Origin of the sequence: Massilia violaceinigra, assembly GCF_002752675.1 — a bacterium.
Taxonomy (GTDB): domain Bacteria; phylum Pseudomonadota; class Gammaproteobacteria; order Burkholderiales; family Burkholderiaceae_D; genus Telluria_A; species Telluria_A violaceinigra.
Map to the genome: position 1 here is coordinate 6379477 of NZ_CP024608.1, position 112956 is coordinate 6492432.

Annotated in this window: 117 protein-coding genes, 1 tRNA gene and 1 riboswitch (2 of these 119 cut by a window edge); of the genes, 49 read left to right on the forward strand and 69 right to left on the reverse strand. The window is 63.4% G+C overall.

Features of this window, described 5'->3' with window-relative positions; translation table 11 throughout:
• The 3 genes from CR152_RS27385 to CR152_RS27395 all read right to left on the reverse strand — a co-directional run.
• Positions 1–1987, reverse strand: the 5' portion of a protein-coding gene (locus CR152_RS27385; RefSeq protein WP_099880271.1) for a right-handed parallel beta-helix repeat-containing protein. 398 nt of this gene lie to the left of the window's left edge; 1987 of the gene's 2385 nt are visible here — the first part of the coding sequence; it begins with the start codon at positions 1985–1987; its stop codon lies beyond the left edge, outside the window.
• 232 nt (positions 1988–2219) lie between these two features.
• Entirely contained in the window at positions 2220–4496 is a 2277-nt protein-coding gene (locus CR152_RS27390; protein WP_099880273.1) for a polysaccharide biosynthesis tyrosine autokinase, read from the reverse strand.
• 21 nt (positions 4497–4517) lie between these two features.
• Positions 4518–5624, reverse strand: coding sequence for a polysaccharide biosynthesis/export family protein (locus CR152_RS27395; RefSeq protein ID WP_099882841.1), 1107 nt, complete (start codon positions 5622–5624; stop codon positions 4518–4520).
• Between the two features lie 178 nt (positions 5625–5802).
• On the opposite strand from CR152_RS27395, the gene CR152_RS27400 reads away from it, so the two are divergent.
• A complete protein-coding gene (locus tag CR152_RS27400; protein ID WP_167399958.1) occupies positions 5803–7851 on the forward strand; it encodes a hybrid sensor histidine kinase/response regulator in 2049 nt (682 codons plus the stop codon).
• Here CR152_RS27400 and tolA read toward each other — a convergent pair.
• Both tolA and CR152_RS27410 read right to left on the reverse strand, forming a co-directional pair.
• Positions 7848–9611: a cell envelope integrity protein TolA gene (gene tolA / locus CR152_RS34735; RefSeq protein WP_099880277.1), complete on the reverse strand. Its 1764-nt coding sequence runs from the start codon at positions 9609–9611 to the stop codon at positions 7848–7850. The two genes, CR152_RS27400 and tolA, sit on opposite strands and share 4 nt — an antisense overlap.
• A 135-nt stretch (positions 9612–9746) precedes the next feature.
• Positions 9747–10556, reverse strand: coding sequence for an EAL domain-containing protein (locus CR152_RS27410; RefSeq protein WP_099880278.1), 810 nt, complete (start codon positions 10554–10556; stop codon positions 9747–9749).
• 212 nt (positions 10557–10768) lie between these two features.
• On the opposite strand from CR152_RS27410, the gene CR152_RS27415 reads away from it, so the two are divergent.
• The 12 genes from CR152_RS27415 (at position 10769) to CR152_RS27470 (ending at position 27052) form a co-directional block, all read left to right on the forward strand.
• The gene (locus CR152_RS27415; RefSeq protein ID WP_099880280.1) at positions 10769–11596 is read left to right on the forward strand and encodes a class II glutamine amidotransferase; all 828 of its coding nucleotides are present in this window, start codon (positions 10769–10771) and stop codon (positions 11594–11596) included.
• 47 nt (positions 11597–11643) lie between these two features.
• Entirely contained in the window at positions 11644–11862 is a 219-nt protein-coding gene (locus CR152_RS27420) for a TOBE domain-containing protein (protein ID WP_099880282.1), read from the forward strand.
• 37 nt (positions 11863–11899) lie between these two features.
• Positions 11900–12640, forward strand: coding sequence for a substrate-binding periplasmic protein (locus CR152_RS27425; RefSeq protein ID WP_099880283.1), 741 nt, complete (start codon positions 11900–11902; stop codon positions 12638–12640).
• Between the two features lie 85 nt (positions 12641–12725).
• Positions 12726–13229: a flavin reductase family protein gene (locus CR152_RS27430; RefSeq protein ID WP_099880285.1), complete on the forward strand. Its 504-nt coding sequence runs from the start codon at positions 12726–12728 to the stop codon at positions 13227–13229.
• A 12-nt stretch (positions 13230–13241) separates the two neighbouring features.
• Positions 13242–14624: an MBL fold metallo-hydrolase gene (locus CR152_RS27435; RefSeq protein WP_099880287.1), complete on the forward strand. Its 1383-nt coding sequence runs from the start codon at positions 13242–13244 to the stop codon at positions 14622–14624.
• Positions 14625–14723: 99 nt separating this feature from the next.
• Complete coding sequence (locus CR152_RS27440; protein WP_099882843.1) at positions 14724–15185, forward strand: cache domain-containing protein; 462 nt, start codon at positions 14724–14726, stop codon at positions 15183–15185.
• Between the two features lie 227 nt (positions 15186–15412).
• Complete coding sequence (locus tag CR152_RS27445; protein WP_099880290.1) at positions 15413–16117, forward strand: FadR/GntR family transcriptional regulator; 705 nt, start codon at positions 15413–15415, stop codon at positions 16115–16117.
• A gap of 195 nt (positions 16118–16312) precedes the next feature.
• Positions 16313–19018: a TonB-dependent receptor gene (locus tag CR152_RS27450; RefSeq protein ID WP_099880292.1), complete on the forward strand. Its 2706-nt coding sequence runs from the start codon at positions 16313–16315 to the stop codon at positions 19016–19018.
• A gap of 30 nt (positions 19019–19048) precedes the next feature.
• Positions 19049–20872: a glycoside hydrolase family 28 protein gene (locus CR152_RS27455; protein ID WP_099880294.1), complete on the forward strand. Its 1824-nt coding sequence runs from the start codon at positions 19049–19051 to the stop codon at positions 20870–20872.
• 83 nt (positions 20873–20955) lie between these two features.
• Positions 20956–21522 carry a PEP-CTERM sorting domain-containing protein gene (locus CR152_RS27460; RefSeq protein WP_208640210.1) on the forward strand — a complete coding sequence of 189 codons (567 nt, stop codon included), beginning with the start codon at positions 20956–20958 and terminating at the stop codon, positions 21520–21522.
• A gap of 15 nt (positions 21523–21537) precedes the next feature.
• On the forward strand, positions 21538–25080 hold the full coding sequence (locus CR152_RS27465; protein ID WP_099880298.1) for a pectinesterase family protein: 3543 nt from the start codon (positions 21538–21540) through the stop codon (positions 25078–25080).
• Between the two features lie 151 nt (positions 25081–25231).
• Positions 25232–27052: a sensor histidine kinase gene (locus tag CR152_RS27470; protein WP_099880300.1), complete on the forward strand. Its 1821-nt coding sequence runs from the start codon at positions 25232–25234 to the stop codon at positions 27050–27052.
• 54 nt (positions 27053–27106) lie between these two features.
• On the opposite strand, the gene CR152_RS27475 is transcribed toward CR152_RS27470, so the two are convergent.
• From CR152_RS27475 to kaiC, 5 genes are all read right to left on the reverse strand, one after another.
• Complete coding sequence (locus tag CR152_RS27475; protein ID WP_099880301.1) at positions 27107–27811, reverse strand: hypothetical protein; 705 nt, start codon at positions 27809–27811, stop codon at positions 27107–27109.
• An 85-nt stretch (positions 27812–27896) separates the two neighbouring features.
• On the reverse strand, positions 27897–28775 hold the full coding sequence (locus CR152_RS27480) for a substrate-binding periplasmic protein (RefSeq protein ID WP_099880303.1): 879 nt from the start codon (positions 28773–28775) through the stop codon (positions 27897–27899).
• The gene (locus CR152_RS27485) at positions 28772–31519 is read right to left on the reverse strand and encodes an EAL domain-containing protein (RefSeq protein WP_167399959.1); all 2748 of its coding nucleotides are present in this window, start codon (positions 31517–31519) and stop codon (positions 28772–28774) included. The genes CR152_RS27480 and CR152_RS27485 overlap by 4 nt, the downstream gene beginning before the upstream one ends.
• Complete coding sequence (locus CR152_RS27490) at positions 31516–31809, reverse strand: circadian clock KaiB family protein (RefSeq protein ID WP_099880304.1); 294 nt, start codon at positions 31807–31809, stop codon at positions 31516–31518. Before CR152_RS27490 ends, CR152_RS27485 begins: the two co-directional genes overlap by 4 nt.
• Positions 31806–33551, reverse strand: a complete 1746-nt coding sequence (kaiC, locus tag CR152_RS27495; RefSeq protein ID WP_099880306.1) for a circadian clock protein KaiC — start codon at positions 33549–33551, stop codon at positions 31806–31808. The genes CR152_RS27490 and kaiC overlap by 4 nt, the downstream gene beginning before the upstream one ends.
• 691 nt (positions 33552–34242) lie before the next feature.
• Between kaiC and CR152_RS27500 the strand changes: the two genes are divergently transcribed.
• Complete coding sequence (locus CR152_RS27500; RefSeq protein WP_099880307.1) at positions 34243–34959, forward strand: hypothetical protein; 717 nt, start codon at positions 34243–34245, stop codon at positions 34957–34959.
• On the opposite strand, the gene CR152_RS27505 is transcribed toward CR152_RS27500, so the two are convergent.
• From CR152_RS27505 to CR152_RS27625, 24 genes are all read right to left on the reverse strand, one after another.
• Entirely contained in the window at positions 34956–35528 is a 573-nt protein-coding gene (locus tag CR152_RS27505; RefSeq protein WP_099880309.1) for a HupE/UreJ family protein, read from the reverse strand. The genes CR152_RS27500 and CR152_RS27505 overlap by 4 nt on opposite strands.
• Positions 35529–35562: 34 nt before the next feature.
• Entirely contained in the window at positions 35563–36666 is a 1104-nt protein-coding gene (locus CR152_RS27510) for a CobW family GTP-binding protein (RefSeq protein ID WP_099880310.1), read from the reverse strand.
• On the reverse strand, positions 36663–38216 hold the full coding sequence (gene cobJ, locus CR152_RS27515; protein ID WP_099880312.1) for a precorrin-3B C(17)-methyltransferase: 1554 nt from the start codon (positions 38214–38216) through the stop codon (positions 36663–36665). Before cobJ ends, CR152_RS27510 begins: the two co-directional genes overlap by 4 nt.
• The gene (locus CR152_RS27520; RefSeq protein ID WP_099880313.1) at positions 38216–38971 is read right to left on the reverse strand and encodes a cobalamin biosynthesis protein; all 756 of its coding nucleotides are present in this window, start codon (positions 38969–38971) and stop codon (positions 38216–38218) included. The genes cobJ and CR152_RS27520 overlap by 1 nt, the downstream gene beginning before the upstream one ends.
• Positions 38968–39750: a precorrin-4 C(11)-methyltransferase gene (gene cobM, locus CR152_RS27525; protein WP_099880315.1), complete on the reverse strand. Its 783-nt coding sequence runs from the start codon at positions 39748–39750 to the stop codon at positions 38968–38970. Before cobM ends, CR152_RS27520 begins: the two co-directional genes overlap by 4 nt.
• 1 nt (position 39751) lies before the next feature.
• Entirely contained in the window at positions 39752–40477 is a 726-nt protein-coding gene (cobI, locus tag CR152_RS27530) for a precorrin-2 C(20)-methyltransferase (protein ID WP_099880317.1), read from the reverse strand.
• A complete protein-coding gene (gene cbiD / locus CR152_RS27535) occupies positions 40474–41622 on the reverse strand; it encodes a cobalt-precorrin-5B (C(1))-methyltransferase CbiD (protein WP_099880319.1) in 1149 nt (382 codons plus the stop codon). Before cbiD ends, cobI begins: the two co-directional genes overlap by 4 nt.
• Entirely contained in the window at positions 41609–43171 is a 1563-nt protein-coding gene (locus tag CR152_RS27540) for a precorrin-8X methylmutase (protein WP_099880321.1), read from the reverse strand. The genes cbiD and CR152_RS27540 overlap by 14 nt, the downstream gene beginning before the upstream one ends.
• Positions 43168–43872, reverse strand: a complete 705-nt coding sequence (locus CR152_RS27545) for a cobalt-precorrin-7 (C(5))-methyltransferase (protein ID WP_099880323.1) — start codon at positions 43870–43872, stop codon at positions 43168–43170. The genes CR152_RS27540 and CR152_RS27545 overlap by 4 nt, the downstream gene beginning before the upstream one ends.
• A gap of 28 nt (positions 43873–43900) precedes the next feature.
• Complete coding sequence (locus tag CR152_RS27550) at positions 43901–45793, reverse strand: magnesium chelatase subunit D family protein (protein WP_099880325.1); 1893 nt, start codon at positions 45791–45793, stop codon at positions 43901–43903.
• A gap of 1 nt (position 45794) precedes the next feature.
• A complete protein-coding gene (locus CR152_RS27555) occupies positions 45795–49859 on the reverse strand; it encodes a cobaltochelatase subunit CobN (RefSeq protein WP_099880327.1) in 4065 nt (1354 codons plus the stop codon).
• The gene (locus tag CR152_RS27560; RefSeq protein WP_099880329.1) at positions 49846–50184 is read right to left on the reverse strand and encodes a (2Fe-2S) ferredoxin domain-containing protein; all 339 of its coding nucleotides are present in this window, start codon (positions 50182–50184) and stop codon (positions 49846–49848) included. The genes CR152_RS27555 and CR152_RS27560 overlap by 14 nt, the downstream gene beginning before the upstream one ends.
• Positions 50185–50187: 3 nt before the next feature.
• Positions 50188–50967, reverse strand: coding sequence for a CbtA family protein (locus CR152_RS27565; RefSeq protein WP_099880330.1), 780 nt, complete (start codon positions 50965–50967; stop codon positions 50188–50190).
• On the reverse strand, positions 50958–51155 hold the full coding sequence (locus CR152_RS27570) for a CbtB domain-containing protein (protein ID WP_099880332.1): 198 nt from the start codon (positions 51153–51155) through the stop codon (positions 50958–50960). The genes CR152_RS27565 and CR152_RS27570 overlap by 10 nt, the downstream gene beginning before the upstream one ends.
• Before the next feature lie 151 nt (positions 51156–51306).
• A riboswitch (cobalamin riboswitch) is annotated at positions 51307–51537 on the reverse strand.
• Between the two features lie 66 nt (positions 51538–51603).
• Positions 51604–51972 carry a hypothetical protein gene (locus CR152_RS27575; RefSeq protein WP_099880333.1) on the reverse strand — a complete coding sequence of 123 codons (369 nt, stop codon included), beginning with the start codon at positions 51970–51972 and terminating at the stop codon, positions 51604–51606.
• A gap of 55 nt (positions 51973–52027) precedes the next feature.
• A complete protein-coding gene (locus CR152_RS27580; RefSeq protein ID WP_157778771.1) occupies positions 52028–52546 on the reverse strand; it encodes a hypothetical protein in 519 nt (172 codons plus the stop codon).
• A gap of 92 nt (positions 52547–52638) precedes the next feature.
• Positions 52639–54309 (reverse strand): outer membrane protein assembly factor BamB family protein, encoded by a 1671-nt coding sequence (locus CR152_RS27585; protein WP_157778772.1) that lies wholly within the window; start codon positions 54307–54309, stop codon positions 52639–52641.
• Positions 54310–54455: 146 nt separating this feature from the next.
• Positions 54456–55208, reverse strand: coding sequence for a YfaP family protein (locus CR152_RS27590; RefSeq protein WP_229413654.1), 753 nt, complete (start codon positions 55206–55208; stop codon positions 54456–54458).
• A gap of 17 nt (positions 55209–55225) precedes the next feature.
• Positions 55226–56923 carry a DUF2300 domain-containing protein gene (locus CR152_RS27595; protein ID WP_099880339.1) on the reverse strand — a complete coding sequence of 566 codons (1698 nt, stop codon included), beginning with the start codon at positions 56921–56923 and terminating at the stop codon, positions 55226–55228.
• The gene (locus CR152_RS27600; RefSeq protein ID WP_099880341.1) at positions 56923–61506 is read right to left on the reverse strand and encodes an alpha-2-macroglobulin family protein; all 4584 of its coding nucleotides are present in this window, start codon (positions 61504–61506) and stop codon (positions 56923–56925) included. The genes CR152_RS27595 and CR152_RS27600 overlap by 1 nt, the downstream gene beginning before the upstream one ends.
• Complete coding sequence (locus tag CR152_RS27605; protein WP_229413656.1) at positions 61503–62168, reverse strand: DUF1175 domain-containing protein; 666 nt, start codon at positions 62166–62168, stop codon at positions 61503–61505. The genes CR152_RS27600 and CR152_RS27605 overlap by 4 nt, the downstream gene beginning before the upstream one ends.
• Complete coding sequence (locus CR152_RS27610; RefSeq protein ID WP_099880344.1) at positions 62168–63736, reverse strand: DUF2138 family protein; 1569 nt, start codon at positions 63734–63736, stop codon at positions 62168–62170. The genes CR152_RS27605 and CR152_RS27610 overlap by 1 nt, the downstream gene beginning before the upstream one ends.
• Positions 63737–64015: 279 nt before the next feature.
• Complete coding sequence (locus CR152_RS27620) at positions 64016–64732, reverse strand: penicillin-insensitive murein endopeptidase (RefSeq protein WP_229413657.1); 717 nt, start codon at positions 64730–64732, stop codon at positions 64016–64018.
• Positions 64733–64829: 97 nt separating this feature from the next.
• Positions 64830–65402: a histidine phosphatase family protein gene (locus CR152_RS27625; RefSeq protein ID WP_099880347.1), complete on the reverse strand. Its 573-nt coding sequence runs from the start codon at positions 65400–65402 to the stop codon at positions 64830–64832.
• A 137-nt stretch (positions 65403–65539) separates the two neighbouring features.
• Between CR152_RS27625 and CR152_RS27630 the strand changes: the two genes are divergently transcribed.
• The 3 genes from CR152_RS27630 (at position 65540) to CR152_RS27640 (ending at position 68251) form a co-directional block, all read left to right on the forward strand.
• Positions 65540–66013: a cache domain-containing protein gene (locus CR152_RS27630; protein ID WP_099880348.1), complete on the forward strand. Its 474-nt coding sequence runs from the start codon at positions 65540–65542 to the stop codon at positions 66011–66013.
• Positions 66014–66222: 209 nt separating this feature from the next.
• Positions 66223–66744, forward strand: coding sequence for a hypothetical protein (locus CR152_RS27635; RefSeq protein ID WP_157778773.1), 522 nt, complete (start codon positions 66223–66225; stop codon positions 66742–66744).
• Between the two features lie 121 nt (positions 66745–66865).
• Positions 66866–68251, forward strand: a complete 1386-nt coding sequence (locus tag CR152_RS27640) for a hypothetical protein (protein ID WP_099880352.1) — start codon at positions 66866–66868, stop codon at positions 68249–68251.
• Positions 68252–68261: 10 nt separating this feature from the next.
• On the opposite strand, the gene CR152_RS27645 is transcribed toward CR152_RS27640, so the two are convergent.
• Positions 68262–68687, reverse strand: a complete 426-nt coding sequence (locus CR152_RS27645) for a hypothetical protein (protein ID WP_157778774.1) — start codon at positions 68685–68687, stop codon at positions 68262–68264.
• A 121-nt stretch (positions 68688–68808) separates the two neighbouring features.
• Here CR152_RS27645 and CR152_RS27650 point away from each other — a divergent pair, with 121 nt between their 5' ends.
• Entirely contained in the window at positions 68809–69666 is an 858-nt protein-coding gene (locus CR152_RS27650; protein WP_099880356.1) for an alpha/beta fold hydrolase, read from the forward strand.
• 9 nt (positions 69667–69675) lie between these two features.
• Here CR152_RS27650 and ubiG read toward each other — a convergent pair whose 3' ends face one another.
• Both ubiG and CR152_RS27660 read right to left on the reverse strand, forming a co-directional pair.
• Positions 69676–70131, reverse strand: coding sequence for a bifunctional 2-polyprenyl-6-hydroxyphenol methylase/3-demethylubiquinol 3-O-methyltransferase UbiG (gene ubiG, locus CR152_RS27655; protein WP_229413661.1), 456 nt, complete (start codon positions 70129–70131; stop codon positions 69676–69678).
• A 22-nt stretch (positions 70132–70153) separates the two neighbouring features.
• Positions 70154–70426, reverse strand: coding sequence for a DCC1-like thiol-disulfide oxidoreductase family protein (locus CR152_RS27660; RefSeq protein WP_157778775.1), 273 nt, complete (start codon positions 70424–70426; stop codon positions 70154–70156).
• Here CR152_RS27660 and CR152_RS33335 point away from each other — a divergent pair.
• The 5 genes from CR152_RS33335 (at position 70419) to CR152_RS27675 (ending at position 75182) form a co-directional block, all read left to right on the forward strand.
• On the forward strand, positions 70419–70631 hold the full coding sequence (locus CR152_RS33335) for a hypothetical protein (RefSeq protein ID WP_157778776.1): 213 nt from the start codon (positions 70419–70421) through the stop codon (positions 70629–70631). The two genes, CR152_RS27660 and CR152_RS33335, sit on opposite strands and share 8 nt — an antisense overlap.
• 93 nt (positions 70632–70724) lie before the next feature.
• Positions 70725–70883: a hypothetical protein gene (locus CR152_RS33340; RefSeq protein WP_157778777.1), complete on the forward strand. Its 159-nt coding sequence runs from the start codon at positions 70725–70727 to the stop codon at positions 70881–70883.
• Positions 70880–72988, forward strand: coding sequence for a TonB-dependent receptor plug domain-containing protein (locus CR152_RS27665; protein WP_157778778.1), 2109 nt, complete (start codon positions 70880–70882; stop codon positions 72986–72988). Before CR152_RS33340 ends, CR152_RS27665 begins: the two co-directional genes overlap by 4 nt.
• A gap of 190 nt (positions 72989–73178) precedes the next feature.
• A complete protein-coding gene (locus CR152_RS27670; protein WP_157778779.1) occupies positions 73179–73637 on the forward strand; it encodes a hypothetical protein in 459 nt (152 codons plus the stop codon).
• 66 nt (positions 73638–73703) lie between these two features.
• Positions 73704–75182 (forward strand): Dyp-type peroxidase, encoded by a 1479-nt coding sequence (locus CR152_RS27675; RefSeq protein WP_099880364.1) that lies wholly within the window; start codon positions 73704–73706, stop codon positions 75180–75182.
• Here the strand turns inward: CR152_RS27675 and CR152_RS27680 are convergent.
• The 8 genes from CR152_RS27680 to CR152_RS27715 all read right to left on the reverse strand — a co-directional run bounded on the left by CR152_RS27680 (position 75170) and on the right by CR152_RS27715 (position 86444).
• Positions 75170–77635: a TonB-dependent siderophore receptor gene (locus CR152_RS27680; protein ID WP_099880366.1), complete on the reverse strand. Its 2466-nt coding sequence runs from the start codon at positions 77633–77635 to the stop codon at positions 75170–75172. The two genes, CR152_RS27675 and CR152_RS27680, sit on opposite strands and share 13 nt — an antisense overlap.
• A 114-nt stretch (positions 77636–77749) precedes the next feature.
• Positions 77750–78730, reverse strand: coding sequence for a FecR domain-containing protein (locus tag CR152_RS27685; protein WP_229413662.1), 981 nt, complete (start codon positions 78728–78730; stop codon positions 77750–77752).
• A gap of 15 nt (positions 78731–78745) precedes the next feature.
• Positions 78746–79258 carry a sigma-70 family RNA polymerase sigma factor gene (locus CR152_RS27690; protein ID WP_099880368.1) on the reverse strand — a complete coding sequence of 171 codons (513 nt, stop codon included), beginning with the start codon at positions 79256–79258 and terminating at the stop codon, positions 78746–78748.
• Positions 79259–79365: 107 nt separating this feature from the next.
• Complete coding sequence (locus tag CR152_RS27695; protein WP_370663868.1) at positions 79366–80031, reverse strand: M949_RS01915 family surface polysaccharide biosynthesis protein; 666 nt, start codon at positions 80029–80031, stop codon at positions 79366–79368.
• Positions 80032–80095: 64 nt separating this feature from the next.
• Positions 80096–81007 carry a PAS domain-containing protein gene (locus tag CR152_RS27700; RefSeq protein WP_099880371.1) on the reverse strand — a complete coding sequence of 304 codons (912 nt, stop codon included), beginning with the start codon at positions 81005–81007 and terminating at the stop codon, positions 80096–80098.
• On the reverse strand, positions 81004–84516 hold the full coding sequence (locus tag CR152_RS27705) for a chemotaxis protein CheB (RefSeq protein WP_099880373.1): 3513 nt from the start codon (positions 84514–84516) through the stop codon (positions 81004–81006). Before CR152_RS27705 ends, CR152_RS27700 begins: the two co-directional genes overlap by 4 nt.
• A gap of 219 nt (positions 84517–84735) precedes the next feature.
• Positions 84736–85392: a M949_RS01915 family surface polysaccharide biosynthesis protein gene (locus CR152_RS27710; RefSeq protein WP_099880375.1), complete on the reverse strand. Its 657-nt coding sequence runs from the start codon at positions 85390–85392 to the stop codon at positions 84736–84738.
• 80 nt (positions 85393–85472) lie between these two features.
• The gene (locus tag CR152_RS27715; RefSeq protein ID WP_099882850.1) at positions 85473–86444 is read right to left on the reverse strand and encodes a LysR family transcriptional regulator; all 972 of its coding nucleotides are present in this window, start codon (positions 86442–86444) and stop codon (positions 85473–85475) included.
• 141 nt (positions 86445–86585) lie between these two features.
• Between CR152_RS27715 and CR152_RS27720 the strand changes: the two genes are divergently transcribed.
• From CR152_RS27720 to CR152_RS27730, 3 genes are all read left to right on the forward strand, one after another.
• Complete coding sequence (locus CR152_RS27720; protein WP_099880376.1) at positions 86586–87755, forward strand: NADH:flavin oxidoreductase/NADH oxidase; 1170 nt, start codon at positions 86586–86588, stop codon at positions 87753–87755.
• Between the two features lie 65 nt (positions 87756–87820).
• Positions 87821–88204 (forward strand): nuclear transport factor 2 family protein, encoded by a 384-nt coding sequence (locus CR152_RS27725; RefSeq protein ID WP_099880378.1) that lies wholly within the window; start codon positions 87821–87823, stop codon positions 88202–88204.
• A 112-nt stretch (positions 88205–88316) separates the two neighbouring features.
• Positions 88317–88817 carry a nuclear transport factor 2 family protein gene (locus CR152_RS27730; protein WP_229413664.1) on the forward strand — a complete coding sequence of 167 codons (501 nt, stop codon included), beginning with the start codon at positions 88317–88319 and terminating at the stop codon, positions 88815–88817.
• 98 nt (positions 88818–88915) lie between these two features.
• On the opposite strand, the gene CR152_RS33345 is transcribed toward CR152_RS27730, so the two are convergent.
• On the reverse strand, positions 88916–89344 hold the full coding sequence (locus CR152_RS33345; RefSeq protein WP_157778780.1) for a hypothetical protein: 429 nt from the start codon (positions 89342–89344) through the stop codon (positions 88916–88918).
• A gap of 178 nt (positions 89345–89522) precedes the next feature.
• On the opposite strand from CR152_RS33345, the gene CR152_RS27740 reads away from it, so the two are divergent.
• A complete protein-coding gene (locus tag CR152_RS27740) occupies positions 89523–90374 on the forward strand; it encodes a metallophosphoesterase (RefSeq protein ID WP_099880382.1) in 852 nt (283 codons plus the stop codon).
• 143 nt (positions 90375–90517) lie between these two features.
• Here the strand turns inward: CR152_RS27740 and CR152_RS27745 are convergent, their stop codons facing one another.
• From CR152_RS27745 to CR152_RS33360, 20 genes are all read right to left on the reverse strand, one after another.
• On the reverse strand, positions 90518–90832 hold the full coding sequence (locus tag CR152_RS27745) for a type II toxin-antitoxin system ParD family antitoxin (protein ID WP_099880384.1): 315 nt from the start codon (positions 90830–90832) through the stop codon (positions 90518–90520).
• Between the two features lie 110 nt (positions 90833–90942).
• A tRNA-Arg gene (locus CR152_RS27750) sits at positions 90943–91019 on the reverse strand.
• Between the two features lie 76 nt (positions 91020–91095).
• Positions 91096–92127, reverse strand: coding sequence for a tyrosine-type recombinase/integrase (locus CR152_RS27755; protein WP_099880386.1), 1032 nt, complete (start codon positions 92125–92127; stop codon positions 91096–91098).
• Positions 92120–92326, reverse strand: coding sequence for a DUF4224 domain-containing protein (locus CR152_RS27760; RefSeq protein ID WP_099880388.1), 207 nt, complete (start codon positions 92324–92326; stop codon positions 92120–92122). The genes CR152_RS27755 and CR152_RS27760 overlap by 8 nt, the downstream gene beginning before the upstream one ends.
• Complete coding sequence (locus tag CR152_RS27765) at positions 92326–93414, reverse strand: hypothetical protein (RefSeq protein ID WP_157778781.1); 1089 nt, start codon at positions 93412–93414, stop codon at positions 92326–92328. Before CR152_RS27765 ends, CR152_RS27760 begins: the two co-directional genes overlap by 1 nt.
• On the reverse strand, positions 93411–93668 hold the full coding sequence (locus CR152_RS33350) for a hypothetical protein (RefSeq protein WP_157778782.1): 258 nt from the start codon (positions 93666–93668) through the stop codon (positions 93411–93413). Before CR152_RS33350 ends, CR152_RS27765 begins: the two co-directional genes overlap by 4 nt.
• Positions 93665–94318: a phiTE_015 family protein gene (locus CR152_RS27770; protein WP_099880391.1), complete on the reverse strand. Its 654-nt coding sequence runs from the start codon at positions 94316–94318 to the stop codon at positions 93665–93667. The genes CR152_RS33350 and CR152_RS27770 overlap by 4 nt, the downstream gene beginning before the upstream one ends.
• Positions 94319–94329: 11 nt before the next feature.
• Positions 94330–94824 (reverse strand): hypothetical protein, encoded by a 495-nt coding sequence (locus CR152_RS27775; RefSeq protein ID WP_099880393.1) that lies wholly within the window; start codon positions 94822–94824, stop codon positions 94330–94332.
• The gene (locus CR152_RS27780) at positions 94821–95201 is read right to left on the reverse strand and encodes a FaeA/PapI family transcriptional regulator (RefSeq protein WP_099880395.1); all 381 of its coding nucleotides are present in this window, start codon (positions 95199–95201) and stop codon (positions 94821–94823) included. Before CR152_RS27780 ends, CR152_RS27775 begins: the two co-directional genes overlap by 4 nt.
• A 53-nt stretch (positions 95202–95254) precedes the next feature.
• Positions 95255–95599 carry a hypothetical protein gene (locus CR152_RS27785; protein WP_167399961.1) on the reverse strand — a complete coding sequence of 115 codons (345 nt, stop codon included), beginning with the start codon at positions 95597–95599 and terminating at the stop codon, positions 95255–95257.
• Positions 95596–96330 (reverse strand): hypothetical protein, encoded by a 735-nt coding sequence (locus CR152_RS27790; protein ID WP_157778783.1) that lies wholly within the window; start codon positions 96328–96330, stop codon positions 95596–95598. The genes CR152_RS27785 and CR152_RS27790 overlap by 4 nt, the downstream gene beginning before the upstream one ends.
• Entirely contained in the window at positions 96327–96812 is a 486-nt protein-coding gene (locus CR152_RS27795; RefSeq protein ID WP_099880398.1) for a hypothetical protein, read from the reverse strand. Before CR152_RS27795 ends, CR152_RS27790 begins: the two co-directional genes overlap by 4 nt.
• A gap of 143 nt (positions 96813–96955) precedes the next feature.
• The gene (locus CR152_RS27800; protein WP_229413666.1) at positions 96956–97279 is read right to left on the reverse strand and encodes a hypothetical protein; all 324 of its coding nucleotides are present in this window, start codon (positions 97277–97279) and stop codon (positions 96956–96958) included.
• A 94-nt stretch (positions 97280–97373) separates the two neighbouring features.
• Complete coding sequence (locus tag CR152_RS27805; RefSeq protein WP_099880400.1) at positions 97374–98375, reverse strand: DUF551 domain-containing protein; 1002 nt, start codon at positions 98373–98375, stop codon at positions 97374–97376.
• 14 nt (positions 98376–98389) lie between these two features.
• A complete protein-coding gene (locus tag CR152_RS27810) occupies positions 98390–98854 on the reverse strand; it encodes a hypothetical protein (protein ID WP_157778784.1) in 465 nt (154 codons plus the stop codon).
• Positions 98855–98883: 29 nt separating this feature from the next.
• Positions 98884–99216, reverse strand: a complete 333-nt coding sequence (locus tag CR152_RS27815; protein WP_099880404.1) for a hypothetical protein — start codon at positions 99214–99216, stop codon at positions 98884–98886.
• An 85-nt stretch (positions 99217–99301) separates the two neighbouring features.
• On the reverse strand, positions 99302–99502 hold the full coding sequence (locus CR152_RS27820) for a hypothetical protein (protein ID WP_099880406.1): 201 nt from the start codon (positions 99500–99502) through the stop codon (positions 99302–99304).
• On the reverse strand, positions 99499–99789 hold the full coding sequence (locus CR152_RS27825) for a hypothetical protein (protein WP_099880408.1): 291 nt from the start codon (positions 99787–99789) through the stop codon (positions 99499–99501). The genes CR152_RS27820 and CR152_RS27825 overlap by 4 nt, the downstream gene beginning before the upstream one ends.
• Complete coding sequence (locus CR152_RS33355; RefSeq protein WP_157778785.1) at positions 99786–100082, reverse strand: XkdD/Y8K6 family phage-associated protein; 297 nt, start codon at positions 100080–100082, stop codon at positions 99786–99788. Before CR152_RS33355 ends, CR152_RS27825 begins: the two co-directional genes overlap by 4 nt.
• 10 nt (positions 100083–100092) lie before the next feature.
• Positions 100093–100245, reverse strand: coding sequence for a hypothetical protein (locus CR152_RS33360; protein WP_157778786.1), 153 nt, complete (start codon positions 100243–100245; stop codon positions 100093–100095).
• Positions 100246–100525: 280 nt separating this feature from the next.
• On the opposite strand from CR152_RS33360, the gene CR152_RS27830 reads away from it, so the two are divergent.
• A complete protein-coding gene (locus CR152_RS27830) occupies positions 100526–101551 on the forward strand; it encodes a P63C domain-containing protein (protein ID WP_099880410.1) in 1026 nt (341 codons plus the stop codon).
• Between the two features lie 90 nt (positions 101552–101641).
• Here CR152_RS27830 and CR152_RS27835 read toward each other — a convergent pair whose 3' ends face one another.
• The 3 genes from CR152_RS27835 to CR152_RS27840 are packed head-to-tail and all read right to left on the reverse strand — an operon-like array spanning position 101642 to position 103389.
• A complete protein-coding gene (locus tag CR152_RS27835) occupies positions 101642–102211 on the reverse strand; it encodes a hypothetical protein (protein ID WP_157778787.1) in 570 nt (189 codons plus the stop codon).
• 44 nt (positions 102212–102255) lie between these two features.
• On the reverse strand, positions 102256–102651 hold the full coding sequence (locus CR152_RS33365) for a hypothetical protein (RefSeq protein WP_157778788.1): 396 nt from the start codon (positions 102649–102651) through the stop codon (positions 102256–102258).
• Positions 102652–102687: 36 nt separating this feature from the next.
• Entirely contained in the window at positions 102688–103389 is a 702-nt protein-coding gene (locus CR152_RS27840; protein WP_167399962.1) for an XRE family transcriptional regulator, read from the reverse strand.
• A gap of 79 nt (positions 103390–103468) precedes the next feature.
• Here CR152_RS27840 and CR152_RS27845 point away from each other — a divergent pair, with 79 nt between their 5' ends.
• From CR152_RS27845 to CR152_RS27940, 21 genes are all read left to right on the forward strand, one after another.
• Positions 103469–103684 (forward strand): helix-turn-helix domain-containing protein, encoded by a 216-nt coding sequence (locus CR152_RS27845; protein ID WP_099880413.1) that lies wholly within the window; start codon positions 103469–103471, stop codon positions 103682–103684.
• Between the two features lie 61 nt (positions 103685–103745).
• Complete coding sequence (locus tag CR152_RS27850; protein WP_099880415.1) at positions 103746–104000, forward strand: hypothetical protein; 255 nt, start codon at positions 103746–103748, stop codon at positions 103998–104000.
• Between the two features lie 72 nt (positions 104001–104072).
• On the forward strand, positions 104073–104276 hold the full coding sequence (locus CR152_RS27855; RefSeq protein ID WP_099880418.1) for a hypothetical protein: 204 nt from the start codon (positions 104073–104075) through the stop codon (positions 104274–104276).
• On the forward strand, positions 104269–104484 hold the full coding sequence (locus tag CR152_RS27860) for a hypothetical protein (RefSeq protein WP_099880420.1): 216 nt from the start codon (positions 104269–104271) through the stop codon (positions 104482–104484). The genes CR152_RS27855 and CR152_RS27860 overlap by 8 nt, the downstream gene beginning before the upstream one ends.
• 57 nt (positions 104485–104541) lie before the next feature.
• Positions 104542–104748 (forward strand): hypothetical protein, encoded by a 207-nt coding sequence (locus tag CR152_RS27865; protein ID WP_099880422.1) that lies wholly within the window; start codon positions 104542–104544, stop codon positions 104746–104748.
• A gap of 34 nt (positions 104749–104782) precedes the next feature.
• Complete coding sequence (locus CR152_RS27870) at positions 104783–105700, forward strand: YdaU family protein (RefSeq protein ID WP_099880424.1); 918 nt, start codon at positions 104783–104785, stop codon at positions 105698–105700.
• On the forward strand, positions 105697–106464 hold the full coding sequence (locus CR152_RS27875; protein WP_099880426.1) for an ATP-binding protein: 768 nt from the start codon (positions 105697–105699) through the stop codon (positions 106462–106464). The genes CR152_RS27870 and CR152_RS27875 overlap by 4 nt, the downstream gene beginning before the upstream one ends.
• On the forward strand, positions 106461–106640 hold the full coding sequence (locus tag CR152_RS27880; protein ID WP_099880428.1) for a hypothetical protein: 180 nt from the start codon (positions 106461–106463) through the stop codon (positions 106638–106640). Before CR152_RS27875 ends, CR152_RS27880 begins: the two co-directional genes overlap by 4 nt.
• The gene (locus CR152_RS27885; RefSeq protein ID WP_099880430.1) at positions 106637–107710 is read left to right on the forward strand and encodes a phosphoadenosine phosphosulfate reductase domain-containing protein; all 1074 of its coding nucleotides are present in this window, start codon (positions 106637–106639) and stop codon (positions 107708–107710) included. Before CR152_RS27880 ends, CR152_RS27885 begins: the two co-directional genes overlap by 4 nt.
• Positions 107707–107952, forward strand: a complete 246-nt coding sequence (locus CR152_RS27890) for a hypothetical protein (protein ID WP_099880432.1) — start codon at positions 107707–107709, stop codon at positions 107950–107952. The genes CR152_RS27885 and CR152_RS27890 overlap by 4 nt, the downstream gene beginning before the upstream one ends.
• Positions 107949–108770 carry a DNA-methyltransferase gene (locus tag CR152_RS27895; RefSeq protein ID WP_208640211.1) on the forward strand — a complete coding sequence of 274 codons (822 nt, stop codon included), beginning with the start codon at positions 107949–107951 and terminating at the stop codon, positions 108768–108770. Before CR152_RS27890 ends, CR152_RS27895 begins: the two co-directional genes overlap by 4 nt.
• Entirely contained in the window at positions 108767–109384 is a 618-nt protein-coding gene (locus CR152_RS27900) for a recombination protein NinG (RefSeq protein ID WP_099880434.1), read from the forward strand. Before CR152_RS27895 ends, CR152_RS27900 begins: the two co-directional genes overlap by 4 nt.
• A gap of 223 nt (positions 109385–109607) precedes the next feature.
• Positions 109608–109757 (forward strand): hypothetical protein, encoded by a 150-nt coding sequence (locus tag CR152_RS33370; protein ID WP_157778789.1) that lies wholly within the window; start codon positions 109608–109610, stop codon positions 109755–109757.
• Positions 109727–110146 (forward strand): phage protein NinX family protein, encoded by a 420-nt coding sequence (locus CR152_RS27905; protein ID WP_229413668.1) that lies wholly within the window; start codon positions 109727–109729, stop codon positions 110144–110146. Before CR152_RS33370 ends, CR152_RS27905 begins: the two co-directional genes overlap by 31 nt.
• Entirely contained in the window at positions 110143–110346 is a 204-nt protein-coding gene (locus CR152_RS27910; RefSeq protein ID WP_099880437.1) for a hypothetical protein, read from the forward strand. The genes CR152_RS27905 and CR152_RS27910 overlap by 4 nt, the downstream gene beginning before the upstream one ends.
• Positions 110347–110403: 57 nt before the next feature.
• Positions 110404–110751: a hypothetical protein gene (locus CR152_RS27915; protein WP_099880439.1), complete on the forward strand. Its 348-nt coding sequence runs from the start codon at positions 110404–110406 to the stop codon at positions 110749–110751.
• 425 nt (positions 110752–111176) lie between these two features.
• Positions 111177–111326: a hypothetical protein gene (locus CR152_RS33375; RefSeq protein ID WP_157778790.1), complete on the forward strand. Its 150-nt coding sequence runs from the start codon at positions 111177–111179 to the stop codon at positions 111324–111326.
• A gap of 176 nt (positions 111327–111502) precedes the next feature.
• The gene (locus CR152_RS27925) at positions 111503–111766 is read left to right on the forward strand and encodes a hypothetical protein (protein ID WP_099880443.1); all 264 of its coding nucleotides are present in this window, start codon (positions 111503–111505) and stop codon (positions 111764–111766) included.
• Positions 111763–112164 carry a hypothetical protein gene (locus CR152_RS27930; protein WP_099880445.1) on the forward strand — a complete coding sequence of 134 codons (402 nt, stop codon included), beginning with the start codon at positions 111763–111765 and terminating at the stop codon, positions 112162–112164. The genes CR152_RS27925 and CR152_RS27930 overlap by 4 nt, the downstream gene beginning before the upstream one ends.
• A gap of 161 nt (positions 112165–112325) precedes the next feature.
• Positions 112326–112472, forward strand: coding sequence for an HNH endonuclease (locus CR152_RS34450; RefSeq protein ID WP_229413852.1), 147 nt, complete (start codon positions 112326–112328; stop codon positions 112470–112472).
• Between the two features lie 139 nt (positions 112473–112611).
• Positions 112612–112956 carry the 5' portion of a GIY-YIG nuclease family protein gene (locus CR152_RS27940; protein ID WP_099880450.1) on the forward strand. It continues 123 nt past the right edge of the window, so 345 of the gene's 468 nt are visible here — the first part of the coding sequence; its start codon is at positions 112612–112614; its stop codon lies off the right edge, out of view.

Below are 112956 nucleotides of genomic sequence, written 5' to 3' on the forward strand. Positions count from 1 at the left end.
TCACCGTGTTGTTGGTGATGATCACATTGTTCGCATCATGCCAGAGGTGAATCGCCCCTTCGGCAACCCGGTACACCACATTATTCTTGACGGTTCCCGAGGTGCTGACGTAAATCCCCTGAACGAATCGGCAGCCCGCCGGTCCAATATCATGAACGAGGTTGCCCACCACATCGGACTTGATGCCGCGGTAGTAGCTGTCCACCCCAATGCCCGAGCCGCCCGCGCTTGTGCAAGGGACGTTCTTGGCAATATGGTGAACCCAGTTACCGCGCGTCATGTCGTAGGAACCGCCGTTGTAGATGCCATGCGTCCACTTGGTGCCGCTCTGTGACGTCGTGCCGTCGATGTGGAAACCGATGATGTCGGTATAGTTTCCACGGTTGTCCCACGCGGTATCGTTCGAGGAGCTTGCCGGAGGTACGATTTTCGCACCCCATTTGGTGGTTGACACGTAATAGATACGCCCGGCCGCGGTACCGCTGACCGTGGTCTTGAAGCCGCCCGGATAGGTGCCGGCGGCCACATGGATCGTCGTGCTGGGCAACGCGGCGCGCGAAGCCCGTGCGATCGTCTTGAAAGGCGCCGCCTTGGTGCCGGCCGCGGTATCCGAGCCGGTGGTAGTCACGTAATAGTTGTACGTGGTCGGCTCAGGCGTTGGTGTCGGCGTTGGGGTGGGCGTTGGTGTGGGCGTCGGTGTGGGCGTCGGGGTGGGCGTTGGTGTGGGCGTCGGTGTGGGCGTCGGTGTGGGCGTCGGCGTAGGTGTCGGCGTGGTCCCTCCCACATGCTGATAGGCGCCGATATCGATGCCGGTTTCCGCCGTGCGCGGCTTGCCGTCAAGGTCGGTGGCCGGTGCGTCCGCGACCAGTGCCGCGCCCTTGGCAGGCGACGTGGCGGCCGGACGGTAATCGCCGCCCCCGTTGCGCACATAGTTGACGAACTGCGGTTCGGCCGCCACCGTGCCGACCGGCTGCAGGCCGTTGTTCAGCATCACCGGCGTGCCGTTACGGAAAATCAGATTGTTGCTGTAGCGATTGTTCACGCCCGTTGACCCGACTTCCAGCAAGCCATAGCGAGCATTGTCGTAAAGAATATTATTGCTGACCCGGGTGTTGTCGTTGGGCACGCTGCCGTTGTAGCCGCCGTCGCCGCTGATCACAATCCCCGTGCTGGCGTTAAACACGGTGTTGTTGACCACGATTCCCTGCGTGGCGTCATGCCACATGCGGATGCCGGCATCGCTGATGGCGTACACCAGGTTGTTGTCCACCCGGCTGCCAGCCGTGTTGATGAAGATGCCGAGATACGTAGGGCAGCCCGCCGGCCCGACGTCGTGCACGACATTCGCGCTGACATCGTTGGCGGTTCCCTTGTAATAGCTGTCCGATCCGATGCCGCCGCCGCTGCCGGCGCACGGGACCGTGCGCGCGATGTGATGCACGTGATTGTTGCGCACGGTGCTGTAGGAGCCGGCGGTGTACAGGCCGAGCAGCCATTTGGTGCCGGCCTGGGTAGAGCTGCCGTCAACCTCGAAGCCGTCGATCTCCACATAGCTGCCGCGGTTGTCCCAGGCCGAGGTGGTGGCCGAGTTGGCCGGAGGAACGATTTTGGCGCCCCACTTCACTTCGGACACATACCGGATATGCGCTTCGGCCGTACCGCTGGCATTGGTGCGAAAGCCCCCGGCGTAGGTCCCTGGCAGCACGCGAATGGTGACGCCCGGCGTTGCCGCCTGGGCGGCGCGGGCGATGGTCTTGAACGGCGCGGCCTGGGTGCCCGCGTTGCTGTCGGCGCCGCTGGGCGAGACGAACAGGTCGAGCGGCGCCAGCGCGCCATTGTAGGTAACGGCGGCAAACTGTGGAGCCGGGGTCGCATTGTTGCCGTTGTGGCCGGTGCTGCCGCCGCAAGCGGAGAGCAGCACGGCGACACCGCCGCAGATGCTGGCGTTGAAGCGGAAATCAGACGCAAAACTGGATAGCTTATTCATCAAAAGTTCCTCATTCAATCAAGTAAATGAATAAGGTTTGATCTGCGTCAAATGTTTAGGTTCAGAGTTTACCCAAGTAAATTTACCTGAGTAATCAAATGATCAAAGAAGTTTTCCTAGAGGTAATGTAAACGAGAAAAAACGCGACAGGCCGGCGCCGGCATGTCGCGTTTATTAAAAAGAAGACTTGTTAAGTTGGCAGGAAAGAGCCAGCGCTATCCGCTACGGCAACTCAGTGCTCCAGCTGGGGCGCGTGCGTGTATTTGAACTGATACGCATAGCTGCCGACACGCAATGCCATGTCATTGAACAGCACGCCCTGCGGCGCGATGCCGGCATGGTTCAGGCGCTTGATCGATTCGGTGATCTCGCCCTCGGTCGTCACCCCGGCGCGCGCAAGGATGAACACGGCCCCGGCGTGCGCGCCGATAATGAGCGCATCCGACACCGCCAGGATCGGTGGCGTATCGATCAGCACGATGTCGTACTGGCTGCTGACCACGTCGAGCAAGTTGGAAAAATTCAAGTGCTGCAGGAACTCCGACCGGTTCGGCGGCAGTGCGCCGGTCGGAATGAAGTCGAGGTTCTCCAGCACGCCCTGATGAATCACCTGGTCCAGCGGCAGCGAACCGGCAATCGCCTTGGTCAGCCCCTGCTCGCGGCTGACGCCAAAATAGCGGTGCAGGTGGCCGTTGCGCAAATCGGCATCGATCAGCAGCACGCGCTTGCCGCTGGCCGCCATCACGGCAGCGAAATTAACCGACAGAAACGATTTGCCAAGATTCCGGCCCGGCCCGGCCAGCATCACGATGTTGTTCTTGAGGGAAGGCATCGCGTATGTCAGTGCCGCGCGAAAACTGCGCAAGCTCTCGACGGCGATATCTTCCGGCGCCACTTGCGCCAGGATCGGCAGCACGGTGCCGCCGCGGGCCTCGCGCCGCAGGCGCTCCTGATGCGTGCTGTGGGGAATGCTGGCATACACGATCCGCGCGCCCAGCAGCGTTTCGATGCGCTGCGGATTGTCGATGCCGCCGAAAAACGCCTTGCGCGCAAACGCCAGCATCACGCCCAGAAACAGGCCGGTCACCAGCGCCAGCGCCACGATCAGCGGCCGGTTCGGCTTAAGCGCGCGTTCCGGCGCCATCGGTGCATCGATTAGGCGCACGTTGCTGACCCGGCCCACTGAAATCAGGCGCAGTTGCTGGGCCGTGTTCGACAGTGCCGTGTACAGGTCGGTATTGACCTTGATTTCACGCAGCAGACGCGATTCGTCCTGCTCCAGCACCGGCAGGGTGCGGATGCGCCTGGCCACTTCCGCAATCTCGGCGTCCACCTCGCGCCGCTGCTGGTTGATGCCCACGATGATCGGATGGTTCTCGGTGAAGCGCGTCAGCAAGGCGGTCTTGCGCTGCTCCAGTTCGAGACGCCGGGTCTGCGCCGCGGCGGCCTGCTGCAGGCTGATGCGCGCTTCCTCGCGCATGTCGATACTGCCCTTGCTGTTTCGAAAACCGTTGTACTTTTCCTCGGACTCTTCCAGCTGGCGTTTCAGCGTCGGCAACTGCAGGTTCAGGAAGGCCAGCGATTTTTCGGCCTCCTCGGTCTTGCGCGCCAGGTTCTGGCGCATGTACTCGCGCCCGATTTCGCCCAGCAGGCTGTTGATGCGCTGCGCATCCTCGCCCTGCAGCCGCACTTCGATGATGCCCGACTGCTTGCCCTGCTCGGTAATCACCAACGCCGTCTGGATCCGCTCGATCGCCGCCAGGCGCGAGCTGCGCATCAGGCGGAACTGGGCGCCCGGCTGCGCGCGCATCCGGTCCACCCGCAACTCCAGGCTGGCGCCACCCACCCTGGTCCTGAGCGTCGTGCCGACGATGCCTTCATAGGCCGTCGCCAGAGCGCCTCCGGACAGGTGGTAGCGCCCGTTGCCACGCGCGGTCAGCGTGAATTCGCGGTTGTACCACGCTTCCGGGACCTCGAACACCGACACCTCGGCCTTCTCCGGCCCCCACACATAGCCGCCGCGCCCGAAAATGCCCGGTTCGGACAACTCGTTCGACTTGCGGTTGGCAAACCAGAATCCGACCACAGGAAAATACTTGGGCCGCACATTGATAAACAGCTGCAAGTTGTCGACCGCATGCGAAATCACCATGCGCGAGCGCAGCAGCTCCATTTCGGCAATCGCCGCCTTCTTGGTTTCAAACAGGGACGATACTTCGCTGAGGATATTCTTCGATGCGTTCGGACTTTCTTCCTCGACGTGGATCATCAGGTTCGCTTCGTACACCGGGCTGACGACGAGCGCATAGATAATCGCCAGCAAGGTCACCAGCGCGGTCACCCCGCCGATCAGCCAGCGGCTGTCGTACAAGATATTCACGTAGCCCTGCAGGTCCATTTCGTGCGGCTCCGCCTCGCGCCCGGGCGGCGGCGCGGCTGGCGGCAGGCTGGGCATTGGCAAGATGTTGGGGGAAGGTGGCAGCGGTTGAGGTTGGTCGGCATGGTTCATGGCAAGGTCCTTGAAGCGGGGTCAGGGGCGGCTGATATTGACCACTTGCGTCAGCGCGCCCGGGAACAGCATGCTGACGCTGCGGTACCAGTTGGCCAACGGAGAGGCAGCCACATAGATCAGATCGCGCGGTTCGAGCTCGAAGGCCTCGGCCATCGCCAGCGCGCCGGCGCGCCGCGCGTCGAGCTGGTAGACGCGGGTGCCGTCCACCGCCCTGCGGATCACATAGATCTGGCGCGCATCGCCGCTGATCGGACTGATCCCGCCCGACTCGCCCAGCGCTTCGTTCAGGCTCAGGCGGCCGTCGTGCATGGTCAGCGCCTTGGGGGTCACAACCTCGCCCGACACGAACACCTTGCTCTCGTCGCGCGAATGGACGCGCACCACGTCGCCGGGCGCCAGCAGGATGCTGCCCGGATTGATGCCGCGCGCTACCAGGCCGCGCAAGCCGACCTGGTAGCGCGCATCGCCCCGTTCCAGCACGATGCGGCTCTGGTCGGCGCTGGGCAGCATGCCGCCGGCGCGGTTGAGCGCCTCGACCAGGGTCATGGGAATATCGTTAATCGACTGCAAGCCCGGCAAGCGCACCTCGCCATCGATATACACGCGCTTGCTGCGGTAGGACTGTACCCGCAGGGTCACCAGCGGATTGGTGATGTAGCGCGCCAGGCGCTTGGTCAGCAGCGCGCGCGCCTCATCCTCGGTCAGCCCGGCCAGGGTAAGCGCACCGGCGAACGGGAACTGCACGCGCCCGTCGTGGTCCACCACAAAGCCGGCCGGCGGCGCGCTTGGGCTCTGGGCGTCGGCCGCCGTGGCCGAGGCGGCCACGCCCTGGCCCGCCAGTTCCGGATGGTCCCACACCACGATCGACAGGATGTCGCCGCGGCCGATGGCGTACGGCGGCGGATTGCGTACGATCAGATGGGACACGCTTTCGCTGCTGCGCCGGGCGCGCAAGGCTTTCTCGGCTTCTATCAGCTGCGCGGTGATCAGCTGGGTGGGCGGCGCCGGCTCGCTGGCGATGCCCGAACGGGGGTCACCCGTGATGCGGAAGCCGGCGCAGCCGGCCAGGCTGGCCAGCAAAAGCAGGGCTGGCAGCGTTCTCAGGAGGGATTTGTGTGTTTTCATGGTGCTTATCAAAATAAACATTGTCCAGTTCAGAGTAAGTGAGCGCACCCGGCCGGGTCTTGCTGCACATCAAACCCCGGCTGCGAGCATTTTTTTACAGCAGTGGCGACAGGAAAAACCTTTTTCTGGCAAGCTCATGGTTAAATGCGACCGATGTCATCTCCGTACAAAACGAACCATGTCCCAAGCCTTGCCCCCGCCTGACCCGAGCACGTCCAGCGCCGCCGATGAACTGCGCTCCAGCGAGGCGCGCTACCGCTCGCTGGTGCAGGCCAGCAGCACCATCATGTGGCTGGCCTCGGCGGCCGGCCGTCTTGAGGGAGCCCAACCGAGTTGGACTGTATATACCGGGCAGTCCAGCGATCAGCTCGGCGGCTGGGGGTGGCTCGACGCCATCCATCCCGACGACCGCGCCCGCACGGCGGCCGCCTGGCGCGCCGCGCTCGACGCCAGCAGCATGTACCAGATCGAACACCGCCTGCGCCGCGCCGACGGCCAGTACCGCTACATGAATGCGCGCGCGGTGCCGATTTTCGACGCCGCCGGCGCCATCACCGAGTGGGTCGGCATCCATATCGACATCGACGAGCGCAAACGGGTCGAAGAACGCCTGCGCCTGCTCGACGCCATGAGCCAGGCCACCCGCAACGCGGACGACCCCAAGACCATCATGGAGGTCACCACGCGCCTGCTCGGCCAGCACCTGAGCGTCACGCGCTGTCCTTACGCCGACGTGGAAGGCGACAACGACCGCTTCACCATCCGCCACGACTGGACCGCACCGGGCGCCATGAGCACCGTCGGGGTCTACTCGCTCGACCTGTTCGGTGCGCGCGCCGCCAGCGACATGCGCGAGGGCCGCACCCTGCGCATCTGCGACGTCGACCGCGAACTGGACGAAGCCGGCGGCGGCGCCATGTTCAACGCCATCGCTTGCCGCGCCATCATCTGCTGCCCGCTGGTCAAGGAAGGCAAATTGGTAGCGATGATGGCGGTGCACCAGGACCGTCCGCGCCAATGGACCGATGCCGAAGTGGCGCTGGTCGAACAGACCGTCGAACGCTCGTGGGCTCACATCGAACGGGTACGCGCCACCGAGGCGCTGCGCGAGGCCGACCGCCGCAAGACCGAATTTCTGGCCATCCTCGCGCACGAACTGCGCAATCCGCTCGCCCCCATCCGCAACGGCCTGCAGGTCATGCGCATGGCCGAACATGACCAGGCCACTGTGGCGCGCGTGCGCGACATGATGGAACGCCAGGTCACGCAGATGGTCACCCTGGTCAACGACCTGCTCGACATCGCCCGCATCACGCGCGGCAACCTGGAACTGAAGCCGGTGCGCGTCGAGCTGCGCGAATTGATCGCCAGCGCCGTCGAAACGTCCATGCCGCTGATCGACGCCAACCGCCACACGCTGACGGTCGATGTCGCGCCAGAGTCGCTCATGCTCGACGCCGACCCGACCCGCATCGCCCAGGTGATCGGCAACGTGCTCAATAACGCCGCCAAGTACACGCCGGCCGGCGGGCGCATCACGCTGGCGGCGTGGCGCGATGGCGCACAGGCGGTGCTGTCGGTGCGCGATACCGGCATCGGCATCCCGCCCGAAGCGGCGCTGACGGTGTTCGAAATGTTTTCGCAGGTGGGTGCCTCGCTCGACCGCGCCCAGGGCGGACTCGGAATCGGCTTGTCGCTGGCGCGGCGGCTGGTGGAACTCCATGGCGGCACGATCGACCTGGTACGCGACGAGACGGTCAGCGGCAGCCGCTTCGACATCCGCCTGCCGCTCGCGCCCGAAGTGGCGGCGCAGGCGCCCGGCGACGGCTTGATCGCCGATACGCGCTCAAGCGGCCTGCGCGTGCTGGTGGTCGACGACAATCTCGACGCCGCCGACATGCTCTCGGAGCTGATGGACATCATCGGCCACACCAGCCGCGTCGCCAACGACGGCCCGCGCGCATTGGCGCTGGCCGAACAGTTCCGGCCCGAGGTGATTTTTCTCGATATCGGCATGCCCGGCATGAATGGCTATGAAGTCGCGCGAGCGCTGCGCACCATGGCGCACCTGGAACCGCTGGTGCTGGTGGCGCTGACCGGCTGGGGCGACGATAACGACCGCGCGCGCAGCAAGGAAGCAGGCTTCGACCATCACCTCATCAAACCGGCCAACCTGGAAGCGGTCGAACGCCTGCTGGCCGACCTGGTGGCCAGCCGCAAAGGCTAGCGCAGTTCTTCCATCAGCTTGAGGTTCTCGCCGAACTGCCATACGCGGCGGATGTCGATCACGTCGTAGCGCGAGGCGATATTCGGCGGGAACGGCGAGTAGCGCGCGTTGACGCGCACGATGCGCAGCACCGCTTCATCCATATCGGCGCGCCCGCTCGAACGCAGGATCGTCACATCCTGCACGGTGCCGTCGCTGCGCACCGCCACGTTGACCAGTGCGTGGGTATGCTCGACGTCGGCCCAATCGCGTGGATAATTCGCACTGCCATTGCGTTGGATTTTCTGGCGCCAGCTTTCCACGTACATGCGCAGCGGTACATCGCGCTCGGCCGCGCCGACTGCGACACGGCGCTCGTCGCGCATTGGCGGTGGCGGCGTGCCGGAGAGGATATCGAGACCCTTGACCATCTCTCGCGCGCGGTTCGACAGGTCGCTGCCCAGCAGGTTCTTGGGGACGATGATTTTGCCGCCCGCGCCGCTGCCGGCGCCCGCCGCGGTGCCGCCAGGCGGCGTGTTGGCGGCCTGACTGCCGCCGCCTTCGCGTCCGCGTTGCAACGCGGCTTGCTGGGCGGCTTGCGCGGCCTGGGCTGCTTGCGCGGCTTGTTTCTGAGCGGCTTGCTCGGCCAGTTTCTGTGCGGCCTGCTGTTCCGCCAGCTTCTGCGCAGCTTGTTGCTGCGCCAGTTTTTGCGCTGCCTGCTGTTCCGCCAGTTTTTGCGCAGCCTGTTGCTCTGCCAGTTTCTGTGCAGCCTGTTGCTCCGCCAGTTTCTGCGCCGCCTGCTGCTCCGCCAGTTTCTGTGCAGCCTGTTGCTCCGCCAGTTTCTGGGCAGCCAGTTGCTGGGCGGCCAGCTGATCGGCTTTCTGACGGTCCGCCTTGACCTGTTCCGCGCGCAACTGATCGGCTTTCTGGAGCTCCAGCTTCTGCTGGGTTGCCAACTGTTCCGCCTTCTGCTGTTCGACCTTGAGCGCCGCGTCCGCCTCCACCTGCTGCGCCAGCCGCACCTGCTTCTCCTGCTCCTCAGAAGCCTCGGCCGCCGCTTTTTCCTGCTGCTGGCGTACCTGCAGCTCGGCCAGCTTGCGCTCCTTCTCGTCCTCTTCCAGCTTGCGCTGCGCCGCCAGCCGCGCGGCTTCCTCCTCCTGGCGCCGGGTTTCGGCCAGCTGGGCCGCACGCGCCGCCTCCGCAACCTCGGCGGCACTGGTCGCTTCGGTGCCATCGTCGGTGCCGTGCTGGGCTTCCTTGAGATCGATGGTTTTCTGCTCAGCCTCTTCCGGGCGCGGCATCGGCACCGAAAATTCGTTCACGATCACATCCTGGGCGATGACGCGGGTATCCATCGCCAGCGCGTCGCTGGCCGGCAAAGGCGGGCTGATGCGTTTGGCCTTGCGCGGCTTGTCCTTCTTCACAGCCAGGCGCGGCGTGACGGGAGCGGGAACGGGGGCCGGGGCCGGTGCCGGGACCGGATCGACCAGGCGCATGCCGGTCGCCGGCGCGGGTGGCGTCACGGCGTCGGGAAGCGGCAATGGCGGAACCGGGACCGCTGGCGCGACCGGTGCCGGCGGCGTCGGCGCGGGCGGTGTGGCCACATCGGCCAGACGCACCTCGATCGGCGTCGCCGAACCGGGCAAGCCGAGCGCCGGAATGCCGAACTGAAGCGACAGGATCAGTCCGTGCACCAGCAGCGAAACGAGCACGGCGCCAGCCAGGCGGCGCTTGCCCTGGTCGCGCGGCGCACGGCGCTGCCCTACCGCGCCAGGACGCATGCGACCATATCGTTACGCCAAATCGCCGCTGATGCCATACCTGCCCCTGCCTAAAATTCGTTAATAGCCCCCGAATTCTAAGCGAAAAGCCCCTTTTGCTGAGGAATAACCTTGCGTCCCGTGCACACCCCCGGGTTAGGCGGCGAGCGCCGCTTCGGTCACCAGGGCCGCTTGCGGCTGGTCGAGGTAGTAGCCTTGTGCGTACAGCGGCAAACCGGCGATGTCCTCGGCGGAATCAATCGCCGGTGCCGTTTCGACCCGCTTGAAAATCAGTTTCACGCCGGCCGCCCGGGCCGCGTCCAGCAGCGGCGCGAGCGAGACGCCGCCCGACAGATAGCGCGCGTCGAGCTTGATCGCGTGCGGCCTTTGCTCGGCCACCATCGCCTGCGCCTGCGCCACCGAAGCCGCGTTAAGGGCCAGCCGGAAGCCGTTGCGCCGGTAATTGTCGGCCACGTAGTTCAGCAGCCATCCCTGCTGCGGCGTGGTCGTGGGCAGTTGCAGCACGATGCGGCCGAGCGGCAGATCGAGCGCGTCGAGAATGCGCTTGAAGGCATGCCCATGGTTGCTGCTGACCGCGCTGAGCAGCCGGTCGTGCACGTTCAGGTACAGGTCGCTCTGCCCCGCCTCGTCCTGGCGGAAGAAATTGATCGCGTGCAGCATGCGGCACAGCCGGTCGAGCTCGATCGACTCATCGTCGCTGGCCGCATGGTCGAGCAGTTTCCACAGCGACAGGCCGGCATCCCCCGCCGAGGCACTGCGCGCCAGCCCTTCGTAGGCCACGATGCGGCTGCTGCCCAGCGCGCGGATGGGCTGGAAAGCGCTGGTGATGGTGCAGTTGAAATACTTGCCCTGGGCGCGGCCCGCCGAGTCCAGCCACACGCTGCTGGCCGGACGGTTGGGGTCGGACAAATGGGCCAGGTACGTGTTCAAGGTAGGGAAAGGCATTGCATGTCTCGCTATCGGTATAAAGCGGAAAGTCTAGCCTTGCGCGTTTCGCGGGCGAAGGAATCGTTTCGCCAATCGATATGCGGGCGGCGCATATCGCTCCCGGGTTCTTATGCGCAAAATGCATATATCGAAACGCGAAATCATTCGTTTGCAGATGCGCCCGGCCGGACTACGCTGGGGGCGACAGATGCAGAAAGGAATCGACGCCCATGTGTGAATTACTCGGAATGAACAGCAGCAAGCCAGCGGCGCTGAACTTCAGCTTCGCCGGTTTCAGCGAGCGCGGCGGGCGAACCGGCGAGCATCGCGACGGCTGGGGCATCGCCTTCCACGAGCCGGCCGGCTGCCGCCTGATCATCGACGACCGCCCGTCCATCGATTCGCCGCTGGCGCACGCTCTCAAGCACAATCCGGTCAAGGCCAAAAACGTGGTGGCGCATATCCGCAAGGCGACCGAGGGCGAGGTGGCGCCGCAAAACAGCCATCCCTTCACCCGCGTGCTGTGGGGCACGACCTGGTCGTTTGCCCACAACGGCAACCTGAGCACCTTCCGCCCGGCGCCCGATCCGCATTTTGTGCCGGCCGGCGAAACCGACAGCGAGCGCGCCTTTTGCTACCTGCTGGCCGGCCTGCGGCGCCGTTTTCCGGTGCAGCCGCCCTCGCGCGCGGCCCTGTTCATAGCGGTGCAAACCATGGCGGCGGTGATTGCGCGCCACGGCACCTTCAATTTCATCCTCTCGAACGGCGACTTTTTGCTGGCCCACTGCTCGACCCAGCTGCATTACGTGGTGCGGGCTTACCCGTTTGCCAGCGCCAGCCTGGTCGATTGCGACCTGCAGATCGATTTTCGCCAGCATAACCATCTGGACGACCAGATCGTCGTGATCGCCACCCTGCCCCTGACCACGGGCGAGCAATGGCACCGTTTCGAGCCGGGCGAGCTGAAACTGTTTTCCGGCGGCGCGCCGCTGGCGGTCCACCCCGGCCCCGGCAGCGACAGCGGCAGCAAACCGCTGCGCCTGCTCATGAGTTATTAACCATCAGTTACTGAATCACCCTCCCCCCACCAACGTAAAGGAACAGCATGGCTATCTCGGAAATCAATGTACGCAATCAGTTCAGGGGCAAGATCAAGGAAATCATCGCCGGGCCGGTGGTATCGGAAGTCGATGTCGAGACGGCGCACGGCATCGTCACCTCGGTCATCACCAGCCGTTCGATCCATGATCTGGACCTGAAGGTCGGCAGCGAAGTCATCGCCCTGGTCAAATCGACGGAGGTCTCGATCGCCAAGATTCAGTAGGCCGCCCCCGCCCGCCACGGCAAGGTATGATGGCGGCATGAAGATTGGCTTCCTGCTGCTGTCATCCCTGTTTTCCTGTGCCCTGGCGCTGCCCGCGCGTGGCGCCGACCTCGTGTTCGGCGTCTCGACCGGCAGCGCCATGCCCATGACCCGCTTCCACCGCGACGAACTGACCGGCGGCCTGCTCAAGGATGTCGGCGATGCGCTGGCGCATGAACTGAACGTGCGGCCGCGCTACCTGACCTTGCCGCGCAAGCGCGTCGAATCTGCGCTGGAAAACGGCACGGTGGACCTGCTGTGCGACCTGCGTCCCGAATGGCTCGACGGCAAGCGCTGGCAGTGGTCGGACACCGTCTTTTCCAACAAGCAGATCATCGTCGGCCGCGTTGACACCGCGCCCCTGTCCACCCTGCGCGCACTGGCCGGCGCGCGCACCGGCACCATCACCGGCTACCGCTATCCCGCGCTGGAACGCGAACTGGGCCGGCAATTCGTGCGCGACGATACCGCCAGCGACGATCTGAACCTGCGCAAGCTGCTGCGCCGCCGCTTCGATTACATGCTCACCAATTCCCTGTACTACGATTACCAGCGGCGCGCCCATGCCGAGCGCGTGCGCCTGAGCCGCACGGCCCTCACTGTCGAACATTTTGACACGTACTGCGCGCTGCCGCCCAACGGCAAGCTGACCCTGGCGCAAGTAAACCGCGCCCTGCTGGCGCTGCGCAAGAATGGCAAAATGCAAGCCATTCTCGAGAGCTACCAGCCCGCCAACTGAACCGTTCAGGCCGCTTGTGCGGGATCAAGGCCGCGCACCCGACCGCATTTAGTATGACCTGACGTCCATCACGCGCAGGCCAGCCATGCCTTCCCTTTCTCCAAGTGTTCCGTCAACCGCTGTCGACAGCCAGCATTTCCGCCAGGCGCTGTCGCAGTTCGCCACCGGCGTGACCATCGTGACCGCCGCCCTGCCCGGCGGCCGTCTGGTCGGCGTGACCATCAATTCCTTCAATTCGGTATCGCTCGATCCGCCGCTGGTGTTGTGGAGCCTGGCGCACACGGCCAGCAGCATGGCCGCGTTCGAGGCCGCCGCCGGCTACGTCATCAACGTGCTGGCAGACAACCAGGCCGATCTGGCGCAACGCTTCGCCCGATCCGGCGACGACCGCTTCGACGCGGTCGATTTCACGCTCTCGCCGCAAGGCATGCCTGTGCTGGCCGGTACCGTTGCCTCTTTCGAGTGCCGCCCGCGCAGCCGCTATGTCGAGGGCGACCATGTCATTTTCGTCGGCGCGGTCGAGCGCTGCCAGTTTCATCCGCACCGGTCGCTCGGGTTTCACCGCGGCCGGTTTATCGCCATCAGCTGACCGGGTGCCGCCATGAGCCATAACCTGCTAACCTTTGTCAACCACGCCTGCTTCCACCTCGCCAACGACAACACCGTGCTGCTGGCCGATCCCTGGGTCGAGGGCCCGGTCTTCAACAACGGCTGGAGCCTGCTCGACACCAGCACCTCGAACGCGGCGCTGATCAGGGACATCGCCGCGCTCAAGCGCAACACCTTCATCTGGTTTTCGCACGAGCATCCCGACCATTTTTCGGTGCCCTTCGTCAAGCGACTGCGGCGCGACTTTGCCGGCAAGGTGACCATGCTGTTCCAGCACACCAAGGACAAGCGCGTGGTCAACTTCTTGCGCAGCAACGGCTTCGATGTCATCGAATGCCTGCCCGGCGTGCCGGTCGCGCTCGATGCCGACATGCGCATCACCGTGTTTCCCCACGCCGACGGCGATTCGTACTGCCTGGTCAGTTCGGGCGGGCGCCACCTGCTCAACCTGAACGACTGCATCCTGACCAGCGCCGCCCAGTGCGCGCTGGTGAAGTCCAGCATCGCGCTGCTGTGCGACCGGGTCGATGTCTTGACCACCCAGTTCGGCTACGCCAACTGGGTCGGCAACCCCTTCCAGGCCGAACAGCGCTGCGCCGCCGCAGCCGAAAAGCTGCACCGCATCAAGCTGCAGATCGACGCCTTCACGCCCAAAATCACGGTGCCCTTCGCTTCCTTCGTCGCCTTTGCCCACATCGACAATTGCTACATGAACGACCACCAGAACACGCCGCGCCGCGTGGCGCAGTGGGCGCGGCTCGCGCGCACCACCGATTCGGTGCGCTTCCTGCAGCCGGGCGATACCATTGCGCTGGGGGTGGACACGGCCGAAAGCCTGGCCTGGGCCAGCGACGCCGCCGTCGAGCACTGGGAGCGGCTGCTGGCCGTGCCGTGCGACCTGCTGCCGTCCGAGCCGCCCGCCACGCCAGCCCAGGTGCGCGCCGCCGTCGAGAAGTACCGCAAGGGCGCCAACGCCAACCTGCTGGGGCTGCCCTGCCTGCTCGAACTGGTGGGACTGATCAAACCGCTGGTCATCCGCATTCCGGACATCGCCATGACCATCCGCGTATCGTACCTGCGCGGCTGCACCGACCTGCACGACGACGAGTTCGCGGACATTTCAATGACCTCGCCCAGCGCGGTGTTCCTGTTTGCCAATGAATACGGCTTCAACACGACGCACGTCAACGGCCGTTTCCGGGCCAGCGACAGCGGGTCCGTGCAGCGTTTCAGCCGCTTTTTCATGCCGCAGAACCTGGGCCGCCAGGGCTATGGCGTGCAGCATCCGCTGGCCACGCTGCGCTACCTGGCCGCCAGCCTGATAAGCCGGCTGCTGAGGCGCCTGGCCGCCATGCAGCGGCGCGTGGCGAAGTAAGCCACAGCGCTGTAAATACTTCTTCGCAGCAAGTTCGGCCCATGGTACATTTTCTCCAGCGGCTACCCATTTCGGGTGACGATCCACAGGGAGATGACCATGAAAGCCATGATGAGGGCCGTACTTGCCGGCGCCGCGTTCACGCTCACGACGTCCATTGCCGCGCAGGCAGCCGACTCTACCGCCGCGGCGGTCGCCATGGTGGACAAGGGCGTGGTCTTCCTGCAAAAGAACGGCAAGGACGCGCTGATCGCCGCCATCAACAGCAAAAATCCCGAATTCGTCAACGAGACAACCTACCTGACCATGCGTGCCCTCGACGGCACCCAGCTGGCGCACCCGACCAATCCCAAGCTGATCGGCAAGAACATGGTGGTGCTGCCCGATGCGGATGGCAAGCTGTTCCGCAAGGACATCATCGACCAGGCCAAAAAAGTCGGCAAGGGCTGGGTCGATTACCGTTATAACAACCCGACCAACGGCCAGATCGAGAAGAAATCGACGTATTTCCTTAAAAGCGGCGATGTGATTCTTGAGGCGGGGATTTATAAGGGCAAGTGAGGCAAAGTTCACCGCCGTCGTTCCCGCGCAGGCGGGAACCCAAGTTCATAGATCCGCTGCTGGCTTCTGCACAAACTTGGGTTCCCGCCTGCGCGGGAACGACGGATCATATGTTAATGGGATCGCCGCGTAATCCTGGCCCCCATCTCGACTATTTTGGCATGAGCACCTTGCGCGATTGGTCAGACCACTTTAGAATGGCCTGACCAAAAGATGTGCAGGCCTCCATGCTCAAGAACGTCACACTTGCTCCCGACAGCTCCCTCGCGCACGAACCGCGGCTGTACCGCATTGTCGCCGGTCGCATCGAGGAACTGATCCGCGACCAGGCAATCGGCGCCGGCGAACGCCTGCCGCCCGAACGCAAGATGGCAACCCGCCTGGCCGTCAGCCGCGCCTCCCTGCGCGAAGCCCTCATCGCCCTCGAACTGCGCGGCGTCGTCGACGTGCGCGGCGGCTCCGGGGTCTACGTCAGCCGCATCCAGCCACCCCGCGCCGAACTCGACGAAGCCGGTCCCGGCCCGTTCGAGGTGCTGGCCGCGCGCCGCCTGGTCGAAGCCGAGGTGTGCGCCAGCGCCGCCCGCATGGCCAGCGACAGCGCCATCGATGCCATCCGCGCCGCCGTCGTCGACATGGAACGCCAGCACGACAATTACAGCAGCAACGAGCAGCTCGATCGCAACTTCCACCTCGCGATCGCCCGCGCCACCGGCAACAGCGCCATGGTCGGCGCGGTCGACCATCTGTGGAAGCAGCGCGGCCGCCTGTGGCACAAGCTCAAGGAACATTTCCAGACCGAAGAACTGCGCCAGGCGACGCTGCTGGACCACCGCCGCATCCTCGATGCCATCGTGGCGCGCGACCCGGCCGGCGCGCACGCCGCCATGCGTGCCCACCTGGAACGGGTGACGCGCACGTTTTCGCGAGGATAAACACAGAACCAACCATATCAGCAGGCAGCAGGCGCAAAGAACGCCGCGCCACCAGGGAAACCATTATTGACCACGTCGACCCCGGCTCACGCCTTCGTCGCCGTGGCACAGGATACGCGAGGTGTCCTGACCAGCTTCCGCGCCGCGGCCGGGAGCTTCTAATGTCAAACAATAATTCGCCGGAGACCGTCTCACATGAACAAGCAAACCAGCTCGACCCACTCGAAACTCGTATTGTCGTCCATCACCCTTGCGGTGCTGACGATGATGAACCAGGCCGCGGCCCAACAGCTTGACGCCGGCATGCAGCGCGTCGAAGTGACCGGGTCGAGCATCAAGCGCCTGGCGACCGAGATGGCCCTGCCGGTATCGACCATCAAGGCCGAGGAATTCGCCAAGCGCGGCATGACCAGCCTGGCCGACGTGATGATGGCGCTGCCGCAATCGAACTCGCTGGCCCCGTCCAACGCCGGTTCCGGCACCAACATCAACCTGCGCGGCCTGGGCGTGAATCGAACCCTGGTGCTGCTCAACGGCCGCCGCCTGGCCAATGAAGCGATCGCCGACGGCTACGCCAACCTCGACGTCATCCCGATGAGTTCGCTCCTGCGCGTGGAAATCCTGCGCGACGGCGCCTCCTCGATCTACGGCTCGGACGCCATCGGCGGCGTGGTCAACTTCATCACCAAGAGCAGCGTCGAAGGCGGCAGCATCACCGCCCAGTACGTGCAGCCTGAAAAATCGGGCGGCGGCGACGAACAGCGCCTGTCGGCCACCTTCGGCAAGGGCAACCTGGCCACCGACGGCTGGAATCTGTACGCCACCATCGATGGCCGCCAGCGCAGCCGCCTGGCCGCGCGCGACCGCGCCGAGCTGAGCTCGAACGAACTGCTGGCCAGCATCGGACGCGCCCCGACCCTGGGCAGCGGCGGCTACGCTTCCCCGGCCAATTTCACCACCGCCACCAACAAGACCGCCGCCAACCCGTACTACAAGTCCGGCTGCCAGGCGCCCTTCTCGATCCAGGGCGCCAAGAACACCTGCATCATCGACAGCAACGAATACGGCACCGCGCTGCACGAAACCAAGCAGCTGACCTTCTACGCGCGCGGCACCAAACAGATCTCGGACGACCACACGCTGAGCCTGGACTACATGCGCGGCGAGTCGACCATCATCTCGGCCCGCAATCCGACCAACAGCGTGACCGCCAAGGGCGTCACCGCGCGCGTGCCGGCCACCAGCAAATGGTATCCGGGCGGCGCCGGCGGCGTGCCCGCCGTGGCCGGCCTGAAAGGCGAACCGCTGATCGTGACCTGGAGCGTGGCCGACCTGGGCCTGGCCAGCAACAAGGATGTGCAGCTGAACCAGCGCCTGGCACTGGTCGATGAAGGCAAGATCGGCGAGTGGGATTACAAAGCCGGCCTGGTCTACGGCCACAGCGGACGCAAGAACTACTACAACACCGGCTATGTGAGCGGTCCCGGCCTCAACAGCGGCCTGGCCAGCGGCGTGCTCAACCCCTTCGGCGTGCAGGACGAAGCCGGCAAGGGCTACCTGCGCGACATTTCGGTCGACGGCAAGCTGAACCGCGATTCGACCAGCACTTTCGCCGGTGTCGATGCCACCGCCAGCCGCTCGCTGATGCAACTGCCGGGCGGCGCGCTGGCGATGGCGGTCGGCGTCGACATCCACCGCGACACCACCGAAGATACGCGCCTGGGCATCACCAACGAGGTCAGCTACGCGAATGCCTCGTCCTCGCACGGCAGCGGCGCGCGCAACGTCTCGGCCCTGTATGCCGAACTCGATATCCCGATCAGCAAGCAACTGACCGTCAACCTGGCCGCGCGCGACGATTATTTCAGCGACTTCGGCAACACCTTCAACCCGAAAGCGAGCTTCCGCTACGAGCCGTCGAAAACGTTGATGTTCCGCGGTTCGGCCAACACCGGTTTCCGTGCGCCGACCCTGTTCGACCGCTACGGCTACCGCCTGCCCGGCGCCAACGGCAACACCTCCGGCAAATGGGACGATCCGGCCCTCTGCCCCGGCGGCAAACCGGGCGTGGCCGGCAGCGGCACCGCCGTGGCGGGCGCGGTGGCCTCGGAAGTGTGCAACGTGGCCCTGCCCAAGCAGACCGGCAGCAACGACCAGCTGACCCCGGAAACCTCGCGCGGCTGGACCCTGGGCGTGGTGGTGGAACCGGTCAAGAACCTGACCTTGTCCTTCGACTACTGGAACATCCGCATGAAGGACATGCTGGCCAACCTGCCGGAGCAAGTCTACTTCCAGGACCCGGCCAAGTACAAAGAGCTGTTCGTGCGTAATCCCGACGGCACCCTGGCCTACATCAAGAACGTGACGATGAACCTGGGCGGCCAGAAAACCTCCGGTATCGACCTCACCGCCAACTACGCCCTGCCGCGCATGGATATCGGCGAGTTCAAGTTCCAGCTCGACGGCACTTACCTGACCCAGTTCGACAACCAGCTGGAAAAAGACAGCGCATTCGTGTCCAACGTCGGCCGCTTCGGCCTGGCCAGCAACGGCACCACCAGCAGCTTCCCGATCATCACCTACCGCTGGAAGCACACGCTGACAACGAGCTGGAAGCGCGGCGACTGGAGCTCGCAGCTGACCCAGAACTACAACTCGCACTACGACGACCAGAACCTGGTGGCGCCCGAATATCACCGCGAGATCAAGCCGTACTCGGTCTGGAACCTGACCGGTACCTACAGCGGCTTCAAGAATATCAGCATCGTGGCCGGCGTCACCAATATGTTCGATGAAAATCCGCCGGTCACCAACCACAGCGGCTACACCTTCGGCTACCTGAGCAGCGCCGCCAATCCGATCGGCCGCTCGTACAATCTGCGCATGACGTACAGCTTTTAATCGACAACTTCTGATCAGGCAGGAACCTTCATGAACAAGCATTCGATCGACACCCGGCGCCGTGCCCTCCTGCGCGGCGCCGGGGCCGCCGGCCTGGCCCTGGGCGGCGGCGGCATCGCCTTGCCGGCCCTGGCCGAAGACAAGCCGTCCGACCCATGGCAGCAGGCGCACGCCATCGCCAGGCGTTTCAAAACGCCGCTGGTATTTCGCAAGCAGGACTTCCTGATCACCGCGCACGGCGCCAAGCCGTGCAAGGTGAGCACCGTCAAAGGGTTCATCGGCCACCACGAGCCGGGCATGGTCAAAACGCCGGCCGCCGGCGCGCACGACTGCTATCCGGCCATTGCGGCCGCGATTGCCGCCTGCGCCAAGGCAGGCGGCGGACGCGTCATCATTCCCGCCGGCGCCTGGCTGTGCAAGGGCCCGATCGTGCTGCGCTCGAACGTGCATGTGCACCTCAAGTCCGGTGCGCACGTATTCTTCAGCAACGACCCGGACGATTTCGCCAAATACGGCGAAGTCGACTGCGGCGCCAACGGCAAGCTGACCCTGTCGCGCTGGCAGAGCAACGATTGCCTGAACTATTCGCCGCTGGTGTACGCGCACAAGCAGAACAATATCGCCCTGACCGGCGAGGACTGGACCAGCATTCTCGACGGCCAGGGCGGCGTGCCGCTGGGCGGCGGCGACTGCTGGTGGGACTGGAAGGTCAAGCGCAGCGGCGCCAGGGAACTGGCCTCGCAGGTAGCCGTGAACCCGGCCAACCCGCCCAGCATCCTGACCGTGGCACCGAACCTGACCCCGGCCCAGGTCAAGCTGATCGAAGGCGACAGCAGCCGCTGGCGCCACGATGAAGCTTACCTGCCCTCCTTGTCGGAAGCCGGCGTGCCGGTCGGCAAGCGCGTGTTCGGCCGCGGCCACTATCTGCGCCCGTGCATGATCGAATTCATCGACTGCACCAAGGTGCTGCTCAAGGGGTACCAGGTCAACCAGGCGCCGTTCTGGCTGCATCACCCGGTGGCGTGCCGCGACCTGGAAATCCGCAAGGTCCACATGGACAGCATGGGCCCGAACAGCGACGGTTTCGATCCGGAAGCGTGCGATAACGTGCTGGTCGAAGACTGCACCTTCAACACCGGCGACGATTGCATTGCCATCAAGGCCGGCAAGAACCTCGATACCCAGCATGGCCCGACCCGGAACGTGCTGATCCAGAAATGCATCATGAACAGCGGCCACGGCGGCGTGACCCTGGGCAGCGAAATGTCGGGCGGCATCGAGCACGTGTATGCGCAGGATATCGAGTTCCGCAACGTGAACTGGGCCACCAGCCCGCTGAGCACGGCCATCCGCATGAAGACCAATATGAACCGCGGCGGCTTCCTCAAGCATTTTTACGTGCGCAACGTGACGATACCGAACGGAGTGCAGACCACGCCGCATTTCTACAATCCCCTGCCCGGCTCGCCCATCGCCCCAAAAACCGTGTCGTCCTCGGCCGGCGCGGTGGTCACCATCGATTGCGATTACGCGCCCACCGCCGACAACGTGCGCACCCGCCCGCCGGTGGTGTCGAACGTGCACATCTCGAACGTCAAGGTCGGCAACGTGAAAACCAAGGCCGGCACCTTCTCGTGCTACCAGGCCATCATGCTGCTCGGTCCGGTCGCCTTCGATTACAACGGCAACGACCCGTCGCTGATCGTGCCGATCACCGACATCACGATCACCGACTGCGACTTCGGCACCCCGGCCAATGCCGACAATCCCTGGTTCGCCTACAACGTGAAGTCGGCATTCCTGACCAACGTGACCATCGGCGGCAAGGTGTACAACACCACCGTGACGGCGTAAGCAATCCTGTTTTTTGATGAGGAAATAACGATGTAGCCTGCTGTTTCACTTTACTGGACGACAAAAAAATGAAAACAAAAAGAATGTTGGAGACACTCGCGGTCGTGGCACTGACCGCGGGACAAGCAAACGCGGCGCCCCTGCCGCTGCAGCACACCAGCATCAGCGCGACCTATAACGGGTCCGCTGACGGCATGCTGGGACTGGACCAGCTGTTCGCCCCGGGTCCGGGGTCGAACGTCACGGAAATCGACCCCGGCGGCGCCAACGGGGTCGAGTTTCTCAGCGCCGACTTCCTGTTCGGCATCGACTTTGCCGAAGACGGCGTGCTCACGGTGTTTAACAATGGACCGGTGAGCGCGGGGCCGTACAGCATGCGCTTCGATTTCGGTGCCAGCCTGGCCGCCCCATTGACCCGCTTCACGCTGATCGACAGCGCCGCCGTGGGCGGCCTGCCGGTGCTGAACCTGATCGACGGCCACACCATCGGCCTCGATCTGTCCGCGCTCGACTGGGGCGCCGGCTTCAACAGCTTCAGCGCGCGCCTCGAAGCGGCGCCCTCGCCCGTGCCGGAACCGGCCAGCGTCACGCTGATGCTGGCCGGCTTTGCCGCCATCGCGATCGTGCGCCGCCGCGCCCCCAAAGCCTAGTTACCGGAGAATCCAATGAATGAAGCACCGATCAGGGCCGCTGCTCTCAGCGCCGCCCTGCTGATGGCGGCCGCCTGTAGCCAGGCCCAGGCAGCCGTCGATCCCGCGCGCCAGAGCGCTCCCGCCGACGGCTGGGCCAGCCAATCCGGCGGCACCGTGGGCGGCGCCAGCGCCGTTCCCGAACAGATTTACACCGTGGCCGACCGCGCCCAGCTGCTGGCCGCCCTGCGTAACGGCGGCAACACCAGCAAGATCATCAAGCTGACCGGCATGATCGACATGAGCGGCGGCGTACCTTACGTCAGCACCGGCGACCAGGCCGCGCGCGGCGCCATCCGCCTCGGCAGCAACACGACGCTGATCGGCGCCGGGGCCAATGCCGGCATCGTCAACGGCCATATCGCGGTACAAAACGTCGAGCAGGTGATCATCCGCAACCTCAAGATCATGAACCCCTGCGACGCCGGCCCCATCTGGGACCCGCTCGACGGCGCCAGCGGCAACTGGAATTCGGCTTACGACGCGATCGGCATCTCCAACTCGCACCACGTCTGGATCGACCACAACAGCTTTACCGACGCCCCGCTGACCGACGACTTGCAGCCCATCGAAAACGGCAAGCGCAAGCAGTGCCATGACGGCGCGGTCGACATCACCAACGCCTCCGACTTCGTCACGCTGTCGTACAACCATTTCGGCCAGCACAACAAGAACAACCTGATCGGGTCGAGCGACACGGCCACCACCGACGAAGGCAAGCTGCGCATCACGTTCAGCAACAATGTGTTCGCCGATGTCACCCAGCGCTCGCCGCGGGTGCGCTTTGGAATGGTCCATCTGTTCAATAACTACTACGCGGGCAGCAAGTCGGCGCCCGTCTATCCCCATATGTATAGCGTGGGCGTGGGCCAGAGCGCCAAGATCCTGTCGAATAATAATGTCTTCGCCATCACGGGCGCCAGCAGCTGCGCCGATGTCGTCTCCTCGCCGAGCGGCACGGGCGGCACCTTCAGCGACAAGGGCTCGGTGCTGAACGGCGTGGCGCTGCCGACGTGCGCGGTCGCACCGGCCGCCTGGAGCGCGCCGTACGCGTTCACGCCGCGCCCGGTGGCGCTGGTCAAGGCCAACGCCCTGGCGCAAGCCGGCGGCGGCAAGCTGAGCACCAGCATCACGGGCACCGGCGACACCAGCACCGATACCGTGCCGACCCAGTTCTGCCCCGCCAGCGGCCTGTATTTTTGCGACGACTTCCAGGATGGATCGACCGCGCGCTGGAACCTGCTGCCGCTGGCCGGCCCCAACGGCGCTTTTACCGTGCAGCTGGATGCCTCCGGCACCACCAACAAGGTGCTGCAGTACACGGCCGCCAGCACCGGCGGCATTCTGGCGCTGGTCAAGCCGGACGCGTTCAAGGGCGTGCTCTCGGGCGACTATTTCGTCGAAGCACGCATCCGCCCGCTGACCAACAGCACCACCGGCAACAAGCAGCTGTACCTGATCACGCGCTACGTCGACCCGGCCAACTGGTACGGTGCCGGCCTGAACGTGCAGAACGCGACCACCAGCACGCAGGTCGAGATCGCCCGCATGCTGGGCAACAGCTTGAGCAAGATCAAGCAGTCCAAGCGCGCCATCGCCATGGATGCGCAGTTCTACACCGTACGTTTCGAGTTGATCGGCAGCACCCTGACCCTGTATCTCGATGGCGAGAACCTCGGCTCGGTGAGCGACGCCAGCTTTGCCGCGCGCGGCCTGATCGGCCTGTACACGACCAACAAATCGTTCCAGATCGACGATGTGCGGGTGGGCGATCCAAAGATGAAACCGGTGCAGCTGACCCTGAACCCGCATCCGCTGACTTACACGGCCGAAGCGGGCGACGCGCCGCTGCTTGTCAACGTGGGCGCCAAAAAAGGCGACGGCAGCATGGATACCTTCACGGTCGAGTCAAGCAAACCGGGCGTGGTGGGCGTGAGTGTTGACGGCGCCAGGGTCACATTGAGCCCGCTGGCCGCCGGCAGCGCCAAGATCGTGTTTACCAGCGGCGCCGATCCGACCCTGTCGCGCAGCATCGGCGCCACCATTGCGCCGGCCTTCGTGCAGCCGACCCAGACCTACCGGCTGGACGGCGCCAGCTTTCCCGCCGTGGGCGCGCTTGATGAAGCCGTCGACAGTCCGCTCAGCCTGACTTTCGACAGCCCGCCCACCCTGGGCACCGGCGGCACCATCCGCATCTTCCGCAAGAGCGACGATGCGCTGGTCGACGTGATCCGCCTGGCCGACGAAGTCGACACCATCGGCCATGCCGGGCAAGACCGCCTGCGCCGCGTGCGCTACCTGCCGGTGCGCATCGACGGCAGCACGGTGACCATCAAGCCGCACAACAACCGCCTCGCTTACGGCACGGGCTACTACGTGGCCATTGCCGACGGCGTATTCACAAGCGCGACCCTGGGCGGCACGCCGTTTCGCGGCATCGGCAAGGCGGGCGGCTGGAGCTTCACGACCAAGACCGCTGCGCCCACCAGCGCCAGCCTGAGCGTGGACGACGATGGCCCGGCCGATTTCCGCACCGTGCAGGGCGCCATCAACCACGCGAGCGGCGCCTTCGCCAAGGCCGATCCGGTGACGATCAGCGTGCGCAACGGCAGCTACGAAGAATTGCTCTACCTGCGCGGCAAGGACAATCTGACGATCAAGGGCGAAAGCCGCGACGGCGTGGTGATCCACTACACCAACTACGATTCGCTCAACCCCGGCACCGGCGCCAGCGAAGCGCCGGGTAGCAATGGTGCGCCGCTGGGCGGGCGTTCCGTGCTGCTGGTGGAAACGGCCGACATGGTCACGCTCGACACGCTGACCCTGAAAAACACCACCCTGCGCTCGCCGGCCATCTCGTCCCAGGCCGAAGCGCTCTACTTCAACAGCGACGCCCGCCTGGTGGCCACCAACGCCGCCTTCTTCAGCGAACAGGACACCCTGAACCTCAAGGGCTATGCCTGGTTCCACCGTTCGCTGGTGGCCGGCAACGTCGACTTTATCTGGGGCAGCGCGCGCGCCGCCCTGTTCGAGGAAAGCGAAATCCGCAGCGTGGGCGACAGCACCAGCGCGACCGGCGGCGGCTACGTGCTGCAGGCGCGCGTGCCGAACGCGGCCGACAAGGGCTTCGTTTTTCTCAACAGCAGCCTGACCCACGGCCCCGGACCCGGCCCCTTGCACGGCGACATTCCCAACGGCGCCACCTGGCTCGCGCGCAGTCCCGGCGGCACGGCCACCTGGGACAATATCGCCTTCATCAACTGCAAGATGGATGCGCACGTCGCCCCGGCCGGCTGGGCGGGCCTGGGCGTGAACGGCCAGCCGGCGCCCAACCCGGTCCAGCCGAACGCGGTGTCGGGCTGGCGCGAGCACGGCACAATCGACCTGCAGGGCACGCCCTTGAACCTGGCGGCCCGGGTAGGCGGCTACCTGCTGAGCGACGAGGAAGTGGCGGCCGGGTTTGCCACCCGTGCCAAGGTGTTTTCCGCATGGAATAGCGGACTCGGCTGGAATCCATAGAACGCATGGGGAACGCCGCGTCAAGTGGCGTTACCCCATCCAACAACGAACAAATACTAATAGGAATGTTGACCGTAAAGACATGCTAAGCTTAATGGGATGCAACGGCTAAACGAGTGCGTCGCTGAAATGTTTTCCCGAAAGAGTGAACATGAAGATTCGGTCCTTCCTTGCGATGATGATCGTGGCGGCGCTGGCGCCGGTGATCCTGTTTTCCACCGTACCGCTGAGCCGCCTGATCCAGGCCGAGCGCGATGCCGCCGTGCTGTCGATGAAGCTGGCGGCGCGCGCCACCTCGATCGCGGTCGACAGCCAGTGGCACCAGGCCATCGGCCTCATCCGCGGACTGAGCAGCTCGAACAAGCTGGAGTCGGGGCAACTGGCCCAGTTCGGCATCAAGGCGCGTACCATGGCCGGCAACGAAGGCGCCTACATCGAACTGTTCGACGACAGCGGACAGTTGCTCGTAGACACCACCCTGGCACCCGACGCGCCCCTGCCCGACACCCGCGCCCTGCAGCGCGCGCGCGTCGACCGCATGCTCTCCAGCTCGGCGTATGCGATCTCCGATCTGCAGCCCGGCAAACTGCCCGACAGCTACGTGGTGCAGGTCGACTATCCCGTGTTTCTCGACAATGGCGTACGCTACGTGCTCGGCTACGGCTTCGACGTCGACGACCTGATGCGCGCCCTGCCCGCGCCCGATGCCGACGGCACCACCTTCACCGTGTACGACCGCAACGGCCGCCTGCTGGCCAGCAACGGCAAGCACGCCGCCGTGGGCAGCTTCGCGCCGGTACCGCTGCTGGTGGCCATCCGACTGCGCGAAAACGGCCTGGTCAGCACGCCGGGCGGCCGCTATGCGATGCTGACCGCCTCCACCGTGTCGGGCTGGTGGGTGGCGATGTCCTCGCCGCGCGCCACCATCGACGGCACGGCGCGGCGCACGGTGCTCTATTCGGTGTCGGGCCTGATCATCGCCCTGCTGCTGGCCGGGGCCGCCGCCCTGCTGTTCAGCGCGCGCGTGACCAAGGCCATTGCCCGCACCGGCGAGGCGGCGCGCTCGATGGTGGACGGGCCGGCCCGGCTGCCGCTGTATTCCGGCATTACCGAAGTCGACCGGCTCGACCAGAACGTGTACCTGGGCGCCCATCTGCTGGCCAGCGCCTCGGCTGAGCGCGAACGGCTGCTGTCCGAAGCGCAGCAGGCGCGCGAAATCGCCGAAGGCCAGAACCGCTCCAAGGACGAATTCCTCGCCATGCTCGGCCACGAGCTGCGTAATCCGATGGCGCCGATCAGCACCGCCGCCCATCTGCTCAGGATGCCCAACATCTCGCCCGAGCAGATGCGCCAGGCGGGCGACATCATTGCGCGCCAGGTCGACCATATGAACCATCTGGTGAACGACCTGCTGGACGTGTCGCGCGTCACGCGCGGCCTCATCACGCTGGAAAAGAAACCGGTCTCCTTGCGCGCCATCCTAGCCGCCGCCGTCGAACAGACCATGGGCAGCATGCACAAGGGCGGACACCGCTTCGACACCGTCTGCGGCGAGGAGGAATACTGGGTGCGCGGCGACGCCACGCGCCTGATCCAGGTGCTGACCAACCTGCTGGTCAACGCCGCCAAGTATTCGCCGCCGCAGTCCTCCATCAAGGTGACCCTGGCGCGCGACGGCGAGCGCATCAGCATCGAGGTGAGCGACGACGGCAACGGCATCGAGCCGGAATTGCTGCCGCGCATTTTCGAGCTGTTCTCGCAGGGCCGGCGCACGCCGGACCGCGCCACGGGCGGCCTCGGGCTGGGCCTGGCGCTGGTGCGCAAGCTGGTGGAACTGCACGGCGGCAGCGTGATCGCCTACAGCGAGGGGGTCGGTAAAGGCAGCCGCTTCACCATCGAGCTGCCGGCGGCGGACATGCGCGCCGCCGACCTGGCAGCCGACGCGCCCGTTGCGGCGTCCGAGATCGGCTGAAGCGATGGATGACATGGTGGCGGCATGCGCGACTTCATCTTGCTGCTGTCGCCCTCACCCCAATTGATCGATCGCTGTCACAGCGCTGTCGCCCGCCCATCTGACCTGGGGCATCGAATGCTCGCTGCAAAGCTGTGCAATGGGCCGCAGGGCAGCTGCCGGATAGAGCGCGATTTGCCCTGCCACTGCCTCCGCATAGAAAAAATTCCGATGCTTGGCCAAGCGCATGAGCAAGCCCATATCCACCGGCGCGAGCGACAGGATGGCCGATTCGACCACAGCCTCGTCGTCCTCGTTGTCACTGTCGAGCAAAGCATGGAGATAGCTGCCGAGGGCCGCCTGATCGCGATGAAGTGGCGTGGTGGACGGATGGAAATCGGTCAGCCAGGCGTCGTTTTCCCTGGCTTGCCGTGCGGCGTCGAGGAACTCGGCAAGGGAAGCGAACACCACACTCGACGCTTCGCCGTTATGGCAAAGAAAAAGGATGGCGCCGGCGAAGGGCCCGCGGGTCAGGTAGACGTGATGGTCGCTGGTATTGCCGTCATCGAGAACGACGCCGCCGTACGCCCTCATCAAGCTGAGGTCCTGCAAAGCCATTGTTAGCGCATCCGATTCGGCCCGGTCCAGCAGGTTGAGCTCGATGTCGAAGCGACCGACGTTGCCGGGGTCCATGGGCGCGTCGAAGTACGCGGCCAGTTCGGCGATGAAAGGCGCCGCCTCGACGGCATCCTGTGTGTCCGGACCAGAAGGCTCCGACATGTCATTTCTCCTGAAAATAGTGCAGGTCTTATCCGGGCTCCAAGCTTAACACGCCGGACCGGGCCACGGCGTCCCGGGGCTGGGACTACGGGGCCTGGCGTTGCCGTTCCGGCATTGCCGGCGCCGCGCTTTTGAACCCATAGGCATGATAAATCCGCTCGATGCTCTTATCGGCGATCATGGCCCTGATGATGCCATTGAGCCGGGCCACCTCGCTATCGCGCATGCTGGTATTGCACGCAACGAACATGGGGATGGTGGCGAACGTAAGCAGCGGTTCGACGTCGGTCAGTCCCAGATCGCGCATCAGATACCGGGCTGGCAGCTCGGCGCTTGCCCACAGATCGATCCGGCGCCTGAGTAATTTTGGCGGGTTAAGACGGTCTGCGGCGACTTCCGAGACACGAATGTTATTGGCGTTGAGGATGGGGATGGAAAGATCGTCGATGATCGTGCCAACCAGATAAGGGCGGGCATCGTGCAGTTGGCGTAATGTGATCTTGCTGTCGCGCAGACCAAAAAACATCCAGCGGCTGTGGCCGATCGGACCGATCCACTTGAATTTTTTCTCGCGTTCCGGTGTTCTGCCCACCATGAGCTGACAGGTATCCGGGGTAGCGGCAGTCAGTGCCAGACCACGGGCCCAGGGAACCATGTCGACCGAGCCGATCCGCACGCCGGCGCGCCGCATAAGTTCATCGACGATATCGACCGCAATGCCGCCCATCTTGCCGCCGCTGGCGGATTGCCAGCTGTACGGAGCCCACTCCAGGGCATACAGCGTGAGCGCGCCCGCGGCATGGGCGGCCGCGCCCGGCCCGCACAGCAAACAGGCCATCACGCCCTTGAGCGCCACGGCGGCGGCCAACTGGCGCCAGCCGCTCCGGCCTGAGATGCATCGCATGCGACGCTTGACCAGGACCGCCGTTTTTTCCCGGGCAGGCGCACCCGCGGCGTCACTCACGCCGGCCGGCTCTGCGTTTCAGGCAGTTGCGCGGCAGTCTCCGGCAACCTGTCACCCGCGGGACAGGCGCAATGGTTGTCGCCCAGGTCGATGTTATGCAACAGGCCGTAGTGCCGGAATGCCTCGCGCAAGTCCGCGCGCAGCACTGCGTTATCCCATGGCTTGGTATAAAAACGGTAGATCGCGCCCTTGTTCACGGCCTTCATGATGGAGTCAAGGTCGGTGTAGCCCGACAGGACGATACGAAAACTGTCCTGGTACATTTCCTTGACCCGATCGAAGAATTCGGTGCCGCTCATGTCCGGCATGCGCTGGTCGCAGATAATCACCTGCACGCAGTGCTGCGCCAGCAGGTCGAACCCCTCGGCGGCCGAGCCGGCGCACAGGATATGGTAGCCGTCGTCGCGCAGCAGGCGCCGCAAGGATGACAGGACGTGGGCGTCGTCGTCGACCAGCAGCAAGGTCTTGCGGTAGGGCAGGATTGCCGGTGCCGGCAGCTGCATCTGGCGCGCGTTGAGCAGCAGCGCCTCCAGCTCCGGCAGCGCCAGCGGCCGGCTGAAGAAATAGCCCTGCACCTGGTCGCAGCGATTGCGTTTCAAAAAGGCGAGCTGGGCGGCCGTCTCGACGCCTTCGGCGATGACGTGCAGTTTCAGGCTGTGGGCCATGCCCAGGATCGCCTGCACGATGGCGGCGTCGTCCGGATTGCTGGTCACTTCGCGGATAAAGGCGATGTCGATTTTCAGTTTGTCGATCGGGAAGCGGCGCAGGTAGGCCAGGCTCGAATAGCCGGTGCCGAAGTCATCGATCGAAATCTGCACGCCGTGCCATTTCAGGTCCTTGAGCGTCTTGATCGTGCGTTCCGTATTGACCATCAGGGAGCTTTCCGTCAGTTCCAGCTCCAGCAGCTCGGGCGGCACGCCGTGCCGTTCCAGCGCGGCGATGACATCGCCATCGACGTCGCCCTCGGCCAGCTGGCGGCCCGCCACATTGACCGATACCTGCATCGGCCCCACGGGCGAGCGCAGCCATTGACCGATCTGGCGGCAAGCTTCATCGATGACCCAGCTGCCGACCTTCAAGATAAGTCCGGTTTCTTCGAGCGAGGCGATGAACATGTCCGGCCCGATCAAGCCATAGCCCGGCCGCTCCCAGCGCAGCAAGGCTTCCAGGCCGGCCACGCAGCCGCTGTCGAGCGCGACCTTGGGCTGGTAATGCAGGACAAATTCGCCATTCTCGAAGGCCCTGCGCAAGGCTTTCTCCAGATCGAGCCGGGCCAGCACCTCGACATTCATCTGCGCCGTGAAAAAGCGGAAGGTGTCGCGTCCGGCCTGCTTGGCACGGTACATCGCGGTATCGGCGTACTTGATCAGTTCGTCGGGCTGGCTGGCGTCGAGCGGGTGCATGGTGATGCCGATACTGGCCGTCACGTTCAGTTCATGCTGGCCCAGCACGAACGGCACGCGCAGCACTTCGCGGATCTTGCCGGCCACGCCGGCGGCATCGTTCAGTTCATCCTGCATCACCAGGATCACGCCGAATTCGTCGCCGCCCAGGCGCCCGACCGTGTCGCGCGCGCGCACGCAGCCCAACAGGCGATTGGCGAACTGGACCAGCAGGTCGTCGCCCACGCCGTGGCCCAGCGTATCGTTGACGGTCTTGAAGTTGTCGAGATCGAGAAACAGCACCGCGACCGTCCAGTCATGCTGGGTGGCCTGGTGCAGCGTGCGGGTCAGGGTATCGTAGAACAGGGTGCGGTTCGGCAGACCGGTGAGTCCGTCGTGATGGGCCTGGTACTGCAGGCGCAGCGCCGCCTCCTTGCGCTCGCTGATATCGCGCACCACGGCCACGATGATCCAGTCCGGCCCCGACGCCAGGGCTTGCCGGTGAAACTCGACCTGCACCTGCGAGCCATCCTTGCGGATCAGCGCCATCTCGTCCGACAGGCTGCTGCCGCTGTTGGCCATGAGCCGTTCGTACAGCAGCGCCATCTCGGGCCAGGTCGACTCGGCGGTAATATCGCACGGGCCCATGCCCAGCAGTTCCTCGCGCGAATAGCCGAGCATCCTGCTGGCCGCGGCATTCAATTCGACAAAGCGCATGCTGGTGCAGTTGACCAGGAAAATCGCATCATCGGTGCAATCCATCGCCGTGCGAAAGCGCCGCAACTCGTCCTCGCCCCGCTTGCGCTCGCTCACATCCATGTACATCACGACCACGCCGTGCAGGTTCTTGTCGGCCAGCGGGGTGACGGTGAGCAGCAGCCATGACTGGATGCCGGCCGTCCTGCACGCATACTCGAACGACCAATGGCGGGTGCGGCCGTTGAGCACCTGGCCGATGCCGTCGGCCACCTGGCGCGCCTGGTCGGCGCCTTCGCCGACGACCAGCGCGCATTGCTCGAGGACGTTGGTGCCGACCGCATGGCCCGGACCGGCTGCGGCGGCAAGGGCCAGCGGCGTGTCGTATGCCGCCCAGGCCTGGTTGACCGACATGATGACGCCATCGGCGTCGAGGATGGCGATGTAGGCGGGCAGCGAATTGAGGATCGCATCGAGCCGGCTGGCATCGTTCAGGCGCACCTGCGCCTGGGCGCGGCGCAGCAGGAAGGGCTGCCCGTGGGGGTCGGTGATGGTATCGATTTCGCCGCCGGTCAATTCCTCCAGGCGGGCCACGTTGGCATGCAGCGCAGCGATCAGGTCGGTCACCTCGCCGTACCCTGTCTCCAATTCCAGGCTGGTGCTCATGGCAGATGGCCATCGAGCCCGAGGGCCAGCAGGACCGACTGGGTCTGGCTCAGCGTGCCGACGATGCGGCTGACGCTGGCGGGGGCGAGCTTGATCAGGGTCGGGGTCATGAAGATGGCATCCTCCAGCGCCCGCTTCGGTTCGCGAAAGACGTCCAGCACCTCGATCTGATGCTGCTCGGGCAAATAAGTTTCGCACAAGGCGCGCAAGTTGGCCCGGGCCAGCACCGAATTATGGGCTTCCCCCGCCACATACAGGCGGAATATGAAAATGGGCTTGGACTGGCTCATGCCGCACCGGGCCGCGGATGGGCGGCGTCGGCCCCGCGCAGTTCGGCCATCTCGCTGCGCCCGCGCGTCAGTTCGCGGGCCCGGCCCTCGGTGGTGCTGGCGAGCAGGATTTTCTCGGCCTGCTTGGCGATCAGTTCGGCCTGCAGGGACTTGACCCGCACTTCCAGCTCGGCTTCCTCGGCGTCGAGCCGGACTTTCTTGAGCCTGGCGGCCGCCTCGGCCACTTCGGCGGCCACCCGCTCCGCACTCTCCTTTTCCCAGCGCATCGTGCCCATCAGCACTTCGCCGCCGGCGGTATAGGTGTCGGCCAGGGTGACGCCCTTGTCGCTCAGGATCAGTTCGCGCACCTGGTTCGAATGCGAGGTTCCGCGCGACTTGATGATCGACATGCCGCGATTGCGCTCTCCGCCCTGGACCAGGTAGTTCAGGTGAATCCAGGTGTCGGCCAGGGTCGATATCTGCAGCGGCGAGCCGCCCTCGCTCTGGGTCGCCATTTCGTCGAGCAGGCTGGTGCACACGAGCGTGGTGCCGGCCCCCTTGGACCAGTCGATCAGGCGCTCGGCGACGTTGTGCGCGGTCAGTTCGTTACCCGACTTCGACAGGGTCGACACCGGATCGATGACCAGGCAGCGCGCCTCGTGTTCCTCGGCCAGCGCCTTGATGCGCCCCAGGTAGGTTTCGGCGCTGCCGGTGATGGTGCGCGCCGAGATGATGCGCAGCACGCCGCTCTCGAGGTAGGGTGCGAGCCGGATGCCCACCGAATTGAGATTGCGCACGACCTCGGAACCGTCGGAATCGAAGCTGACGAACATCGTGCGCTCGCCGCGCTGACAGGCAGCCTCGGCGAATGCACCGCTCAGGGTGGTCTTGGCGGTGCCGGGAAAACCGGTGATGAGCACGCTCGCGCCGCGGTAATAGCCGCCGCCCAGCATGGTATCGAGGCGCTCCACGCCGCTCGACACCCGCTCGCTCGAGACCAGCGTGTCGAGCCGGCCCAGGGTGCGCGCGACCGCCACTTCGAAACCCTTCTTGCTGATCAAGAAAGGCGACTCGTTCTCGTCGAACACGGCGCCCCGGTATTTCTGAATCCGGATATTGCGCTGTGACACGCCAAGCACCACGCCATGATTGAGCAGAATCGAGCAGTCGACCATGAATTGCATGAACCCGAGCGTCTGCTCGAGCATCGCGCCTGTCGCATCGCCGCCGGCCTTGGCCGTGATTATGGCCGTCAAGCCATTCGCCAGCAGCCAGTCGTGCAGCCGATAAATCTCGCGCCGCTTCGACATGGGATCGGGCAGCAGCGCCAGCACGATATCGAGCGCGTCGACGACCACCCGTTTGGCCTTCAGTGCCTTGACCTGCCCGTCCAGCACCGCCAGCATGCCGCTTAAATCGAAACTGCCGGACAGGACCAGGTCGGGCGCGGGCTGCGCATCGAGGAAGCAGAGCTGATTATTTTTCTGTAATTCGTCGATTCCCCAGCCGAAGCCTTGCGCATTGGCCGCGATGCGTTGCGCCGATTCCTCGAAGGCGACAAAGATGCCCGGCTCGTCGCACTCGCGGGCGCCGTTGACCAGGAACTGCAGCGACACCACGGTCTTGCCGGAGCCGGGACCGCCGGCCAGCAGCGTCGTGCGGCCGCGCGGCAAGCCGCCGCCGGTCATCTCATCGAGTCCGGTAATGCCGGAGCGTGCCTTGGAGGCATCTGGCTGCGGTGGCGACACTGGCGCGTGCTTCATGGCAGGCTCTCTCCTTTGAGAAATGCATCTCAGTCCCAGCGCCGATGAACGACGCGGGGTGGCACCGCAATGTCAACCCAACAATTCAATTACGAATCATTTTCGGTCCAATATGCTTGGAATCCGGAGGACGCGTTGCGAAATGCCATGACAGCTTTCGGAGACACATTGCCGATAAACTATAGCATGAATAAATTCCGAAAATTGCCATAACGATGAATTGCGGAACTTTGTACAACCGCCGCCACAACAGGCTGTTTTCAAGAGGAGGGGCGCGCACCGCACGAGTTCCGGGATCATGAAATCCGACCGTGGCGCCAGCAATGTCGCATTGCCATCGGCATAAGGCATGCGGGCTTCGGTGCTGTCGGATACCGGTGGTTGAAATAATAAAACTACCAACCTTTTACTAATATCATTAAGCGCCAAAATTTAATGTAGGAAGCGGATGCTTTCAGATCAATGGAGTTATCGGGTAGCGAAACCAGTTACTGATGAATACCGTGGTTTATTCGCATTCGGGCCTCGATCGGGACGCCATGTGTTGCGGTGTGGGGTTTTCGCACTGGCGGCGCAAACATTGGTTTAGCTCATGCTCGTTGCAGATTGTTCGCGGTACATTGATCCAAAGAAATATTGTGGCTCCACAATTTCCACAGATCGCGACTGCGAGCACAGCAAGGGGAACGGCATGTCCTACATCGGCCTGGCCATCGAAGCACATAAAAGCGTGTTCGCGCAGGCGCACGACCTCGTGCAGCGGGTGTTGCACCCCGAGCAACCCCGGCGCGCGCCGGTGCAGCAGCGCGCCTGCGCCCCCGACCAGATTGCGTTTCACAGCGCGATGTTGGCCAACAGCCTGCCCTGCCCGCGCACGGCCGCCCTGTTCAATTGCGCCGGCCGCGCGCTGGACGGCGTGCGGTCCCTGCAAGGCGCGGCCGATGCGCGCCGCTACCTGGGCGACGCGGCGGTCTATCCGCTGCTGTTCGTGCCGGCGTGCGGCGACGGTGGCGCGGAGACATTTTCAGCGATCAGTTACGAAAAAAGCAGCGATGCAGCGGTGCTCGGCAACGGCGCGCTGATTGCGCTGGCCGATCTGGTGCAGTTGATTGAACTGCCATGCGCGCGCGGCTACCTGCTGCAGGAACTGACATCGCCGCACCGCCATGGCGGCCTGCGGGTCACCGTGGCCATGTCGGCGCACGGCCCGCACATCCTGCGCGCGGCGTGGAAACAGGCCGGCATGGATGCCGACATCCCGGCACCGCTATGGAAAGCGACGAGCCGCCTGGTTCTGGCGGGCGCCGCCCTGTTTCCCACCCTGAAAACGCAGCACTGGGACATTGCCCTGTGCGGACGCGGCCCGCTGGCCATGGGAATGAGCGCAGCGGACGCGCAGCCTGCTTAAAAAGCGGCGCCGATCCAGACGCCGCCCAAGGCGATCAGCGCGCCGGCGCCACGCAGCCATGCCTGCTGCCGGCGCATCACGGCGCCAGCCAGCATGCCACCGGCCAGCAGCATGGCGCTCGCCGCCAGGATGCCCATGAAATACATCCCGGCGCTGCCCGACGCCGGCATTTCGGCGCCGTGCGCCAGGCCGTGAACGACCGCGAATGCACCGACCATCAATGCGCCGGCCGCCGGCATCGGCTTGACCTGGAAGGCGATCGACAGGCCGAGCACCAGCACCGACGCGATAATCGCGCTTTCCAGCGCGGCGATGCCCACGCCGGCCATGCCCATCATGCCGCCGGCGCCAAGCAAGGCGATGAAACTCGCTGGCAGCAGCCATTTGGCGCGGCCGCCCAGCTGCGCGGCCCAGATGCCGACGGCGACTGCGGCCAGCATGTGGTCCAGTCCCGAAAACGGATGCGCCAGGCCGGCCAGCAGGCCGCCGTCATGACCGGGATGGGCCAGCGCCGCGCCGCAGTAGAACAAGGGCGCCAGCGCCAGGGTACGGATGAATGTCGATTGCATGTGAAGCTCCAAGATAGAAAAATGAATGAATGGTTTATCGCCACGCGGTTCCGGTCAGTTCCGACAGTACCGCCGCAACGCGCGTGCGGCTGGCGTGGTAACCGATGATCACCAGTTCCGAGCGGCGCGCCGCCGGGCGCACCGCGTCGACACTGATCATCACGCGCGAACGCACGCCCTGCACCAGCACCGCCTGACCGGTCTCGCTGGTGCGAATAAAACCCTTGCTGCGCAACACTGGTTCGAGCCGCACCGCCTCCTGCAAGGCGTGGCGCACCTTGTCGGCGCTTTGCGGCGCATCGCTGCGCAGCACGAACGACAGCCAGCCCGGGTCCTGCTCGTGAAAATGCTTGTGCGTGGCCAGCCCGTGCGAGTGCGCGGCCAGGCCCGAATGCGCATGCCCGTTCAGGCGCCCCTGCTCGGCCAGCACGCCGGCGCCGGGACCGGGCATGGTGGCCAGCGGCGTGTAGCTGTGCGCATGCTCGGTGCGGGTCGGCTGGTGCAGGCGCAGGCCGAGCGCGAGGCGGATATCGAGTTGGGCCTTGTGCGCCAGTTCCAGGAAACGCACCTTGGGCGCGCGCTCGCGCACGCGTGTTTCGGCCAGCAGCAGCGCGTCGTCGTCCAGCTCATCGATCTTGTTAAGCACCACCACGTCCGCAAATTCGAGCTGCTGCCCGAACACGGTGGCCGCGGCGTCGCTGCCCGTGCCGGTCTCGAACTGGTCCGACAGCAGCAGCGGCGTATCGACCACGGCCAGCGTGGCGTCGAGGATAAAGTCCTCGGCCAGTTCAGGGCTTTGCAGCATCTCCATGATGGCGGTCGGCAGCGCCAGGCCGGACGTTTCGATCAGCACGTGGTCGACGTTCGCACGGCGCGCGGCGATGGCCTGCATGGTCGGCAAAAACAGTTCGTCATCGCCATAGGCAATCAGCCCATACGGAAAATCGTGGACCCGCACCTGGTCGTCGACACCCGCCTCGCCGCGCACCAGCGCGCCGTCGATCGAAATTTCGCCGAACTCGTTGATCAGCAGTGCCAGGCGGCGGCTCTGGCGCTTTTCGATCAGGCTGCGCAGCAGGGTTGTTTTGCCCGAGCCCAGAAAGCCGGTCACGATCGTGACGGGAATCAGCTGCTTCATGCCAGGTCCAGTGCCGCCAGCTGCGCGATGAGGTCATCCGCGCTGCCGCACATGGCCGGATAGTCGACTGGCGGGCGGCCAATCACCAGCAGGGGGATGCCGAGGGCTTTTGCGGCATGCACCTTGGACGCGTAGCCGCCGGCGTCGCCTGAATCCTTGGTCACCACGCAGTCGATGTGCCAGTCGCGCCACAAGGCCATGTTGAAATCCGCGGAGAACGGCCCCTGCATGGCGCAGATGCGCTCGCGCGCCACGCCCAGCGCCACCGCGCGCTCGATGAATTCCGGTTCGGCCGTCAAGCGCGCGAACCACTGGCGGTCGGCGGCGCCCTCGGCCTGCACGAACGTCGCCAGGTCTTTCGATCCGGTTGAAAGGAAGATGCGCTTGCCCAGCGCAATGGCGCGTTGGGCAGCTTCCTGGGGCGAGGCGCACCAGGTGCCATCAAGCGCACTGAAACTGCTGGGCCGTTCATAGCGCAGGTAAGGGATGCCCAGTTCGCGCGACAGGCCGATCAGCTGCTCCGACATGCTGGTCGCGTAAGGATGGGTGGCGTCCACCAATACCTTTGCGCCGCTGGCCACCAGCGCCTGGCGCCGCGCCTCGATGCCCTGCCGCCCAGCCCAGACGGTGGCGCCGGGACAGGCCTTGATCGCCACGTCGCCGCCATGGTCGGTTGCCGCCGACACCACCACGGGGCGCGATTGGCCGCTTGCCAGCCGCGCCGCCAGCGCATTGCCGTCGCTGGTGCCGGAAAACACCCACACGCCGCCATCGGGCAGTTCCTGGCGCTGCGGCAGCGTGCTGTCCGCCTTTGCATCCCAGTCGTTGTAGCCGCGCGGCGTAAAGATCTGGCCGCGCTTGCGCTGGGTGAAGCGGTTGCCGACCACGATGGTGGTGAGCATGTCGAACTGCAGCGACGGCAACTCGTCGAGCCGGTGGATGCTCACTTCCTGCCCCGGGCGGTATGCGTTCTTGACCACGCCGCACAGGGTATGCGGCGCCTTCGATTCGAGCATCAGCTGGAGCACGCGGTACACGCCCTGCTGGCGGCTGGCGCTTTGCACGTTGTACATCACGCAGGCCAGGTCGGCCTGGGCGATGTGGCGCGCGCGGTGCTCGATCCACTCCCAGGGGCACAGCAAGTCCGACAGACTGAGCGTGGCAAAGTCGTGCGACAGCGGGGAGCCAAGCAGCGAGGCGCAGGCGTTGGCCGACGTGATCCCCGGGATCAGGTTGACCTGGTAGGTATCAATCTCGCTCATCTCTTCGTAGGCCAGCGCCGCCATCGCGTAAATGCCGATGTCGCCGCTGGAAATGAGCGACACGCGCGCGCCGCCACGAGCTTTTTCAATCGCCAGCAAGGCGCGCTCGCGCTCCTGCGTCAGCGGCGGCGTATGGATCTCCTTGCCCTCGACATGCGGCATGATCCAGCGCAAATACAGCTCATACGCCACGATCACGTCGCTGTCCTTCAGCGCCGCAATCGCGCGCGGTGCGATCAGGTCCTCGTAACCGGGACCCACCGACACCAGATTCAGTACACCACTCATCAGATCTCCATCCATTTATCTTCAACCACCGCGACGGCCACGCCGTCCAGGCACGTTTTCGGCACCAGCAGCGCGCCGCGCGGGCTGGCCACCAGCGCGCACGGTTCGCACACGCCATCCAATCCCACATTGCTGCGCACCCAGTCCGACGGCACGCTGACCCACGGGCGCGCCGCCAGCGTGGCGCGCGCGAACACGCGCAGCGGCAGCCCATGCCGGCTGCAAAACTCCAGCAGGCCAGGTTCATTCGCTTTCAGGTCCACGGTCGCCACCTCGCGCACTTCTTCAATGCTGCGCGCGCCCAGCGCATGGCGCAGCGCCGCTTCGATCCGCTCGGCCGGCACGCCCTTGCGGCAGCCGATGCCGGCCACCAGCGGCTTCAACGCCTCGGTGGCGGTGGTTACCACCGGGGTTGCCCCAACCAGCCGCGCGACCGTGTAGGCCAGCGCATTCGCGCCGCCTTCATGCCCGGCCAGCAGCGACACGGCAAAGCGCCCCGCTTCGTCCAGCACCACGACCGCCGGGTCGGTATGTTTATCAATCGGCAAGCCGTCCAGAAAGCGCACCGCAATGCCGGTCGCGCCGATCACGATCCACTGCGCGTGGCGGCGGTAGCATTCGCCGAACTGCGCCTTGTGGCTGACGCCATCGTGGAGCCAAGGGCGATACACCTCGGCTCCCAGCGCCGCTTGCAGCACCGCCGCCAGCTCCTCGCCATGCGCGCGCACCAGCCAGATGGCCGGCGCTACGTTCACGACGCCGCCTCCGCCTTGTTCTTCTTGACGACCCTGAACAGGTGCGTGAAGTCCTTCGAGTACAGGCTCGATTCGACGGCGACGTCCTTGTCGAGCGCCGCGCCGACCAGCATCATGGTGGTCAGGTTCCATTCGCCGCGTTTGGTATCTTCCAGCACCGTACCGAGCGTGCCCTGGTAGATTTTCTGTTCCGGCCAGGTGGCGCGGTAGACCAGGCGCACCGGCGTTTCCTGCGGATAGTGCAGCGACAGGTCGCCGACGATCTTTTTCAGGTGCGGTCCGGACAGGAAGATGCACATGGTGGCGCGGTGTTCGGCCAGGCGCGCGATCGATTCGAGTTCCGGTACGGCCGACGCGCGGCCCGACACGCGCGTGAGGATCACGCTCTGCGACACTTCCGGCTTGGTCAGTTCGGCGCTGATGGCCGCTGCCGCTGCCGTAAACGACGACACGCCCGGCACCACTTCATACGCGATGCCCAGCGCGTCGAGACGGCGCATCTGTTCGGCGGTGGCTCCGTAGATGGCCGGGTCGCCCGAGTGCAGGCGCACCACGTCGATGTCATTTTCCTGAGCGCGCACGTAGCAGGCCTGCTGCTGCTCCAGATCGAGCTTGGCGGTGTCAATGATCTCGGCATCGGGCCGGCAGTGCGTCAGCATCCCGGTGGGCACCAGCGAGCCGGCGTACAGCACCATGTCGACACTGCCGAGCAGGCGCGCGCCGCGCAGGGTGATCAAATCGGCGGCGCCGGGGCCCGCTCCTACGAAGTACACTTTCATCTTATCTCTCCTGCCGTGGTTGACGGCGCACCAGCAAGGTGGCCAGGTAGCCCATCGCATCGTTTGCCACAAGGTCGCCGACGCCTGATGCGAGTAGCTCGCCGGGCAGGCCGATGCGGCGCGCGAAGGCGCAGTGGTCGGCAATGCCCATCTCGCGCAGCAGGTCCAGCACCCAGCCCAGGCGCGCGCCGACCTTCATCAGCACCACGATGTCGTGCGTCAAAATGTCGCTGCGCAGTTCCTCCGCCGTTTCGGGGCATGGCAAGATCAATACCCGTTCCTTGCCCTCCCCCAGCGGCCACGCCAGCGCCGATGCGGCGGCCGCGTAGCTGGTAATGCCCGGGAAGGTGCGCTGCGGCAGATCCGGAATGCGCGCGCGCAGGGCCGCGAGCACATAGCCGTAGGTCGAATAGGTCAGCGAATCGCCGATGGTCAGGTAGGCCACGTCGCGCCCGGCGCGCAGTTCAAGCGCGATGGCGTCGGCCAGTTGCGCGTAATGCTCGCTCAGGACCGAGCGGTCCGGGTCCATGTTGAATTCGATCTCGCGCAGCTTGGCCGGGTCGATGTCGATCCCGGCCAGGCACTGCAGCGCGACCGACAGCTCGGCCCCGCGCGCGCGCGGCGCGTAAATCAGGTCGGCGCGGCGCAGCGCGTCCAGCGCCGCCAGTGGCAGATAGCCGGCCGGGCCCGGGCCGACACCGATGCCCCAGAGAGTGCCGATGCTCATGCGTCCACCCCGAGTGCGTTGCCGGCAAGGTCGAACAGGCGCACTTCGAGGCGCTTGACCGACGGTACGCGCGCGTGCGCGAGCGCACCGATGCGGCGCTCGATCTCGATCCACACCGTTTTGGCGAAAGGCTCACTCTTTAAACGTTCCATTGCTGCTTCCACTGTGTTTGCATTTTCCATATCTTGTACCAGTTGCGCATCGCCGCCCATCTGCGCGACCACGCGCGCGACGCCTGCCATTGCCATGTTGCTCTTGCTCGAATGCGTATCCCAAAACCCGTCGAGCACCTTGGCCAGCTTGCCGGGGTGGCCGGCTAGCCACAGCACATCCAGGCCGCGCTTATCCTCCCGCAGCGCCTTTTCGGTGAAGTCCAGCGCGTCGCCGAGAAAATTTGCGATCTGCACCGAGCGTTCGTCCGGCAATCCAAGCACCCCGCTGGCAAACTCGCGGCCGATCTTGCCGGGCAGGTAAGCCACGCTCTCGGTGCTCGCCGCCAGCGCCACACGCACATACACTTCGACCGAGGCAATCCACGTCGACAGCGACATCGGCTCGACGATCCCCGAGGTGCCGAGTATCGAAATACCACCCACGATGCCCAGGCGCGGGTTGAAGGTCTTGCGCGCGATGACTTCCCCGTTCTCGCAGCCGATGGTCAGGTCGAAGCCGCTGTCGGGCGGCTCCGCCATGGCGTCGTCCAGCATTTCTTCCACCGCGCGCCGCATCATCTGGCGCGGCACGGGGTTGATCGCCGGCTCGCCCACCGCCACGCGCAGGCCGGGGCGGGTCGCCGTGCCCACGCCGCGCCCGGCGAAAAAGCGCACCGCACGCGCATCGTTGCGCCGCACTTCGGCAAAGATGGTGGCGCCGTGCGTATTGTCCGGATCGTCGCCGCCATCCTTGAGCACCTCGGCCCGCACCGCGCCACTATCGGCCCAATCGACCAGTTGGACCGGCACGTCGAGATAATGCACACCGTCGGGCAGGCTGACCCTGACCATGTCGACGCGCGCGCCGTGCAGCAGTAACCCAAGTGCTGCCTTAACCGCCGCCGTGGCGCAACTGCCTGTTGTGCGGCCACGCCTTAGCCCATTTAACGCCGGGATGGCAAGATCGAACTGAACCCGTTCAACGTGCTTCATACCCTGCAAGCTGATTGAGCGCGTCAATCATCAGGCCATTGACCACGCTCGCCGCCCACGGCGACCCGCCGCGCGTGCCGCTGTTGGTAATGCGCGGCACCTGCAGGCAGCGCCGCAGTTCATCCTTGGTTTCGCGCGTGCCGACAAAGCCGACCGGTAGTCCAATCACGAGCTGCGGGCGCCAGCCATGGTCGCGGATCAGCCGCACCGCTTCGGCGATGGCCGTTGGCGCGTCGCCGATCGACAGCACCACGTCGTTGCCGAATTTTTGCCAACCGCGCCGGATGCCCGCCGCCGAGCGCGTAATGCCTTCCGCCGCCGACATCAGGTGCGTTTCGCGGTCATGCACGCCGCACCAGGTGTCGATGCCAAGTGTTTCGAGCAGTTGGCGCTTGAGGCCCGTCTGCACCATGGTCACATCGGTCAGCACGCGCTTGCAGCGCAACAGCGCCAGAATCCCGCTTTCGACCGCGCCCGGCGAAAAGTACATGTCGTCCACGGCCCCGAAGTCGCCGCTGGTGTGCACCAGCCGTTGGAGGATTGTCATGTGCGATGCCGGGAATCCCGACCAGTCGCGCCCCGCGGCGATGATCTGGAAGCTCTCCGCCTCGATCGGATGCGGCTCGTACGGGGCGTACGTTGGCGTGGCCACCACTGCCGGTTCCTGCGCCAGCAAGCCGCGCACGGCCAGATGGTGGGCCTGCTGTGGCTCACCCACCTGCTGCTCGAAGCCGACGATCTGCACGCGGTATTTGCACAGCGAGCAGTTCATGGCGGCGCGCCCGGCCACCGCCTCGCGCGCGCGCTCGATGATCACGTCGGCCACATGCGAATGCACGCCGAAGTAGCCGGCCTTGAGCACTTCCAGGCCCGGCTCGCGCTCGCGCAAGTCGTCGGCGGCCGCGTAGATGCGCTTGACCAGTACGCCGTCGAACAAAAAGAAAGGCAAGACAACCAGGCGCTGGTAGCCCATGCGGGCCGCGGCGCGCAAGCCGTCCGCCACCAGCGGCGTGGCCGTGCCCGAATAGCATACGTACACGCCGCCGAAGCCCATGCCCTCTTCCAGCATGCGCGCCAGCTTGGCCACTTCGCCGTTGGCGTCGGGGTCGGTGGTGCCACGTCCGACCAGCACCAGGCAGGTGTCGGAGCGGCGCACCGTCAGCGGCGACGTGGCCTCCGCTTCGACGATGCGTTCCTGCGCCAGTTGCAGCAGTTGCGGGTGCAGGTTCATCGGCGCGCCGAAATGGAAATCGATGTCCGGATAGTCGCGCGCCATGGCCTGCACTTCAGCCGGCATGTCGTTCTTGGCGTGGCGGGCGGCCAGCAGCACGCCGGGCACCACCGCCACCTGGCGCGTCCCGGTGACTAAATTGGCTTGTACCGCCTCGGCGATGGTCGGGCTGGAGAATTCCAGGTAGCCGTGCGTGACGATATCGTCGGGCGCACGCGCGCGTACCAGTTCGACCAGTGCTTCGAATTCGCGCACGGCGTCGGGATCGCGGCTGCCATGGCCCGCCACGACGATGCCGAATTTTTCTGTTTGGGTCATGGTGCGGGTGCCGCCTCGATCTGGCTGGCCATCGGCGCGAGCGTGCGAATCAGCATGATGCTCATGTCGGAACAGGTATGGCTGGCGCATTCCAGCAGGCTGCCATGCCATTCCGCTTCGCCGCGTGTCAGGTTCTCCCACACTTCGGTCGGATGATCGGGCGAGATGCCGTTTTCCAGAAGGTAGGCTGCGATATGCCACGGCATGAAGGAGCGCGCCGCGTCCCACGGACACGGAATCACAATCGCGTTGCGCTGGTCCTGCAGCACATGCACCAGATGGCGCTTGAAGGGATCGAGGTCGCCACGCCGGTGGAAGGTGATGAAGGTCGTCTCGTCGAAACAGACCTTGGCGCGCGAGGCCAGGATCTGGGCCGACGAAATGCCAGGCAGCGATTCGACCGGGTGGCCGCACGCGCGTTCGACCCGTTCCAGGTACTGGAAGCCGCTGAAATGGATATCTCCCATGAAGACGACCACGCAGCGCTTGCCCGCGTGGTGCAGGCGCGCCACTTCGTCGAGCTGCGCGACCTGATCGCGGTAAGCCATGCCGATGACCTGGGCCTCGGCCGGAATCAGGCTTTGGACCACGTTCAACACCGCGTCGAAGCCGGCGACGACGTCGGCCTCGCGAATGAGCTGCGCGCCGCGCTGCGTCAGGTAGCCGACGTCGCCGGGTCCCGCGCCTATGCAAATGATCATGTCAAGGTGCTCCTAAATATGCGTATTGTCAGGTTGGTGCCAGGCGCGCACGAATCGTCAGCGCCAGGTTGTCGGTCGATAGCTGCTCGAGGGTCAGGCACTCGGCGCCCAGGGTCTGCGCCAGTTGCGCAGCCCGTCCAAGGCGCAGATAGCCGCTCTCGGTATCGAGCACCAGCGCCGGCACGCCACGTTCCGCCAGCTTGCCGGCCAGGTCGAGCGATTCGCGCCATGGGTCGCCATCGGCGGCCAGCGGCACATTGGCCTTGCCGTCGGTGAGCAGCACCATCAGCGCCGGCGCGCGATGCGCCGATTTTTCAAGCGTTTCCAGCGCCAGGTGCAGGGCATGCGGCAAGGGTGTGCGCCCGCCGGTCGGCAATTCCGACAGGCCCTGCTCGGCGCGGTCCACGCTGCCCGTCGGCGCCAGCAACAGATGTGCCGACTGGCCGCGGAAGGAGATCACGGCCACCGTATCGCGCCGCTGGTAGGCGTCCGTCAGCAACGCCAGCACGGCGCCCTTGACCGCTTCCATGCGGCGCTGCGCGGCCATTGAGCCAGAGGCGTCGACCACGAAGAGGATCAGGTTCGCGCTTTTACCGACCCGGATCTGCTGGTGCAGGTCGGCCCGCGTGACCTGTACGTGGCCCGGCTCGCGCGTCGCGGCGCTGAGCAAGGTCGCGCCGATGGCGATGCTGGTCGGCTTTTCGTCGGGCACGGCGCGCACCACGCGTCCGCGCGCGGCGCCCATCGCCTCGCTGCGGCGGCCCGCGCTGCTGTGGCCCGCTGTCGATTCGACCACGATGCGCGGCGCGCTAGCGCTGGCGGCGGCCGCGAACACCTGTTCCTCGCCCTGCTCGCCGGACGGCGTTTGCTCGCCATCTTCCGCTTCGCCGGCGTCGTCCTGCGCCGGTGGCGGAGGGGCCGCCTCGCGCATCAGTTCATCGAGGCGATCATGATCGAGGCCGGGCTGCTCGAACGGCTTGCGGCGGCGCCGGTGCGGCAGCACCAGTTCGGCCGCGCTGCGCAGGTCGGCCGGCGTGACCTGCAACCGTCCGTCGAGCGCCGCCAGTGCGCGCGATGCTTTGTGCATGACGATGTCCGCACGAAGGCTGGCCACCTCGAACTCGCAGCACAAATGGCTGATCAGGTCCAGCATGGCGTCATCCAGCGTCACTTGCGGCAGCAGGCGCTGGGCTTCAACAAGCTGGCGGTGCAATGCCTGCTGCTGGTCGTCCCACGCTGCGCTGAAACCGGCCGGATCGGCCTCGAAGGCGATCCGCCGGCGTACCACTTCCGAGCGCACCTTCTTGTCGCGCGGCGCCGCCACTTCGACCATCAGGGCGAAGCGGTCCAGCAGTTGCGGGCGCAGGTCGCCCTCTTCCAGATTCATCGTGCCAACGAGCGTGAAACGCGCCGGGTGGCGGATCGACAGCCCTTCGCGCTGAACAGAATTGACGCCCATGGCCGCCACGTCGAGCAGCACGTCGACCAGGTGATCGGCCAGCAGGTTGACTTCATCGATATACAGCACGCCCCTGTGCGCTGCCGCCAGCAGGCCTGGCTGGAAAACGCGCTGACCGCCCTGCAACGCGCGGGCCAGGTCGACGCTGCCGATCACCCGGTCTTCGGTCGCGCCCAGAGGCAGGGTCACAAAGGGCACGGGCCCCAGGCGTGGCGTACCGGTGGCGCAAGCCTCGCAGTGTTCCGAAACCGCACCGGCGCTGCAGTTGTAGGCGCAGCCGGCCACGGTGTCGATCTGCGGCAGCACGTCGGCCAACGCGCGCGCCGCCGTGCTCTTGGCGGTGCCCTTGTCGCCGCGGATCAGCACACCGCCCATGCCGGGATCGACCGCGCACAGCATCAGCGCACGCTGCAACTGGGGCTGGCCGACGATGGCCGAGAACGGAAAATTCGTGATCTTCATCTTATCCATTACGTGCCGTTTCGCCGCGTGCTTCGAGCAGGGTTTCGCTATCGAGATACAGTTCGCGCAGTTTGGCCAGCGTTTCCGGGCGCGGCTCGGCCCACATGCCGCGGCTGGCCGCTTCCAGCAGGCGCTCGGCGATGGCGTTCTGCGCCCACGGATTGGCTTCTTCCAGAAAGCGCTGCATGTCGTCGTCGAAGCCGTAGGCCTGGGCCACGTCTTCGTACATCCAGTCGTCCATTACCTGCGCCGTGGCGTCGTAGCCGAACAGGTAGTCGACGGTGGCCGTCAATTCCAGCCCGCCCTTGTAGCCGTGGCGCTGGATGCTGGCCAGCCATTTGGGATTGACCACGCGCGAGCGGAACACGCGCAAGGTTTCTTCTTTCAGGTCGCGCACCTGCGCCCGCGCCGGGTCGTGGCTGTCGCCGAAATAGTGGCGCGGCTGCTGGCCGGTCAGTGCGCGGATGGTGGCGATCATCCCGCCATGGAATTGCAGGTAATCGTCGCTGTCGAAGATATCGTGTTCGCGGTTGTCCTGGTTGTGCAGGGCCACCTGCACGCCGGAGAGGCGCACCTTGAAGGCGTCGCGCTGGTCGGCGCCCTGTTCGCCACGCGCATAGGCGTAGCCGCCCCAGTTGACGTAGGCCTCGGCGAAATCGGCGTCCGCTTCCCAGTTCTTGTGCTGGATCAGCGGCAGAATGCCGGCGCCGTAGCTGCCCGGCTTGGCGCCGAACACGCGGTACGAGGCGCGCCGCGCGCCCTCTTCCTGCGTCAGGCCCTGTTCGATCCAGCCACCGAGTTCGGCCAGGTAGTGCTTGCGCACGAAATTGTGGGTGAGCGGTTCGTCCAGCTGGATGACGGTGTTGACAGCGTCGTCAATCAGATCGATCAACTGCGGGAACGCGTCGCGGAAAAAGCCGCTGATACGCGTCGTGACGTCGATGCGCGGGCGCTTGAGTTCTTCGAGCGGGATCACTTCGACGCCGCTCACCTGGCGGCTTTCAGCGCGCCACACCGGCCGCACGCCGAGCAGCGCCAGGATCTGGGCCACGTCGTCGCCGTGGGTACGCATCGCGCTGGTGCCCCAGATGCTAATCGCGACGCTCTCGGGATACTCGCCGGTTTCGCGTTCGTGACGCGTCAATACCTCGTGTGCCAGTTGCAGGCCGACGCGCCATGCCGATTGCGACGGCACGCTGCGCGGGTCCACCGAGTAGAAATTGCGCCCGGTCGGCAGGATGTGCGCCATGCCGCGCGTGGGCGAGCCGCTCGGACCGGCCGGTACATACTGTCCGGACAGGCCGTTGATCAGATTATCGATTTCGTCGGTAGCGCGCGCCAGGTTTGGTACCAGCTGGATGCAGGCGAAACCGAGCACCTTGCGCAGCGCGTCAAAGCGATTCAATGCTGGCTTGACGGTAGCGGCAGGCGCGCGCGCCGGTGCCGGACGCGGCTTGCCCATTTGCGACAGCATGCTCGCCTTTGCGCGTTGGGCGGGTTGGAGCAGCGGCGCGGCGACCGCGTCCCCGTCGATATCGGCGAAGACGAGGTTGAGCACTTCATCGATGGCGGCCGGCCTGTAATCGCGTGCCGACAGTTCGGTAAACAGGCGCAGACACAGCGCATCGATGGCGTCGAGCGCGTCCGAACGCGTGACGACGGCACACTGTGCGAGGCGCGCCAGTGCAGGCACGACATTGATGCGGCGGCCCTTCTGGTCCAGCAGCAGGTCCATCGTCAGGCCGAACAGCGCCGACACTTCGGCCTGCAGGCCCGGAATATCGAGGTTGGGCAAGCGCGTTAGCGATACCAGCATGGCCGGCATCTGCTGCGCGTCAGGGCCACCGCCGAGGATGTGCAGGCCATCGCGGATCTGGGCCGAACCCAGTTCGCACAGGTAGCCATCGAGGTCCTCGATCAGATGAGCCACGTCGGAGCCGCCCATCGACGCCAGCGCGGCAGGGAGTTCGCCGTCTTCTTCGTGGTGATGATCATGATCGTGGTCATGGTCGTGATGATGGTGATGGCCGTGCCCATGATCGTGGTCATGGTCATGGTCGTGGTGCAGCAGGCGCGCCTGCAGGTCCGCATTCAGGTTGGTCTGCTTGACCAGTTCCCATATCTGCTGCTGGAGCAGCGGCAGTTTGGCCGGATCCAGCACTTCGACCTGATAATACTCGTCGACCAGCTGCGTCAGCTGCGCCAGTGCACCGTAGGTGTCGGCAGTGGTCATCGGCGGCGTCAGGTGGTCCACCACCACGGCGTGCGCGCGGCGCTTGGCCTGCGAACCCTCGCCCGGGTCGTTGATGATGAACGGGTAAAACAGCGGCAGGTCGCCGAGCAAGGCGTCAGGGAAGCAGTTCTGCGACAGTCCCACCCCTTTACCGGGCAGCCATTCCATCGTGCCGTGCTTACCGACGTGGACGATGGCGTCGGCGCGCCAGACGTCGCGCAGCCAGCGGTACAGCGCATAGTAATGATGGGTCGGCGGCAGGTCGCTCTGGTGATAGATCGCATCCGGGTCCATGCCGTAGCCGCGCGGCGGCTGCAGGGCGACGAAGGTATTACCCAATTCGATGCCGGCCAGCGCCAGGTGGCCGTCGCACACGTAGGCTTCTCCGGGAGCGGCGCCCCACTGGGAGCTCATCTTTTCCTGCATGTCGGGCGTGAGTTCGGCGAACCACGTGGCGTATTGCGCGGCGGGCACGCGGCCGGCGGCATTGCGCAACTGCTCCGTTGTCACGTAGATCTGGTCGTACGAACAGCGCGCCACCAGGTCGTGAATCAGCGTGGTACCGTCGGCGGGCGGCTGGCCGACGTCGTAGCCGGCGGCGCGCATGGCGTCGAGAATGCGCATCAGCGATGCCGGGGCATCCAGCCCGACCGCGTTACCGATCTGCGAAGCCTTGCTGCTCGAATTGGTGAACATGAATGCGACGCGCTTCTCGGCGTTCGGCACGTGCTTGAGGCGTGCGAAGCGCGCTGCGATGCCAGCCACGCGCGCCACGCGGTCCGGCACCGGTTCGTATTCGACCGCGTCGCCCTGTAAACCGGCCGCGCGCGACTTGAACGACACCGGCGCGGTGATGATGCGCCCGTCAAATTCCGGCAGCACCACGTTCATGGCCGTGTCGAGCGGATTAAGCCCGCGCGCGGACTGCTCCCACTGCGGCAGCGTCATGCCGCTGGTAATGGCCTGCAGCACCGGCACGTTCAGCGTTTCCAGTACGCCGACCGACCATCCGGCAGGCGTGGGTCCACCCGGCGTGATCTCGCCCATCGCGAACGAGGTGGTGTTGATCAGCACATCGATATGCACGCCGCGCGCGTCGCTGAAGTAGCGCAGCGCGTCGGGCAGTGCCCCGGCGCCGGCGCCGCTGCGCAGCGAGGCGGTAAACACCGGCAGCACGTTCATGCCGCGCTTTTCCAGTGCGTCCAGCAGCGCATCGATGAAGCGCGTGTTCCCGCTCATCCAATGCGCGCGGTAAAACACGATGCCGGCACTCGGCGCGTCAGGTTTGCGCAGCGCCAGCCAGTCGTCGATGCCGGCGCCCTGCGCCAGGTCAGGATGATAAATGCCGTGTTCGGGCAGCGGCAGCGCGCTCTCGTAGCCAAAACCGGTAAGCAGCAGATGGTCGGACAAATAGCGCAGCAATTGCGCCAGATTGCCGCTGCCGCCGCAATGAAAGTAGTTCAGTGTCTGTTGCAGCACATCGGGAGCGACGGTCGAAACCGCGGCCAGCTCGGGATCGGGCTCGCCCGTGCCGCTGATCGCAATCAGGTGCTGGCCGTGGCGGCGTGCGTGGCTTACCAGATCGGCAAAACCGGGCACGCTGCCGAGACGGCCCAGCACGCGCAGGATGATGATGCGCGCGCCCTGCACCTCGCGCGAGAGCAGCGTCGTGGCGCCGCCGTCGGCGTCGAGTCCCTGCAAGCTTACGCCCGCCACCGCGCGGAACTCCGGCGGCAGCTGGCTCACTGCGTGGTGCAGGACCGTCAGGTCGTTCGATGCATGGGTAAGCAGCGCGATGTGCGCCGGGCCTTGAGGAAAATCAGGTGATGTCATGGTCCGCCACAATTGTGTCGCCTTCGCCGATGCGATGGAAAATCAGGTCGCTCACTTCGGCGCCGCCGATCAGGTGCTCGGCGACGATGCGCCCTGCTGCCGCTTCGTCGACGCGCCGGTACCACACGCCTTCCGGGTACACCACCACGATCGGCCCTTCATTGCGGCACGCGACCATGCAGTGCGTGCGGGTGCGCTTGACGCAGAGGTCCGGATGGGCGTCGATCTCGCGCCCCATGTGTTCGAACACGGCCTGCGCCTGCACGCCGTTTTCGGTGCAGCGCGGGCCGACGCACATGAACACGTGCCGGTCATGGGTGCGCATCGGTCAGCCGAATTTCTTGTAGAAGTAGCCCGCCAGCGCGCCCATGGCCACCCAGAAGACGGCATTGGCCAGCAAGGTCGCGTACAGGAAGCTCAGCGCCAGCTCGGGCGGTGCGCTGCTCGAATGAATTTTCGGCTGGGGCGAACCGACCAGATGCGGCACGAACAGCAGCAAGGCGCCGGCGATCCTGAGCGGCCAGTTTTTGGCGAAGACCAGCAGCGCCAGCCCGCCTGCGCTGGCCATGACGGTGGCGGTCCACCACAACTGGCGCGCCAGCAGCGGCGCCGCGACGGTGCCCGGCAGCTCGGGCGGCAGGCCGACCGAGGGCGCCACGAAAAAGACCGTGTAGCCGGCCGCGCCCCACAGCAGGCCCACGCGCCAGCCGCTTGCGCCGCCATGCAGGCTGATTGCCGCTGCCAGCAGCAGCGCGAAGCCGACGCCGGCGCTGATGTTGGCCACCGCCGTGTAGAAGGTGCGTTCAAAGCCGTCGTCCGGCTGCCAGCCGCCGTGTTCATGGGCGCCCTCTTCCGCGTGCTCGTGCGGCTTTGCATCGTGACTATGCTCGTGCGGCGTGGCGTCGGCGTGGCTGTGCGGCGCGGCCTGCTCCAGTGCCTTCGGCGCGGCGCTCTCGAACACCTCCGCCTGCAAGATGATGGGCGCCACTTGCAGCTGCTGCACGCCGGTCAGCAGCAGGCCGGCCAGGATGCCGGCCGCCGCCGCGCTGGCAATGATGCGGTTGAAGGTGCCCAGGCTTGCCGCGGGCGCGGTGCGGATCAGTGGCATGGGAAGCCGGCCGAGTGGCGGCTGTCATGCGCCGCGTTGTGCAGCGCTTCCATCGAGGCGAAACCGGCACCGTACAGCAGCACGATGCCAAGGCTGGCGGCGCACATGGCCTGCACAATGCGCTCTTTGACGGAGACAAACGGGACTTGTTCATCGGCGGTGGTGATGAAGCTACGGATCGGCGACATGGCATTCCTTCCTAAAGCATTTCGCATAAAGCCAGGCAAATGCAGACGCGCGCGTCTTGCCTTGTCCGGCAACCGGGGCTTGTACGGGGAGAAGGAACGTGAGATGGGGGTGCGGAACGCAGCGATCCACCTGGATCGCCCTCCGCGATACAAACGACTTACCGCTTCGGCTGGTTTCCGGGCTGGCGAGTGGCGGGGCAATAAACCCTTCCCGGATATGCGCCTTCCCATGCTGACTAGGCACAGTGGCGTGATGCACATCCTTGACTCGCTTACCGTTGCGGGGGCAGCGCCGGCTTTGCCCCCCGTTGAGAGGGCGCACCGGCTTCCCATTTAATCCGGCAAACGATCGTTTGCCAGAACCAGAAGCTTGACTACCGGCGAAGTATAGGTCTGGACTATATAAATTGCAAGGTTGCGCGGGCCGGCGTGTGCGCGGCGGGCGAATTTACCAGTCGCGCCATTGTTCGGTGATGTCTTCGTCGGCTTCCAGGCCGGCATCCTTGGCGATCAGGTAGATAATGTCGCACAGTCTTTCGCGCTCTTCGGTCTCGATCACGCCGCCGGCACGGTCATCGAACTCATTGAGAGCCACGACGACGCGTTCAACTTCTTTCATGATCGCTGCGCGGTCGGCAGGCTTGGGAAGGTTGTCGATGGCGGCGGCGTAAGCGTCGAGGATTCGCGCGCACTCGTCGATCTCGGCCTTGCCGTACGGGGGCTCGCTGTCCGGATCTTCGGCGCAGCGCTCCATGTAGGCAGCCATCTCGTCGAGCAGGCCGGCGCGGATCGAGGCGATGCTGGGATTGGGTGGCATGGGTGACACTCCTTCAAATTTCAGGGGTGCCAATGTAGCATGAAGCCGCGCTACCTTACTCGCTGAATTCGATATCCATTTGCTCGCCGTTGTAGCAGAAGGTCATCTGCTCGCCCTCTTCATCGCGGATCTCCAGCACGCCGCCGGCTTCGACGAAGGGCCCGAGCGTGTCGAACAGGCGAATGAGCCAATTGGTGATGATGTCGATGTCGCCGCCGTCGATCAGCAGCGCGCCTTCCTGGCGCTGACTGGTGAAGCCGATCGACTCAAGGAATGCCGGGAAATCGCGTTCCGCGCGCGCGCGCTCGGCGAAAAAGGAGTCGCAACCTTCAAACGATGTGCGAATCGCGCTAAACGCCGCCGGTTGCCTGGCGTTCCTGATAACGATGCTGGCCTCGTAGATCCATGCTGCAGTACTCACTTGCACTCCCATTTCGTCAGAACGGCTGTCGCGGTCGTGCGCAGCCAGGATCGTATTTCCTGTCGACAGTTTTACATGCCGTTCAAAAACTGTCAAAGCGCCGATGACGAGCGTTGTTTTTCGCAGCATGGCAAAGCAATCCATATTATGCATGACGGTTAATTCTGTCGCCCCAAGCGCGCCTGAATGAACAAAGGGGCGGGCGACCTCGTGATCACCCGCCCCTGTTGAACGCTTGTTGACTCTTAGCGCAAGTTGACCGCGACCAGCGCTGTTGCTTCGCCCGGGTTACCGTAATTACCGCCGACGAACAGCAAACCTTTTGATGAGATCGCCAGGGTGCCGCCATGACCGAAACTCCACACCACCTTGCGCGTCGCCAGGTCGACCGCCATGGTCGCATCGGTATTGCTGACGAACAGAAGGTTGTCCGTCAACACCACATGATGGGAGTTCGTCATCGGCATCTCTTTCGTACCCAGTTCGAGTGACCAGGCGTTGCGGCCATCGGACATGTTTGTGGCATCCAACCGGCTGCCGCTCACCGAATACATCAAGCCGGCCGCTGCCGCATTGTTCGACGTCCCCGGGTCACCACCGCGCCAGCGGTAACTATTTTTAACAGTGTCGAAAGCGAAACGCGAGACGAATCCCCCCAACGTACACCGGCCGTAAAGTATGCCAGCGGCATCGGCCAAGATGGAAGAACCGGGCCACGGGCCGCACCCTCCAGCGCCCAATCCAGCGCCAGCGACGCTGCCGTCCAAGAGTTTGAGCACGGCAAAATTGCTTTCGTAAGAGAGGTACACGTGCTGCTGATCGGCCGCGAGGGCACGGGCCGGCGACAACAAGCCAGATAGCTGCGGCTGGACTGGTACGCCTGCAACAGCGGTCCGCCACTCCGTCCGCCCGGTCACCACGCTGATTTTTCGGATGCTGTGATCGCTGCCGTTATCACCGTGGGCGAAGATGCCGTCGCCCACAGTCACGATCGCGTTCAAGCGCCCGAGCTCGTCCCCGGTAATTTCATGAAGTAGATTCCCATTTTTTTGATCGAAGACGCGGACGGTGCCAGTCGGAATCTGGCCAAGCACCCCAGAATACAGATTGGAACCGACAAAAACCTTACCGTTCGCAACTACCGGCTCCAAACGGTAGGACATTGTTCCGGAAAGACGTTTTTCCCACAGCATGGCACCGCTTGACTCATCCACGGCCCGCACGGTGAAGATGCCGCGTTCCCCATTGCTGATGAGGACGAAGGCGATGCCATTGTCATGGGCGCTGCCCGTCACCGTAAGCGCACTAGGCTGGGCGCTATATTGGTGAATCCAGCGCCGTGAAAAGTTTGCCGGTTCAAAGCGCGCAGGCACATACGTGTTGTGACGCGCATCGCCATCGGTGTTCCATGCACCCAGCAGCGGCAGATCCGTCAGGGCCGTTGAGTTACTCCAAGGCTTCACGACCACCGTCATTGGAAGATGCCAGGGCGAGCCATTGACCGGTTTGCGGCACTCGACAGGATCGTCCTCGCACACGCGAATCTCGAGCTGTGTGCTGTGCGTGCCGGGAGCAAGCTTTTTTGAGACATTCAGCGCCGCATCGTAGTTGTAGCTGTTGATTGCGGTCACGTTGACGCCGGGAGCAATCAGACCGTTCGGGTCGACAATTCCTATATTGAATGGGGTCGCGAGCAGGCTATCCACCCTGGCCTTGACATTAAACGAGACGGTCGAGCCTTCGTCGACGGTCAGGTTGATCGTTGCGGGATTGAGCTGGAGCCAGGGATTGCCTGTCGGACCACTGCCATTGCCGCTGGTACCGCCGCCGCCGCCGCCGCCGCCGCCGCCGCCGCCGCAGCCAAACAGCATACTAGTTCCGAGGAACATCGCCATTCCACGCTTGATATTATTCATGATCATAGTTTCAACAAAAGTCTCGCATAGTACAGCAAGATCTTTCCGAATCTGTCATTTTAATGCTAAATATTAATATATATTAATAAATTGAACTATTTTGTGGTTATGACGTTGGACAAAATCCATGTTTACCCTGGCTGGAATCAGGGATACACGAACGACTTGACCAAGGTCAGCTCGCCCGGCGCGCGCAGCGGCACACGGACCACTTCCTGGCGCTCGTTCGGTGAATTTTCATTGGTGATGATGGCTACCTGCGCCACCGTCAGGATGCCGGTTTCCTGGCCGGCCCCGTAGTAGTTCACGTAGACGTGGTAGTTCCCCTTCGGCGGTGCGGCGCTGGAAAAGATCTCCGGGCCGTAACCGGTCGTGACGTCGACATCGAGCGCGCCGCCGTTGGGCATGACGCGGTTGCCGTACCACGAGTGGCCGCCGTCGGGGGCGACCACGTGCAGGTCGACATCGGTGCCGGGACTGTCCCACGACAGCACCACGCGCACGCGCGACTGGGTCTTGCCGGCGTACGAATCGAGGAACTGGCTGCGGCTGCGCGCCTTGCCGTCGGGCGAGCGCACTTCCACGCTGTTCGAGCCGCGCCCGAAGGCGTACGGCCGCGCGAAGCTGCCGTCTTCCTGGACCGCCATCGGCATCGCCACGCCGTTCACCACCAGCGTGGCCGGTTTGTCCTTGCCCTTGGCGGCGATGCGTCCGCGGATTTCGGCCGTCGGGCTCTGCCCGTCCTGCACGCTGACCGACGCCGCCGGATAATTCACGTCCTGCGTGTACGCTTCCTTGGCACCCTTGGAATTGCGCCAGCCGCTGTTGGGCGAATCAATCTTCACCTGTGCCAGGGCGGTGGCGGACAGCATCAGTGCGGGTATCAACAATATTTTCATGATCAGGTTCGTGTTATTCATTGACTCGCTTCGAGGCGAGTATCGACAAGGCGCCGTGCCAGCCGCTCGACCAGGGCTTCATCCTGCCCGCGCGGGTGATTGCGCAGACCCAGATGCAGGAATTCGTGCGCCAGGGTGATGCGGTCTTCGCGGCTGGACAGAGCGCGCACATAAATCCGGTTGCGCGACTGCTCCGAATACGGCGTGCCGCGCGCCAGATGGCATACCGCCGGCAGCTCAAGCGGCGTTTCGTAGCCCGCCTCCTTGCGCAGGACGCGTTCCCACTGCGGCAGTTCGCGCGCCAGCCACGCTTCGGCGCCGGGCAGGCGCACGCACTGCTGCGAGTCGCCACCCGAAAGCGTGGTCAGGTCGGCACGCGGATAGGCCGACGCCAGGATCGCATCGAAGCGCATCCCCTGCCCCGCCTGGGCCACGGCCTGGTTCCACGCCATCGTATCTTTCGAGGCCGTATCGGCGTGATAGCGCACATTCACGCCGGACAGCACCAGCTGGTCGGTCCAGTTGGCGATGGCGCGCGCGTCCACGCTGGCCGGCTGCGGACTGACGCGCTGCGTCGCGCTGCTGTCGGCAATGCGCTGGCAGCCCTCGGCCCACTGCGCGTTCTGCTGCAGGTAGGTGCGCGCCGCCACCGCCAGCGCCTTGGCTGCCTCCGGCGCCGCCGTGCCGCCCTCGCGGTCGATCACGCGCGCCACGTAGTCGTTGACGCCGAAGCGCCCCGTCAGCCGTATGCGGCCCTCTGGGTCGCGCGCCAGCACCATGTCGCCCTGGCTGAAAAACGCCAGGCTGCGGCCGTTCTCGAAACGCACCTGGTAAGGACCGTTCAACAGTCCCGACACGGCGGCGACCGGCCCGGCAGCCACGCTCCTGATCGGATAGCGCGCGAAGTAGTCGACCACCACGCAGCCCGCGTCAGCGCGCGGCGCCGCCGCCGGCAAGGCAGTCGCCAGGCGCGGCGCCCACCTTTCCAGAATGCGGCTGCTGGTATCGGCGCCGCCGAACCAGAGCGGCGTGCCGTCGGCCAGCCAGCCGGCCGCGCCACCCAGGCGCTCGGTAGTGCGCTGCGGATGGTGCCACGAGTAAGTCTTTACGCGCAGGCGGCTGCCGAACCAGCTGGCCGTGTTGACGCCACGTGCGCCCAGCACCACGTGCAGCAGCGCCGATTCGGCCTGCGCCCGGCTGGCGGCCGGAATGCCGGCCAGCGCCACCATCAGGCTGCGCAGGCTGACCAGGCGCTCGGGCGTAAGGTCCGACGGATGGGCAAGCCAGCCGTATTCGCCTACGGGAGCGCGTCCCAGCCGCTCGGTCCAGTACTGCTGCCACGGACGGCGCGTGAGCATCAGGCGCGCCGGCGAGAAGAACAGGCCGCACGACTGCGCCAGCGCCAGATCGCGCCCGATGCTTTTGCCGGCGGTGCAGCAATACACTTCCTCGTTCTTTTGGCCGCCGCAGGTGTAGTCCGGCGTAGCGACTTTTTTGTCGATCGCGTACACATACACGAACAGCTTCCACAGGCTGCCCAGCGGGACCTGGCGCGCGCCATCGAAGGCGGCGCGGCGGCTGGCGCCGTTCTCGTCGAGCTGCAGCGCCGTCAACTGGCCGTCGCGCCACCACGCAACGTCGAGCGTGGCGGCCTGCGCCAGCGGCGCGGAAATCGCCAGCACCAGCGCCCAGCAGCGTGACAGCCGTGGCGCCATTACTCGACCTGCAGCGTGCGCATGGTCTTGCCCTCGCCTTCCAGCGCCTTGTTTTCGGGCTGGTACATGCGGTAGTAGCGCGCGGGCGGCAGCACGTAACTGCCTTTTTGCGCGAACCGCAGCAGGTGGCGGACCCTGAGCGGTTCGGCAAGCGGCTCGACCGGCACCACGTAGCCTTCGCGCCGCGACTCATGGCGCGCGCCTTCCAGCGGTTCCTTCTTCGCGCCCGCGAGCGTCATGCCCCAGGTGGTAGCTTCGACCGAGGCGCCGGGCGGCAGCGCCACTTCCAGCAAACCATAGCGATATTTTGCGCCGGCGGCTGGTGTGAGCGTGATTTCATCCATGTACAACGCGTCGGTGCGCAGGACCTCACCGTTCTTGACCGGCACCGGCGTGAAGTCCTTGTCTTTCTGCTCCATGCGCATCAGGCGCCGCTCGATCCGCACCGGCAGCGCATGCACTTCGGCCGCGCGGCTTTCGTACTGGATGATGGCGACGGTATTGGCCGGCGGTGCTTCTGCCAGTTGCAACTGGGTCGGCACCCCCTTGGCCGACTGCCAGCGGAACAAGGCCTGCCCCAGCGGGCTGGCGCCCTTCTGCCACGTTCCCGCCAGGGCGATGCCGGCGTCTTTCGCCGCCGGCGGGCCGCCCAGCTTCTTTTGCACCCACACCAGCGTCAGTGCGCGGTCCAACGTCGCCATGTCGGAGCGTACTGCCCCCAGCACGGCGTCGGCCTGGCTGGCCGGCAGCTGCCCGCCCAGCATCAGCAAGGCTTGCGCCAGCGGCGCCGGATTGGGGCGCAGCGTGGTCCAGGCGGCGCCGATCTGCTCCTGCAGTTCGGGCGCAACGGCCACGCCATCGTTAGCGGCGATCACCGACAGCAGCGCCAGCGTCAGCGCCTGGGAGTTGCCGCTTTCCGCGGTGAGCAGCATGCTGCTGGTCGGCGCCAGCGCCGCCGATTTGGCGTCGAGCTTCGTTTTCACCAGTTCGTCGGCCAGGCCCGATGCCAGCGTCTTGACGGGCAAGCCCATTTCCTGCGCCAGCCACAAGGTCAGCGCGCGGTGCAGCACCGGTTCCTTCAGACCCTCCTTGCCGTACATGGCCAGCAAGCCTTGCCAGTGCTCTGGCGGCATCTCGATGCGCAGCGCGCGCGCCGCGTACCAGTCGGCGTAATAGGCGTAGGCCGTCATCAGCGAATTGCCGGCCGTGGCGTTGCCCCACCAGCCGAATTGCGCCTCGGGACCAGCCATCGACACCAGCCGCAGGCGCTGCGCCTGCAGGGTGTTCAGTAGACGCAGCTGGACCGGACCCGCTTCGGGGCCCAGGTTCTGCAAACCCAGCGCCAGCGGAATCAGACGGCTCGACGTTTGCTCGACGCAGCCGTACGGATACTCGATCAGATCGTCGGCAATGCGCGCGAAGTGGCTGGCCGCGCCGCTGGCGAACGAAACGCGGATATTGCGCGCGTCCGCCGGCAGGCTGACCGGCACCGTAGCGCCGGTGAGCGGTACGCTCAAGGTGCGCGGGCTGCTCCACGCGGCAGGCAGCGCCTGCACGTCGGTATCGAGCGAATCGACCACCTTGCCGCCCTGCCTGACTTCAAGCCGCATCGGACCAGTTACCGCGGCCAGCGGGAACTGCACGTAGTTCACGCCGCGCCCGGCGGTGATCTTCTCGGTCTTGATGACCGTGCCGGCGGTGAGCGTGACCTCGATGGCCTGTTCGCTGGCGGTCTGGTTGAACACCGCTACCGACGCCTGCGGCGCGTCGCCCTGGCGCATCCAGTCCGGCGCGGTCCATTTGGCGAAGAAGCTCTTGTCGGAGCGCAGGTAAGCGCTGCGCTGGCCGACCCGGCCCTGGGCGTCCATTGCGCGGCCGGTGATGCGCCAGCGCGTCAGCGCATCGGGCATGGTGAAGGTGACGCGCGCGCGCCCTTCCGCATCGGTCTTGAGGGCGGGCGCCCACAGGGCCGTGTCGACGTTGTCGCGGCGCGGGCGCTCCAGCACCTTCACGCCACGCTCATTGTAGTTGTGGCGCGCGGGGGCGCCTGCACTGCGGCCGGCGGCCAGGTCGTAGCTGATGAACGACAGGCTGGCCGTGGTGCGCACGTTGTTGCGGCGCGGGTGGTAGAAGAAGTCGCCGATGTCGGGCGCAATTTCCGGCTGCAGCACATAGATCATTTCGTCGACCACGCCCAGCGTGACCTGCGTCGATACCGGTTTGCCGTCCATCTGCGCGGTGACGTCGATGGTGACCTTCTCGCCCGGTTGGTAAACTTCCTTGTCGGTCTTGAACTGCAGCGCGATGCGCGGTTCGACGATTTGAATGCCGGCGTTCTGGAATACGAAATCGCCCTTGCGCGTGTACGCCACCGAGAATGTGATATTCGGGCCGTAGTCGTCCTTGACCGGAATGCGCACACGCCACTGGTTGGGCGCCACGCGCACCGGTTTGATCCAGTCGGCGCCGGCGCTCAAGAGACCGACCTGTTCGACCTTGTCGCGTTCCAGCGTCAGCAATGCCTGCTCGACCGGGTCGGCAAAGGTGATCAGCGCTTCGGCGGTGTCGCCGGCGCGGTAGCGTTCATGGTCAAGCACGATCTCGATGCTGCCCGGCGTGGCCGCCAAGCCCTGGCCGCTGACCCAGTGGCTGGTACCGCCCACCAGATTGTTCTGGGCGTCGCGCAGGCTCAATTGATAGGAGCCGGATGCGGGGAAGTTGACATCCCAGGTCGATTTGGAAGAATCAAAGGCGCCTTCCGTTTTGGTCTGCTTTTCGAGCTGGATCATCTCCCAGCGCACTGGCTTGGCGCCGGCCGCACCGTCCGCCGACAGGTCGAAGCGCACCGTCTCGCCGGGGGCCGAGAAGCGGCGCTGCGCCTTGAGCGTGTACTGGCTGGCGGAACGCTCGATCATCAGTTCGGTCGTGCTGCGGACGCGGTAGGCCGCGCCGTCCGACGCCAGCACGGTAAGGATATAGCGCGATGGGTCTTTGGCCTGCGGCAGCACGAAGTCGACATTGCCCTTGCCATCGCTGACCAGTTCCTGGGTCTTGAGTTCGACCGGGAATGCGCCGCTGTAGCGCAATTCGCCTTCGACCATGGCGTTTTTCTGGGCGCGCAGGGTCAGCGACAGGCTGGCCTTGGCGACCGGCGTGCCGTCCGGGTAGCGCAGTTCGATGCGGCCCTTGACGTCCTCGCCGGTCTTGAAGTCGGCCTTGGACGGGACCAGGTTGATCTCGAAGTGCGGCTTGACGTAATCGGCCACGCGGAAGGCCGCGCCATACTGGGTGTCGCGGTACGTGAAGCGCAGCTCGTAGCCGCCCGCGCCGGCGTTGCCCGGCAGGCGGAAATGGGTATCGCTGCCGGTCTCGCCGCTCAGTTGCAGCGACTGCGTGAGCAGCGGCGTGCCGTTCGGATCGAACACCGTGAGCGACAGCGGCGCGCTCGCAGCTGCCTGCGAAGCGCGCGCACCGGTAAATTCACGGCCGATGAATTTGACGCTCACTTCATCGCCCGGCCGGTACAGAGGCCGGTCGGTGACGGCGTACACCTTGGTGTTGTAGATTTCGCTGTCGTAGTAAAAATTCTCGGACACGAACACGCCGCCGCTGCGGTCTTCGCCCATCACATAGGTATGTTCGGGGCTGCCGCGATCGAGCGAGACAACGCCGTTGGCGCCCGTGCGGCCCGATTGCAGCACGCCGCTGCCGTCGGTCCAGGTGACGTCGACATCGGGCACCGCCGCGCCGTTGTCGCGGCGCGCGGCCCACACCAGCATCTGGTTGGCGGAGACCTTGGTGATGGCCATCGTATCGGACACGAACACCAGCGTGGTGGCGCGATGTTCGCCGATGATCGCCTCGACCAGATACAGGCCGGGCTTGCGCTGGCCGACCGGGATCATCACGTTGCCGGCGCTGGTGGCGGTGAACTCGCTGCTAGAACCTTCCATTTTCAGGCCGGCCGGCGGCTTGATGATCTGCGCCTGCCAGACCGGATAGCGGAAACGGTCGACCAGGTCGAAACCCTTGAGCGGCTCGTACTGCGGCTGCTGGCGGAACGGCACCGGACGCGTGATCGCTTCGCTGGTGGCCAGCTTGGGCTGGGCGCTGGTAACGGCGCTGCGCGCGTCGCTCGAGAACAGCTTGCGCCAGGCCATGCGGGACTGCTTCCACCAGCGGTCCCACAGCATGGTCAGGGTGTTGAGCAAGCCCTCGCCCCTGTAATTGCCGTTCACCTGGACCCGGTGCAGATTGCGCTGCTTCTTCAGGAATTCGAGCGGCTCCGGCACGCGGTACACCAGCACGTCGACACCGCCGTACTGCTCCAGGTTCGAGCGCGCAAAATCGCGTCCCGGCACTTCCAGGCGCACCTTGGCCACGTCGCCGCTGCCATAGGCCGCGTCGGACAGCAGGAAAAAGGGCTCGCCCTTGAAACTCGTGTAGTTACTGCCGCCCGGGACGGTGCTGGCCTCGGCCGGCTTGGCATCGGCCGCTTCGGTTTCCTGGGCTGGCGCGAGCGCAGGCATCAGGCCGCACAGCAGCACCAGCAGCGCCAGGGCGCGTGTGATTGGATTGTTCATGTTAAAAACGCCAGCCGGAACATGCCGGCAAAGTTGGGATTGTCGACCGCTGGTTGCCACCGCGTGTCCTTCCAGGTTTTGAGTTGTTGTACATCAACGGTACGCAGTCCGTTGTCGTTCGGTGTGACGGTGCCGGTGTGGTAGGCGATGCGCGCGCCCATCCACACCATCAGATGGTGTTCGTCGCCCTGGTCGAAAAACAGCAGGTCGCCTGGCTGCGCCTGATTCAGGTCGCGCCCGATGAAGCGGCTGTTGTTTTGAACCAGGCCGATAGCGGAGACGTAGTGCCCGACCGTGCCGCCGGTCTGCACCCAGCGGTTGCGCAGGACTTGCTGGGCCGGCGTGAGTTCGAGTTCGGGCGGCAGCTGGCCGTTGCTGCCGATGCCGTTGGCGCGCATCCATTTGGCGTCGTGCACGGTCAGCGCCTCGTTCACGGCAAAGCGCACCAGGCCCGCGCAGTCGCGGTGCTGCCAGCGCGGCGACGGGCCCTGCTCCATCTGGGCGCTCACGATGCGCAGCATCCAGGCCTGGAAAGCACGGCTCTGCGCCTTCGACAGATACGCAGGCATGTCGGGCAGCGGCGCGCTGGTAAGCGCGCGCGCCCAGGGCAGTACGGCGCAGCCGGCGGCAAGGCCAAGCAATTGGCGGCGGGTGACTGTCATCACTTCTCCAGCGCCTGCCATTCCAGCGGCTGCCAGCTCACGCCGCTGGCGGGCAGCGACTTAAGCACCAGCCGGTACGGCGGATATTTTTTGAGCGCGTTCAGGCGCGGCACCAGGTGCGCGTCGGCCGCGGCGCGCAGGACCGGCTCGCGCGTGGACGGCAGCGCATCGAAGGCTTCCTTGCGGATCAATTCCGCCAGCGACGCCGGCGCGATCAGGCCCACCGTGCGCGATGGATCGGCGAGGCGGTCGGCAATCGCCGGCGCCTGCTTGCGGCTCACGGCCAGCGCCTGCTCGACCAGCTTGCGGTCGGGCGAAAACAGCACGGTCTGGCCGCTCACCGCGAGCGTCGGATGCTGCGGGCCGATGCCGATTGCGACTTCGCGCTGCCAAAGAACAGCGCCATTCGGGCCGGCCGATTTCTGCACCGCGCCGCTTTTCTTGTTGCCGATGGCGGCCGCGAACAGGGTGCCGTACAGTTCATCGCTGCCGCCCGCCTTGCGGGTAGCCACCACCAGCGGCGTGTACAGGCGCGAGCTGCCGTACCAGCAGACCGCGGCCGGGCCGCTCAGTTGCTCGGTCAGGGCCGAGGCGTCAACGTCACCCAGCACCGATTTCATTTCGGTCCAGTTGGCGGGCAAGGCGAAGCAGGCCGCCGGATTGTGCGGCAGGACCGGCCACAGGGCGCGGTTGTCGTAGCCGCCGGCGGCCAGCTTGCCGGCGTCGACCAGCGCGCGCGTCTGCCACTGGCCTTTGCTGAAATCGAAACGCAGCGCGTCCAGGGCGCCGAAGAACGGCTGGTAGCCGAAGGCCAGCACGTCGGCCTTGACCGCCACGCTGTGGCCATCGGTGGGCTGGGCGTCGAGGTGGAACTGCTGGCGGAACGCCTGCTGCTTCTTCGGATCGGCTGCCAGCAGGCCGGCCACTGTCGTTTCGGCCTTGCCGTCTGCCTTGCCGTCGGTGCCGAACACCATGCCCGGGTCGGACAGGATCACCATGCGCGTGCCGCGCGCGGCGATCAGCAAGGTGCGCTTGTGGGCGTAATTGAGCGAGTACACCGGCACCTTGTCGCCATCGACCCGGATTTCGCCGGCCAGCTTCATCTGCGTGTCCTTGAGCGCGACCTTGCCGGCCTGTTCGAGCATGCGCGTCATGCTGTTGCGCGAGACGGCGATGGCGAAGTACTTGAGCGAGCCATCTTCCTCACGCCACAGGGCCACGTCGGCCGGTTCGTCGAGCACCGTGCGGATCATCTGGTCGCCCCAGCCCAGTTCATGTTCGTAGGCGATGCGGCGCAGGGTGCCTTCCAGGCCGAGTTTGTCGCCATTCTGCTCGTAATAAAACACGAAATCTTCGCGCAGCACGTCGCGCGCCAGCGGAATGGTGAGCAGGTCGCGCGGCAGCGAAGACAGGCTCCGGGTGACGATCAGCGCATCGGGCTGCGACAGGTCCAGGTTCAGGCCCTGCCCATGGGCCAGGCGCTTCCAGCCGAACATGGCGTAACCGGCCACGGCGGCAGCGCACAGGGCGGCGCCAGCGGCGATGATTCCCAACTTTTTCTTGTTCATAGTGTGTGGATGATGACTGGCGGCAGCCGCAATGATGTTTTTCGCATAATAGCGTAGGGTACCATTTTCATGTCACGGAAGAAAGTAAACATTCCGGGAGGCGATGCGTTACCACCGTGTCGTGAGTTTTCAGAGACAGCGCGTGAGGAAACGCACCCTGCCCCGGCGAACTTGCCAGGAGGAGCACGGCGCAACCGCCCGCATCCCGAAAGTACACATGACGATGGCGGCAGAGGAAGATATCCGGGAAATTCTCGTTGTTATTGCAGCAACGAGAAACTAAAAAATAGCAGCGGTATCGAGCGGCGCGCACGCAAGCTTGAAGTCGACATGGTAATGCTCGTCGTGGCGCACCCACGGCCTGCCCTTCATGAACGGCATGTGCTGGCGCAGCCAGGGTCCGCGCACGGTGGCCAGCAGTGCCGGGATGAAGCTGCGGTCGACGATGACCAGCGCCAGGGCGGCGCCGCGCGCCTTCGCGGCCACATCGAGCTGGTACAGATGCTCGGCGAACGCGGCGAAATCGATGCGGTAATCCTGGTAGCGGCCGGCAGCGTCGAATTCGATATTGTAGCCGTAGCGGTTTTGCGGGCTGCTGGGCAGCGATACCGGCTCGCCGCGTGCATTCCGAACCGGCACGAAAAAGTCGACCGACAGCCCGTTCTGATGGGTTTTATGCGGCGCGAACGGACCGCCCTTCTCCATGCCCGTCTCGCCGTACACATATCTGGCGCCAGGCTGCGAGGCATGCGCGCCCGCGTACGCAGCCATGATGATTTGCGCTGTCGTCGCATGCACATGCGTGCGGCCCGCTGCGATGGCCGCGGCGCTGTAGGCGGAAAAATTCGGGCCGGCGGCAGGCAGCTTCACGCCGCCCTCGAGGCGCCCCTTGCTCACGTTGCCGAAGCACTGGCTGGCCGGCGCTGCATGCGCCGCCAGTGTGGTCGCGCCCAACGCCAGCAGCGCGATGAATACAGCATGCACAGGCATGATCATGTCGACTGGCCGGGCATGCGCTGCCCCGCTTCCTTGTGAAGAAAGTCCCATTCTTGCGCATCGCGCACGGTTGTGCAAGGCGGCTCTCACGCGAATCCTAGCGACCCGGCGTGCCGCGCGCCAGTACCTTGAGCCTGCGCCGGCCATCGAGCGTGGCGACGAGCATCTCGCCCGCATTGAGCGATACGCCGGTCAGCGCGTGGATGTTGACGGCGTGGGTGATGAGCACCACGTTGCCCCGTCCGGCAGCGCGCGGGTGGCGTGCCAGCCAGGCGATCAGCGCATTGGTCTTGTCGAGCGTGGCCGGCGCGCGCTCGTCGAAGACCGAATCGAGCATGGCGGCTGGAGTGACCTTGCCGAACGCCAGGCGCGCCGTGTCCATGCAGCGGCACCAGTGGCTCGACATCACCTCGCCCACCCGGATGGCCTGCTGCCGGAAGCGCGCGCCGATGCGAACGGCGTCGGCGCGCCCGAGTGCCGACAGGTTGCGCTGGGTGGCGCAATTGGCCAGCTGGAAACCGGGCGGATCGCCGATGCCGGGATCGGTCTGGGCATGACGCATCAGCACGATCTGCCCGCCCCCTTTCAGCAAGTCCCAGAACGCGTCGTCGGCCGCATGCGCGCGGGCGATGACCAGGCAGGCCAGGAACATGAGCAGGTGCTTTTTCATCGGGTCTTTCTGGTGAGGTGTCCGCCAAGCGATGCGGCGCGCCATGTCGCCACTAGCAGTGCTGAGTGTACCGTTGCGGCCACCTGGATGCTAGCGTGAACCGTGCGCCACCGGGGCGCCCACCCAAAGGAGTTTCAATGTCCATCCTTCCTACCTTGCGTGTGCGCATCTTATTGCCACTAGCGATCTGCTATGCAGTTGCCCTGCCCGCAACTGCCGACCCGTTCGTCACTAAGGCGGAAGCCGAGGCGGTGGTCAAGAAAACCGTGGCGTACATGAAGACCAACGGCAGGGACAAGACCTACAGCGAGATCAACCGCAAGGATGCCCCTTTCACCGACCGCGACCTTTACATCACTGTGTACGGGACCGACGGCGTGGTGCGCGCGCACGGCGCCAATCTCAAAATGCTCAATCGAAATCTTATGGATATCAAGGACGTGGATGGTAAGGAATTCGTGCGCGAACGCATCGAACTTGCGAAGAAAAATGCACCGTTCTGGCAGGAGTACAAGTTCACCAATTCCCTGAGCAAAAAGACCGAACCCAAGGCAATGTATTGCCAACCGTACGAAGAGGTGGTCGTGTGCGGCGGGGTCTACATCAAATAGGCGCGGCAAGGCGGACGCGGCAACGCTGCCATGGCCCGACATCGCCTTCATCAACTACATGGTGTGAGACCGGACAAAGTTCTGCTGCTCCAGCGGCCTACTCTAAAAGCGCGCACTAGCGGTCTGGCTGATCGTTTGATCGCCGGGTATGTGTGTGCGCGGTAGCCGTAAAGCAGTACTCACAGCTGGACTTTTAAAGGGGTAACACCATGAATTCCACAGTTAAACATTTTGCACGCATGCTGGCCGTATGCGGGGCGCTCTCATGCGCGTTCGGCACGGTCCAGGCCAATCCCCAGTCTAAACCTCAGTTCTCGGGGAAAGTCACCTCGTCGATCGATCCGAAAACCGGCGACTTGAAAGTGTGCTTCAAAGAAATCGGGCTGAATTATAAGCCCGTCACCTACGTCGCCAAAGCATCGGTGGTGGCATCGTATGCGTGCCGCAACTACGGTGGTAACTGCCCTAAAGGCCAGGAAACGGTCATCAAAGAAAAGGTTTCCGCCACGGCCACGTACTCGCCGAACAAGTACACCGGTTCCGTGTCTGCCTGCATCACGCTCAAAGTACCAAAACTGAGCAAAAATCCATGCCCGGGCAAAATGGACCTGGTGCTGCAAAGCGTGAGCTGGTCCCACATCACGATCACTGATGTGACCAACAAGGTCGGCCCTGTCGACGCCCATCCGTCGAAGCAGTCGGCTAACTTCGGCGTCTGCCCGGCCAAATAAGCCTGGCGGTAGCGACGCGTCCGCTGCGGGCGACGGGAGGCACGCTTCCCTGACCGTGCAGCGGACGCTCAGCGCGCGATGCCGCATCCTTATCGGCGCTCGCGGGTGCGCATCACTTACAATGGCTGATGCATGCAGCACGCCTGCCAACTTCCCGGAGCGCCCTATTCAATCGACAAACCTCAGCCGCGACGCGTTCGCCGTCGCACTGCGCCATGGCCGTGGCGCCGCGGTCCTGCATGTACAAGAGCACGGCCTGGACGGCGTTGAAGACCTGGTGCTGGCCGCCTGTCTCGAAAACCAGTGCTACGACCGCCAGTGCGAAGGCAGCCGGGCCGCCTGGATGTTCGGCTTCTACAAAGGGACGCCAGCGTATGGCCGCTTCGCCGAGGCGATCCTGACGGCGATGTCCCAAAGCACCGATGACTACGATAGCGATCAACAACGCGAGCTGGCCAGCCTGATGGGACGAGATGGCGACCTTGAGGCGGCCGCTGCCCTGCGCGCGCACGTGTGGGGGCAGACTTTCTCCGCCGACCAAGTGCTCGGCGCCGGGGCCATCAGGGATCTCGACGGGCTTCCTGCCATCGTCGAGATCGCGCGGCGCCTGGGCAAAGTCCTCCAGCAAGATCCCGGGGCATGGGTCGATTCCCTGCATTTCCTGGTCGATGAGACGTTTCCGTTCGACGACGTTTTTGCCGAACTCAAGCGGGTCGCGGCCGGCGATGAGGCAGTCGCTGCCTATGTCGGCAAGGAGGAAGCAGAAAGGGTTGCCGGCAACAATAGACCTGACTGGTCGACGGAAGACCCAGCCGCAAGTGCAAAGCGGCGTGCCGAAGAGTTCATGCAAGACAATCCGCTCGATGCCATCCTGGCCGCCTCTACAAGCAAGTCCGGCGGACGGGGACGATTCATGCAGTTTGGCCGGTGGGCAAGCAAGGAAGATCTGAACCGCATTCTCGCCCGTCTACGCATCGAGAGCGAGCCTGAAGCGTGCGAAAAATTGTTGTGTGTGTTCAGAAAACGACCGCTTCCGTGCCTGGACGAATCCGTTTGGGCGCTGGCCAGCCACAGTTCGGCCGATGTGCGCAACGCGGCAGCCGTGGCGCTGTCGCACACAAGCGACCCGCGCGTACGGAACTTGGCGCTTGAACGCCTCGGCGACCCGGGCTTTTCGAGCGACTATTCCGAAGAACTCGATCTATTCAAGAGCAATTATCAACCGGGGGACGAAACGCTGATCCTGGCCGCGCTGGAACGGCAGACCGTTGATGGCAAGGAGGCGCACTATCTCGGGAGCAGCGCCATCGATGTCTGTAGCAGCGTTGATTCACCCGCGCTGGCTGGCGTTGCCGAGTGGGTCTACCGAACCAACCCGTGCGGCATTTGCCGCCAGCGAGCCGTGGAAAAGCTGCAGGAGTGGAACCGCCTGCCGCCGCACATCGCAGCCGAGTGCCGCCACGACGCGTTGGAAGACCTGCGCGAACTCATGCGGGAACAGCCCTGACCGATGCTAGTCAGCGCGGTCCCGCGTCGCGTAGCTGCTGCTGCGAAAAGTGCGCGAGCAAGGCGCCGGCGGCCGCCAGTCCGATCCCGCTGATGACGAGCATGGAGGCGCCTCCGAACGGCCACCAGCCGCGCAGCGACATCATGAACCCGCCAACAGCAACGATGAAAAACGCCCGGCCACGCTCGGCGTCCCGCAGCAGCCTCAGGGTACCGATGTACAAGCAAAGGCTTGCCGCCATACTCGCAAGCAGATTGATGCTCGATACCGCACCGGTAGAGGCCAGCGCCACGTAGGCGCTGCCGTACATGATCGCCGCCAGCAAGTGGGCCACAACTGGCAGCGCCAGCGCGTACGCCAGCCGGCGCAGGCGCGCGGAAACGCGGCGAGCCGGCATCGATGCCGGCGGCATGTAGGGATTCTCCGGTGTCGTCATACTCGCTCATTCATGGTGGCTGGCCGGCCCGATCGGTCCCTGAACCGGCACATTTAAAACTTGGCAATGACGTCCTGTTCCGACAATAATCGACCGTTAAGTATTCAACCATGGCGACACAATGTTATTCGATCATATCATTGACCGCAGCCGCACAGGCATGCTGCTGGGCGCCCTGCTGGCCGGCTGTGCCGTCGTCGATCCATCCGTGCGGCTTCAGCAAGCCGACGCACTGGCGGGCGCGGCTGGCTGGGAACGCAGCACGCTCGCGGCAGGCAGCTTCGCCCTGACCGTCTGGAGCCCGGCGGCGGCACAGCGCGCAGCGACCCTGACGGTGTACATGGAGGGTGATGGCATGGCGTGGCTGAACCCAAGCACCGTCTCGCCCGATCCGACCCCGGTGCAAGCGATGGCGCTGCAACTGGCGCTGCGCCATCCCGTCGGCGCCGTCGCGTATCTGGCGCGGCCATGCCAATTCCAGGCAGGCGCCCTTCCCGCCGCCTGCCGCAGCGCGGTATGGACCGATGCGCGCTACAGCCCGCAAGTCATCGACAGCATGAACGCCGCGCTCGACCAGCTGATACAGCGGACCGGCGCCCGGCGCCTGATCCTGGTGGGGTATTCCGGCGGCGGGGTCGTAGCCGCGCTGCTGGCCGCGCGGCGCGCCGACGTGGTCCTGCTGCTGACGGTGGCGGCCAATCTGGATACCGCTGCCTGGGCGCGCCTGCAGCATCTGTCGCCGCTGGCGGGCTCGCTCAATCCGGCCGACTACGCCGCGCAACTGGCGCGCGTGCCGCAACAGCACTGGGTGGGCACCGATGACAAGGTGGTGCCGCCAGGCGTGCTGGCGTCGTACGCCGCGCGCTTCCCGGCGGGTGCCAGGCCGCGCGTCACCGTGGTTCCCGGCTTCAGCCATGGGTGCTGCTGGCAGGCCGGCTGGGCGGCGATGGTGACGCCGCAGCTGCCCTCCGGCGAATGAAGGTTGTCCTCACGCCGTCTTTTGCATCGCCAGCAGATAGCCAAGCCCAAGAAAACCATGCAGGCGGAAACGCTGCGTCAGCGGGTTGTAGCCCAGGCCGCGCTGGTCAAGCAGCACCAGACCGGCGTTGCGCGCCATGCCGGCCAGTTCCGCCGGCTTGATCAGGCGGCTGTACTGGTGCGTGCCAACCGGCAGGATGCGCAGCACATATTCCACGCCCACGATCGCCAACAGAAAGCTGAGCGGGTTGCGGTTGATCGTCGAAAAAAACACCCATCCACCCGGCTTGACCAGCGCCGCGCAGGCGTCGATCACGGCCGACGGCTGCGGCACGTGTTCCAGCATTTCCATGCAGGTGACGACATCGTACTGCCCTGCGTGGCCGCCCGCCCAATCTTCTGCGCTGCTGTAGGCGTAGCGCACGTCGACCGCCTGGCCCTGCGCATGCCAACGTGCGATCTGCAAGGGCTTGTCAGAGTGAAAGCGATTACCAGTGGCCGCGCCGGCGATTCCAGCGGTACAGCAGGCGCGCGAACAGCTTGTACAAAGGGCCTGTCAGCCAGGACATGGACCGCACAAGGCGCGCCAGCCAGCGCTGCCCGGGCGTGGCGGCCCACAGCGCGGCAAAGGCGCGGTCGCCGGACAGCATCCGCCCGCTGGCGTCGCGCACATGGAGGCGCTCGCGCAGCTGCTCGATATCGATGCCCAGCTGCGCCGCCAGTTCGGGCTCGGCGTGCACATCGCGCTTCGAGATGACCAAGGCGTCGCTGTCGAAGCACCTTCGCATCCTCGAATCGGCAGGCCTGATCGCCAGCGACAAGCGCGGGCAATTCGTGTTCTACCGCCTCCAGGGCGACAACCTGGCAAATACCCTGGTGTCGTTCATGCAGGCGGTATGCCCGGTCTCGCAAGAGCTCAAGCAGGAAAGCCGCGCGCTGGCACGCAAAAAGGCGCCCAAGGCATGAACTGCGCCACGATGAGCAGCTTAGCGATTTGCAGAGTTGCCATTACAATCACAGCACACCCGGACTGGTCCGGCATTTGCCAAGTGGATGTCAATGAGCGACGAACTGGTACGAGCAACGACAAGCCTGTGTTCGACCTGCAAAAGCAGCATCGACGCCACCTCTGGCGCAGCGAAGGCCGCGGCGTTTTTTGTCTCCGACAAGAACAGTTACATGAGTGGGGCGACCGTCGTGATCGACGGTGCGGTTTGAGCGCGCCGGTATTGATCGTCTCCGCCTGGACGTTGGCGGCCGCCGCGGCGCACGCCCAACAAGCGCCGGCGGCAGTCGTTGAAGTGAACGCCAGCCGCAATAGCTACGATGCGCGGCGCGACGACACGGCGGGCAAGATCGTCGTCAGCCGCGAGGACATGGTGCGCTATGGCGACGCCAGCGTGCTCGATACGCTCAAGCGCGTGCCGGGCGTCACCATCAGCGGGGGTAACGCACAGATGCGCGGCCTCGGTGCCGGCTACACGCAGATCCTTCTCAACGGCGAACGCGCGCCATCCGGGTTTTCGCTGGACTCGATCGCGCCGGAGTCGGTGGAGCGCATCGAGGTGGTGCGCGCGGCCACCGCCGACACCAGCACGCGCGCCATTGCAGGCACCATCAACGTGATTCTCAAGCGCGCCGTATCGAAGGCGCAGCGCGACTGGAAGGCTGGCGCCGGCGCGTCGAGCGATATGGCCGAGGGCAAGGCGAGCCTGAACATGTCGGACCGCGCGGGCGCGTTCTCGTACTCGTTCGCGGCGAACGCGTCGCGCAATACCTTTCGCCGCCCGGTGACGACTGTCGAAACAGGGGGCGATGCCGAAGGCCGTCCACTGTACGAACATCAGCTGCGCGGCGCCGATGTGGGCAATTTCAATACGCTGAACCTGACGCCGCGCCTGAACTGGGAGCTCGATAACGGCGATATCCTGAGCTGGCAGTCGTTCATCTATGCGAACCGCCTGCATTACCACTCGCACTACGTCACCACGTACGTGACGGGCGCCCCGCGGATCGATCCGCTGACCGGCAGCGTCACGTCGACCGCGCGGCGCACGGTTCGCAGCGATGTGGCCTGGACGCGCAAGCTGGGCGACAGCGCCAAGCTGGAGTCGCGCATCGGCATCGATGCGGGCAATTACGCGACTGCGCTCGCACAATCGTCGCAGGCGGCGTCCGGTGCGTTGACGCTGAACCGCTTTGCCGATGGCCTGTCGCGCGACCGCGCCTTGCGGGGCAGCGGCAAATACAGCGGCCGCGCCGGCGGCGCGCACACCATCGGCGCGGGCTGGGAAGGCAGCGTGGCGCGCAATACGAGTGACCGTCGGCAGGCCGATTTTGGCCTCGCTGCCGCGCCGGAGCGCTACCGCGCGGATATCCGCTCGTTGGCGCTGTACGCGCAGGATGAATGGACCGTGTCGCCGCAATGGTCGGTGTATCTCGGCGCGCGCTGGGAAGGCATCGGCACGCGCAGCGGCGGCAGCGGCCTGGCCAACGTGCGCAACGACAGCAGCGTAGTCAGTCCGATCCTGCACACGCTGTACAAACTGCCCGGCGGCAGTGGCGACCAGGTGCGCATGGCGTTGACGCGGACCTTCAAGACGCCCGATGCGGCCAGGCTGATCGCGCGCCCTGCCCTGACCATCAATAACAGCGCCTCCAATCCGGACAGCACCGGCAATCCGAACCTGCGCCCGGAACTGGCGCTCGGCATCGATGCCGCGTACGAGCATCACTGGGCCAAAGGCGCGCTGTGGTCGGTGTCCGCCGCGGCGCGGCGCATCGAGGACTGCACCGTGCAGGCGCTGAACCAGGCGGACGGTCGCTGGGTGCTGCGTCCGGAAAATGGTGGGCAGTGCGACGTGCGCACGCTGGAAGTGGAAACGCGCTTCCCGCTGCAATCGATCGCATCAGGCGCACCGCCGCTCGATCTGCGCCTGTCGGTCAGCCGCAACTGGTCTGCCGTGGAGCAGGTGCCGGGTCCGGACAACCGCCTCGCCGAGCAAGTGCCCCTGTCGGCCACGGCGGGGATCGATTACAAGCTCGGCGCGCTGACCACCGGGGCCTCGTTTGTGTACAGCAGCGGTGGCCACGTGCGGCTCTCCCAGGATCAATTTACATTTGCTTCGGCCCGCCGCGATCTGGAAATGTATGGCTTGTGGAAACTGGACAGCAAGCTTCAGTTGAGGGTGAGCATCGCCAATGCGCTGCGGCATGACTGGATCAGCGACCGCAGCTATGCGGGTTTGGCTGGCAGCCATGGCACGCGCTCCACGCAGCCGGGCAAGACCTGGGTGCGCGCGATGCTGGAGGCCCGTTTCTGAGACAGTTGCCGCTTCGATTCAAGGGCTGGCGTGTGCATGGTGCAAGGTCCTTTTGATTTAAGCTGAATCAAGCTGGCGCCCCGTCCTGACGGGCTTGCCAGCGCGGGGATTCTCTTATCATTTGCTGACACAGGGCGCGGCTGCCAACCTGCCGGCCGCGCATCCTGGGTTTTCATGAAAGAGGCTTATCATGACTCGTCCCCTTACTTTGCTGTCGCCGGTGCTTCCCGGCACAAGCGCGGCCACTGTCGTTGCGAAGCTGGCCCTCCTGCTGCCGCAAATCAATGTTGCGCTGGAATCGATCGGCACTGTCCATTTTGCCCGTCTCATCCTGCTCGATCGGTCGCAACCGAATCTGCAGCCAGAGCTGTTTTCGATTCTGCCTTCGGACAACTTGGTCATTGGAATTATCACGTCCTTTGATGGGGATTTTCAGAAGTATATCCATGACTTCGTAGCCCAATTAAGCACGGAGTTCGACGCGCTGCTGTCACTGACCGTTGGCGGCGCAGCGTTGACGCCGGTCGTCGATCATGTGGCGGAGTTTGAAGCCTTTATCGCTGAGAACAATGTCTCGGAACATATTCCGAACACCTATTTCTACGCCGCCTACCAGCACACCGTGCAGGAGATTCTCGCCGCGATCTGATCTGCGGCGCGCGCCCGGCTGGCATCCGGGTGCGCGAGTTAACCGCCGGAGCGACGGGAGAACCTGATGAGTGATGTTGCCATTGATCTGGACGACGTGCAGGACACAATTTTGCGCGGCTATCGCGTGAATCTGGCGCGGCATTTCGTGCTCACGATTACGGACGCGGCCGCGACGGGCAAGCTGATCGCGGCGCTGGTGCGTGGCGACAACGGCCTGCCCGCCATCACGACGGCCAGGCGCATCGTTCCCAAACCGGCCGTCTTCATCAACATCTGCTTCAGCGCTTCCGGGCTTGCAGCGCTCGGGCTCGGCGCGGATCAGCTGGCCAGCTTCGACGCGGCGTTCCAGCGGGGCGCGACCGATCCGGCCAGCGCCGCGACAGTGGGCGACGTAGGATTGAGCGCGCCGCAGCACTGGATTGGCGGCTTGCACGACGGCGCCCAAGTGCATATCTTGCTCAGCGTGTGGGCGACCGAGTCCAGCGCGGCGCTGGAGGGCGTGTCTGCCCGGCTACGCGCGGCGTTCGCGGGCAGCGTGACGGAGCTGTACACGCAGGATGGGACGGAATTCCCGGACAGTACCGTGCACTTTGGCTATCGCCACGGCATCGCCCAGCCGACGATCATCGGCGCGCCGCCGCGCAAACGCGATGCGCCCGATGCCCAGCCCCCCGTTCCGGCCGGTGAATTTCTGCTGGGCCATACGAATGCAGCGGGCGGCACCTACCGTGTGCTGCCGGTGGAACTGTCGACCAACAGCAGCTATGCCGTTTTCCGCATCCTGGAACAGGATGTTGCCGGGTTCGAGTCCATGCTGGCGCGTTATGCGGTCGAGACGGGCATCGATACCGAGTTGCTGGCCGCGAAAATCCTCGGGCGCTGGCGCAACGGCAACCCGCTGACGCTGGCGCCGGCCGCGCAGGGCACGCGCCTGCCGGATGCGGAACTGAACAACTTCGACTTCGTCAGCCCGGCCCCGGCTACGGACGACACGCTGGGCTTGACGTGCCCGATCGGCGCTCATATCCGGCGCAACAACCCGCGCGATGCCGCCGTGATCGGCACCGACAGCACGCATCACCGCATACTGCGGCGCTCGATGCCCTACGGTCCGCAGTATGATCCGTCCCAGCCGGACAACCACGCACGCGGGCTGATCGGCTACTTCATCAATGCGAGCATCCGCAACCAGTTCGAGTTCCTGAGCAGCGAGTGGAACCTGGCGCCGGACTTTGTGAAATCCGCCACGAGTCCGGAAGGGCCGGCAGCCGGCAATGCCGTGTACAACATCAGCGGCGAGGATGTTCTTGTGGGCGTGAACGATCCGGCCACGAGTTCGTTCACCTTGGCAGGCAAGGGGCCCAAAGGCAGCGCCAACCGGACCCTGCGTGGTTTTTCGCGACTGGTGACCACGCGCGGCGGGGTGTACTGCTTTTTCCCAAGCATCAAGGGCTTGCTGTATCTGGCGCAACTGGTGGCAGCCGGCGGCGCGCAAGAGGCTGCCAGCGACGCTGCGGCCAGCCCGATGCCTTACCAGCGGTAGCTTGCCGTGACGATGATCTTGCGCGCTTCGCCATAGAAGCAGCCGTAGGTGCAACTGCCGATATAGGTTTTGTGCGCCAGGTTAGTGACGTTTAGCGCGAGTTTCCAGGGCCCCGTGCTGTAACTGGCCATGGCATCGATCAGCGTGACGGACGGCACGATCACCGGCGTGCCATGCGCCGCCCCGCGCGTGCTGCCCACGTAGCGCGCTCCCGTGCCGATCCGCAAACCGGGCAAGCCGGCGGCGGCGAAGCCTTCGTCGCCCCAGATAGAGAGCTGGTTGTACGGCACGCTGTCGACGCGCTGGCCTTCGCGTTCGGGATACAGGGCGCTCGCTTTGGTCGTACGGGCATCGGTATAGGCGTAGGCGGCGATCAGGTTGGCCGTGCGGCCGATACGGGTACGCGCTTCCAGTTCCAGGCCGCGCGAACGCACTTCGCCGGCCTGCACGGCAATGTTGGCATCTTGCGGGTCCTCCACCTGCACGTTCTGCCGCGTCAGCTGGTAGAGCGCGGCCGACAGCAGCACGTCGGCGCCCTTGGGCTGGTAGCGCAGTCCGGTTTCGAACTGCTTGCCCTCGGAGGGCTTGAAGCGCGCGCCGGTCCGGTCGATGCCGCTGGTCGGCTCGAACGATTCGCTGTAGCTCGCAAACGGCGCCAGGCCGTTGTCGGCGAGGTACACCAGCCCTGCCCTGCCGGTGAAGGCACGGCTTTTTTCATTGTCCGCGCGCACACCGCCGAAAAATCCGGCTTCGCTGTAGCGCAGCATGTCATAACGGCCGCCCAGCGAGGCAACCCATTTGTCGCCCACCTTGAGCTGGTCCTGCGCGTAGACACCCAGGCGCTTGCCATCGGCCCTGTAGGCGAAGGTATTCGGGACCCGCTCCGTGCCGACGCGGCTGCCGTACACCGGTGCGACCAGGTCGAGATTGGCCAGCGAGCGCGTGTAGCGTTCGGTTTCTTCGCGTCCGCGCGAGTAATCCAGGCCTGCCAGGATGGTATGCCTGACGGCGCCCTCGCCCAGCTGGTATTGCAGCGACGTGTCGGAAACCAGCGACGAGGAACGGTCGGCGCGGTCGCTTGCCCAACGCGAGGCCGTTTCGCGCTGGCTGGCATCGACGCCGCCCCACACCTCGACATAGTCGAAGGCGTTGCTCGCATGTGCATAGCGCAAGCTGTTTTTGAGCTTGAGCCGCTCGCTGAAGGCGTGCTCGAACAGGTATCCGGCGGAATACCGTTCCAGCGCGAACTGGTCGAAGCCCGGCTCGCCCACAAAGCGGTGGCGCGCAATCTGGCCGTTGACGTTGGGCAGGACCGTGCCTTCGGCGGGCAGGCCATAGACATTCACTGTGCGGTCTTTTTGATAATCTCCCAGAAATGTGAGCGAGGTCGCCGCGCTCGGTTTCCATGTGAATGCGGGCGCCACGAAGCGGCGATTGTCCGGTACGTGATCGATGAAGGTGCCGCTGTCGCGCCAGAGCGCGGTAAGGCGGTACGACCAGACGCCATCGTCCGTGAGCGGGCCACCAATATCGGCCGATACCTGTTTGCGGCTGAATGAACCTCCTTCCACATTGATCTCGTGCACCGGCTCTGCCGTGGGACGCTTGCTGACCGTGTTGATGATGCCGCCAGGACCGCCAGCCCCGAACAGGACCGAGGCCGCACCCTTCACTACTTCGACCCGTTCCAGCCCATAGAGTTCCTGACGGCCGTCATAGCGGGTGACGCCGTAGCGGGTGCCGTCGCGATAGTGGTTGCCAAGGTCCGAGGTGGCCTGGAAGCCGCGCAGGAAGAACTGGTCGGTGGTGCGGTCGGCCGCTTCGTTACGGGCCACGCCGGCCACGTAGGCGAGCACGTCTTGCAGGCTTTGCGACTTGAGGGTGTCGATCTCTTCCGCTCCGACCACGCTGAGGGACTGTGGCGTTTCCACGATGGGCGTATCGGTTTTGGTGGCCGTGGCGCTGCGCCTGGCCACGTAGCCGCGGATGGGACCGGTTGCATTGTCGGGCTCGGGGGTGTCGACAACGGTGATCGTCGGCAGCACGGCTGCCTCGGGACGGGCGGCCGGGCGCTCGGCCAGCTTGGCCAGGGTGTAGCTGCCGTTGGCCTGGCGCAGCGCTTGCAGGCCAACTCCGCGCAGGACTTCGTCGAAGCCGGCCTGCACCGTGGTGGTGGCGTTCAGGCCGGCGCTGGTCTTGCCGTTCAGTAGCGTTGCGTCGACGGAGAGTTCGATGCCGGCGGCGCTGGCGAAGCTGTTCAGGGTGCGGTCCAGCGGGCCGGGGGCGATTTGGTAGCTGCGCGCCGCGGCGCCCTGCGCCTGGGCCGGCGTCGCCAGGCCCAGCGCCAGCCCGGCCAGCAAAACCGCGCGCACGGCGGCCGCCCCGCAGCTGAGGGTGAAGGCCGGTTCACGCGGCGAAGGTGCGAGGGAGGAATGTGGGTGCTGATGAGTCATGGTCTGGTCCTGGAGTTCGGAAGATTGCGGGAGTGCTTACTTGTATTCCGAACGAGAACCAGAAAACCTCAAGCGGACGCGACGATTTCCGCAAAAGAATGTCAATTGGCTTGGTCAGCGGGCGCGCACGGTAACCCAGTAGCGGGTGCGATACGACACGGCAACCGGCAGGGCCAGCGCCAGATTGCGCAGCGCGCGGTCGGTGTCGCGCAGCGAAAACACGCCGGTGACGCGCATCCCGGCAATATCGGGGTCGCAGCGCAGCAGGCCGGGCCGGTAACGTGCGAGTTCGGCAACAAAGTCGGCCACGCGCATGTCCTCGGCCACCAGCAAGCCGCCCGACCATGCGGCGGCGCTGGCCTGTACCGGCCCGGACTGTTCGATACGTTCCTGGGAAAATGCCGCGCCCTTGCCGGCGCCGATCCGGACGGCGTCGTGCAGATGGTTGCGCGTGCGCAGCTCGACAGCACCTTCCAGCACGCCAACGCGGGTGAAGTCAGGATGCTGGCGCACAAGAAAGCGGGTGCCGAGGGCCTGTACCGTGCCATCGCGCGTTTGGACCCGGAACGGGCGCTGCACGGCCATCGGATCGGGCGCGGTGCCGACCAGGATTTCACCGGCGCGCACGATGACAAGGCGCTCGTGGCTGTCAAAGCGCAGGTCGATCGCCGAGGCGCTTGCCAGCACCACATGGGTACCGTCCGGCAAGGTGACATCCCGCGTTTCGCCGGTGCGGGTGCTGTGGTCGGACGCGATGCTGTCCCAGGCCTGCGTGCCGCGCATCGACCAGGCGGCGCCTGCCGTCGCGCCCAGGCCCAACAGCCGCAGCGCACGGCGGCGCGTGACGTAGGCGGCGGCAGCGGGCTCGCGCAAGGCGTGCTGGGCAATCTCGCGCGGAACACTCATCAGCTTGTCTTCGACGGCTTGCAGGCGGTTCCAGGCGCGTTCATGGTCCGGGTGGGCCGCGCGCCACGCGGCGCAGGCAGCCTGGTCGGCGGCGCTGGCCTCGCCCGACCACAGGCGGGCCATCCAGGCGGCGGCCTGGCTGACGGTGGCTGGATCGAGCGGACCCGGGATAGTGGCGCCGGCGGGCATGGCTGGGAGCGCCGCTTACGGCGCCGGGGCGTGCAGTGCGCTGGCGCAAACCTGCAGCGCCGTGGCGATGTACTTTTCCACCGACGACACCGACACCTGGAGGCGCTCGGCGATGTCGCGGTAACTCATTCCTTCCAGCTTGCACAGCAACAGCGCCGCACGGGCCTTGGCCGACACGCAGTACAGCAGCGCATCGATCTCGACCAGGGCTTCGAGCGTGATGGCACGCGTTTCTTCGGACGGAACGTGCGCTGCCGGCACCAGCGCAATGGCCTCAAGGTAGGCGAGCTCGATCTGGCGGCGCCGGTACAGGTCGACCACGAGGCCGTTGGCGATCCGGGTCAGATGGCGCCGCGACTGGTCGGGCGGCGGCACGCGGCCGCTGGTGATGATGCGCAGATAGGTGTCATGCGCCAGGTCGGCCGCATCGCAAGCGTTGCCCAGCCGTTTGCGCAGCCAGCCGCGCAGCCAGCCGTGATGGTCGGTGTACAGCGTTTCAAGCGCGAACGGAGTATGGGAACTGGACATGCAAGCGGCCACTTAAGAATGAGAATTATTCTCAATTGTAATGCTTGCAGGGTGAGCGGGCAATTTAATTGCGCGAACCAGGGTGCCGTGGATGGGCGCCGGGGCGCTTAGTCTTCCACGTAGATCTTGTCCCGGACCAGCTTCAGATGGGCCTTGAAGGCAGCGTTTTCCTTGAGCGACAGGGCCGCGTCGAACCTCATCTCGCCGCCGTAGGCAGCGCTGACCGTGGTATTCCTGAGGGTGGTGCCGCGCAGCGCCAGCTTTTGCTCGCCCTGGCGCAGGATGACCTTCAGCTCGTTCGCGTCCACTCCGCCCCCGCAGGACATTGTGTACGGCACGGTGACTTCAGCCATCCCGTTCTTGTCGAGGTCGGTGACCGTGATGTGATCGGGGAAAAATTTCGCGCTTGAATCGAGGCCCGGGCAATCGACGTGATCCTGGATGATCCAGGTCTGCGGCCAGGCCTTGTCCTTGCGGGTATACAGCACGGCAAACAGCTCGAACCGCTCGACCGCGCCGGGCGTCGCCTTCGCCGCGCCCGAAGGTCCGGCACGCAGCGTGACGACGAGCAGATGTTCGCCGGCACGGTCGACGATCCGTTCAGCCTTGACCAGCGTTCCTCTCGGCGGGATCTGCCCGAATGCCAGAAAGCCGGACGGGACCCGGAAGCTTTGCACCGGCCCGGCTGCGCGCGCGGTTTGCGGCGCGGCAATGCCGGCCAGGGACAGGCACAGCGCAAGGCACAAGGACCGGGTTGTTGCCGGTCGCTTGATTGCGGCCTGTTCCGTGCGCGCCCTCCGCCCTGTCGGGCAGGATGGCAATGTCAGTCGCGGCCGTTCAATCATGGCGCGCGAAGCGCGTAACGCAGGTCTGCGCGCCGCTGCTGTCGGGCATGGTGCTGAAGTGCGCCGTTTTCCTGTACACCTCGCCGTCGCGGTGCCGATGCCACATCTCGCCGCTCCAGCTGCCTTTGATGGCGAGGGAGCGCATGATGTCCTCGTCCAGCCCGGGCGCCCGGCTCTCGCAGCTGAGCATGCGTCGATGCTGCCCCACCACCTGGTCGTGCGCAAACCCGGTGAGCGCGGTAAACGCGTGGTTGATGTCGGTGATGACGCCATTGTGGTCGCTGATGAACATGGCTTCGGGCGCCAGGGTGAACACGTCGCCCAGGCGCCGCGTCTGGCGTTCCTGCGCACTGCGTTCGCTCACGTCGATCAAAACGGCGCGGCAACTTTCACCATCGTTGGCCAGGGTGGTGCGCATTTCCACCGTGCGGCGGGTGCCGTCTTTGGCGACGAGCGACACTTCGCACTGCGCGTCGCACTGGGTGGCATACAGCGACTTCAGGCATGCCGCCACCCGGGGCCGGTCGGACTCGGCCACGAAGACGCCGAGGCGCTTGTCGATCACGCGGGCCCGCTCGCTACCCAGCAGGCGGGCGCCTGCCAGATTGGTCTCGGTAATCGTACCGGTGCGGTTGAGCGTCAGGTAAGGCACGGGAGCAAAATCGTACAGTTCGGTGTAGCTGGCCAGGGCCGCCTCGATCCACGCGCGCGCCGCTTCCAGCTGTTCGTTCTGCAGCTCCAGTTCGACCTGATACACCTGCAGTTCGTGCAGCAGCCGCTGCGGATTGTCGACGTGCTGCATTGGCTGCGGGGCCCGCCCCTGTTCGTGCTGGCGTTCGCGTGCGCGCATGCGCAATTCGGCGTCTTCCCTCAATACGCTTTGGAATGGTTGTTCACGGCTCATGATTGTTTTTCCTGATTGTCGCCGGCATCTGAAATCGCCTTGCCTGGCCGGCTGGTGTGCTTTGCCATACCGCTTTCCAGCAACACATGCGCATCCTGCAATACCTTTTCCAACGACGCGGCCGCGCCAGCTTGCGAGGGCGGGATCGCGGTGCGGCGCTGCAGCACGGACAGTACCTGACGCAGCGTTTCCTCCATCCGCTTGCGCTCGGTGATATCTTCCTTGACCGAGATGAAGAACCCGGGCTCAGGCGAATACAGCGCGCAGTTGATCCATTGCGCGCCGTCCCTGGCCGACACTTCCATGTGCTCCGGCTTGCCCGTGGTCGCTACCCGCACGCAGGCGGAAAACAGGTCCGCGTTGAAGGGATGGATGCTGCTGGCCAGCGCCGACTGGCGCTTGCCCACGACGTCATGCAATCCGGTCATTTCCGTGAACTTGGGATTTACTTCAAGAACAAGAAAATCGCGCGGCATGCCGCCGTCCATGATCACCTGGTGGCAGGCAACCGCGTTCAGCGAGTGTTCCAGCAATTGCCGGAAACGCGACTCGGAGCGCTTTTGCTCCGTGATTTCCCACGCCATGCCGGAGACGCCGACAATCGCGCCGCTGTGGTCGCGCGCCGGCTCGGCAAAGAAATCGTAGTAATGCGTGATGCCGTGCAGGTGCGCCGTGGTTTCAGTGTGCACGCTGATGCCTTGTTCGAGCGCCTGGCGCTTGAGCTGGGTCAGGCGCGCGGCATCTTCAGGCGGCAACAGGTCGGCGTCGGTCTTGCCGATGGCGTCGCCCGAGCGCAGTTGCGGCTGCAAATTGTGCACCCAGGTATAGCGCAGCTCATGGTCCTGGCTGAACACGGTCAGCGGCGCATGTTCGATGGCAATCCGGAAACGCTCATCGCTCAGGCGCAGGGCGCGTTCCAGGGTTTTCGAGACACTGATGTCGACAAAGGTGATCACGACCCCGTCGATGCGGTTGTCCTGGGTGCGGTACGGCATGATGCGCACGGTGAACCAGCGCCCGTCGGGCGCGCTGACCTGGACCTCGCGAAACACCAGCGAGCGCAGCACTTCACGGGCATCCTCGGCCAGCGACGGATAATTCAGCGTGCTCACCAGATCGGTAATCGGACGGCCGGCATCGCCCGGGATCAGCTTGAAAATGCCGGTGATGCGATTGGTAAAACGCCGGATGCACAACTGCTCATCGAGAAAAAGCGTGGCGATGTCGGTGCTGTTGAGCAGGTTTTTCATGTCGTCGCTGGCTTGCGACAATTCGTCGAGCTTGGCCGACAATTCATGATTGACCGTCTGCAACTCCTCGTTCATCGATTGCATTTCCTCCTTGGAGGTTGTCAATTCCTCGTTGGTGCTTTGCAGTTCCTCATTGGTGCTTTGCAGCTCTTCATTGGTCGATTTCAATTCTTCCTGCGAGGTCTGCATTTCTTCGCGGGCGCGTTGCAACTCCTCGCGCGATTGCTGCATTTCCTGCGTCATGGCATCCATGCGCTCGGCCTCGGCACCGGCCAGCTGGCCCTTGCGGGGTGTTTTTGCGCGCGCCGCCGGCTGGTCGGAAAACACGATCAGGATCATGCCGCGCAGCGGTGCCGGTTCTTGCAGGCTGTGAACCTCGACATTGACCAGCAGCGCGCCGCCATCGCTGCCCACGCGCAGTCCCTTGAGCACCTGGCTGCCCTGCTCGCGCACGACCCTGGCGAAGACTTCGTTCAATGCCCCCGCCAGCCCCTCGCGCGCCATGGCGAAGATATTCAGGTTGGCCTTGCCCACGGCCGGCTCCAGATATTTCCCCGTCTTGCCGCTGATATAGATGATGTCGCCCTTGTCGGTCGTGAGCACCGCGGCTGGCGAAAAACGTTGCTGCAGCAAAGAATCGATCAAGGTCTGCACGTTAGCGCTCCCTGGCTGGGCCGCGTTGGCGGCGGGAATCGGCACGGCCAGGCCTTTGCGGGACCCGCCATAAATGGATGCAGGGAAATCGACCGGCTCCGTGCGCGGGCTGCTTTCGCGGCGCTGGTAAATGCGCGTCTTGCCTGGCCATGCGGAGAACAGGTCGCTGGCGGCGCCCACCGTTTCAGCGCTCCCGAGCACCAGGATGCCGCCCGGCCGCAGGCTGTAGTGAAACAGGGGCAGCAGCTTTTTCTGCAGGTCCGCTTCGAGGTAGATCAGCAGGTTGCGGCAAGTGAGCAGGTCGAGCTTGGTAAACGGTGGATCCATCACCAGGTTTTGCGGCGCGAACGTGACCATTTCGCGAATTTCCTTGCACACGCGAAAGCCGCCGTTGTGCTGCACGAAATAGCGGCGCAGGCGTGCCTCGCTGACGTCGCTGGCGATTGTGCCTGCAAACTCGCCGGCGCGGGCGCGGGCGATCGCGTCGCTGTCGAGATCGGTGGCGAAGATTTGCAGGGTATAGCGCGCCTCCGGCTTGAGGCGGTCGAGCGTATCGCGGAAAGCGATGGCCAGCGAATACGCTTCTTCGCCGGTCGAACAGGCTGGGATCCAGGCACGAAGGACGGCGCCTTGCGGATGGGCTGCCAGCAGGGCTGGAATGGCGTCGGCCTCGATCTGTTCCCACACGGGCGGGTCGCGGAAGAAACTGGTCACGCCGATCAGCAATTCCTTGAACAGCAGCTGCGCTTCATGCGCGTTGTCGCGCACGTAGCGCACGTAATCGGCAATGCTGGCCAGCTGGTGCAGGCTCATGCGCCGCTCGATGCGGCGGTAAATGGTGCTTTTCTTGTAGAACGAGAAATCGTGCCCGCTTTGGGCGCGCAGGATCACGACGAGCTTGTCGAGCGCGCTGCCGTCGGCGTCGGACAAGCTCAGGTCGGGCGGCGTGACCAGCATTGGCGCATGGCCCCGGTAGTCGAGGATGCGGCTGACCAGCGCGTTGGCGGGCGCGATCACGTCGGCCAGGCCGGCGTCGATGGCGCTGCGCGGCATGCCGTCGAACTTGGCCGTTTCCGGATCCTGGACGAACACCGCGCCCGCGCTTTCCTTGATCGCACGCAAGCCCAGCGAGCCGTCCGACCCCATGCCGGAGAGAATCACGGCGATGCTGTTGGCTTGCTGGTCGGCGGCCAGCGAGCGCAGGAAATAGTCGATCGGCAAGCGCAGGCCGCGCGGCGCGGCCGGTTCCAGCAGGTGCAGGACACCGTGCAGTATCGACAAATCGCGGTTCGGCGGAATGACGTACATATGATTCGGCTCGACCCGCAGGCGGTCGCTGATTTGCACTACGGGCATGCTGGTGCAGCGCTGCAATAGCTCGACCATGATGTCCTTGTGCAAAGGATCGAGGTGCTGCACGACGACAAACGCCAGGCCGCTGTCGGCGGGAATACCCGACAAGAATAATTCGAGCGCTTCCAGGCCGCCAGCGGAGGCGCCGATGCCCACAATGGCGAACGACGCCGGCTGCGTACCGATCGCATGGGCAGGCGCTGTGGCGGACTGTCTGGCCGGCTTGCGCGGTGTCGTGCTGGTTTTTTTCATGGCAGGTTGAAGGTGCTTCGTGGGGGTTGAACCGCGTCGCAAGCGGCGGCAAGCGCAGGGCCGTACTATAACATTGGGGCACTCGGGCCAGTGCGGTTATTGGCCTGGGCATCCTGCGGTTCGAGCAGGTGCAGGTCGACGCTTGGGGCCCGGTTAACGCACGCATCGTCGGCGGCGCGCGCCTGGCTGGCGGCCCCATGGCCTTGTTAACGCAGCGTATCAATTTTCGATGTAGACCTTGTCGCGGATGAATTTCAAATGCGCTTTGAAGACGGCGTTTTCTTTCAGCGACAGCAATTTATCGAACACCATTTCTCCACCATATGGAGAACCGCCCTTGGTACCGGTCAGCGTGCGTCCACGCACGGCGAATCTTTGCGCGCCCTGCCGCATGATGACCTTCAAATCACTGGAATCGACGCCGCCGCTGCAAAACATCTTGTACGGAACGGTCACTTCGGCGACACCGTTATTGTCGAGATCGGTGATGGTGATGTACTTGGGAAAAAAACTGGCCGATGAATCGATAACGGGGCAGTCGTTCGCGTCTTCGATCAGCCATGTGCGGGCCCAGCGATTAGCCTTGCGGGTGTAGAGCGAGGAGAACAGTTCGTACAGCTCGTCGCGGCCGGGCTCTGCGTTGAAGGCGCTCGATGGCCCGGTCCGCATGCTAACGACGAGAAGGTGCTCGCCCGCGCTGTCGACAAAGCGCTCGGCCTTGACCAGCTTGCCGGGCACGGTGATGCGTTCGGATTTCAGGACGGCGCTCGTGAGCGCGGTGTGCTCCACCTCGGCGGCAAATGCGGACGGGGATGCTGCCGAGGTGATCGACAAAACGAACACGGCGATTGCAGGTACTTTGGATTTTATCGGCATTCTTCTACGCCTTCACTATGTGTAATTTCCGCAAGATCAACGGTGCCGCATGAGCGTCATTGCTCGGATACGCTGGTAAATCAAGACGTTTCTGTTCTATTGGCAGCGCGCATGAAATCAACGAATGCGCGCAGCTTTCCTGGCATGTGCTTGCGATGCGGATAGTAGAGATGAAAAGCACCGTCCAATCCGAAATGCTGCCTCAGGATCTGGCGCAGCATGCCGTTTGCTAACTCTTGTTTCGCAAAATCTTCCAGGATGAAAGCGATGCCGTGGCCTTGTATTGCAGCATCAAGGACAGATCGCATTTCATCAAAAATAACGCGCCCCTGAACATCGATTTGAACCGTCTGGCCTCGATCTTCGAACTTCCAGTCATACAATCGGCCCCCAACGGAATAGCGCTGGCGAATGCAGTTGTGCTTGAGCAGTTCATCAATCGTTTCTGGCTCATCCCGCTCGAGGAAGTAATCCGGGGCAGCCACCACGATTCTTTTTTGTACCGCCCCCAGCTGCACTGCGACCATGTCGTTCTGTACATTCTTCCCCATGCGTATGCCGACATCAAAACCGGCGTTGACGATATCGCCAAGCTGATTATCCAGTGATATCTCGACATTTATCATCGGGAAATTTTCAAAGAACGAAGCCAGATGCGGCTCGATCAAGAGTCGGTATGCGACGTAGGAAGAATTGACGCGCACTGTGCCCGACGGTTGTTCAGTCGCGAGCAAGGCCTGCGACAAGGAGTCTTTGATCAGAGCAAGCGCGGGCGTTAATGCTGCGTTCAATGACGCGCCAGCCTCGGTCAAACTGACACTGCGTGTCGTTCGATTGAATAGCCGCACATTCAGTTGGGCCTCTACATTCTTGATCGTGCGTGATACAGCAGTTGGCGTGACGCCCATTTCCGCGGCAGCGCGAGCGAAGTTCAAATGCCTGGCGGCAGCCTCGAATGTGAAAAGACCGGGAAGATGCACCGGTGGCGGAGAGGGTGCGGCTTCCAGGGCTTCAGCGCGGGCTGGACCTTCTATTATGACGTTTTTGGTCATACCGTATCTTACCTTATGACTATTTACGTCATTATCGCCGATCTCCATACTGATTGCAGCAAGTGACTTGAGCACGAATCAAGACAGCGAAACATTGTTTCTTCAATCCGTCCAGCAGAACCCTCTTTCAAGAACAACACCATGAGCAAAATTTTTGAACCCCTGACCCTGCGCGGCGTCACGCTGCGCAACCGCTTCGCCCTCAGTCCGATGTGCCAGTACACGGCAACAGATGGTCATGCCAGCGATTACCACGCCGTCCACTATGGACGTTTCGCTCTCGGCGGCTTCGGCTTGCTGATGGTCGAGGCGACGGCGGTCTCGCCCGAAGGACGGATCTCACATGGCGATCTGGGCCTGTGGGATGACGCCCATATACAGGGCCTGTCACGCATCGCTGCTTTTGCCAAGGCCTATGGTGCAACGCCCGGAATCCAGATTGCTCATGCCGGGCCAAAAGCGAGCATCCAGAGAGCCTTTGAAGGTAACGGTCCTCTGGACGAAGGCGATGCAGCACGCGGCGAACACCCGTGGGCAGTGGTGTCGCCGAGTGCGCGCCCGGTCGCGGAGGGCTGGCTGGTACCTGGCGCCCTGGATGCAAACGGCATCGCCAAGGTCCGTTCGGATTTTGTCGCTTCGGCACGACGCGCCCTGCGGGCAGGCTTCGATGTGCTCGAGCTGCACTACGCGCATGGCTTCCTGCTCAACGCTTTCCTGTCACCTCTGACCAACGACCGCAGTGATGAATACGGCGGCACATTCGAGAACCGCATCCGCCTGCCGCTGGAGATCGCTCGCGAGGTGCGTGAGGTCTGGCCGCAGGACAAGCCGCTGTTTGTGCGCTTGTCGGCTGTCGATGGCAGCAGCAGCGGTTGGACGATTGAAGACAGTGTCGCTTTCGCCACGGCCTTGAAGGCGGTCGGCGTCGACGTCATCGATTGCTCATCCGGTGGCTTCGGCGTCTACGAATACCCCAGCGGCTATGGCTTTCAGGTGCCGTTCGCCGCACAGATTCGTCGCGAGGCAAACATCGGCACCATGGCCGTGGGAATGATCAACGATCCGCGGCAGGCTGAAGCTGTCATCGCCTCTGGCCAGGCCGACCTGGTAGCGCTTGGCCATGCGGCTCTGCGCGATCCACACTTTCCCTTGCATGCACAGCAGACGCTAGGGGCGGTCAGTCCAGGTGCAGCGTATGCCGATTGGAATATTCAAGCAGGCTGGTGGCTCGACCACCGCGCCAACAAACTTCTCGAGTTGGGGCCATGGGCCCCAACAGTGAACAGCGCCGCGAATGGCCACAAGCAATGATTTCTCACGCCGGCCAACACGGCCGGTTTTTACGACGATTCGCATTAACAACAAGGAGTGAAAACATGAACAAACCTAGCTACGTGCAAGATTATCAAGCCATCGTCGAGGTACTGAACAAGTACAGCGACGGCTGCAAACAGGCCAACAGCAGCATCATGAAGCCTGCTTTCAACGAACAAGCAACGATTTTTGGCGTCGATGGCGACGGCAAGCTGACTGGCGGTCCCATCCAAGGCCTGTTCGACACGATCGACAGGGATTTCCATCCGTCTCCTGAAGCCCAAGGGGGGATCGTCAAAGTCGACATCGTGGGCATCGCCGCCAGTGCGCGCATCGACACCAATGATGTCTCGGGCTTCTGCTTCACCGACTTCTTCAACCTGCTGAAGGTCGAGGGCAAGTGGACTGTGGTCAGCAAGATTTATCACACCCACGTTGCACCTTAAACGCTTCGTCGGCCATGAACACGCGCGGCACATCAGGCTTTCCGCAGTGTCTGCTGTGTTTTTTCAACCAAGCATCAATCAGTCATTGCAACCCTCATCAAAGAGCAACCAAATGAAAATTACTTTTATCAAGACTTTGTTTTTGTTGGCAATCACGGCTGGCCTGGGCGCGACTGCGCAAGCAGAAGTCCTGCCGGGCGGCCAACAAGTTAACAGTAGTAAAGCCATGAGCAAACCTACTTACGTGCAAGAATACCAAGCCATCGTTGAGGTACTGAACAAATACAGCGAGGGCTGCAAACAGGCAAAGAGCAGCATCATGAAGCCAGCCTTCAGCGAGCAGGCGACCGTCTTCGGGGTCGATGCCAAAGGCAAGCTGAAAGGCGGTTCGATCCAAGGGCTGTTTCACGCCATTGACAACCCGCCATTTCGCCCATCACCCGAAGCCCAGGGTGTGATCGTCAGCATCGATATCGTCGGCATCGCCGCCAGTGCGCGCATCGACACCAACGATGTCTCAGGCTTCTCTTTCACCGACTTCTTTCACCTGCTGAAGGTCGACGGCAAGTGGACCGTGGTCAGCAAGATTTATCACACTCACGTCGCGCCCTGACCTAGTCGGCAATCGGTTGGCTGCCGCTGCGTACCTTGGGGTCGTACCATCGCAAAGGGTCCTTGCGGCCGCAGACGCCGACAAGGTCGAGATGCGCGTCACTCAGGTATTGCCGCCACGTCGGCCAGTTCATCAGGACGCGAGAAGCACAGGAGCCGCAGAAGTTCTTGCGCATGCTCGCGCGACTTTACGGCAAGGACCAGGTCATGGTTTTGAATGCCGACCGCTTCTACCGTCTGCTTGCCCGGATAAATGACCAGTTCCCGCGTTCCCGCCTCGACTGCGTCGGTGATGGCATCGGACTCTTCATCCTTTGCGGGCGTAAAACTGATCGCCAGATGAAGCCCGTGCTTGCCACGCCGAAGCGCTGGCGTTACGGTCGGAGAGACTTGACTCACAAACGTATTGCAAGCATCGCGAATGGGAACTGACTGGGGTGGTGCGGGTCGCGATAAAGGAAGCGCTGCACAGATGCCCGCCAATGCCAGGATTTCACCTGCGCGGCGCACGAAGGAAAAGGAATTCAAGGCATCTCATCTGGTTGTCGGGGGATCACTCACGCTACATCACTCACGCTACAAGTGAGAAGCATGATATCAAAATTGATCGCTATTTAATCACGCCTGCCGCCTACATTCTTTGGGTGGCCGCACAGCGCGAAGCCGCCGTGTAGTACAGTGCCTGGTCCAGCACGCGGAATCGAATATGTCAGATCGTCCCCAGAAGCGCCATCACCCAATTCGCAATGTCATCGAACGGATAGTTAGCGGTATGCTCCTGGGTGGCAAGGTGGCAGCGTGGAGTTATCGTTGGGGCTGGCATGGCAAACTCAGGGTTGTGCGCTATGAAATGAGCGTGAACAGGGAAAAACCATTGCCGGCTCCGCTGAGGATTGGGTTTGTCTCAGACCTGCACGCCGGACCGACAACGCATGCAGGTCTGTTCGATCTATTGCGCGATCAATTGCTGTTGCTGCGCCCGGACGTGTTACTGCTCGGCGGCGACTACGTTTCGTTCGATGCCAGGTATGTCGACCGGTTGCGCGATGTTCTGACAGCGTATGCCCCCGCTCTAGGAATCTATGCCGTGATCGGCAATCACGATATCCGGCACGGGCGCAAATCAATCGAAACCGCCTTGCGGGATATGGGTGCGCATGTCCTGGTTAATCGCAACATCGCTTTGCCGGCCCCGTTCGACATGGTCAGCGTCTGCGGCATCGATGAGCCATGGACGGGTAACGCAGACGCGGCCCGAACGTTCTCGGAATCGCGACAGGTCAAGCTATTCCTGACACATTCTCCGGATGGGCTCATGCATCTGGACAAAGAAATCTTTGACGTTGCCTTCGCTGGACACACACACGGCGGGCAGGTCGCGCGCCGTGACGGGGCGCCCCTGGTGCAGCCGACTGGACCGCTGTCGCGTCAATACTGCTACGGCGAATTTGCGGTGCCCGGCAACGGGACGATGATCGTCAGTCGCGGGTTTGGATGCACTTTGATTCCGTTGCGTATCAATGCAGATCCGGAACTGGTGATCTGCACACTGCGTTAGCAGCGTATCGCTTAGCGGCTCATTCAAAGAAGTGAGATAGCCCAGAAGTCGAAAGCCAACCTTGGGGGAGATTACCGCAACGATAAGTTCCGTTGCCAACGGTCATAATCGTGTTTGGTGGCGTGAGAGCACGCGCGTTTCACTCAGGCGAAAACTGAGCTTCGACATCCCGCGCGCTGTGCAGCACGCGTATCAGCTCTACACCACTGTGGATGGGACCTCGCCCTTCCAGAGAGCTTGATTTCATCAGGATCCCAATCGACAACCGGGCCGCTGTCCAGGCCGGCCTGAATATCGTGACGGAGCTCAGCGAGCTTTGCAATGCGTACTTGGTCATGCTCATGCATGAGACGCAAGGCATCATGAACAACTTCGCTTGCTGAAGTGTACAAGCCAGAAACCACCTTTTCCCGCACCATTTCTTCAAATTGCGGCGCTAGGACTATCTTCATGGTCATTCGGATCTCCCGATGTCTCATATTGAATTGCACAAACTGTGAATGTTCGACCGAATATTCGCGATATGGTTCACGCAAATAAGCAGGTACCGTACAGCGGTTGATATTCGTGGCCTGCCCAACAGGAATCGAACCTGTGACCCTCAGCTTAGAAGGCTGATGCTCTATCCAACTGAGCTATGGGCAGTGTCTTGATTTTAAAGGGATTTACCTGTTTTGATGGAGTGTGGCGCTCCGCAAATAACTACCCTGCTCCGCAAACCCTACTTTGTGGGCGGCACGATTTTACCACGGCGCAGGTAGTGGCGGCGAGTGGTCTTGACGCTATCATGCCCCAAGAGGTCGCTGGCAGCCTGCTCCCCCCGCTCGTCGGCGCTGTCGTCGGCCGCCTTCGCGCGCAGGTCGTAGAACCACATTTTCTTGATGGCCTCGCTCAGTTCCGGGTTGCCATTGGCGGCCAAACCCCGCGCTTTTTCGTATTGGTAACGCAGGGCATCCCTTGTCATACGTCGGCCCGAAGCGTTCACCAGCAGGTATCCGCTACTCTCTTTGCATCCAACCTTCCTTGCGGCAATACGCGCCAGCAATTCCGCCAGCTCCCCCGTGATCATCATGCGCAGGCGCTTACCTGTCTTGCCCTGCTCCACTAGCAGCCATTCGCCGTCAATGTGATCCTCGTGCATTTCGGTCGTATCGCCCGGCCGTTGCCCGGTCAGATAGGCGAGGTCGAGCGCATCCACCAGTTGCGCACTGGCATGCGCGCGCACAGCATGAAATACCGCGTCCGTGATGTAGACCTCGCGCTTCTCCAACTCGTGGCCCATGATCCCTGTGCATGGGTTCTCTGCGTCCGTGTACCCCCAGCCGCGCGCCCGGTTCCACAGCGCCGAGAAAAGGCGCTTGCAGCGATTCGCCGTCGTCGGCTTGTCTGCGTGCTTGGTCAGGAACTGCTTGATGTGCATCGGCCGAACCTGAGATAGCGGCGCGTCTGCAAAAAAGGCTTTCAGGTGCTTCAGGTCCGACTTGTTGGTCTGAATCGTCTTGGCGCCGTGCGTGTGCAAAACCTCTGCTTCATACTTGGCGATCACGTCGCCAAATTTCGCGCCGGCGCCAGGGCCGATAATCTCTTGCTTCTTGACGTACTCCTGCAAGGCCAGAATATAATCCCCGCCCAGCGGGATTTCCGTACGTGGCCGGCCGCCCTGGTCGAAGTAATAATAAATCTTCCCGCTTTTCTGCACCCTCGCCCGCATGCCGGGCGGAAGGTGCAGATTCTTTGTTGGCTTTCTACCCATGTAATTTCGGCGTCCATTGTGGCTCTACTGCTGGCGTTGGCTGGCGCGAGCCCTCCACTGCCAGCGTGGTGACGACCGGGCGCCCGCACGCATTGACGCGGAACGGCACGCCCATTTTGCGCAGCGCCTCGATCTGCTTCGACTTGAGCTTCCGGCCGGTGTAGTCGATCAATTCTTCCGGCGTGAGAAACATTCCCATCAACGCCCCCTTCCCGGTTGCGCGGGAATGATCGTCGCCGACGCCAGGAACTTTTCCACGCCCTCTTCGTGCAGCTCTTCCGGCGTGCGCTGGCGTGTCGGCGCTGGCTCTGCTGCTACAGGGGCGGCGTAAAGTGGCGTCATGCCGTCTGACGATGAATCCATGTTGCCCTTGAACACATCGGCAAAAATCAGCATGCGCTTGTCCGATGTCATGTACGCCACCGGCTCCGCATGCCCTGATGGCGCAGCAGCGGCACGGGCGCAGGCTTGGCCATGCTCTGAGATCGCCGCGCGTTCAAGATCGCTCCACACGTAGGTATGTGGCTCGGGGTGCGCAGGCAGCGGCGGCAAATCCCCCGCTGGCGCGCCATCCTCCGCAACATCTTCCGTGATGTCTTGGCACGCTGCGCAGGCATGGGTACAGCCATCAATCCATACCATGCCTTCACCGCAGCAAGTCACACACGTCGCGGCGGCGGCGATGGACGGATGGGCTGCGGTGAAGATAGGTGCACCATCCGGCAAATCCATTGCCGCTGTGCGGTCTGCCCAGATGACTTGACGGTATGCTTTGTCAGTCCCCTTGTTGAAATCCTTAACATGCCCCACAGGTTCAGCATCCCCGCTGGCCGCACGCTGGGCGATGTGGGCGTCGATGTGTTGAACGATGGCGCGCCAATAATACTCACCCTTTTGGCCCGGCTCATCAGTGCTGAAAAACCGCACGTATGAATCAACCAGCTCGCGGAAGCGAGGCGTATCAATGCTGTCCTGCGCTGGCGCGTCATGTTCATGCGCAGCCACCAGTTGAGCCGCTGCATGGCGGGCATCGCGGTGGCCAATCTGGTAGGCGCGGTTTTCGGCATCGCCCTTGCCAATCAAGTCAGCATTGCGCGGCTTGCACGGCAAGTTCATGATCGCTGCGTGCAGATCGGTAGCTTCCGGCGCTGGCGCGGCTTGGAGGGCGGCGAGGACGTCGTCGCGCAGCAGGAAATCGCCGGATTTGGTCTCTGTGATATTGAACGGCACCGGGGTGGGCGTGTAGCGGGGCAGCGCCTCAATGGCGGCTTGAATAGTGGTGGTCATGGCTTCGGTTCCTCTGTAGGTGTACAAATCAAATGCTCAAGACGCGTGGTGCCGTCACCGCCATACGGGATGCATTGCAAATCCCATCCGCTTGGCAAGTCTTTAGCGCTATGCACCTCGTCGGAAACATCGACATCGGGGGTGCTATCACCTGCGACTTCTCGCCATTCATCAAGCGCGGCGCTGTAGGCTTCGCTCTCGCTCTCGCCCATGACAACAGTGCGTACGGTGTATTCAATGACATATGGCTTCATTTCGCCCCTCCCATGATCCGCGCCTCGATAGCGCGGGCGAAATTAATATAAGGTTCTGATTCGGACTCTTCTATTCCGAAAGGAATGATTTGGCCTAACTCCCCGCCAGACCAGCCATGCTCCGTTTCAGCAGCAATGATTAGAATCTCCTCATCCGTCAGCGCCTCAACTGGCGCAGCCGATTCGAGGGCGGCACGCGCCTGCCACGCGACCCACGCAGATTGCACCTGCATCAGCTTGTAGCCTTTTCCTGAGCGCTCGACAGCCTTGGGCCATGCGGGCCATGCATCATCCTGAGTCATGTACTTTTCAAACGCCTCGCGCTCATCCATCGCGCTGTGCAGGTCGGGCGCACCGGCTGCCGCGCGCGCATCGGCCCAGGCGGTCATCATCTGCGCGCCCTTGGCCCAGGTATCGGCGTGGCGCTCGATCAGGCTGTATGCGACCTCTGCCGACAGCCCGGCCCAGTCCTGCGCGGTGGTTGGGGCATCTGCCGTGGAGTCCCCGACGATGGTTTCCAGCTCGGCGATGCGCGCCAAGACAGCCCGCACATTCGCCACGCTCACCATGGACATATGGCAATCCTCGCGCCCTGCGATACTCAGCGCCAAGCGCTCGGCCGGCGTCAACTTGCTCAAGTCTGCGTTCATCTTCTCTCCCGTTATTGTTGTGCTGCATCGCGCGCCAGCTCGGCACGGACGTTCGTTGAATTTATGTTGTGGCGAATCCGGCGCATGACTTCGTTCGATGCGCGGTCCACGTCGATTGCGCGGACGTTTTCCAGCTGAGCATCGTGGCAAGCCAGGGCGTGATTCATGGCGGCCAGCTCGTCGCCCCGAAACAGGAAGCGACCCGTTGTCGCGCCGCGCTTACCCACCGCCATCAGCGCATCCCGGCCGGCGATGGTCGCCGCGCGGAACTCGTCGCCGATGCCCTGCTCACACATCACGTTGGCGATGTTGATCGCGCCCACCAGCAAATCCCATTCCTCGCGCCCGCCGGTGCCGGTCGTCAGCGCCGCCATGGCCGCGTGGTTCCGGATATTCAGCACGCGCAGGTGGTCGGCATGGTCACCGCTCAGGCCACCGAACACCTCCGACAGCGGGTTCAACGAGACCGGCTTGGGCACGTACCGTTTGTTGCGCGGCTTCTTCATGAGTGCACCGCCTGGCCGAACAGGGCCGCGACGAGTGGGTCCCGCACATGGTTCAGCTTGTAGCTGCGTACGCACGCTTGGCGCATGGTGATGATCGGGTCAAGCCGGTCTTCTGCGGCGATGTAGTCATCGCTCTGCCCCGGCACCCATGTGACCGGCAGCTTGCCAGAGCGGCGCGCGCCTCGTAGTTGTAGTTCCTTGCGGTGGATTTCGCCAGCGCCCTCAAGCTGGCGCAGATACACGCCCGCAGTGACCTTCGTCAGCCCGAACTCGGCAGCGACCTTGAGCGTGGTTGGTGGCAGAGTGGCCACGGACACGAAGGTGGCTATTTTCTTCTTCGTCGCAGCTTTGGCGATGATCTCAGCGCGTGCTTGCATAAATCCTCCGGGTCAGGTGTTTAGAATCAAGTGAAAGGCCAGTTCGGATCGGCTCATACGGTCTTGGCCTCGTAACGCCGGGAGCTCTCCAGGGTGCGCCATGCCTCAATCTTGGCCTGGGCCGCAACCATCATCCAACGGTAGCGCTCCTCCTCCTCAACGGCGGCGCGCAGGCCATCCAGCACAACGAGGTAATCCGGACTGGCGTAGGCCTCGCGCTCTTGAGTGGCTGCCGACTTATGCCCGGCCACTTCGGCCTCTCGCATCAAGAGCGCCTTCTTCGTCTTGCGAAACTCCTCAAGGTAGACGCGCTCAGACTTGGCTTTCGCGTATGCTGGCGCGTTGTCTCGCAGATAGTCGAGCGAACGGAAGATGTTGATTTCGGCATCTTCATTCATACGGCCTCCGTAAAGTTGTGCTGAATCTTGATTTGCTCGATTACGCGAGCAAGGTATGTGCGGGCCATGTCCACTTTGCGCTTGATCTTTTCCTCAAGAGCGAGGTCACGCTCATAGCGAACGACCGTCACGCGCAGCGGTTCGTCGATGTGGTCTACGAAATGCAGGTCTTCCTGCTCGTACTTGATCAGCTCGTCCGGTGTGTTGACCATGCAGTAGGCCACCTCCCAAACGGGAACGTCCCACAGCATCATGTAGCCCCGGCACTGCCATTCGTACGTCGAATCCTCGCCATCTTCGGAAACCGCCGGGAAGGTGGCGAGGGACCACGACGACTTGATGTCGATGCCTTTCACGCCCGGCACGATGATGTCGCACTCGCCAGTGATCCAGTCATTGCTGAGGCGGACCGTGTTTTTCTTGTGGTCGGTGAAGAACACCTCGTTGTACAGGGCGATAGACTGATCCTCGACGATGATCCCCTTGTCCATGAACTTGCCGCCGATGACTTGGTTGAAGCTGTAGACGTATTCGCGGGCAATGGATTTCATTTCCGTCTTGGCGCCGGCTGACAGGCTGCGTTCGAGCAGGCCGCGAATTAGTGCCGCCTCGTCGCCGGTCTTTTTCTTCTTGCGGGCGATGATGGCAATTTCGGGCGTTATCAGGCTTTCATCGATTGACTTCGCGTCGGACATGATCAGGCCGAGAGAAGAGCAGCGAATCTTAATCATGCATCCTCCGTGTTAAGCGCCGCCAGGACGGCTTCTTGTTCATCGGTCAGCAGTGCAGCCGCGCGCAATTTTTCGACCGTGTAGGTGCCGGCCTTGATGCCCGCCACCGCGCCTTTAAACCGCGCATCCTCGATTGGTTTGCGTTTTTTGGCGGTGACGGTCGGCCGGATGCGCAGGCACTCCACCAATTCCCCGCCCATCTTCGCGGTGCTTGCGAACAGGGTTATCTGCCGTCCAGCCCAATCCTCGATGAATGGCCCGTACAGCTTGTGAATCGATTTCGAGTTGGTCACGTTGAGGATCATCGGCTTGTGGCCCTTGATGTACATGATGCTGTGGTCCTCTTTTTTACCGCCCATCATCGTCACGGTTTCCAGCTGTACCCGCTCGATGGTTACGGTCAGGTCGTCGCCGTTCGGCAGCGCGTAGGCGCCTATGTATCGGGGGTCAACCAGTTGCTTCCAGTGCGTCTTGTTTTCCATGCCGTTACCTTTTGCTCGGAGGTGTGGTCATTTGCCAGGGTTGGCGTACTGCTGCATCTGTTCGGTCTGCCCGTGCTCGTCGGCTTCTGCCATGACCAGCAGCAGGGCCAGCACGATCACGAAGGCTCTTGCGAAGTCGCGCATCACATGGCCTCCTCGAATTGAGCTGCTGCGGCCCGTACGATGGCGCGGCGGGTGGCGGCATACGGGTCACCGTGACATGCCTCGACAATCGCGTAATCGCTTGGGCAAAAAGACACCTCATTCCCGTAGATATAACCGCGAAGGAGATTGAGCTTCACCGCTAGCCGCAGCGCGTCGCCGTCGTCGGTGAGCGGGTTCCATGGAGACGAGTTACCGTCGCGGAAAAGCCACATCGCGCCATCGGCGGTAGGTTTAATTTGGCCGACAATCCCCGCTGCCTTCGCGGCCAACTCCAACAGCTCGCGGTCGGTCAGCGCGCTCATGGCGCACCGTCCAGCATCAGCACGATCAGGGCCAGCGCGGTGGCGATGCAGGCGCACATGCCTTGGTGGCGATCGAGGTAGGCGTTGGCGCGGATCATGGCGCTGCCGTGGCTGCGATAATGGCGGCGTCGATCTTGTACGCAGGTATCCAGCGCTCGAAGTAGTCGGCAAACGCCTTTTCCCCGAAAGCCCGTGCGTGTTCGATGAACTCCTTGCGGCATGCCTCGATCAGTTCGTGCCGCGCATCGAACTTGTTCTGCTTGCCTAACTTGGCGGCGTCGATATATGCAACGAGCGCCAAGTAGTCCGCGTTAGTCTGGTGACGTCGGTAATCGTGAGCAAGGCGTTGGAACTCCGGCGTGTCGATGCTGTCCTGCTCGCTCAGGCCGACCGACGGTTGCATCGATTTCAGAAGTTCATCCAGCCGGTCGAATGGCTCGCCCTCGCAGGGCTTCCCGGCGTACTCCTGAACCACCTCACGGATACCTTCCCATACTGCGGCCAGCTTGCCATTGGTCGCGGTGAGCGCTGCCTTGTGCCACGCCAGATTAGCCTGCAACTTTTCAACTTCCTGCTCGCTCAGGCCGACCGGCTGGGCGGGCGCGGCGCCGGGGGCTGGTGGGAGCGGCATCCAGTGGGAAATTTCTTCAAAGTCGTGTTCGTTCCAGCCTTCGCCGACAGGCACTGATATTGTGCTGAAATCCACAGGGCATTCACGTTGCTCATCCCACGTGTCGAACATGATCTCATCGCCAAATCTGCGATTGCTCAGGAATACGATGACTTGTTGCCCGACTTCTGGGCGACGCTCCAGTACGCTTACCCAACCACTTGGCGTAGCGCGCATCTCTTGGCACTCGCGCTTGAGGTCCGCGATGACGCATTCCAATTCGCGCACTCGCCCGTCGGCGCCCATGGCTTCGGCCGACTTCTTCCATGCCAGCATGCCGCCGTAGTAACGCTCAATCTCGTCGGCAGCTTGGTTCATGAGCTTGTCGATTTCTCGGTATGGCTCAGTGAAGGCCGATGCCGCCATGGCGCGCAACCGCTTTGACACGTCAGTCGGCGCGCTCGGCAATTTCTGTTCGTTCATCATGATCCCCTGTGAGATTAATTGGCGTGTTGGCCGGCGGTTGATGGCGAGGCGAGTAGCAGCGGAGCGGCCATGATCGAGGCCCACCCAGCGCGCATTTCAGCCAACGGAATAGGCGCAAGCGAATTGTCAGAGAGGTAGCGCGTCAGTTCCCGGAGCATCGCGCGGGCACCCGCACAAGGTGAGCGACCCAGGAAAATATCATCGACTTGCGGGGACAGCGGCCGACGACCCTTGGTGCTTTCGGACATGCCGAGGAAACGCTTGCGCTGGAAGCGCTCAATGCTAGCGCGGCCAGCAGCGTCAACGGTGGCAAAGAGCCAGCGTCCATCGTTGCGGCACACCTTGATTGTTGCCTTTGGGTGGGCCTGTGTAAGGTCCATATCGATGTATTCGATGGCCCAGCCAGCGGTGTGCATAATGCGGCCCAGCATGGCTACTGGCGCGGCGTTTTCGACGCTCAGCAATTTCGTTTCATTCATCGTGATCCCCTGTTTAGTTGTGGAGCCGACTATTGGCCGGCCTTCATCACTGCGTCCATATGCTCTCTGGCCAGCCGGCGAAGCATTTCCCGGCGCTCTTTCACGCTGAGAATTTGCTTGATATCGGTAGCCAGTTCGGCGGCCATGTGATTGACCATGCGCTCGGCCAATTCAGCTTCCAGCCGTACAGCAACCTGCTGCTTAAGCTTCTGAGAATCGACCAGATCCCAGCATCCAGCGATCCACTCAACAGGCACCTTGAGGCGGCTTTCGTAGTTCGGCATCAGCCACCCGCCATCCTGGATAAACTTCAGCACTGCCTTTTCAGCGGCTTCTTTGACGGCTTGCTCGAATGTGGTCATGATCAGCTTTCAGTAAGTGCGCCAGGCGGCGCTGCACTGCCGATGCCACCTCAAGGGTGGCGATGGATCGGCGGGGAGAGTGGGGTCAGTGCTCGCCTTGCGGCATGCGCTTGAGCGCGGCTTCAACTTCAGCCAGCAGCGCCCGATCCGGGTCCATGTGGAGCCGGATCGCGTCGATCTGGCCGTACATGTAGCCGTAGGCAAATCGGTCAAGCACGGTCGCCGCTGCCAGCCCTGCTTGCACGCCGCGCAAGGCGGAATTCCCGGCGTCGGTCAGGGCGCTCACGCCATTGCCCGATCATGTGCAGCGCGGTCGGCGCGGGCGGTGGCGTTGTGGCTGGCGGCATCGTCGCTCAGGTGGGCGTCGATGGCGTAGGCGATGCTGCAAACCGCCGTCGAGCTGAAAATGTCGAACAGGTCAATGGCGCTGTCGGCGGCGGTGATGCGAGTCACGTAGTATTCCGAAGCGTCGCGCTCGATGGTCACGTTCAGCTTGATGCCTCCATGGTCGTAGCCGTTGACGGTCACGGTGCTAGTTGGCGCTAAGTGTTGGCTGCGGATCGGTGCGTTCATGCTGCTGCTCCGGTGGCTTTGGCAACTGCTGCAAGCGCAAAACGATATGCGTCGGAATCTGCGAACACATAGGGCCCTTGTTTGACTTGATGCAGAACAGCTTGCAGCGCGGCCAGCAGCTCCGGCGCGGCGGCGATCAGGCGGGCGTTGGCAACCGACATCGGCGTGTTGGCCCAATTGCAATTCTCATCGCTACATTCTGCGATATAGGACATGTGATTCGCTGTCCCGATATATCGGCCCTTTGCGAACCAAGGCCCTGGCGTATGGCCTGCTGTCGTCTGCTTGCTCATGGCCATCCCCTTACCGTGCGCACGCGGCGCTGTTCAGCATCGGAAAGCCCAACTGGCGGCGGATTTCATCGCGCGTCGGCACAGGGGCCGGCGCAGCTTGGCGCTGCTGCATCCATTGGCGGATGACTTCTTTGCGTTGCGTGCTGGCTTGGGCTGCTGACATTTCGCTCTCCATCTGGTTGCTGATTCGATGGCTCTATTTTAGGCATACCTAAGAAAATGCGCAAGAACTATTTTGAGGCATGCCTAATTTTTAGGTACAATGCTTTATCGCCCGAATCGTCGGACGTAAAAAAGCCCCGGTTGGCGGGGCGCTGGTGGACGTGTGATAGCTGGCGCCCATATGCAAGCAAAATGAGAAATTGCCTGCATTCCATAAATTTGTACGGAGACGCGAAATAGCGTGTACTATGCAAGCTCATTAACAAAATTGCGAGCATACGATGGCAGCAGAAAAGCCGAGCGGCAAAGCACTGGGCGGCATCGCCCGAGCAAGCAAGATGAGTCCAGAGGAACGAAAGGCCGCGTCTGAAAAGGCGCTCGCAGCTAAAAAGGAGCTGGCTGCGCTACCTAAAGCCACGCACACGGGAAATCTAAAGCTGATTGACACGGAAATCCCCTGTGCCGTCCTAGAGGATGGGACGCGTGTTCTCACGCAATCGGACTTCATGGAGGCGATGGGAATGTACTACAGCGGATGGATCGCAAACAACTCGCCAAGCGACCACTCACTGTATCCTGCAGAAGTGCCCCATTTTTTAGCTCAAAAGACGTTAATCCCTTTTATTAACAAGCACTTAGGGCACCTGCAGAACATCGTCCTGAAGTACAAGACTGAGAAAGGGGCGGCAGCACACGGAATTCGAGCTGAGATCATCCCGAGCATCTGCGATATCTATCTCGACGCGGAAAAGGCGGGAAAGTTAGGAGCTAGGCAGGCGAAAATTGCGCAGAAGGCCATGTTGCTAATGCGAGCACTGGCCCACGTTGGCATTGTGGCGTTGGTTGATGAGGCGACAGGCTTTCAAAAGGACCGTGAGCGCGATGCTCTCGCGAAAATCCTTGAAACGTTCGTTGCAAGAGAGTTGCAGCCCTACATGAAAACGTTTCCTGCAGATTACTACGAGCAGTTGTTCCGCCTTCGCGGCCTTCCTTACCCGCCAGAGGTAGCAAGCTTCCGTCCGCAGTATTTTGGGAAGCTAACCAATGACATTGTTTACAAACGAATTGCACCTGGGCTGCTTGCAGAACTGAAGCGTCAAAACGAGAAAGACGAAAGGAAGGGGAAGCTACATCAGAGGCTAACGCTAGATATTGGCTATCAAAAGCTGCGAGACCATATTTCGGCTGTCGTAATGGCCATGAAGCTATCGAAGGACTATCCCGATTTTATCGAAAAGATGAATCAGTTCTACCCGAGATATGGGGATAACTTTCAGCTTGAATTAGAAGCAATCGACCACGGCTAATCCTTTTGCCCCGTACCAACATGGCCGGGGCTTCTTTTTCTATTCGGCATCCTGGCGTGCCGTTGTGCAATCCAGATTTGAAACTATAAGTTAGTCTTTGCAGTTTTGCCGCATATAATCCACGGACTCCGCGAAGCCTTTCAAGTCGATATCCTGAGCGACAACTGTATTTAAAATAGTGCTAATTTGCATTCTGATACGCTTGGCGCCATAAACTTGATCAAAGATTCGCCCGAGCCTTACAGCGCTCAAATCTCGCTCCATCTCATCAGCCAATCGCAACGGCAATGCAGGTTCGTCGTCAATTCGAACCGTGTATCCTCTTACTCCGCCGCGCCCGCGAAGTGAAACGAAAAAGTCTTTGTCTGACGCCTGAACGGTCCATGCTCCCTCATAGAGCGCTGCACATTTCTTCTTATCCGTCATCGCGTCCAACTCCTGATGAACAGACCAAGATCCAGACTTAAACACAATCCCCTTTTTCATTGGCTCTGGTTTAGCTGCTTCAGGAGTCGCTGTAGGTGCAGGTGGTTTCTCAGAAGAAGCTTTGTCATAGCATTGAAGCCGGAGCCTGTCAGACTTAATGGAAATGCATGAATTCTGCGCAAAAGCATGCGACGTCAAAAGCGCAATAGCCAAGGTCAATATTGTTTTTTTCATTAGCAGTCCGTATTTCGGCATGATGGCGTGCCGTTGCGCCTAGATCACCGAAGCTCGCCGCCGTTGGCGATACAGTTGAACGTTGCTTTATTCTCGACCTTTACAACAACGCCCGTGCCAACTGGACGCGCCCAAGCAAAAGCGCCCATTTTCTGACCCGTCTTCAAATTAATAATTGCGTCGGCGCCGGCTGCACGCGCATCGTCAGCCATCAGCGGTATCAATTCATTTACTGTGCCGTAGGTTCTTTTTGAGCTATTTGCCTGCCCGATTACTGTGTAAGCAACACTACTCGGCATTGGTGACCGCATCAAGCATACAGGTTCGCTGTGAGCGGCCGACCGCTCCGCCGCAGCCTGCCCCTTGGGAGGTTGAATATATGATCTTGCTGCGCATCCTGATATGAGAATTGCGAGAAGTACAGGTAGTGCTCGTTTCATATTTTCCTTGCTCGATATCATCGCGTGCTGTTGCGTCTAAACACGAAGAGTTTCACGAAGAACAACCCGACCGACAATAATGCACGCTTCGCCTCGGCAAATTTTTCGGTGGTATTTACGTTGGTCGATATTGTCGGATGTAAGCCACCAGTCGCCAGCGTCACGGGACAAGCGCTTTACGATTGCCTCGCCCTCATAGTTCACCGCGAACACGACGCCGTCCACTGGCCGCTTGTCTGCCGTGTCAATAACAACAATGTCGCCATCATAGAGAGCTGGCTCCATGCTTTCCCCTTGAACGGGGATTGCAACAAGTTTGTCCGGGCTCAAATTCTTCTGCGCAATGACGCGTTTGCGAACGCCGAACGTCCCGCCGTCACGCCGATCTGTTTCCGTCTGGAAGCCAGTAACGCCAGCCTGGAGCCGCAAAGTCACCATCGGTATCTGAATGTGCCCATCATCGTCGGGACCAGTTACATGCACCGGCATCGCACCAGGAAGCAGGTCGGCAGTAGTGCGCTCGGCCTCTCCGTACAATAGCCAGCGGGGCGTGATGCCCAGCACCTCACACAGCCTCGTCATCTTTGGGCCAGTGATTTCCACGATTCCGCCGCTGTCGATGCTCTTTTCCCAATCGGTAATAGTAGGGTTTGATACAGGTATCAGCTTAGCAAGTTCGCCTTTTCGCAGCCCAGCAGCCTCACGGGCTCGGGTCAGTCTTTTTTTCCATTCTTCCATTAGGCAATCCTAAATGATTCTTCGTTAGGCATGCCTAGAAATGTCTTGCAAATATTTTTAGGTATGCCTAAAATAGCGCATGGACACTCAAAACCCCAACACCATCATCGACCGCTTGGGCGGCACGTCCGCTACGGCCCGCCTGTGCGAGATTCAGCCGCCTTCGGTATCTGAATGGCGCAAAACGGGCATCCCTAAAACCCAGCTCAAATTTCTCAAGGCCATCCGACCCGATGTGTTCGGAGAGTCCCCGGCGAAACGCAAGAAGCCGCGCACCCCCGCGCCGCCACCCTGATCCGCCGCAACAGAAGCACCGCAGCACCTACCTTTCCCGCCACACCCTTACTGGAAAAACTATGAACCCGAACGCAAACAGCATCGCCATGAAGTCCTACGTCAGCCCTGACGATTACACGGAGTTCGCCGAGGAATGCCGCATTGAAGGCGAGACCCACAGCGCAATGATGCGGCGCCTGATGAAGACGTACACGAAGAACCAACAGGATAGCCGCGAGCGGGCGAAAAAGGAACGGGCCAACTTGGGCCCAGTGTGGGCCTTGTCGCTGCCAGGTCGCGCGAACTACGCAACCTCGATGCGCAGCCTGCAATGAGAGTTCACAGCCGCCGCAGCACCAACACAGCGAGGCTCGCATGTAGCGAGCTAACAACCAACCGGAGGCACCATGACCAAGCCTGAACAAAAGATCGATTGCAGCGCCTATATCGTCCACTGGGCGCAGTGGTGGCAAATCACCGAACAACACATGCTTGGCGCTACTGGCGCAGCGCGGGCCGACGCGAACAACGTGCATGAGGATGCCAAGCGCAAGCTACGCGAGAGCGTGTTCTTGGCCGCGCGTGCGAGCGAAGAGGCCCATCATGGATGAAGCCATTGTCTCCCGCGCGCGCATCGAGCTGAAAGGCTACAACGCAGCGCTTCGCGGCGACCCCAGCGACGCGCACAACATGAACCCTTGGTCCGCCACCGTGCCAGAGTGGAACCGCGGCTATGCCAAGGGCGCCAGCGAGCTCCCGACAACGCAGTATGTCGCCCAGGCGCCCGAGCGTGTTGATGCGCGTCAGGCGGCCGTATGAGCGCCATCGTTGAGCCTGCTATGATTTCCACCCCATCAACTGTCGGAGAAAAAGTATATGTCGGATATCAATTGGTATGGCGAGGACCAGGACTCCTCTGTCATTTTCAACAGCGTCAACGCGTTAGCCGTTTATATAAACACGTCGGGCGAGCTGGTAATTCGCCAGCAGGGTGCCAACGGGGAGGACGATTCGGTAATCGCGCTCCCAAAAATGTTCGTCCCGATGCTGCTGAGCGCAATAACCAAGGCAATGGCCGAGTAAGCTGTGCCCCGCTGCCCCTGACAAAGGGGCAGCCATGAATTACTACCCCTTCCATATCGGTGACTTCCGCTCTGGCACGGTCAATATGACCCGCCAAGCGCGCTGGATTTACCGCGACATGCTCGACGTCTACTACGACGCCGAAGCCCCGCTCACGCTTGACCTGGACGTGCTGTGTGACCAGATCGGCGCCGAGAGCGACGAGGAACGCCGCATTGTCGAACGCCTGCTGCGCTTCAAGTTCGTCAAGACTGAGGCCGGCTACACGCATGAAATCTGCGAGCGCGTCATTGCCGAATACCACAAGAAAGCCGATACCGCCAAAACCAACGGCAAAGCTGGTGGTCGTCCACGGAAAGCTACTGGGAACCCAAAAGAACCCAGTGGGTTTCCATCCGGTTCCGATCCGGTAGCTACTGGCAACCAAGAGCAAACCGGATCACAAGCTAACCAAGAACCAAGAACCAATAACCAAGAACCAGAACAAGCAACAGCACACGCGATCGACGGCTCTGCGGTCCCCGACTTCGACCCGCCGAAAGCCGCGCCGCTCCCGATGCGTGAACTGCCCCCGGTTTCTGAAGACCCTGCTGTGCAGCTCGCCGTTGCTCTGCGCCGCCAGGGCATCACTGCAAACTCGGTTCACCCTGCCGTGCAAGGCTGGGCGGCTAAGGGCGTGACGGTCGATCTGCTGACCGAGGCGGTGGCGATTGCCAGGGGCAGCAAGCCTGACGGCGCCATCCCGGTCAACTACCTGGCGCCCATCGTCAACGACCTGCTGAACCCACCTGCTGCTCGGCCTGCACTGCCGCGTGGGACGCCCCCGCGCCCGACCAACGGCAAGTTCCACTTCGGCGACATCGACCGTTCTGGCGACGTGGCCGCCATGGCCGCCAACATGCAGCGCCGGGGAATCACCGTCCCCGAGGGAGACGAGGTGATCGAATTATGAATGGCGAATCTCTGGAAGCAGTTGGGAGTTTCTTCAACGACTTCGGCGGGCGCTTGGCGATGGCTGCCGGTTCCTGCGAAGTGCACGGCGCGGCATCCGTTCTGGTGCGCACCGGCGCGGCCTGGCACTGCCCGCGTTGCCTGGAAGCCGAAATGGCGGCCGACACCGAGGCGATGGTACTGGCCGAAAGCCGCGCCTGGCGCATGAAGGTCGCCATGATCCCGAGCAAGTACGTCGGCGCCATGTTCCCGGCCGCCACGCCAGCGCAAAAGGGCGTGCGCTCGACGGTCGCCAGCTTCCGCGACTTCATCCTGCGCGAGCGGCAATGGGCAACGCTGATCATGACCGGCGAGACCGGCACCGGCAAAACGCTGCTGGCGTGCGAGTTCGCCCAGGCGCTGGTCAGCAAGACGCCGCTCACCGTCCGCTACATCACGGCCGCCGGCATGATCAGCGAAATCCAGGCCACCTACGGCAGTCGCGACGGGAAAAGCTCCGAAACCGAAATCATGCGCTTCGCCCAATACGACGTGCTGATCCTGGACGAAATCGACGCGTACCGCGCCACCGTCGACGCCGACATGCTGCTGACCGAAATCATCAACCGCCGCTACAACGAGGGCAAGCCGATTGTGGCCATCAGCAACCAGGCGCTCGACGGCCTCAAGCAATTCGTCGGCGCGCGCGTGCACAGTCGCCTGTACGAAAACTCGTTCCCCTGCGCCTTCACCTGGGGCGACTTCCGCCGGGCCGGCGCAGCATGAGACTCGCTACCAACCACCTGGGCTACGTGGTCCAGCGCTTCGACGGCCCGGCCATCGGCTGGTTTGCCACCACTGATCCGACCACGCCCGAGAAGGCCAAGCAGCAGCTTGACAACTTGGCGCGCACGCCGGGCGCCGAGTACCGCGTGTATCCGGCACTGGGAGAAAAAGCATGAGCATCATCCATGTAGTTTCCTGCTCCACGGGTAAGGACAGCGTGGCGACCCTGCTGCTTGCGGCGGGCAGATTCGGAACGGAGCGCGTGCGCGGCATCTTGTGCGACACCGGCAACGAGCACGAGTATGTGTTCGAGCATCGGCTGTACCTGGAGCGTGCCACTGGCGTACGCATCGACATCCTGACTGCGAATTTCGACGAAGAAATCGCAGGCAAGAGGCGGTACATCGCGCGTGACGTGCGTACACGTCGGGAATACGCGACCGAGCCGGTCTTCGACGCTGCTGGCGAGCCGGTGCTCAAGCGCGACGGGCGGGGAAACATTGTGCTAAATAAAAAGGGCACCCCGGTTCAGAAAACCATAAAGGTCGGCGGCGGCAAGCGTGTGCGTTGGACGAATAAGGCAAAGCGCCGCGCCCTGGCGGTGCTGCAACCCAGCGGCAACCCGTTTCTCGACCTGTGCATGTGGAAGGGCCGGTTCCCAAGCCGCAAGGCGCAGTTCTGCACCGAACACCTCAAGCGCAACATGGCTGTTGAGTATCAATTGGCGCTGATCGAGCAGGGCCACACGGTCGTGAGCTGGCAGGGCGTGCGCCGGGACGAGTCTTTAAATCGACGCGATGCCAAACAGTTCGAGCGCGTTGACCGCAATTTCTTCATCTATCGGCCGCTCGTGGAATGGAATGTCGCTCGGGTCTTCAAAATCGCAGAAGACAAGAACATCGAGCCAAACCCGCTTTACAAGTGCGGCATGGGGCGGGTCGGATGTATGCCATGTATCAACGCATCCAAGGACGAAATCCACCAGATCGGCATCCGATTCCCCGAGCACATCGCCAAGGTGGCTGAATGGGAGCGGTTGGTCGGCCTGGCATCCAAGCGCAACGCGGCAACCTTCATGCACAAATCGAGCGGCAAGGGCCTGAATAATCAGCAAATTGTCGCTGCATCGAATATCCATGCGGTAGTCGAATGGGCAAAAACCACGCGAGGCGGCAAGCAATTTTCGCTGCTGACCGCGCTGGAAGAGCCGACTAGTTGCGCATCTTCGTACGGGCTGTGCGAATGAAAGCCGCCACCATCACCATCGACGGCAAGGCCATCGGCTTTGTCGCGCGCAAGGCGCCGCACACCGGCGACGACGCGTGCAAGGGCTGCTTGTTCGATAAGAAGCACTCGCTGGTCTGCGGCATGGCCCTCGCCCTCGCGCATGAGGTAGGACAGCCAGGCTGCGGAACGGAGGAAGTCGGCTTCATCTACGTCGAGGCCGACCCGCGTCAGCTCGTGCTGGATGAGGAGGTGCTGCCGTGAGCCCTGTCATTATCGGCGATGCATCGCTTTATCTGGGCGACTGCCTGCAGCGCATGCAGGAAATCGAAAGCGCCAGCGTTGATTTGATCCTTTGCGATCTCCCGTATGGGACGACTGCATGCGCCTGGGATTCCGTGATCCCATTTGCGCCGCTATGGGCCGAATACAAGCGCATCGCAAAAAAGGACGTCGCCATTGTATTAACGGCGACGCAGCCATTCACCACGGCCCTTATTTGGTCCAATATCGACGCCTTTAGCTACGAATGGATTTACGAAAAGACCAATCCGAAAGGGTTTCTGAACGCCAAGCGACGCCCGCTGACCGCGCACGAAAGCATTCTCGTTTTTAGCTACGGGAAGCCACCGTACTATCCGCAGAAATGGACGATCCCCGATCATTTGCGCACCAAACGGAAGCATGCCACCTCGAAGACGGCAGGAGAGGTCTACGGCGCACGCGATTTGGTGCGATGGGACGATGACGGGTCGCGTTTCCCAACCAGTGTTATCGGTTTCAGCAATCGAGTAGGCAGGGGCGAAAATTTCCATCCGACCCAGAAGCCAGTGGAAATGATGGAGTACCTAATCAAAACGTACACCGAGCCAGGCCAGATTGTGATGGATAACTGCATGGGCAGCGGCACAACAGGCGTTGCGGCGAAGCGGTGCGGGCGGAAATTCGTCGGATTCGAGCAGAAGAAAAGCTATTTCGAAATCGCGTGCGCCCGCATTGAGCAGGGCGCCTCTCATGGCCAGCTATTCGTTTCGGCGCCGATGGGGCAGGAGCAAGCCTGCATGTTTACGGAGGCCGCATGACCGCCACCTTCACCCCGCACCCGAAGCCAGTTCGGGAGCCGAAGCCGCCGCGCGGGCCGCGTCAGCGCAAATGCGCGGTCAGCGCATGCCGCACCCCGTTCGCGCCCAGGTCGATGACGCACAAGGCATGCTCGCCCGACTGCGCCGCCGCGCTGGCCCTGGCCACCCGCCAGGCCGCCGAGCGCAAGGCCGACCGCGCGCGCAAGCAGGCGATCAAGCCACGGGGCAAGCACATGGAAGAGACGCAGGCCGTGTTCAATGCCTTCATCCGTGAGCGCGACCGGCTCGCCGGCTACGCCTGCATATCCAGCGGGCGGCCGCTCGACTGGTCCGGGAACAACGTCGATGCCGGCCATTTTCGTAGCCGGGGCAGCGCGCCGCATCTGCGTTTCAACGAAGACAACGTGCACGCGCAGAGTAAGCAGGAAAACCGCTACGCATCGGGCAATGCCGTCGACTACCGGATCGGTCTGATCAAGCGCATCGGGCTGGCCGCCGTCGAAGCGCTGGAAGCCGACCAGGCGCCGCGCAAATGGACCATCGAAGAATTGGCCGCCATCAAATTCGAGTACCGCCAGAAGCTAAAACACCTCAAGGAGACCGCATCATGCTGACCACGCCGGAAAAACTGACTTGCAATACCTGCGCACACAAGGGCTTCAACATCATTTTTGCGATATTCGATCCATCGTTGCAGTTGTGCTATCGGCCCAACAGGACAATCGATCTGGTGACGGGCAAGCCCGAGAGTGCTTGGTGCAGTATCGAAAGGCGCGCGGAGGGGCGATGCGGGCCTACTGGTCGCTTCCACAGCGACGCACAGAAGGAGGCAGCGCCATGCTGAACGAAATCGAATTTCTGACCGTCGCGGCCCTGGTCATTACCGCCAGCCTCGTTATCTGCGGTCTGGTCCTGTCGATCGCTACGATCGTCGGCGCGTCGATGGAAAGCGCAGCGTGGCGCGAGTACAAGCGGAGGCGCCTGTGAGCGCCCGTGTCCAGGTTGTCGACCTGACCGGCGCCGATCTGGACTACTGGGTCGCGCGCGCCCGCGGCACGCCGGCCGAGCACCTGCGCATCGAAACGGTGCCCCGCACGGATAACCGCATCTGCGTAAACGCGTCCGGCCCGATCCCGGCGCGGTTCGACCCGTCGACGAACTGGGCGATTGGCGGGCCGATCATCGAGCGCGAACGCATCCATGTAGCGCCGATCTCGCGCCGCGAGTCACTTGGCGACTTGGCCGGCAAGTGGACCGCTTGCATCCACGCCGCCCCAGTCAGGCCGGCGGTTCAGTTCGGCGAGTCTGCTCTGGCCGCGGCCATGCGCGCGTACGTGGCCAGTGTGTACGGCGCCACTGTAGGAGCGGCGCCATGACCGATCGCCCGCTCACCGCCGCCGAGTACGCCGAGGTGCTCAACGCCGGCGCGCGCCGCAATCCTGAGCTGACCAAGGCCCAGCCGAAGGACCGATACCGCGACCCGGCCTGTTGCGCCAAGTACGCGGACGAGCGCGAGGAAACCGCCCGGAAGAAGGGTGTTGTAAACAGGAAGTATGCAGAAAATAAACAATCCTGAATGCATCATTTTTTGGTGGGATATGGTATGGTGGGAGGGTCATCTTTCGGAGCGGCTATGAACATCGCAGAATCAGCAGTAGTCGAAGCCGCTCCTGAGCGCGAATCGCCGTTCAACGTGGTCATGGGCATTTGGGCGAGGTGGATGCGCCTTGCGGACCAGCAGCACCCCGGCGGCGACGCCAACCTCCAGGACACGCGCGACTTTATGCGCACGGCAGAGGCGGTCAACGTGATGGTGGATGGCCTGCCGCGCGTGAACTGGTGGGCAGTGAAGAAAAGCCAGGGCATTTGCACTGTGTGGCGCTTTCCAGACAGCTCATACGCCGACGCGCTGCAGGGCGCTGAAGTAGCGCTGGTGCCCAAGATGAAAAATCATATTGCGGTCCGGCGATATTTCAATTAGGATATATACATTAGATGTGATTATTGCGTCTTAGGACCATACAACTACCCGCCTACCTTGCAGATAGCATTGAGGCACACAGAAGCCCGCACCGAAAGGTAGCGGGCTTCTTCCGTTTCGCGCGCACATAGCGAGGACATCATGATGTTCCGATTTAAGAGGCCGCCGTTTCCGGTACGCCTCTGGCGCAGCTATGTGGACTGGCGCGATTGCCTCGACCGTGGACCCGCACTGCGGGCCGCATGGTTCATGACCAGGTGCGAGCCATGACTGACACTACCAAGCCCGACAAGCGCAAGGTGCGCGCCTACATGGATCGACGCACTCGCCCCGAGCAAGAAGACCCACCGCCAACGTCCGACGACATTCGCCGAGAGTTGGGCTGGGAACTCATCCCCCCACAACGACGACACGAACGAGCAGCCATGACAACCGCACACGAGCGCACCTGGCTGATGATCGCCATCCAGCTGGGCATGCTGCAGAACGATATCGCCAAGAAGGCGCGCCACTCGGTCGGCATGAGCAACAGCCGGGTACCGCCAGCACAAGCAGCGATCGCCCGCATTCACTGATCATCAGCACGCGCCATCGCACTCCAGCGGCGCGACTCGTAATAGCGGGTGCAGTCACCGATGAACCATGGCTACGGTCTCCCACCGCAAGGCACCGCGGGCAATCGCGTAGAGCAGGCGGTGACACTCATGCGGGCCATGCCGGCGCGCTTACACAATCAGCCAAGGAGCAGACGATGAGAATCTCAGCCGATCCGCAGCACCCCGACTACAACGCAGCCATGTTGCCCGTAAATGTGTACCTCAACGGCGAGCGCCTGAACGATTGCGTCTTCGCGGATGAGGAAGGTGGCGAGGCAATCGTCGCAGCAAGGGACGAGCACGGCAACATCTACGTTGTCAGCGAAGAGATCGCAGTCGAGGTGATGCGCGGGCAAGTGCGCATCACGCCTCACTACATCACCGCAGTGCGGGCGCCACAAGCCAGGAATAAACCATGACCACCGTCGACCACACCAGGATCACCACACTGATCGAGCAACGCATCCGCGATGAAGTTCGGGATGAGAGCCGCGAGGCTGTAGACGCGTTCGCATCAGTGATTGAGGCCGAGCTTTATAAGCTGGGCGTCTACGCTCCATTGACCAACATGTACGAGCTGATCGAGCAGGTACGCACCAAGCACATCGAGAACATGGTCAACAAGCGCATCGTTGATCTGGTCGAGCGCCTGGTGCAGGGTGAGCAAGTCCCAGCGCAATCGGTGGTCGTCACCAGCGAGCGCGCACTGACGGCCCAGCAGGTTGAGCGAATCAAGAAGGGCATGCTGGATGACTTGCCAGCAGGGTGCAAGGTAGCAGTCCTGCATGGCGGGCTGACCGTTGGTGCTGTGGTTTAGGCACCCTCGTGAAACTGCAAACCCTCAAGCCGCGCCTGAAGGCAGCAATTCCCGGCCGCGCCCTCCCTGTCGCATCCCCTCAAGTAGCACAGCGCCTCCGTGGTAGCGCAGGGGTAGCGGACCGCATCAAGATCAGGACGCGCGACTGTGGTCTGTGTCAGGTGTGCAAGAGGCCCGGCTACCTCGTCGACCACATCAAGCCGCTGATAGACGGCGGATCGGATGAAGATACCAACAAGCAACTGTTATGCGCACCGTGCCATGACGACAAGTCCGCACGAGAGGCGGCGGCCCGCGCGGGATCGTAGTACCGAGCAACATTTCATCTGTGCAATGTGTTGCATCCGAGCATGGGTAGGGCGGGTCGAAAGTCTGGCGCGATTTTGACCGGACACCCCTAGTTACCTCACGCACAGAATTTATCCCCCATTTCAAAAGGATTTCAAGATGGCAGGCAAACCCGGTCGTAGCGGCGGTGCGCGTATCGGCTCGGGGCGCAAGTCCAGTTCATATCACGCGATGGTTGCCGCCGGAGAAATCAAGTTGGATCAGAAGCCGGTCCGGGCGTTCCGCGACGTTCCGTGCTTCGTCTACATCGTGCACGAAGTACTTCAGCCTGGAGTTTGCAAAATCGGCGTGGCGCTCAATGCAGCAAGGCGGGTGTCCCATTTGCAGGTGGGGACGTGGCGTGACTTGGTGCTGGCCGAATCGTTCCTTTGCCCAACTGAAGAAGCTGCCCACTTGGTTGAGCGCGAAGTCCACCTCGCGCTGAAGGAATATCACTGCCGCGGC

Coding starts and splice junctions, on each gene's coding strand:
- CR152_RS27390 (WP_099880273.1), bottom strand. CDS start 4,496: ATGAACCATGCCGACCAACCTCAACCGCTGCCACCTTCCCCCAACATC.
- CR152_RS27395 (WP_099882841.1), bottom strand. CDS start 5,624: ATGAAAACACACAAATCCCTCCTGAGAACGCTGCCAGCCCTGCTTTTG.
- CR152_RS27400 (WP_167399958.1), top strand. CDS start 5,803: ATGTCCCAAGCCTTGCCCCCGCCTGACCCGAGCACGTCCAGCGCCGCC.
- tolA (WP_099880277.1), bottom strand. CDS start 9,611: ATGCGTCCTGGCGCGGTAGGGCAGCGCCGTGCGCCGCGCGACCAGGGC.
- CR152_RS27410 (WP_099880278.1), bottom strand. CDS start 10,556: ATGCCTTTCCCTACCTTGAACACGTACCTGGCCCATTTGTCCGACCCC.
- CR152_RS27415 (WP_099880280.1), top strand. CDS start 10,769: ATGTGTGAATTACTCGGAATGAACAGCAGCAAGCCAGCGGCGCTGAAC.
- CR152_RS27420 (WP_099880282.1), top strand. CDS start 11,644: ATGGCTATCTCGGAAATCAATGTACGCAATCAGTTCAGGGGCAAGATC.
- CR152_RS27425 (WP_099880283.1), top strand. CDS start 11,900: ATGAAGATTGGCTTCCTGCTGCTGTCATCCCTGTTTTCCTGTGCCCTG.
- CR152_RS27430 (WP_099880285.1), top strand. CDS start 12,726: ATGCCTTCCCTTTCTCCAAGTGTTCCGTCAACCGCTGTCGACAGCCAG.
- CR152_RS27435 (WP_099880287.1), top strand. CDS start 13,242: ATGAGCCATAACCTGCTAACCTTTGTCAACCACGCCTGCTTCCACCTC.
- CR152_RS27440 (WP_099882843.1), top strand. CDS start 14,724: ATGAAAGCCATGATGAGGGCCGTACTTGCCGGCGCCGCGTTCACGCTC.
- CR152_RS27445 (WP_099880290.1), top strand. CDS start 15,413: ATGCTCAAGAACGTCACACTTGCTCCCGACAGCTCCCTCGCGCACGAA.
- CR152_RS27450 (WP_099880292.1), top strand. CDS start 16,313: ATGAACAAGCAAACCAGCTCGACCCACTCGAAACTCGTATTGTCGTCC.
- CR152_RS27455 (WP_099880294.1), top strand. CDS start 19,049: ATGAACAAGCATTCGATCGACACCCGGCGCCGTGCCCTCCTGCGCGGC.
- CR152_RS27460 (WP_208640210.1), top strand. CDS start 20,956: ATGTTGGAGACACTCGCGGTCGTGGCACTGACCGCGGGACAAGCAAAC.
- CR152_RS27465 (WP_099880298.1), top strand. CDS start 21,538: ATGAATGAAGCACCGATCAGGGCCGCTGCTCTCAGCGCCGCCCTGCTG.
- CR152_RS27470 (WP_099880300.1), top strand. CDS start 25,232: ATGAAGATTCGGTCCTTCCTTGCGATGATGATCGTGGCGGCGCTGGCG.
- CR152_RS27475 (WP_099880301.1), bottom strand. CDS start 27,811: ATGTCGGAGCCTTCTGGTCCGGACACACAGGATGCCGTCGAGGCGGCG.
- CR152_RS27485 (WP_167399959.1), bottom strand. CDS start 31,519: ATGAGCACCAGCCTGGAATTGGAGACAGGGTACGGCGAGGTGACCGAC.
- CR152_RS27490 (WP_099880304.1), bottom strand. CDS start 31,809: ATGAGCCAGTCCAAGCCCATTTTCATATTCCGCCTGTATGTGGCGGGG.
- kaiC (WP_099880306.1), bottom strand. CDS start 33,551: ATGAAGCACGCGCCAGTGTCGCCACCGCAGCCAGATGCCTCCAAGGCA.
- CR152_RS27500 (WP_099880307.1), top strand. CDS start 34,243: ATGTCCTACATCGGCCTGGCCATCGAAGCACATAAAAGCGTGTTCGCG.
- CR152_RS27505 (WP_099880309.1), bottom strand. CDS start 35,528: ATGCAATCGACATTCATCCGTACCCTGGCGCTGGCGCCCTTGTTCTAC.
- CR152_RS27510 (WP_099880310.1), bottom strand. CDS start 36,666: ATGAAGCAGCTGATTCCCGTCACGATCGTGACCGGCTTTCTGGGCTCG.
- cobJ (WP_099880312.1), bottom strand. CDS start 38,216: ATGAGTGGTGTACTGAATCTGGTGTCGGTGGGTCCCGGTTACGAGGAC.
- cobM (WP_099880315.1), bottom strand. CDS start 39,750: ATGAAAGTGTACTTCGTAGGAGCGGGCCCCGGCGCCGCCGATTTGATC.
- cobI (WP_099880317.1), bottom strand. CDS start 40,477: ATGAGCATCGGCACTCTCTGGGGCATCGGTGTCGGCCCGGGCCCGGCC.
- cbiD (WP_099880319.1), bottom strand. CDS start 41,622: ATGAAGCACGTTGAACGGGTTCAGTTCGATCTTGCCATCCCGGCGTTA.
- CR152_RS27540 (WP_099880321.1), bottom strand. CDS start 43,171: ATGACCCAAACAGAAAAATTCGGCATCGTCGTGGCGGGCCATGGCAGC.
- CR152_RS27545 (WP_099880323.1), bottom strand. CDS start 43,872: ATGATCATTTGCATAGGCGCGGGACCCGGCGACGTCGGCTACCTGACG.
- CR152_RS27550 (WP_099880325.1), bottom strand. CDS start 45,793: ATGAAGATCACGAATTTTCCGTTCTCGGCCATCGTCGGCCAGCCCCAG.
- CR152_RS27555 (WP_099880327.1), bottom strand. CDS start 49,859: ATGACATCACCTGATTTTCCTCAAGGCCCGGCGCACATCGCGCTGCTT.
- CR152_RS27560 (WP_099880329.1), bottom strand. CDS start 50,184: ATGCGCACCCATGACCGGCACGTGTTCATGTGCGTCGGCCCGCGCTGC.
- CR152_RS27565 (WP_099880330.1), bottom strand. CDS start 50,967: ATGCCACTGATCCGCACCGCGCCCGCGGCAAGCCTGGGCACCTTCAAC.
- CR152_RS27570 (WP_099880332.1), bottom strand. CDS start 51,155: ATGTCGCCGATCCGTAGCTTCATCACCACCGCCGATGAACAAGTCCCG.
- CR152_RS27575 (WP_099880333.1), bottom strand. CDS start 51,972: ATGCCACCCAATCCCAGCATCGCCTCGATCCGCGCCGGCCTGCTCGAC.
- CR152_RS27580 (WP_157778771.1), bottom strand. CDS start 52,546: ATGCATAATATGGATTGCTTTGCCATGCTGCGAAAAACAACGCTCGTC.
- CR152_RS27585 (WP_157778772.1), bottom strand. CDS start 54,309: ATGAATAATATCAAGCGTGGAATGGCGATGTTCCTCGGAACTAGTATG.
- CR152_RS27590 (WP_229413654.1), bottom strand. CDS start 55,208: ATGAAAATATTGTTGATACCCGCACTGATGCTGTCCGCCACCGCCCTG.
- CR152_RS27595 (WP_099880339.1), bottom strand. CDS start 56,923: ATGGCGCCACGGCTGTCACGCTGCTGGGCGCTGGTGCTGGCGATTTCC.
- CR152_RS27600 (WP_099880341.1), bottom strand. CDS start 61,506: ATGAACAATCCAATCACACGCGCCCTGGCGCTGCTGGTGCTGCTGTGC.
- CR152_RS27605 (WP_229413656.1), bottom strand. CDS start 62,168: ATGACAGTCACCCGCCGCCAATTGCTTGGCCTTGCCGCCGGCTGCGCC.
- CR152_RS27610 (WP_099880344.1), bottom strand. CDS start 63,736: ATGAACAAGAAAAAGTTGGGAATCATCGCCGCTGGCGCCGCCCTGTGC.
- CR152_RS27620 (WP_229413657.1), bottom strand. CDS start 64,732: ATGATCATGCCTGTGCATGCTGTATTCATCGCGCTGCTGGCGTTGGGC.
- CR152_RS27625 (WP_099880347.1), bottom strand. CDS start 65,402: ATGAAAAAGCACCTGCTCATGTTCCTGGCCTGCCTGGTCATCGCCCGC.
- CR152_RS27630 (WP_099880348.1), top strand. CDS start 65,540: ATGTCCATCCTTCCTACCTTGCGTGTGCGCATCTTATTGCCACTAGCG.
- CR152_RS27635 (WP_157778773.1), top strand. CDS start 66,223: ATGAATTCCACAGTTAAACATTTTGCACGCATGCTGGCCGTATGCGGG.
- CR152_RS27640 (WP_099880352.1), top strand. CDS start 66,866: ATGGCTGATGCATGCAGCACGCCTGCCAACTTCCCGGAGCGCCCTATT.
- CR152_RS27645 (WP_157778774.1), bottom strand. CDS start 68,687: ATGACGACACCGGAGAATCCCTACATGCCGCCGGCATCGATGCCGGCT.
- CR152_RS27650 (WP_099880356.1), top strand. CDS start 68,809: ATGTTATTCGATCATATCATTGACCGCAGCCGCACAGGCATGCTGCTG.
- CR152_RS33335 (WP_157778776.1), top strand. CDS start 70,419: ATGACCAAGGCGTCGCTGTCGAAGCACCTTCGCATCCTCGAATCGGCA.
- CR152_RS33340 (WP_157778777.1), top strand. CDS start 70,725: ATGAGCGACGAACTGGTACGAGCAACGACAAGCCTGTGTTCGACCTGC.
- CR152_RS27670 (WP_157778779.1), top strand. CDS start 73,179: ATGACTCGTCCCCTTACTTTGCTGTCGCCGGTGCTTCCCGGCACAAGC.
- CR152_RS27675 (WP_099880364.1), top strand. CDS start 73,704: ATGAGTGATGTTGCCATTGATCTGGACGACGTGCAGGACACAATTTTG.
- CR152_RS27680 (WP_099880366.1), bottom strand. CDS start 77,635: ATGACTCATCAGCACCCACATTCCTCCCTCGCACCTTCGCCGCGTGAA.
- CR152_RS27685 (WP_229413662.1), bottom strand. CDS start 78,730: ATGCCCGCCGGCGCCACTATCCCGGGTCCGCTCGATCCAGCCACCGTC.
- CR152_RS27690 (WP_099880368.1), bottom strand. CDS start 79,258: ATGTCCAGTTCCCATACTCCGTTCGCGCTTGAAACGCTGTACACCGAC.
- CR152_RS27700 (WP_099880371.1), bottom strand. CDS start 81,007: ATGAGCCGTGAACAACCATTCCAAAGCGTATTGAGGGAAGACGCCGAA.
- CR152_RS27705 (WP_099880373.1), bottom strand. CDS start 84,516: ATGAAAAAAACCAGCACGACACCGCGCAAGCCGGCCAGACAGTCCGCC.
- CR152_RS27710 (WP_099880375.1), bottom strand. CDS start 85,392: ATGCCGATAAAATCCAAAGTACCTGCAATCGCCGTGTTCGTTTTGTCG.
- CR152_RS27715 (WP_099882850.1), bottom strand. CDS start 86,444: ATGACCAAAAACGTCATAATAGAAGGTCCAGCCCGCGCTGAAGCCCTG.
- CR152_RS27720 (WP_099880376.1), top strand. CDS start 86,586: ATGAGCAAAATTTTTGAACCCCTGACCCTGCGCGGCGTCACGCTGCGC.
- CR152_RS27725 (WP_099880378.1), top strand. CDS start 87,821: ATGAACAAACCTAGCTACGTGCAAGATTATCAAGCCATCGTCGAGGTA.
- CR152_RS27730 (WP_229413664.1), top strand. CDS start 88,317: ATGAAAATTACTTTTATCAAGACTTTGTTTTTGTTGGCAATCACGGCT.
- CR152_RS27740 (WP_099880382.1), top strand. CDS start 89,523: ATGTCAGATCGTCCCCAGAAGCGCCATCACCCAATTCGCAATGTCATC.
- CR152_RS27745 (WP_099880384.1), bottom strand. CDS start 90,832: ATGACCATGAAGATAGTCCTAGCGCCGCAATTTGAAGAAATGGTGCGG.
- CR152_RS27755 (WP_099880386.1), bottom strand. CDS start 92,127: ATGGGTAGAAAGCCAACAAAGAATCTGCACCTTCCGCCCGGCATGCGG.
- CR152_RS27760 (WP_099880388.1), bottom strand. CDS start 92,326: ATGGGAATGTTTCTCACGCCGGAAGAATTGATCGACTACACCGGCCGG.
- CR152_RS27765 (WP_157778781.1), bottom strand. CDS start 93,414: ATGACCACCACTATTCAAGCCGCCATTGAGGCGCTGCCCCGCTACACG.
- CR152_RS33350 (WP_157778782.1), bottom strand. CDS start 93,668: ATGAAGCCATATGTCATTGAATACACCGTACGCACTGTTGTCATGGGC.
- CR152_RS27770 (WP_099880391.1), bottom strand. CDS start 94,318: ATGAACGCAGACTTGAGCAAGTTGACGCCGGCCGAGCGCTTGGCGCTG.
- CR152_RS27775 (WP_099880393.1), bottom strand. CDS start 94,824: ATGAAGAAGCCGCGCAACAAACGGTACGTGCCCAAGCCGGTCTCGTTG.
- CR152_RS27780 (WP_099880395.1), bottom strand. CDS start 95,201: ATGCAAGCACGCGCTGAGATCATCGCCAAAGCTGCGACGAAGAAGAAA.
- CR152_RS27785 (WP_167399961.1), bottom strand. CDS start 95,599: ATGAATGAAGATGCCGAAATCAACATCTTCCGTTCGCTCGACTATCTG.
- CR152_RS27790 (WP_157778783.1), bottom strand. CDS start 96,330: ATGATTAAGATTCGCTGCTCTTCTCTCGGCCTGATCATGTCCGACGCG.
- CR152_RS27795 (WP_099880398.1), bottom strand. CDS start 96,812: ATGGAAAACAAGACGCACTGGAAGCAACTGGTTGACCCCCGATACATA.
- CR152_RS27800 (WP_229413666.1), bottom strand. CDS start 97,279: ATGAGCGCGCTGACCGACCGCGAGCTGTTGGAGTTGGCCGCGAAGGCA.
- CR152_RS27805 (WP_099880400.1), bottom strand. CDS start 98,375: ATGATGAACGAACAGAAATTGCCGAGCGCGCCGACTGACGTGTCAAAG.
- CR152_RS27810 (WP_157778784.1), bottom strand. CDS start 98,854: ATGAATGAAACGAAATTGCTGAGCGTCGAAAACGCCGCGCCAGTAGCC.
- CR152_RS27815 (WP_099880404.1), bottom strand. CDS start 99,216: ATGACCACATTCGAGCAAGCCGTCAAAGAAGCCGCTGAAAAGGCAGTG.
- CR152_RS27825 (WP_099880408.1), bottom strand. CDS start 99,789: ATGAACGCACCGATCCGCAGCCAACACTTAGCGCCAACTAGCACCGTG.
- CR152_RS33355 (WP_157778785.1), bottom strand. CDS start 100,082: ATGAGCAAGCAGACGACAGCAGGCCATACGCCAGGGCCTTGGTTCGCA.
- CR152_RS33360 (WP_157778786.1), bottom strand. CDS start 100,245: ATGTCAGCAGCCCAAGCCAGCACGCAACGCAAAGAAGTCATCCGCCAA.
- CR152_RS27830 (WP_099880410.1), top strand. CDS start 100,526: ATGGCAGCAGAAAAGCCGAGCGGCAAAGCACTGGGCGGCATCGCCCGA.
- CR152_RS27835 (WP_157778787.1), bottom strand. CDS start 102,211: ATGAAAAAAACAATATTGACCTTGGCTATTGCGCTTTTGACGTCGCAT.
- CR152_RS33365 (WP_157778788.1), bottom strand. CDS start 102,651: ATGAAACGAGCACTACCTGTACTTCTCGCAATTCTCATATCAGGATGC.
- CR152_RS27840 (WP_167399962.1), bottom strand. CDS start 103,389: ATGGAAGAATGGAAAAAAAGACTGACCCGAGCCCGTGAGGCTGCTGGG.
- CR152_RS27845 (WP_099880413.1), top strand. CDS start 103,469: ATGGACACTCAAAACCCCAACACCATCATCGACCGCTTGGGCGGCACG.
- CR152_RS27850 (WP_099880415.1), top strand. CDS start 103,746: ATGAACCCGAACGCAAACAGCATCGCCATGAAGTCCTACGTCAGCCCT.
- CR152_RS27855 (WP_099880418.1), top strand. CDS start 104,073: ATGACCAAGCCTGAACAAAAGATCGATTGCAGCGCCTATATCGTCCAC.
- CR152_RS27860 (WP_099880420.1), top strand. CDS start 104,269: ATGGATGAAGCCATTGTCTCCCGCGCGCGCATCGAGCTGAAAGGCTAC.
- CR152_RS27865 (WP_099880422.1), top strand. CDS start 104,542: ATGTCGGATATCAATTGGTATGGCGAGGACCAGGACTCCTCTGTCATT.
- CR152_RS27870 (WP_099880424.1), top strand. CDS start 104,783: ATGAATTACTACCCCTTCCATATCGGTGACTTCCGCTCTGGCACGGTC.
- CR152_RS27875 (WP_099880426.1), top strand. CDS start 105,697: ATGAATGGCGAATCTCTGGAAGCAGTTGGGAGTTTCTTCAACGACTTC.
- CR152_RS27880 (WP_099880428.1), top strand. CDS start 106,461: ATGAGACTCGCTACCAACCACCTGGGCTACGTGGTCCAGCGCTTCGAC.
- CR152_RS27885 (WP_099880430.1), top strand. CDS start 106,637: ATGAGCATCATCCATGTAGTTTCCTGCTCCACGGGTAAGGACAGCGTG.
- CR152_RS27890 (WP_099880432.1), top strand. CDS start 107,707: ATGAAAGCCGCCACCATCACCATCGACGGCAAGGCCATCGGCTTTGTC.
- CR152_RS27900 (WP_099880434.1), top strand. CDS start 108,767: ATGACCGCCACCTTCACCCCGCACCCGAAGCCAGTTCGGGAGCCGAAG.
- CR152_RS33370 (WP_157778789.1), top strand. CDS start 109,608: ATGCTGAACGAAATCGAATTTCTGACCGTCGCGGCCCTGGTCATTACC.
- CR152_RS27910 (WP_099880437.1), top strand. CDS start 110,143: ATGACCGATCGCCCGCTCACCGCCGCCGAGTACGCCGAGGTGCTCAAC.
- CR152_RS27915 (WP_099880439.1), top strand. CDS start 110,404: ATGAACATCGCAGAATCAGCAGTAGTCGAAGCCGCTCCTGAGCGCGAA.
- CR152_RS33375 (WP_157778790.1), top strand. CDS start 111,177: ATGACAACCGCACACGAGCGCACCTGGCTGATGATCGCCATCCAGCTG.
- CR152_RS27925 (WP_099880443.1), top strand. CDS start 111,503: ATGAGAATCTCAGCCGATCCGCAGCACCCCGACTACAACGCAGCCATG.
- CR152_RS27930 (WP_099880445.1), top strand. CDS start 111,763: ATGACCACCGTCGACCACACCAGGATCACCACACTGATCGAGCAACGC.